This window comes from Thalassobellus sediminis, from assembly GCF_044386045.1.
GTDB lineage: Bacteria > Bacteroidota > Bacteroidia > Flavobacteriales > Flavobacteriaceae > Thalassobellus > Thalassobellus sediminis.
In genome coordinates this window covers 519,043-634,385 of sequence record NZ_JBISCD010000040.1, presented here as the reverse complement: position 1 = coordinate 634,385, position 115,343 = coordinate 519,043, and the positions used below count along the sequence as shown (strand labels likewise).

The 115,343-nt window shown below is 31.7% G+C and carries 99 protein-coding genes, 2 tRNA genes and 2 pseudogenes (1 of these 103 running past the window's edge); 54 read left to right on the top strand and 49 right to left on the bottom strand.

All coding sequences use genetic code 11. The features are described 5' to 3' along the window. Nucleotides 1-334: 334 nt before the first annotated feature. Nucleotides 335-1,540, bottom strand: a complete 1,206-nt coding sequence (locus ACH5TW_RS09445; RefSeq protein ID WP_439336250.1) for an ABC transporter permease — start codon at nt 1,538-1,540, stop codon at nt 335-337. Beyond that, on the bottom strand, nt 1,541-1,945 hold the full coding sequence (gene rbfA / locus ACH5TW_RS09440; protein WP_439336249.1) for a 30S ribosome-binding factor RbfA: 405 nt from the start codon (nt 1,943-1,945) through the stop codon (nt 1,541-1,543). Nucleotides 1,946-2,076: 131 nt separating this feature from the next. Between rbfA and mce the strand changes: the two genes are divergently transcribed. From mce to ACH5TW_RS09425, 3 genes are all read left to right on the top strand, one after another. Next, on the top strand, nt 2,077-2,487 hold the full coding sequence (gene mce / locus ACH5TW_RS09435; RefSeq protein WP_439336248.1) for a methylmalonyl-CoA epimerase: 411 nt from the start codon (nt 2,077-2,079) through the stop codon (nt 2,485-2,487). Between the two features lie 47 nt (nt 2,488-2,534). Beyond that, nucleotides 2,535-2,608: transfer RNA gene (locus ACH5TW_RS09430), tRNA-Ile, on the top strand. Nucleotides 2,609-2,952: 344 nt separating this feature from the next. Then, nucleotides 2,953-3,153: a PID-CTERM protein-sorting domain-containing protein gene (locus ACH5TW_RS09425; protein WP_439336247.1), complete on the top strand. Its 201-nt coding sequence runs from the start codon at nt 2,953-2,955 to the stop codon at nt 3,151-3,153. Between the two features lie 6 nt (nt 3,154-3,159). Here the strand turns inward: ACH5TW_RS09425 and ACH5TW_RS09420 are convergent, their stop codons facing one another. Next, nucleotides 3,160-3,750: a riboflavin synthase gene (locus ACH5TW_RS09420; protein WP_439336246.1), complete on the bottom strand. Its 591-nt coding sequence runs from the start codon at nt 3,748-3,750 to the stop codon at nt 3,160-3,162. 65 nt (nt 3,751-3,815) lie between these two features. Here ACH5TW_RS09420 and pdxA point away from each other — a divergent pair, with 65 nt between their 5' ends. The 8 genes from pdxA (at nt 3,816) to ACH5TW_RS09380 (ending at nt 10,725) form a co-directional block, all read left to right on the top strand. Continuing rightward, entirely contained in the window at nt 3,816-4,880 is a 1,065-nt protein-coding gene (gene pdxA, locus ACH5TW_RS09415) for a 4-hydroxythreonine-4-phosphate dehydrogenase PdxA (protein ID WP_439336245.1), read from the top strand. A 102-nt stretch (nt 4,881-4,982) separates the two neighbouring features. Next, a complete protein-coding gene (locus ACH5TW_RS09410) occupies nt 4,983-5,522 on the top strand; it encodes a YceD family protein (RefSeq protein WP_439336244.1) in 540 nt (179 codons plus the stop codon). Nucleotides 5,523-5,531: 9 nt separating this feature from the next. Continuing rightward, on the top strand, nt 5,532-5,735 hold the full coding sequence (rpmF, locus tag ACH5TW_RS09405) for a 50S ribosomal protein L32 (RefSeq protein ID WP_069829108.1): 204 nt from the start codon (nt 5,532-5,534) through the stop codon (nt 5,733-5,735). 181 nt (nt 5,736-5,916) lie between these two features. Beyond that, nucleotides 5,917-6,918 (top strand): beta-ketoacyl-ACP synthase III, encoded by a 1,002-nt coding sequence (locus ACH5TW_RS09400; protein WP_439336243.1) that lies wholly within the window; start codon nt 5,917-5,919, stop codon nt 6,916-6,918. A 32-nt stretch (nt 6,919-6,950) separates the two neighbouring features. Beyond that, on the top strand, nt 6,951-7,436 hold the full coding sequence (gene accB, locus ACH5TW_RS09395; protein ID WP_439336242.1) for an acetyl-CoA carboxylase biotin carboxyl carrier protein: 486 nt from the start codon (nt 6,951-6,953) through the stop codon (nt 7,434-7,436). 86 nt (nt 7,437-7,522) lie between these two features. Further along, a complete protein-coding gene (gene accC / locus ACH5TW_RS09390; protein ID WP_439336241.1) occupies nt 7,523-8,878 on the top strand; it encodes an acetyl-CoA carboxylase biotin carboxylase subunit in 1,356 nt (451 codons plus the stop codon). 251 nt (nt 8,879-9,129) lie between these two features. Further along, nucleotides 9,130-10,248: an NAD(P)/FAD-dependent oxidoreductase gene (locus ACH5TW_RS09385; protein WP_439336240.1), complete on the top strand. Its 1,119-nt coding sequence runs from the start codon at nt 9,130-9,132 to the stop codon at nt 10,246-10,248. A 27-nt stretch (nt 10,249-10,275) separates the two neighbouring features. Beyond that, complete coding sequence (locus ACH5TW_RS09380; protein WP_439336239.1) at nt 10,276-10,725, top strand: 3-oxoacyl-ACP synthase; 450 nt, start codon at nt 10,276-10,278, stop codon at nt 10,723-10,725. Between the two features lies 1 nt (nt 10,726). Here ACH5TW_RS09380 and ACH5TW_RS09375 read toward each other — a convergent pair whose 3' ends face one another. From ACH5TW_RS09375 to ACH5TW_RS09350, 6 genes are all read right to left on the bottom strand, one after another. Then, nucleotides 10,727-11,641 carry an ABC transporter ATP-binding protein gene (locus ACH5TW_RS09375; RefSeq protein WP_439336238.1) on the bottom strand — a complete coding sequence of 305 codons (915 nt, stop codon included), beginning with the start codon at nt 11,639-11,641 and terminating at the stop codon, nt 10,727-10,729. A 39-nt stretch (nt 11,642-11,680) separates the two neighbouring features. Continuing rightward, nucleotides 11,681-13,732 (bottom strand): prolyl oligopeptidase family serine peptidase, encoded by a 2,052-nt coding sequence (locus ACH5TW_RS09370; protein ID WP_439336237.1) that lies wholly within the window; start codon nt 13,730-13,732, stop codon nt 11,681-11,683. A gap of 88 nt (nt 13,733-13,820) precedes the next feature. Further along, on the bottom strand, nt 13,821-14,810 hold the full coding sequence (locus ACH5TW_RS09365) for an aspartate-semialdehyde dehydrogenase (protein ID WP_439336236.1): 990 nt from the start codon (nt 14,808-14,810) through the stop codon (nt 13,821-13,823). 132 nt (nt 14,811-14,942) lie between these two features. Then, nucleotides 14,943-15,344 (bottom strand): large conductance mechanosensitive channel protein MscL, encoded by a 402-nt coding sequence (gene mscL / locus ACH5TW_RS09360; protein ID WP_439336235.1) that lies wholly within the window; start codon nt 15,342-15,344, stop codon nt 14,943-14,945. Nucleotides 15,345-15,417: 73 nt separating this feature from the next. Continuing rightward, entirely contained in the window at nt 15,418-16,524 is a 1,107-nt protein-coding gene (gene alr, locus ACH5TW_RS09355; RefSeq protein ID WP_439336234.1) for an alanine racemase, read from the bottom strand. Further along, nucleotides 16,517-17,164: a thymidine kinase gene (locus ACH5TW_RS09350; RefSeq protein ID WP_439336233.1), complete on the bottom strand. Its 648-nt coding sequence runs from the start codon at nt 17,162-17,164 to the stop codon at nt 16,517-16,519. Before ACH5TW_RS09350 ends, alr begins: the two co-directional genes overlap by 8 nt. 108 nt (nt 17,165-17,272) lie before the next feature. Here ACH5TW_RS09350 and ACH5TW_RS09345 point away from each other — a divergent pair, with 108 nt between their 5' ends. From ACH5TW_RS09345 to ACH5TW_RS09335, 3 genes are read left to right on the top strand one after another with little or no spacing between them, the layout of a single operon-like run. After that, on the top strand, nt 17,273-18,016 hold the full coding sequence (locus ACH5TW_RS09345) for a DUF8457 domain-containing protein (protein WP_439336232.1): 744 nt from the start codon (nt 17,273-17,275) through the stop codon (nt 18,014-18,016). Then, nucleotides 18,016-18,714, top strand: a complete 699-nt coding sequence (gene rsmI, locus ACH5TW_RS09340) for a 16S rRNA (cytidine(1402)-2'-O)-methyltransferase (RefSeq protein WP_439336231.1) — start codon at nt 18,016-18,018, stop codon at nt 18,712-18,714. The genes ACH5TW_RS09345 and rsmI overlap by 1 nt, the downstream gene beginning before the upstream one ends. Beyond that, on the top strand, nt 18,711-19,055 hold the full coding sequence (locus ACH5TW_RS09335) for a HopJ type III effector protein (protein WP_439336230.1): 345 nt from the start codon (nt 18,711-18,713) through the stop codon (nt 19,053-19,055). The genes rsmI and ACH5TW_RS09335 overlap by 4 nt, the downstream gene beginning before the upstream one ends. Here ACH5TW_RS09335 and ACH5TW_RS09330 read toward each other — a convergent pair. Together ACH5TW_RS09330 and ACH5TW_RS09325 are read right to left on the bottom strand one after the other, a co-directional pair. Continuing rightward, on the bottom strand, nt 19,041-19,838 hold the full coding sequence (locus ACH5TW_RS09330; protein ID WP_439336229.1) for a toxin-antitoxin system YwqK family antitoxin: 798 nt from the start codon (nt 19,836-19,838) through the stop codon (nt 19,041-19,043). The genes ACH5TW_RS09335 and ACH5TW_RS09330 overlap by 15 nt on opposite strands. Nucleotides 19,839-19,894: 56 nt before the next feature. Beyond that, entirely contained in the window at nt 19,895-20,485 is a 591-nt protein-coding gene (locus ACH5TW_RS09325) for a carboxymuconolactone decarboxylase family protein (protein WP_439336228.1), read from the bottom strand. Nucleotides 20,486-20,540: 55 nt separating this feature from the next. Here ACH5TW_RS09325 and ACH5TW_RS09320 point away from each other — a divergent pair, with 55 nt between their 5' ends. Genes ACH5TW_RS09320 through ACH5TW_RS09310 form a run of 3 tightly spaced genes read left to right on the top strand, consistent with a single transcriptional unit; the run spans nt 20,541 to nt 23,935 of the window. Continuing rightward, nucleotides 20,541-20,963 carry an OsmC family protein gene (locus tag ACH5TW_RS09320; protein WP_439336227.1) on the top strand — a complete coding sequence of 141 codons (423 nt, stop codon included), beginning with the start codon at nt 20,541-20,543 and terminating at the stop codon, nt 20,961-20,963. Between the two features lie 2 nt (nt 20,964-20,965). Next, a complete protein-coding gene (gene recJ, locus ACH5TW_RS09315; protein ID WP_439336226.1) occupies nt 20,966-22,660 on the top strand; it encodes a single-stranded-DNA-specific exonuclease RecJ in 1,695 nt (564 codons plus the stop codon). 3 nt (nt 22,661-22,663) lie between these two features. Next, nucleotides 22,664-23,935 (top strand): MFS transporter, encoded by a 1,272-nt coding sequence (locus tag ACH5TW_RS09310; protein ID WP_439336225.1) that lies wholly within the window; start codon nt 22,664-22,666, stop codon nt 23,933-23,935. Here the strand turns inward: ACH5TW_RS09310 and ACH5TW_RS09305 are convergent. The 5 genes from ACH5TW_RS09305 to ACH5TW_RS09285 form a co-directional block, all read right to left on the bottom strand. Beyond that, the gene (locus tag ACH5TW_RS09305; protein ID WP_439336224.1) at nt 23,932-24,684 is read right to left on the bottom strand and encodes a UDP-2,3-diacylglucosamine diphosphatase; all 753 of its coding nucleotides are present in this window, start codon (nt 24,682-24,684) and stop codon (nt 23,932-23,934) included. The two genes, ACH5TW_RS09310 and ACH5TW_RS09305, sit on opposite strands and share 4 nt — an antisense overlap. Before the next feature lie 148 nt (nt 24,685-24,832). Then, complete coding sequence (locus tag ACH5TW_RS09300) at nt 24,833-25,285, bottom strand: 6-pyruvoyl trahydropterin synthase family protein (RefSeq protein WP_439336223.1); 453 nt, start codon at nt 25,283-25,285, stop codon at nt 24,833-24,835. 203 nt (nt 25,286-25,488) lie between these two features. After that, nucleotides 25,489-25,665: a hypothetical protein gene (locus ACH5TW_RS09295; RefSeq protein WP_439336222.1), complete on the bottom strand. Its 177-nt coding sequence runs from the start codon at nt 25,663-25,665 to the stop codon at nt 25,489-25,491. A 37-nt stretch (nt 25,666-25,702) separates the two neighbouring features. Further along, the gene (locus tag ACH5TW_RS09290) at nt 25,703-27,037 is read right to left on the bottom strand and encodes an MATE family efflux transporter (protein WP_439336221.1); all 1,335 of its coding nucleotides are present in this window, start codon (nt 27,035-27,037) and stop codon (nt 25,703-25,705) included. After that, nucleotides 27,034-27,534, bottom strand: coding sequence for a GNAT family N-acetyltransferase (locus ACH5TW_RS09285; RefSeq protein WP_439336220.1), 501 nt, complete (start codon nt 27,532-27,534; stop codon nt 27,034-27,036). Before ACH5TW_RS09285 ends, ACH5TW_RS09290 begins: the two co-directional genes overlap by 4 nt. A 59-nt stretch (nt 27,535-27,593) precedes the next feature. On the opposite strand from ACH5TW_RS09285, the gene ACH5TW_RS09280 reads away from it, so the two are divergent. The 4 genes from ACH5TW_RS09280 (at nt 27,594) to ACH5TW_RS09265 (ending at nt 31,446) form a co-directional block, all read left to right on the top strand. After that, nucleotides 27,594-28,388 carry a universal stress protein gene (locus ACH5TW_RS09280; protein ID WP_439336219.1) on the top strand — a complete coding sequence of 265 codons (795 nt, stop codon included), beginning with the start codon at nt 27,594-27,596 and terminating at the stop codon, nt 28,386-28,388. Between the two features lie 5 nt (nt 28,389-28,393). Then, nucleotides 28,394-28,467: transfer RNA gene (locus ACH5TW_RS09275), tRNA-Ala, on the top strand. 195 nt (nt 28,468-28,662) lie between these two features. Continuing rightward, on the top strand, nt 28,663-30,219 hold the full coding sequence (locus ACH5TW_RS09270) for an alpha-N-arabinofuranosidase (RefSeq protein ID WP_439336218.1): 1,557 nt from the start codon (nt 28,663-28,665) through the stop codon (nt 30,217-30,219). Nucleotides 30,220-30,261: 42 nt separating this feature from the next. After that, entirely contained in the window at nt 30,262-31,446 is a 1,185-nt protein-coding gene (locus ACH5TW_RS09265) for an aldose epimerase family protein (protein ID WP_439336217.1), read from the top strand. A gap of 69 nt (nt 31,447-31,515) precedes the next feature. On the opposite strand, the gene ACH5TW_RS09260 is transcribed toward ACH5TW_RS09265, so the two are convergent. The 5 genes from ACH5TW_RS09260 to ACH5TW_RS09240 all read right to left on the bottom strand — a co-directional run bounded on the left by ACH5TW_RS09260 (nt 31,516) and on the right by ACH5TW_RS09240 (nt 40,796). Next, nucleotides 31,516-32,232, bottom strand: coding sequence for an NUDIX hydrolase (locus ACH5TW_RS09260; RefSeq protein WP_439336216.1), 717 nt, complete (start codon nt 32,230-32,232; stop codon nt 31,516-31,518). 3 nt (nt 32,233-32,235) lie between these two features. Continuing rightward, nucleotides 32,236-33,078: an alpha/beta hydrolase family protein gene (locus ACH5TW_RS09255; protein WP_439336215.1), complete on the bottom strand. Its 843-nt coding sequence runs from the start codon at nt 33,076-33,078 to the stop codon at nt 32,236-32,238. Then, nucleotides 33,079-35,838, bottom strand: coding sequence for a PD-(D/E)XK nuclease family protein (locus tag ACH5TW_RS09250; protein WP_439336214.1), 2,760 nt, complete (start codon nt 35,836-35,838; stop codon nt 33,079-33,081). A 78-nt stretch (nt 35,839-35,916) separates the two neighbouring features. Then, the gene (locus tag ACH5TW_RS09245) at nt 35,917-37,293 is read right to left on the bottom strand and encodes an OmpA family protein (RefSeq protein ID WP_439336213.1); all 1,377 of its coding nucleotides are present in this window, start codon (nt 37,291-37,293) and stop codon (nt 35,917-35,919) included. 371 nt (nt 37,294-37,664) lie between these two features. After that, a complete protein-coding gene (locus ACH5TW_RS09240; protein ID WP_439336212.1) occupies nt 37,665-40,796 on the bottom strand; it encodes a UvrD-helicase domain-containing protein in 3,132 nt (1,043 codons plus the stop codon). 124 nt (nt 40,797-40,920) lie between these two features. On the opposite strand from ACH5TW_RS09240, the gene ACH5TW_RS09235 reads away from it, so the two are divergent. Then, nucleotides 40,921-41,529, top strand: a complete 609-nt coding sequence (locus ACH5TW_RS09235; protein WP_439336211.1) for a superoxide dismutase — start codon at nt 40,921-40,923, stop codon at nt 41,527-41,529. 57 nt (nt 41,530-41,586) lie between these two features. Continuing rightward, nucleotides 41,587-41,793, top strand: a complete 207-nt coding sequence (locus tag ACH5TW_RS09230; protein ID WP_439336210.1) for a hypothetical protein — start codon at nt 41,587-41,589, stop codon at nt 41,791-41,793. Nucleotides 41,794-42,096: 303 nt separating this feature from the next. On the opposite strand, the gene ACH5TW_RS09225 is transcribed toward ACH5TW_RS09230, so the two are convergent. From ACH5TW_RS09225 to purN, 4 genes are all read right to left on the bottom strand, one after another. Next, the gene (locus ACH5TW_RS09225; RefSeq protein ID WP_439336209.1) at nt 42,097-43,995 is read right to left on the bottom strand and encodes an amidophosphoribosyltransferase; all 1,899 of its coding nucleotides are present in this window, start codon (nt 43,993-43,995) and stop codon (nt 42,097-42,099) included. Between the two features lie 80 nt (nt 43,996-44,075). Continuing rightward, nucleotides 44,076-45,002 (bottom strand): PfkB family carbohydrate kinase, encoded by a 927-nt coding sequence (locus ACH5TW_RS09220; RefSeq protein WP_439336208.1) that lies wholly within the window; start codon nt 45,000-45,002, stop codon nt 44,076-44,078. A 56-nt stretch (nt 45,003-45,058) separates the two neighbouring features. Then, nucleotides 45,059-45,700, bottom strand: coding sequence for a ribonuclease H1 domain-containing protein (locus ACH5TW_RS09215; protein ID WP_439336207.1), 642 nt, complete (start codon nt 45,698-45,700; stop codon nt 45,059-45,061). A 44-nt stretch (nt 45,701-45,744) separates the two neighbouring features. Continuing rightward, the gene (gene purN / locus ACH5TW_RS09210; protein WP_439336206.1) at nt 45,745-46,314 is read right to left on the bottom strand and encodes a phosphoribosylglycinamide formyltransferase; all 570 of its coding nucleotides are present in this window, start codon (nt 46,312-46,314) and stop codon (nt 45,745-45,747) included. A gap of 186 nt (nt 46,315-46,500) precedes the next feature. Here purN and ACH5TW_RS09205 point away from each other — a divergent pair, with 186 nt between their 5' ends. The 5 genes from ACH5TW_RS09205 (at nt 46,501) to pyk (ending at nt 50,883) form a co-directional block, all read left to right on the top strand. Next, nucleotides 46,501-46,734: an acyl carrier protein gene (locus tag ACH5TW_RS09205; RefSeq protein WP_007647141.1), complete on the top strand. Its 234-nt coding sequence runs from the start codon at nt 46,501-46,503 to the stop codon at nt 46,732-46,734. A 12-nt stretch (nt 46,735-46,746) separates the two neighbouring features. Next, nucleotides 46,747-47,997, top strand: a complete 1,251-nt coding sequence (gene fabF / locus ACH5TW_RS09200) for a beta-ketoacyl-ACP synthase II (RefSeq protein ID WP_439336205.1) — start codon at nt 46,747-46,749, stop codon at nt 47,995-47,997. A 97-nt stretch (nt 47,998-48,094) separates the two neighbouring features. Next, a complete protein-coding gene (gene rnc, locus ACH5TW_RS09195; protein WP_439336204.1) occupies nt 48,095-48,835 on the top strand; it encodes a ribonuclease III in 741 nt (246 codons plus the stop codon). Nucleotides 48,836-48,955: 120 nt separating this feature from the next. After that, nucleotides 48,956-49,441: an IPExxxVDY family protein gene (locus tag ACH5TW_RS09190; protein WP_439336203.1), complete on the top strand. Its 486-nt coding sequence runs from the start codon at nt 48,956-48,958 to the stop codon at nt 49,439-49,441. Continuing rightward, nucleotides 49,441-50,883: a pyruvate kinase gene (gene pyk, locus ACH5TW_RS09185; protein WP_439336202.1), complete on the top strand. Its 1,443-nt coding sequence runs from the start codon at nt 49,441-49,443 to the stop codon at nt 50,881-50,883. The genes ACH5TW_RS09190 and pyk overlap by 1 nt, the downstream gene beginning before the upstream one ends. 93 nt (nt 50,884-50,976) lie before the next feature. Here pyk and ACH5TW_RS09180 read toward each other — a convergent pair whose 3' ends face one another. From ACH5TW_RS09180 to dinB, 3 genes are all read right to left on the bottom strand, one after another. Beyond that, nucleotides 50,977-52,335 carry a DUF4374 domain-containing protein gene (locus ACH5TW_RS09180; RefSeq protein ID WP_439336201.1) on the bottom strand — a complete coding sequence of 453 codons (1,359 nt, stop codon included), beginning with the start codon at nt 52,333-52,335 and terminating at the stop codon, nt 50,977-50,979. A 19-nt stretch (nt 52,336-52,354) separates the two neighbouring features. Beyond that, a complete protein-coding gene (locus ACH5TW_RS09175) occupies nt 52,355-54,685 on the bottom strand; it encodes a TonB-dependent receptor (RefSeq protein ID WP_439337508.1) in 2,331 nt (776 codons plus the stop codon). Nucleotides 54,686-55,055: 370 nt separating this feature from the next. Beyond that, complete coding sequence (gene dinB / locus ACH5TW_RS09170) at nt 55,056-56,153, bottom strand: DNA polymerase IV (RefSeq protein ID WP_439336200.1); 1,098 nt, start codon at nt 56,151-56,153, stop codon at nt 55,056-55,058. 81 nt (nt 56,154-56,234) lie between these two features. Here dinB and ACH5TW_RS09165 point away from each other — a divergent pair, with 81 nt between their 5' ends. The 3 genes from ACH5TW_RS09165 to ACH5TW_RS09155 all read left to right on the top strand — a co-directional run bounded on the left by ACH5TW_RS09165 (nt 56,235) and on the right by ACH5TW_RS09155 (nt 58,146). Next, the gene (locus ACH5TW_RS09165; protein ID WP_439336199.1) at nt 56,235-56,705 is read left to right on the top strand and encodes a CYTH domain-containing protein; all 471 of its coding nucleotides are present in this window, start codon (nt 56,235-56,237) and stop codon (nt 56,703-56,705) included. 20 nt (nt 56,706-56,725) lie between these two features. Then, on the top strand, nt 56,726-57,271 hold the full coding sequence (locus ACH5TW_RS09160; RefSeq protein ID WP_439336198.1) for a YciI family protein: 546 nt from the start codon (nt 56,726-56,728) through the stop codon (nt 57,269-57,271). 95 nt (nt 57,272-57,366) lie between these two features. Beyond that, a complete protein-coding gene (locus ACH5TW_RS09155) occupies nt 57,367-58,146 on the top strand; it encodes an endonuclease/exonuclease/phosphatase family protein (protein WP_439336197.1) in 780 nt (259 codons plus the stop codon). A 2-nt stretch (nt 58,147-58,148) separates the two neighbouring features. On the opposite strand, the gene pbpC is transcribed toward ACH5TW_RS09155, so the two are convergent. The 4 genes and pseudogenes from pbpC to ACH5TW_RS09135 all read right to left on the bottom strand — a co-directional run bounded on the left by pbpC (nt 58,149) and on the right by ACH5TW_RS09135 (nt 67,095). Further along, nucleotides 58,149-60,500, bottom strand: a complete 2,352-nt coding sequence (gene pbpC, locus ACH5TW_RS09150; protein WP_439336196.1) for a penicillin-binding protein 1C — start codon at nt 60,498-60,500, stop codon at nt 58,149-58,151. Then, nucleotides 60,497-60,805 carry an antibiotic biosynthesis monooxygenase family protein gene (locus tag ACH5TW_RS09145; protein WP_439337507.1) on the bottom strand — a complete coding sequence of 103 codons (309 nt, stop codon included), beginning with the start codon at nt 60,803-60,805 and terminating at the stop codon, nt 60,497-60,499. The genes pbpC and ACH5TW_RS09145 overlap by 4 nt, the downstream gene beginning before the upstream one ends. A 45-nt stretch (nt 60,806-60,850) precedes the next feature. Further along, nucleotides 60,851-61,528 (bottom strand): annotated as a pseudogene (locus tag ACH5TW_RS09140) (YqjF family protein); the annotation flags it as partial. After that, entirely contained in the window at nt 61,525-67,095 is a 5,571-nt protein-coding gene (locus tag ACH5TW_RS09135; protein WP_439336195.1) for an alpha-2-macroglobulin family protein, read from the bottom strand. The gene ACH5TW_RS09135 and the pseudogene ACH5TW_RS09140, both read right to left, overlap by 4 nt. Nucleotides 67,096-67,378: 283 nt before the next feature. Here ACH5TW_RS09135 and amaB point away from each other — a divergent pair, with 283 nt between their 5' ends. Next, nucleotides 67,379-68,932 (top strand): L-piperidine-6-carboxylate dehydrogenase, encoded by a 1,554-nt coding sequence (gene amaB / locus ACH5TW_RS09130; RefSeq protein WP_439336194.1) that lies wholly within the window; start codon nt 67,379-67,381, stop codon nt 68,930-68,932. Between the two features lie 155 nt (nt 68,933-69,087). On the opposite strand, the gene ACH5TW_RS09125 is transcribed toward amaB, so the two are convergent. The 3 genes from ACH5TW_RS09125 to ACH5TW_RS09115 form a co-directional block, all read right to left on the bottom strand. Further along, the gene (locus ACH5TW_RS09125; protein WP_439336193.1) at nt 69,088-70,221 is read right to left on the bottom strand and encodes an ATP-binding protein; all 1,134 of its coding nucleotides are present in this window, start codon (nt 70,219-70,221) and stop codon (nt 69,088-69,090) included. A 65-nt stretch (nt 70,222-70,286) separates the two neighbouring features. Continuing rightward, on the bottom strand, nt 70,287-70,916 hold the full coding sequence (locus tag ACH5TW_RS09120) for an HD domain-containing protein (protein WP_439336192.1): 630 nt from the start codon (nt 70,914-70,916) through the stop codon (nt 70,287-70,289). Continuing rightward, complete coding sequence (locus tag ACH5TW_RS09115) at nt 70,913-71,665, bottom strand: SDR family NAD(P)-dependent oxidoreductase (protein ID WP_439336191.1); 753 nt, start codon at nt 71,663-71,665, stop codon at nt 70,913-70,915. The genes ACH5TW_RS09120 and ACH5TW_RS09115 overlap by 4 nt, the downstream gene beginning before the upstream one ends. 249 nt (nt 71,666-71,914) lie before the next feature. Here ACH5TW_RS09115 and ACH5TW_RS09110 point away from each other — a divergent pair, with 249 nt between their 5' ends. From ACH5TW_RS09110 to ACH5TW_RS09045, 14 genes are all read left to right on the top strand, one after another. Continuing rightward, nucleotides 71,915-73,039 carry a DUF4382 domain-containing protein gene (locus ACH5TW_RS09110; protein ID WP_439336190.1) on the top strand — a complete coding sequence of 375 codons (1,125 nt, stop codon included), beginning with the start codon at nt 71,915-71,917 and terminating at the stop codon, nt 73,037-73,039. Nucleotides 73,040-73,217: 178 nt separating this feature from the next. Then, nucleotides 73,218-74,219, top strand: coding sequence for an AAA family ATPase (locus ACH5TW_RS09105; protein ID WP_439337506.1), 1,002 nt, complete (start codon nt 73,218-73,220; stop codon nt 74,217-74,219). A 114-nt stretch (nt 74,220-74,333) separates the two neighbouring features. Then, nucleotides 74,334-75,200: a DUF58 domain-containing protein gene (locus tag ACH5TW_RS09100; RefSeq protein ID WP_439336189.1), complete on the top strand. Its 867-nt coding sequence runs from the start codon at nt 74,334-74,336 to the stop codon at nt 75,198-75,200. Between the two features lie 15 nt (nt 75,201-75,215). Next, nucleotides 75,216-76,877, top strand: coding sequence for a hypothetical protein (locus tag ACH5TW_RS09095; protein WP_439336188.1), 1,662 nt, complete (start codon nt 75,216-75,218; stop codon nt 76,875-76,877). Continuing rightward, nucleotides 76,877-77,881: a vWA domain-containing protein gene (locus ACH5TW_RS09090; RefSeq protein ID WP_439336187.1), complete on the top strand. Its 1,005-nt coding sequence runs from the start codon at nt 76,877-76,879 to the stop codon at nt 77,879-77,881. Before ACH5TW_RS09095 ends, ACH5TW_RS09090 begins: the two co-directional genes overlap by 1 nt. Nucleotides 77,882-77,951: 70 nt before the next feature. Beyond that, nucleotides 77,952-78,992, top strand: coding sequence for a vWA domain-containing protein (locus ACH5TW_RS09085; protein ID WP_439336186.1), 1,041 nt, complete (start codon nt 77,952-77,954; stop codon nt 78,990-78,992). A gap of 68 nt (nt 78,993-79,060) precedes the next feature. Further along, the gene (locus ACH5TW_RS09080) at nt 79,061-79,894 is read left to right on the top strand and encodes a tetratricopeptide repeat protein (RefSeq protein ID WP_439336185.1); all 834 of its coding nucleotides are present in this window, start codon (nt 79,061-79,063) and stop codon (nt 79,892-79,894) included. Between the two features lie 67 nt (nt 79,895-79,961). Beyond that, the gene (locus ACH5TW_RS09075; RefSeq protein WP_439336184.1) at nt 79,962-81,737 is read left to right on the top strand and encodes a BatD family protein; all 1,776 of its coding nucleotides are present in this window, start codon (nt 79,962-79,964) and stop codon (nt 81,735-81,737) included. A gap of 1 nt (nt 81,738) precedes the next feature. After that, nucleotides 81,739-82,497 (top strand): tetratricopeptide repeat protein, encoded by a 759-nt coding sequence (locus tag ACH5TW_RS09070; protein ID WP_439336183.1) that lies wholly within the window; start codon nt 81,739-81,741, stop codon nt 82,495-82,497. 55 nt (nt 82,498-82,552) lie between these two features. Next, on the top strand, nt 82,553-82,855 hold the full coding sequence (locus tag ACH5TW_RS09065) for a hypothetical protein (RefSeq protein ID WP_439336182.1): 303 nt from the start codon (nt 82,553-82,555) through the stop codon (nt 82,853-82,855). 82 nt (nt 82,856-82,937) lie between these two features. Beyond that, nucleotides 82,938-84,536 carry a SulP family inorganic anion transporter gene (locus ACH5TW_RS09060; protein WP_439336181.1) on the top strand — a complete coding sequence of 533 codons (1,599 nt, stop codon included), beginning with the start codon at nt 82,938-82,940 and terminating at the stop codon, nt 84,534-84,536. Nucleotides 84,537-84,674: 138 nt separating this feature from the next. Beyond that, nucleotides 84,675-85,301, top strand: coding sequence for a DUF2490 domain-containing protein (locus ACH5TW_RS09055; protein WP_439337505.1), 627 nt, complete (start codon nt 84,675-84,677; stop codon nt 85,299-85,301). A gap of 49 nt (nt 85,302-85,350) precedes the next feature. Then, nucleotides 85,351-87,213, top strand: a complete 1,863-nt coding sequence (locus ACH5TW_RS09050) for a SulP family inorganic anion transporter (protein WP_439336180.1) — start codon at nt 85,351-85,353, stop codon at nt 87,211-87,213. A gap of 11 nt (nt 87,214-87,224) precedes the next feature. Then, nucleotides 87,225-87,854 (top strand): carbonic anhydrase family protein, encoded by a 630-nt coding sequence (locus ACH5TW_RS09045; protein WP_439336179.1) that lies wholly within the window; start codon nt 87,225-87,227, stop codon nt 87,852-87,854. 52 nt (nt 87,855-87,906) lie between these two features. Here ACH5TW_RS09045 and ACH5TW_RS09040 read toward each other — a convergent pair whose 3' ends face one another. Continuing rightward, complete coding sequence (locus ACH5TW_RS09040) at nt 87,907-88,164, bottom strand: CvpA family protein (RefSeq protein WP_439337504.1); 258 nt, start codon at nt 88,162-88,164, stop codon at nt 87,907-87,909. A 19-nt stretch (nt 88,165-88,183) separates the two neighbouring features. Between ACH5TW_RS09040 and ACH5TW_RS09035 the strand changes: the two are divergent. Further along, nucleotides 88,184-88,819: pseudogene (locus tag ACH5TW_RS09035) on the top strand (SulP family inorganic anion transporter); the annotation flags it as partial. A 160-nt stretch (nt 88,820-88,979) separates the two neighbouring features. On the opposite strand, the gene ACH5TW_RS09030 reads toward ACH5TW_RS09035, so the two are convergent. The 3 genes from ACH5TW_RS09030 to ACH5TW_RS09020 are packed head-to-tail and all read right to left on the bottom strand — an operon-like array spanning nt 88,980 to nt 92,136. Then, a complete protein-coding gene (locus ACH5TW_RS09030; RefSeq protein WP_439336178.1) occupies nt 88,980-89,429 on the bottom strand; it encodes a DoxX family membrane protein in 450 nt (149 codons plus the stop codon). 31 nt (nt 89,430-89,460) lie between these two features. Continuing rightward, nucleotides 89,461-90,084, bottom strand: a complete 624-nt coding sequence (locus tag ACH5TW_RS09025) for an HmuY family protein (RefSeq protein ID WP_439336177.1) — start codon at nt 90,082-90,084, stop codon at nt 89,461-89,463. Between the two features lie 18 nt (nt 90,085-90,102). Beyond that, on the bottom strand, nt 90,103-92,136 hold the full coding sequence (locus ACH5TW_RS09020) for a TonB-dependent receptor plug domain-containing protein (protein ID WP_439336176.1): 2,034 nt from the start codon (nt 92,134-92,136) through the stop codon (nt 90,103-90,105). A 151-nt stretch (nt 92,137-92,287) separates the two neighbouring features. Between ACH5TW_RS09020 and ACH5TW_RS09015 the strand changes: the two genes are divergently transcribed. Beyond that, a complete protein-coding gene (locus ACH5TW_RS09015; protein ID WP_439336175.1) occupies nt 92,288-93,178 on the top strand; it encodes a DUF6607 family protein in 891 nt (296 codons plus the stop codon). Nucleotides 93,179-93,212: 34 nt separating this feature from the next. Next, nucleotides 93,213-93,575: a hypothetical protein gene (locus ACH5TW_RS09010; RefSeq protein ID WP_439336174.1), complete on the top strand. Its 363-nt coding sequence runs from the start codon at nt 93,213-93,215 to the stop codon at nt 93,573-93,575. Nucleotides 93,576-93,577: 2 nt separating this feature from the next. On the opposite strand, the gene ACH5TW_RS09005 is transcribed toward ACH5TW_RS09010, so the two are convergent. Then, a complete protein-coding gene (locus ACH5TW_RS09005; protein WP_439336173.1) occupies nt 93,578-94,093 on the bottom strand; it encodes a CvpA family protein in 516 nt (171 codons plus the stop codon). A 167-nt stretch (nt 94,094-94,260) separates the two neighbouring features. Here ACH5TW_RS09005 and ACH5TW_RS09000 point away from each other — a divergent pair, with 167 nt between their 5' ends. From ACH5TW_RS09000 to ACH5TW_RS08990, 3 genes are all read left to right on the top strand, one after another. Beyond that, a complete protein-coding gene (locus ACH5TW_RS09000; protein ID WP_439336172.1) occupies nt 94,261-94,617 on the top strand; it encodes a hypothetical protein in 357 nt (118 codons plus the stop codon). Nucleotides 94,618-94,762: 145 nt separating this feature from the next. Next, complete coding sequence (pheS, locus tag ACH5TW_RS08995) at nt 94,763-95,782, top strand: phenylalanine--tRNA ligase subunit alpha (protein ID WP_439336171.1); 1,020 nt, start codon at nt 94,763-94,765, stop codon at nt 95,780-95,782. 306 nt (nt 95,783-96,088) lie between these two features. After that, the gene (locus ACH5TW_RS08990; RefSeq protein WP_439336170.1) at nt 96,089-96,484 is read left to right on the top strand and encodes a hypothetical protein; all 396 of its coding nucleotides are present in this window, start codon (nt 96,089-96,091) and stop codon (nt 96,482-96,484) included. A 209-nt stretch (nt 96,485-96,693) separates the two neighbouring features. On the opposite strand, the gene ACH5TW_RS08985 is transcribed toward ACH5TW_RS08990, so the two are convergent. After that, entirely contained in the window at nt 96,694-97,695 is a 1,002-nt protein-coding gene (locus ACH5TW_RS08985; RefSeq protein ID WP_439336169.1) for an NAD(P)H-dependent glycerol-3-phosphate dehydrogenase, read from the bottom strand. 132 nt (nt 97,696-97,827) lie between these two features. Between ACH5TW_RS08985 and ACH5TW_RS08980 the strand changes: the two genes are divergently transcribed. Next, nucleotides 97,828-98,766: a nicotinic acid mononucleotide adenyltransferase gene (locus ACH5TW_RS08980; RefSeq protein WP_439336168.1), complete on the top strand. Its 939-nt coding sequence runs from the start codon at nt 97,828-97,830 to the stop codon at nt 98,764-98,766. A gap of 195 nt (nt 98,767-98,961) precedes the next feature. Here the strand turns inward: ACH5TW_RS08980 and ACH5TW_RS08975 are convergent, their stop codons facing one another. From ACH5TW_RS08975 to ACH5TW_RS08960, 4 genes are all read right to left on the bottom strand, one after another. Continuing rightward, a complete protein-coding gene (locus ACH5TW_RS08975; protein ID WP_439336167.1) occupies nt 98,962-101,223 on the bottom strand; it encodes a DUF5916 domain-containing protein in 2,262 nt (753 codons plus the stop codon). A 95-nt stretch (nt 101,224-101,318) separates the two neighbouring features. Then, nucleotides 101,319-101,897: a nicotinate (nicotinamide) nucleotide adenylyltransferase gene (nadD, locus tag ACH5TW_RS08970; RefSeq protein WP_439336166.1), complete on the bottom strand. Its 579-nt coding sequence runs from the start codon at nt 101,895-101,897 to the stop codon at nt 101,319-101,321. Nucleotides 101,898-101,976: 79 nt separating this feature from the next. After that, nucleotides 101,977-102,567: a guanylate kinase gene (gmk, locus tag ACH5TW_RS08965; protein ID WP_439336165.1), complete on the bottom strand. Its 591-nt coding sequence runs from the start codon at nt 102,565-102,567 to the stop codon at nt 101,977-101,979. Between the two features lie 61 nt (nt 102,568-102,628). Further along, complete coding sequence (locus ACH5TW_RS08960; RefSeq protein ID WP_439336164.1) at nt 102,629-103,486, bottom strand: YicC/YloC family endoribonuclease; 858 nt, start codon at nt 103,484-103,486, stop codon at nt 102,629-102,631. Between the two features lie 352 nt (nt 103,487-103,838). Here ACH5TW_RS08960 and ACH5TW_RS08955 point away from each other — a divergent pair, with 352 nt between their 5' ends. After that, nucleotides 103,839-104,864: a formylglycine-generating enzyme family protein gene (locus ACH5TW_RS08955; protein WP_439336163.1), complete on the top strand. Its 1,026-nt coding sequence runs from the start codon at nt 103,839-103,841 to the stop codon at nt 104,862-104,864. Here the strand turns inward: ACH5TW_RS08955 and ACH5TW_RS08950 are convergent. The 4 genes from ACH5TW_RS08950 to ACH5TW_RS08935 form a co-directional block, all read right to left on the bottom strand. Beyond that, the gene (locus ACH5TW_RS08950) at nt 104,861-107,344 is read right to left on the bottom strand and encodes a glycoside hydrolase family 9 protein (protein ID WP_439336162.1); all 2,484 of its coding nucleotides are present in this window, start codon (nt 107,342-107,344) and stop codon (nt 104,861-104,863) included. The genes ACH5TW_RS08955 and ACH5TW_RS08950 overlap by 4 nt on opposite strands. A gap of 70 nt (nt 107,345-107,414) precedes the next feature. Next, nucleotides 107,415-110,726 (bottom strand): VCBS repeat-containing protein, encoded by a 3,312-nt coding sequence (locus ACH5TW_RS08945; RefSeq protein ID WP_439336161.1) that lies wholly within the window; start codon nt 110,724-110,726, stop codon nt 107,415-107,417. Between the two features lie 122 nt (nt 110,727-110,848). Then, nucleotides 110,849-112,342, bottom strand: a complete 1,494-nt coding sequence (locus ACH5TW_RS08940) for a RagB/SusD family nutrient uptake outer membrane protein (RefSeq protein ID WP_439336160.1) — start codon at nt 112,340-112,342, stop codon at nt 110,849-110,851. Between the two features lie 17 nt (nt 112,343-112,359). Continuing rightward, nucleotides 112,360-115,343, bottom strand: partial view of a SusC/RagA family TonB-linked outer membrane protein gene (locus ACH5TW_RS08935; RefSeq protein ID WP_439336159.1) — the 3' portion only. Its footprint extends 49 nt past the window's final position; the window shows 2,984 of its 3,033 coding nt (coding positions 50-3,033); its start codon lies off the right edge, out of view; it ends in the stop codon at nt 112,360-112,362.

The window sequence follows — 115,343 nt, the reverse complement described above, 5'->3', positions numbered from 1 at the left end:
TAAGTTTTTAAACATCCACTTGCGGGGATTATAAGGGTGTTTTTCAAATAATGAGAAATGTTTTTTGGGCAAATGGCAAGCCAGCGCGCTATTCGTTACTAGTTTTGGCTCGATGCACGCCTCGCCAAAAGCTAACCACTACTATCGCTTTTGCATCTATCTGCCAATTAAATTTTGTCCTAAATATTAGGTGTATTTGTTATAATCATAACTTTTTTAAGGAGAACTTGCTCTTTCGTGAGAAGGATTGCAGCTATATGCTTTTTGCTTTTTTGTAAAAGATAAAGCGTAATCATGAATAAAGCTTGTTAGCCATTTTTCATGGCAACTCACCCTAATAATTCTGAACCAACGATTTTGTAATACGTACCGATGCTATTTTTGAAGCAATAATGCCTAAAACGGTAATAGTTAAGAATACAATAATAAAGTTTTCAATTTTTATGGTAACAGGATAAGCAAGAGATGGGGTTATCATAACCAAATTAAACCCTTTTTGAAGTAAAGTAATAATTAAAGCAACTCCTAAACCTATAAAGCCGCCAATAATACTCATTAAACTTCCTTGGTAAAAGAAAATTTTACGAATATCGGCTACTGTGGCACCAATATTAAAAAGTGTATTAAGGCTTTTCTTTTTGTCTAACATCATCATTATTAAAGAGCCTATAACGTTAAAAAAAGCAATAATTAATACGAGCGTAAATATTAAATAAACAGCTAAATTTTCTGTGTTTAGCATTTTGTAAAGCGCATCATTTAACTGTGCTTTATTTTTTATAATAAAATTTCCGCCTAAAACAGTTTGAATCTTTTGTTTTACAACAGTTTCATCGGCACCTAGTTTAAGCTTAAATTCTATACCGCTTATTTGATTTGGTTTGTAGTTTAGTAAACGTTGTGTTAAATCTATAGGCGCAAAAAGATAAGAATCATCTAGTTTTTCGTTAACAGAAAAAATACCTACATTAAGTGTGTTAACAGAGCTAACTGCATCTTTTGTAGAAGTTATTTGTCCTTTTCCTGGTTTTGGAACATAAATGGTAACATGTTTAGCATAGTCTAAAACACCCATAGATAAGTTATGTGCAATACCATAACCCACCATTATTTGGTTTGACTTTTGATCAATCCAACTACCATATTCTATAACAGAATCAATATTTACTACTTTTTGAAAATGTTCGTCTACGCCTTTTACAATAGCGGGGTAGTTTTTGCCATCAAAAGTAACGATGGCACGTTCTTCAATAACTTTAGAATATAAAATAATGTCTTCTATATCATTTAGTTTAGCCGTTTTGTCTTCAGTTAAAATAAACGACTTTCCAACCGTTGTTTCTGCTTTTAAATCAGGATCTACAATACTTGAAAATTGTAGAGTAAAATCTTTTAAACCTGCAAAACCAGAGAGGACTATAAATAAGGATGCGGCACCTAAAATAATACCTATTACAGCAATAATGGTTATAAAATTAATAGCATTATTACTGCTTTTAGAGCGTAAATAACGTTTTGCTATATATAATGATAGATTCAATTACGATTTTTTTCTTTTATCAAGTAAATTGGAGTCTTTTATTGGGTTTTCTTTTCCCTTTAACGATTTGTCTATTTGATCGATATACTCTAAAGAATCGTCAATAAAAAATTCTAATCGAGGCATGCGTCTTAATTGATTTTTAGTACGCTGTGCTATTTCATGCTTAATTAGTGGCGCATTAGATTTTATGCCTTCAATAAGTTCTGCACCTTTATTGTTAGGAAAAATACTTAAATATACTTTAGCAACCGACAAATCGACGGTTACTTTTACTTTAGATACCGATATTAAAATACCATGCATACCACCTTGTGTTGCAGCGCCTTGTAGCACTTCTACTAAATCGCGTTGTAAAACCGATGCTATTTTTTTTTGTCTTTGACTTTCTTCTAAGTTGCTCATGGTGTCTACCTATTTATAGGTTTAGAATGCAAAAATAACGGATATTTAAAGATTATCTTGCTTTTGGAAGTGTTTTTCGTATTTTGATGTAGAATTTAGAGATTTCAGTCTTCAAGGAAAAATAAAATTTAATGAATAAAATTGAACATATAGGTATTGCTGTTAAAAACATTGACGATTCTAATGAATTGTTCTCTAAATTATTAGGGAAACCTCATTATAAAACAGAAACAGTTGAAAGCGAAGGTGTAAAAACATCTTTCTTTAAGGTAGGAAATAATAAAATTGAATTATTAGAAGCTATAAGTGAAGATAGTCCTATTGCTAAATTTATAAATAAGAAAGGAGAAGGTGTTCATCATATTGCTTTTGATGTTGATGATATTGAAGCAGAAGTAAAACGTTTAAAGCAGGAAGGTTTTATTGTTTTAAACGAGACTCCTAAAAAAGGTGCTGATAATAAGTTGGTTGTATTTTTGCATCCTAAGTCAACAAATGGGGTGCTTATAGAGCTTTGCCAAGAAATTATTTTAAACGAATAAATTCTTGTAGAGTTTTAAAATTAATATTAGATTTGCACTCCAATTTGGGTCCCATAGCTCAGTTGGTTAGAGCACCTGACTCATAATCAGGTGGTCCTTGGTTCGAGCCCAAGTGGGACCACTTTTACAGATTGTAAAGCCTTACAGAAATGTGAGGCTTTTTTTATATAGGGATTCATTATAATTTAATAATATAATAGTCATTTTTTATAATAACTTGAAATTCAATTATAAAGTTTAATTTATTTTTCACTTAAATTTATATATATTTGCTGTGCGAAGTAAAAATTGAGGGATTGATTGTTATTTCTATAATATTTTTATGATATTGGACACTTTTTATCATAAAAGTATATTACAAAAATTGCTTTTTATCGATAGTTTTAGACGTTTCATAGATGTTCTTTGACCATAAATCCATCAAATTATTTTTTGAAACGCTTTTTTTTATACATTTGCCTCCAAATGACAATACAAAATAAAAGAATATTTGCCTCAATCTTATTTGTATTAATAAGTTTTGTATGTGCCTCTCAAGAATTACCTCCACCTGGACCACCAACACCTCCACCGGGTTTTGTTCCTATTGATGGAGGCGTGCTAATTGGTGCCTGTTTTGCTTTATTTTATGGCGTTAGAAAAATATTCCAAAAAACAGATAGTTAGTTAATATTATTGATTTAATTCTAAAAGCTTAGCTACATATTTTCCTAATACATCAAATTCTAAATTAACTACAGTTCCCTTTTTAAAAGTATGAAAGTTTGTATGTTCATACGTATAAGGTATAATAGCGACACTAAAACTATCCTTTTTCGAATTAACAACCGTTAAGCTTGTACCGTTTATGGTTATTGATCCTTTTTCAATAGTTATATTGTTTAAACTAGAATCGTAACTAAATGTAAATACCCAGCTACCATTTGCTTCTTCAACATTTGTGCAAACAGCTGTTTGATCTACATGCCCTTGTACTATATGTCCATCAAGTCTGTCACCAAGCATCATAGCACGCTCTAAGTTTACTTTATCATTAATTTCTATGGTTCCTAGGCTAGTTTTGTTTAATGTTTCTTTAATTGCTGTAACGGTGTATGTATCATCAACTATTTTTACAACCGTTAAACAAACGCCATTATGTGCTACGCTCTGATCAACTTTTAATTCGCTTGTTATAGGGCTCTTAATGGTGATATGAAGATTATCTAGTTCTTTTTTTAAGTCTGAAATAACACCAATATTTTCAATAATTCCAGTAAACATATTATTATCTGTTTATTTAGTTAAATTTGTACCATCAAAATTACGAACAAAACTTATCATTTTTAATGAATAAAGCAGAAAATATAATAGTAGGAATATCAATTGGAGACTTAAATGGTATTGGAGGAGAAATTGTTTTAAAAACGTTTCAAGATGCAAGAATTTTAGATTTCTGTACACCAGTAATTTTTGCATCTATAAAATCAATGAGTTTTTTAAAAACTCATTTTAAGTCGGCAATTAATTTTCATAGCATACATGCTATTAATCAAATTGCTTTTGGAAAAGTGAATGTTTTTAACGCTTGGAAAGAACCTGTAAATATTGATTTTGGAAAAGAAGATTCTAAAATTGGTGAATTTGCTATAAAATCTTTGGCATCGGCAACACAAGCTTTGAAAAATGGCGATGTAGATGTTTTAGTTACAGCACCTATTAATAAACATAACATTCAATCGGAAGCTTTCAATTTTCCTGGACATACAGATTATTTAGCACAAGAGTTAGAAGGAGAAAGTTTAATGTTTATGGTTACCGACACTTTAAGAGTAGGTTTACTAACAGATCATGTACCTGTAAAAGATATATCTAATCATATTACTTCCGAATTAATTGAAAAGAAAATAAACACGGTTTATAATTCACTTTTAAAAGATTTCAAAATAGGAAGGCCTAAAATAGCTGTTTTAGGAATTAATCCACATACAGGAGACAATGGTGTTATTGGAACAGAAGATGATGATGTTTTAAGACCAACGCTTAAAAAGATAAAGGATTCAGGGAAACTGGTTTATGGACCTTATGCAGCCGATAGTTTTTTTGGCTCTAATAATTATAAGAATTTTGATGCCATTATTGCATCATATCACGACCAAGGACTCATTCCTTTTAAAACATTGTCATTCGGACAAGGTGTAAATTATACAGCGGGTTTAAATAAAGTTAGAACATCTCCAGACCATGGAACGGCTTACGAGATAGCAGGAAAGGGTGAAGCCGATGAAAATTCATTTAAGGAAGCGCTCTATACAGCTATTCAAATTTTTAAAAACAGATCTGATTATGAAGATATTACTTCAAATCCATTAAAAAAAGTACCAAGACCTGAGCGTAAACAAAGGCATAATTAACTGTTGAAATTAAAGTGTTAAAGATATAAACAAAAAAATGTTTATAAGTAATGTTGCGTAAATAAAAATTTATATATTTGCAGGCTCAAAATAGATGTGATAATGAAGCCATTAAAAGAGTTTACAATTCCATTTGTAGGGTTAAAGGTAGGAAAACATCAATTTGATTATGAAATTAAAGAAACGTTCTTTGAATATTTTGAGTATGAAGATTTTAATAATGTAGATGTTAAAGTAGATCTTGTCTTAGAAAAAAAGACAACTTTACTAGAATTACATTTTGAAATTTCAGGATTTGTTAATATTAATTGCGATTTAACTAACGAACCATATAATCAAACTATTGAAAATGAATTTGATTTAGTCGTTAATTTTGGTGATGAATATAATGATGAAAATATTGATATTCTTATTATCCCTCATGGGACTTATGAAATTAATATTCAGCAATACATTTACGAATTAATAGTACTAGCTGTACCAATTAAGCGTGTTCATCCTGGAATTGAAGATGGGACATTAAATTCAGAAATACTTGAAAAATTAGAACAATTAAGCCCTAGGCTTAAAGAAGATAAACAAAAAGAAGAGGATATAGATCCTCGCTGGAATACATTAAAGAAACTATTAACGGATAAATAACTATAAAAAATGGCACATCCTAAAAGAAAAATCTCGAAAACAAGAAGAGATAAAAGAAGAACACATTATAAAGCAACTGCGCCACAGATTGCTACTTGCCCAACAACAGGTGAGGCTCACTTATATCACAGAGCACACTGGCATGAAGGAAAATTATATTACAGAGGTCAAGTATTAATTGACAACTCTGAAGCAGTAGAAAACGTAGCATAAATAGTATGCACGCATATTATAAAAACGCTCATTTATGAGCGTTTTTTTTATGATATGACTTTTCTAAAGACAAAAACACATAATTTGTGTGCTATTAAAGTAAAATTTAGTAGTTTTCACAAAATTTTGAACGTTTTTGTCCAAGTATTAATAATTTTTTGGTCGAATTAACTATAAAGTTATGAGTAAAATCTCAGCGGCAATTACAGCTGTAGGCGCGTATGTGCCAGAATACGTATTAACCAACCAAATCCTTGAGACAATGGTTGATACAAATGATGAATGGATTACCTCTAGAACAGGAATTAAAGAACGTCGAATTCTTAAAGACGACGGAAAAGGAACTTCTTTCCTAGCTATTAAAGCTGCAGAAGATCTTATTAATAAAAAAGGTCTTGATCCTAAAGATATAGAACTTGTTATTGTTGCTACAGCAACTCCAGATATGAAAGCCGCTTCAACAGCAGCTTACACAGCTTCAGAAATTGGTGCTACTAATGCATTTTCTTTTGATATGGATGCGGCATGTTCAAGTTTTTTATTCGGAATGTCTGTAGCTGCAAGTTATATAGAGTCTGGTCGTTATAAAAATGTATTATTAATTGGTGCCGATAAAATGTCATCAATTATTAATTATAAAGATAGAGCAACTTGTATTATCTTTGGCGATGGTGCAGGTGCTGTTTTATTTGAAGCAAATGATGAAGGTTTAGGTTTGCAAGATGAATACCTAAGAAGTGATGGAACAGGTAGAGATTTTTTACAAGCTACTTATGGAGGGTCTTCACATAAATTAACTGCAGAAATTTTAGAACAAGGCGGTCAATATGCATTTCAAGAAGGCAGAACCGTATTTAAAAATGCCGTGTTTAATATGGCTGATGCTGCAGTTAAAATTTTAGAGCGTAATAATTTAACAAAAGATACAGTAGATTGGCTTGCAGCACATCAAGCAAATAAACGTATTATTGATGCGACTGCACAACGCATAGAATTAGAAGATGAAAAAGTCATGATGAATATAGAAAAGTATGGAAATACTACGTCTGCTACTTTGCCATTACTAATAAACGATTACGAATCGCAACTTAAAAAAGGGGATAATATCATATTCGCAGCCTTTGGAGGCGGATTTAATTGGGGGTCTATTTATTTAAAATGGGCATATAATTCTAAAAACTAACCACAAACCAAAGTAATTTAATTAGCAAAATTATGGATATTAAAGAAATTCAAAACTTAATTAAATTTGTTGCCAAGTCTGGTGCAAGTGAAGTTAAATTAGAGATGGATGATATCAAAATCACCATAAAAACAGGATCAGAGCCTGATACAACTATTATACATCAAGCTCCTGCGGCTCAAATGCCACAATTAGCACAAGTTCCTGTGCAACCTGTAGCAACAGAAGTTGCGCCTGTAGCTAACGCAACAGAGGCAGCAGCAACAGAAGATTCTAAATATATTACTATAAAATCACCAATCATTGGTACTTTCTACAGAAAGCCAGCTCCAGATAAACCTTTATTTGTCGAGGTAGGTCAAACTATTGCCGAAGGTGATGTGCTTTGTGTTATTGAAGCTATGAAGCTTTTCAATGAAATTGAATCTGAAGTTTCAGGAAAAATAGTGAAAATATTAGTTGATGATTCTTCTCCTGTAGAATTCGATCAACCATTATTTTTAGTAGATCCATCATAACCTATTAAAAATTCCAATATACAAATCTCAAAATCCAATATTTGGAATTTAGCGATTGGAATTTGTAATTTTTAATTCAAGAAGTTATGTTTAAAAAAATATTAATAGCCAATAGAGGAGAAATAGCACTGCGTGTTATTAGAACCTGTAAAGAAATGGGCATTAAATCAGTAGCTGTATATTCTACGGCAGACGCAGATAGCTTACACGTAAAATTTGCCGATGAAGCTGTTTGTATAGGACCTGCTGCTAGTAGCGAGTCTTATTTAAAAATGTCTAATATTATTGCAGCTGCCGAAATTACCAATGCAGATGCCATTCATCCTGGATACGGATTTTTATCAGAAAACGCTAAGTTTTCAAAAATTTGTGAAGAACACGGAATAAAATTCATTGGTGCTTCTCCAGAGATGATAGATCGTATGGGCGATAAAGCAAACGCCAAAGAAACTATGAAAGCTGCAGGTGTACCATGTGTACCGGGTAGTGATGGAGTTATAAAAGACTTTGCCGAATGCGAAAAATTAGCAGTAGAAACAGGATACCCTGTTATGCTTAAAGCTTCTGCCGGCGGTGGAGGAAAAGGTATGCGAGGTGTTTTTAAACCAGAAGATTTAAAAGACGCTTGGGATTCTGCAAGACAAGAAAGTAAAGCAGCCTTTGGAAATGATGATATGTATATGGAAAAGCTTATTGAAGAGCCTAGACATATCGAAATTCAAATTGTAGGAGATTCTACAGGAAAAGCATGTCATTTATCAGAAAGAGATTGTTCTGTTCAACGTCGTCATCAAAAGTTAACAGAAGAAGTACCTTCTCCTTTTATGACAGATGAGCTTAGAGAAAAAATGGGTAATGCTGCTGTAAAAGCATCAGAGTATATAAAGTACGAAGGCGCAGGAACCGTAGAGTTTTTGGTAGATAAGCATCGTAATTTCTACTTCATGGAAATGAATACTCGTATCCAAGTAGAGCATCCTATAACAGAACAAGTAATAGATTTCGATTTAATTCGTGAGCAGATTCTAGTCGCTGCAGGTGTGCCAATTTCAGGAAAAAATTATTTCCCAAAATTACATTCTATTGAGTGTCGTATAAATGCCGAAGATCCTTTTAATGATTTTAGACCATCACCAGGGCGCATTACAACATTACACGCTCCAGGAGGTCATGGTGTACGATTAGATACGCATGTGTATGCTGGCTATTCTATTCCGCCAAATTATGACTCTATGATTGCTAAGTTAATTACAACAGCGCAAACAAGAGAAGAGGCTATCAATAAAATGAAACGTGCCTTAGACGAGTTTGTAATAGAAGGAATAAAAACAACCATTCCGTTCCACAGACAACTTATGGAACATCCAGATTATTTAGCTGGTAATTATACCACTAAATTCATGGAAGACTTTGTGATAGAAAAAGAAATCATTGAAGAATAAATAATTAAAACTCCGAAAGCAATTTCGGAGTTTTTTTTGTTTTTAAGGGTGTTCCTTTTGCCGAAAAAGGCAAAAGTCAGGCTTTCCGCTATATCTTTCTGAGTAGCAGTCCCGAACCTGTTTCGGGATCTCATTATCAATCAACTTTTAGTTTGTAAAGGAAGTTCCAAGTATAAATTTTCGTATAAAGGATGCCGCTTCAATCCTTAACACGAGCTACTTCATCTAAAATAAAACTGTAAATTAGCTAGATGAATCTTTCTTATTGGGAAATAAAAAGTTGGCTAACAAATGTAGATTATACTATAGTTGGCAGTGGTATTGTAGGACTTAATTGTGCATTACAACTTAAAACGCGTTTTCCCAAAGCTAAAATCATCATATTAGAAAAAGGAACATTGCCGCAAGGAGCGAGTACAAAAAATGCAGGATTTGCATGTTTTGGAAGTCTAAGCGAAATACTAGATGATTTAAAATCACATTCTGAAGAAGAAGTCATTCAGCTCGTAGAAAAACGCGTAAATGGCTTAAAACTATTAAGAGAAATTTTAGGCGATGATGCCATTAATTATCAAAATAATGGTGGTTATGAATTGTTTAGTAATTTAGATACTACCCTTTTTGATAGCTGTTTATCTCAAATAGAAAGCATAAACAAGTTGCTAAATCCTATTTTTAAGGACGCCGTTTTTAGTTTAAAAACCAACAGTTTTAATTTTAAAAATATAAAAGATCAGTATATTTTTAATCAGTTTGAAGGGCAATTAGATACTGGAAAAATGATGGAAGTATTGCTTCAAAAAGCGCAATCAAAAGGTGTTAAAATTTTAAATAATATTGAAGTTGAACATTTTTCAGAAACTATTAATTCTGTAAAAATAAAAACCAATCAGTTTGAGTTTTCAACCTCAAAGCTATGTATTGCAACCAACGGATTTACATCGCAACTTTTACAAGAAAACGTAAAACCAGCACGCGCACAAGTTCTTATAACTAAACCTATTAAAAAGTTACATATAAAAGGCACATTTCACTTAGATAAAGGTTATTATTACTTTAGAAATATTGACGATAGAATCCTTTTAGGAGGCGGCAGAAACTTAGATTTTAAAGGAGAAGAAACAACCGAGTTAAATCAAACAGCATTAATTCAAAATAAGTTAGAAACACTATTAAAAACAACTATATTGCCAGAAACTCCTTTTGAAATAGATTATAGATGGAGTGGCATCATGGGTGTTGGAAATCAAAAAAAAGCCATTGTAAAACAGGTGTCTAATCATGTGTTTTGTGGTGTGCGACTTGGTGGTATGGGCGTTGCAATAGGGAGTTTAATAGGAAAAGAGTTAGCAGAATTAATTCCTGCGTAGGCAGGAATCTATTTTAGTAGATAAAGCATGAATATAAAAGAAGAACTATACAATCAGTGTTTAGAATTTATCGATAACCGATTTCAAATCATTCAAAACACGATAAACAATATTCAAAAATCACTCACATCAGAAACAAAAAGTAGCGCAGGCGATAAACATGAAACTGGGCGTGCCATGTTGCAATTAGAACGCGAAAAAGCAGGTAATCAACTTGCCGAAATTCAGAAAACAAAAGAAATACTTTCTAAAGTAGATCTTTCTAAAACCTCTAAAAGCATTGGTTTGGGAAGTGTGGTTTATACAACACAAGCAAATTATTTTATTGCTATAAGTACTGGCGAATTGAAAGTAAATAATGAGGTGTTCTACGCAATTTCATCTAACACACCTATTGGGAAATTGTTGATGGGAAAAGTGGTTGATGATGTTGTGAAATTTAGAGCACAGGAATTTAAGATTGAATCTGTTTTATAGCTTACAGTTTTTCAATAGAAAGAAGGACTTCTAATTCTCTTTCAAGACTTTCATGATGCTCAAAAAACACAATATTAGCATCTATTTCAACTTCAATTAAATAATAATTTCCTTTAAAATAAGAATGTTTAACGGTTGCTTTTAAGTTCGATTTTTCAACTATTCTTATTTGATGTGCGTAAACAATACGTCCATTAATCTCATTAAATTCTCCAAAAAAGGAAGCAATTAATTTGTCTTTTGGATTGTTGTATAAATTTTTAGGAGTGCCTTTTGCCATAATTTTAGCCTCGTGTAAAACAATCATGTTATCTGAAAACGATAAGACATCATCTTTATCGTGTGTAGCAACAATACATGTAATGTTTTCTTCTTTTAAAAATTTAAATAAGCTTCTGCGTAACGATTGTTTTTTAAAATTATCAATATGACTAAAAGGTTCGTCAAGTAAAAGAATCTCAGGCTGTTTAGCAATAGCTCTGGCAATGGCAACACGTTGTTTTTGTCCGCCACTTAAAAATTTAACTTTAGTATTTGCAACATCATTAAGTTCAACAACTTTTAGAAGTTCTTTAATACGTGCTTGCTTTTCTTCAGGATAGAAGTTAGAAAGGAACGCACCAATATTTTCCGCAACCGTAATAAATGGCATTAAATCGAATTCTTGCGCTACATATTTCATGTATTCTGGACCAATAATTAAATTATGTTTTGGTCCTAAAACTTCATAGTTTTTCCAGTAAATGTTGCCTTCATTTAAATCGTAAGTACCATAAAGTAGTTTTAAAAGCGTGCTTTTTCCGGAGCCGCTTTCTCCTATAATAGAAAAATGTTCTCCTGTTTTAACAGAAAAATTAATGTTACTTAAAACAGGTTGATTTTTATAACTAAAGGATAGATTTTTTACTTGTAGCATACGGATATTCTAAAAGCAAAAATAGCACAAAAGAAATTACTATTCATTTGGTAATTCTTGAAAGCCCATATTATAAAGTGTAAACCCAAAAATATCGGCATATTGGTCTATAATTTTACTAACCGGAGTTCCTGCTCCATGACCAGCATCGGTTTCAATACGTATTAAAGTAGGGTTTTTACCTATTTGTTTACTTTGTAATTCGGCAGCAAATTTAAAACTGTGGGCTGGCACAACTCTATCGTCATGATCGCCTGTAGTAATTAAAGTTGCTGGGTATTCAACATTTTCTTTTACGTTATGTACAGGCGAATATGCTATTAAATATTCAAACATGGCTTCACTTTGTTCTGCTGTTCCATAATCGTAAGCCCAACCTGCGCCAGCGGTAAAGGTGTGATAGCGTAGCATATCTAAAACACCAACTGCAGGCAATGCTACTTTTGCTAATTCAGGGCGTTGTGTCATAACAGCACCAACTAATAAACCTCCGTTAGATCCACCTCGTAATGCTAAATATTTAGAAGATGTATAGTTATTAGCTATTAAGTATTCCGCGGCAGCGATAAAATCATCAAAAACGTTTTGTTTTTTTAGTTGAATACCGGCATCATGCCATGCTTTTCCATACTCGCCACCACCTCGTAAGTTAGGAACAGCCAAAACACATCCTTGCTCCATCCAAATAGTATTGGTAATGCTAAAAGCGGGTGTTAAGCTAATGTTGAATCCGCCATAACCATATAGAATGGTTGGGTTTTCTCCGTTTAATTTTATCCCTTTTTTGTGAGTTATAATCATTGGGATTTTTGTGCCATCTTTAGATTTGTAAAAAATTTGATGACTTTCATAAAGATCGCTATTAAAATCGATTTCAGGCTTCCAATGTAAAGTGGTTTCTTCTGTTTTAGGATTTAAGGCATAAATGCTTGATGGTGTATTGTAATTTGTAAAGCTATAGTATAATGTTTTAGTGTCTTTTTTACCTGAAAAACCAGAAACTGTTCCTAATCCTGGTAATTTAATATCTCTTATTAAGTTACCGTTGTAATCATATTGTTTTATTTTAGAAATGGCATCAACCATGTAATTTGCAAAGAAGGACCCACTGCCTTTTGTTGCGTTTAAAACATGTTCTGTTTCTGGAATAAGATCTATCCAGTTTTCAGGTGTTGGGTTTGATGCATCAACCGAAATAATTTTCTTGTTAGGTGCATTAAGGTTCGTAACAATATATAAATTACTGCCTTTATTATCTATAATATAACTGTCGCTATTAGTGTGATTTAATACAGTAATGAGTTTACTGTTAGGAACCGATAAATCTTTAATATATAACTTGTTACCCGATGTTGATGTTCTTGGGGTTAAAACTAAATACTTGTTGTCTTCGGTAACAGTTGCATAGATATAGCGATGCTTTTCTTCAGGAATGCCTCCAAAAATTAGGGTGTCTTCTTTTTGAGTTGTTCCTAGTTTGTGGTAATATATTTTATGTTGATCTGTTTTTGCAGATAATTCACTTCCGTCAGGTTTATCATAGCTTGAATAATAAAAGCCTTCGTTTTTGTACCAAGATATAGCGCTAAATTTTACGTTGATTAAAGCGTCTTCAATCTTTTCTTTGGTATCTGTATTTATAATGATAATTTTTCTCCAATCGCTTCCACCTTCAGAAATGGAGTAAGCCAATATATTGCCCTCTTTAGAAAAGCTTAAAGCATCTAAAGAAATAGTGCCATCTTTTGAAAATGTATTGGGGTCTAAAAAGATGGTTTCTTTGCCATCTTCTTTTTTTCTATAAATGATATCTTGATTTTGTAAGCCATCATTTTTTGAAAAATAAGTATAATCTCCTTCTATAAAAGGGGCTCCAATTTTTTCGTAATCCCATAAATTCGCTAACCGTTCTTTTAATTTTGTTCTGTATGGAATATTGTCTAAATAGTTATACGTAGTTGTGTTTTGAGCTTTTACCCATGCTTCTGTTTCAATACTTCTATCATCTTCTAACCATCTAAAAGGATCTTTTACTTTATGATTAAAGTAGGTATCGATTGTGTTTACAGTTTTTGTTTTAGGGTAATTCAAAAGGGAAAATGTTTTTTCAAAAATAGACAAAAAAAGCTCCTGAAAAAATACAGAAGCTTTAGCGTTTAGTTGATAAAGTATTAATGTTTTACACTAAGTTGTTTTCAATTAAATATTCAGCAATTTGAATGGTGTTAGTTGCTGCGCCTTTACGTAAGTTATCGGCAACAATCCACATGTTTAATGTATTTGGTTGAGTTTCATCTCTACGCAAACGTCCTACAAAAACTTCATCTTTATCATGTGCAAAAATTGGCATTGGATACGTGTTTGTAGCTGTATTATCTTGTAAAATAACACCAGGAGTATCGCTAATAATTTGCTTAACTTCAGTTAAGTCAAAATCATTTTCAAATTGAACATTTACAGATTCTGAATGTCCACCAGCCGTAGGAATACGAACAGCCGTAGCAGTTACAGAGAATGTTTTGTCGTTAAATATTTTTTGTGGCTCTCTAGCCAACTTCATTTCTTCTTTAGTGTATCCGTTTTCTAAAAACACATCACAATGAGGTAATGCATTTCTACCAATTGGATAAGGATATGCCATTTCTCCTTCTATACCTGCAATTTCGTTTTCTAATTGTTTTACAGCTTTAACACCTGTACCAGAAACCGATTGGTAAGTAGAAACAACAATACGTTTCATTTGGTATTTTTTATGAAGCTTAGATAAAGCCAAAACCATTTGTATAGTTGAACAGTTTGGGTTTGCTATAATTTTATCGTCTTTAGTTAATTCGTGTGCATTAATTTCTGGAACAACTAATTTTTTAGTAGGATCCATCCTCCAAGCAGATGAATTATCAACCACTGTAGTACCAGCTTCGGCAAATTTAGGAGCCCATTCTAAAGAAGTATCTCCACCTGCCGAAAATATAGCAATTTGTGGTTTTGCAGCCACAGCATCAGCTAAACCAATTACGGTATATTCTTCGTTTTTATATGTTAATTTTTTTCCAACAGAGCGTTCAGATGCTACCAATAGCAATTCAGTTACAGGAAAATTACGTTCTGCAAGAACTTTTAGCATTACTTCACCCACCATTCCAGTGGCGCCAACTACAGCTACTTTCATATCAAGTATAATTTAAATTTTAGGCAAAATTAGGCATTAATTACATTTTTAAACGAACAAAAAGCCCTCTATTTTCTGAAACAGAGGGCTTTTTAACAACAAATAACACTATGTTATTTATTTAACAAGTTGTTACTTTTTAAGTAAATCTCTTATTTCTGCAAGTAAATCTTCTTGTGATGGTCCTGCAGGAGCTTCTGGTGCTGGTTCTTCTTTTTTCTTCATTTTATTAACACCTTTTACAATTAAGAACATAACAAAGGCAACAATAATAAAGTCGATAACATTAGTAAGGAAAGCACCCCAAAGTACAGAAACTTCTCCTTCTAATACACCTTCTGCATTAGCCACGCCTTCTTTAACTACGTATTTTAAATCTTTGAAATCTGCATTGAATATTAATCCAATTAATGGAGACACAATACCTCCTGTAAAAGCAGTTACAACTTCTTTAAAAGCCGCACCCATTACAAAACCTACTGCAATGTCTATAAGGTTACCCTTCATTGCAAATTCTTTAAATTCTTTAAGCATAATTATAAATTATTAGTTAGTGAGCCACTAAAATAGTTAAAAAAGTTAAAAGAATTAACATTTGTTAAGGTGGCTATTTTAAAAAAACGCGTTTTACACGTTGAGAAATGGAGGTAATGAGCTCGTAAGAAATGGTATTAGCTGTTTCTGCTAAAGTTTCAGCAGTTGAGTTCGCATCAAAAATAATGACTTCATCCCCTTCATTACAATCAATATTTGTAATGTTAACCATGATCATGTCCATACAAACATTCCCAATAATAGGAGCTTGCTGTCCATTTATGAAAACAAACCCTTTTTCATTTCCATAAATTCTACCAATACCATCGGCATGACCAATAGGGAGTGTTGCCGTTTTTTCAACAATGTCACTTTTATAAGCTCTATTATAACCAACAGATTCTCCTTTTTCAATGGTATGAATTTGAGAAATAACCGTTTTTAAAGACGCTATAGGTTTTAGGTTTTTGTTTTCTTTTTCAGAATTTCCAAACCCATATAATCCAATACCACTTCTTACCATATTTAAATGCGCTTCTGGAAAGTTTAGAATTCCAGATGTATTGCAAATATGAAGTAACGGTTTATAGCCAATTACTTTTGTTAATTTTTCAGTAATCGTTTTAAAACTTTCAATTTGATTTAAGGTGAATTCTTTTTCATTTAAATCTTCGCTAGCTGCTAGATGAGAAAATATTGATTTAACTTTTACTGTTTTGGTTTCGTCTAGCGTATTTTGAATGAAATTGATATCACTGTGACAAAACCCTAATCGGTTTAAACCCGTATTAAACTTGATGTGAATAGGATATTCTGTTTGTTTTTCATTATAAGCTATGCTAATAAATTCTTTTAATATTTTAGCATTAAAAATGCTAGGTTCTAAACAATTATCAATTAAAGTTTTAAAATTTATAGCTTGTGGATGTAAAACTAAAATAGGTTTGGTTATGCCAGCATTACGTAATGCAACCCCTTCGTTTGTATAAGCCACTGCAAAATAATCAGCACCTAAATCTTGTAAATGGTTTGCTATTTCGTTAGCATCACTACCATAAGCAAACGCTTTAACCACTGCTAAAAATTTGGTGTCTTTTTGTAATGCAGATTTAAGATATTCAAAATTATGCCGAAGTGCTTTTAAGTCAATTTCAAGCACAGTTTCTTGTGCTTTATTCATTTTTGTCTTTGTTTTTAGACGGTATTTCTTCGGCATCTTCTACATTCATGTTGCGCACTTTATCTCGCATAGTTGCTTTGTAATAAGCAGCTCTACTTAAAGGCTCATATTCATCAACTTCACCTAAAAGCACCAAATTGTCGCTTTTAGATTTCCGGTAACTGTATTGGGCTAAATTTCCAGTACGTGTACAAACAGCATGTACTTTAGTAACATAATCGGCCGTTGCCATAAGGTATGGCATAGGCCCAAACGGATTGCCTTTAAAGTCCATATCTAACCCAGCAACAATAACACGAATGCCTTTGTTGGCTAAATCATTACAAACTCGTACAATCTCGTCATCAAAAAACTGAGCTTCATCAATACCAACAACATCACAACCATCAGCTAAAATAGGAATATTGGCAGCCGCTGGAACGGGCGTCGAACGAATTTCGTTCTCATCATGAGAAACCACCATTTCTTCATTATAACGCACATCAATAGTGGGCTTAAAAATTTCTACTTTTTGCCTTGCAAATTGGGCGCGTTTAAGCCTTCGGATTAATTCTTCGGTTTTTCCAGAAAACATGGAGCCACAGATAACTTCAATCCATCCAAATTGTTCTTTATGATTTACGGTATTTTCAAGAAACATTTTGTAATTTTAGCACTAAAACAAAGCGATTATTCGTTTGTATAAAGGTGGCGCAAATTTATTAAAAATCAAAAGCCTAATTAGCATTAATTTTAAATTTTATAAATAATGAAGAAGAAGCTAGAGTCTGAATTAGTAAGTATAGCTCACAGAATTCTTAAATTAAAAGGAAAAGAAGATGTTATTAAAATGCATACTGAGGTTGCTGAGCTTTTTGAAAAGTTATCAGTTTTAAAGTTTGCGCATGAAAATTTTGAAGGTGATATACCAACTATTGGCAGCGATTCTTCATTTTTTGGTATGTTAGATCAAGCTTTTAATAATAAAGTAAGTGATAATATTGAAGTTGATGATAAAGTTTATATTAATTTAGATGAGACTGAAAATGATGATATTATGGAGTATGGGATAAAAACCATCAAAGATATGGTAGCACATATGCCAGAGGAAACAGAAAATATAGATACTGTTTTTGAAGATGCCATACCAAAACCAGATATTAAAAAAACCGATTTAGAAGATATTACGGCAGGATTTAAAGATATGCCTATTTTTGAACCTGTTTCAAAATCTTTAAATGGTTTTTCAAATGAGAAAAAATCATTAAACGATAAGTTGAATAGAGGTGGATTAAACATTGGACTTAACGATAAAATTGCATTTATTAAGCATTTGTTTAATGGTGAAAGTGAAGATTATGAGCGTGTTTTATCGCAGTTAAATACGTTTAATTCATTAAATGAAGCTACACATTTTATACAAAATATAGTTAAATTAGATTATAATAATTGGGCTACTAAAGAAGAGTTTGAAGCACGTTTTATGAGCATTATAGAAGCCAAGTTTGAATAATGAGTAAACTTTATATTGTACCCACACCCATAGGAAATTTAAAAGATATCACCTTTAGAGCTATTGAAGTTTTAAAAGACGTCGATTTAATTTTAGCTGAAGACACACGTACTTCGGGGAAGTTGTTAAAATATTACGAGATTTCTACACACATGCAATCGCACCATATGCATAACGAGCATAAAACGGTTGAAAATGTGATACAGAAAATAAAAGCAGGAACAACCGTTGCACTTATTAGTGATGCAGGAACACCAGCAATTTCAGACCCTGGGTTTTTGTTAACCAGAGCCTGTATAGAACACAATATAGAAGTTGATTGTCTTCCTGGAGCAACAGCCTTTGTACCTGCGTTAGTAAACTCAGGTTTACCTAACGATAAGTTTGTGTTCGAAGGTTTTTTACCTGTTAAAAAAGGCCGACAAACCCGATTATTATTACTTGCCGAAGAAACTAGAACCATTATTTTTTATGAAAGTCCGCATAAACTCATAAAAACACTCGGACACTTTTGCGAGTATTTTGGGGAAGATAGACAAGTATCAGTATCGAGAGAATTAACAAAATTATACGAAGAAACTATTAGAGGTACAGCCAAAGAGGTTTTAAAGCATTACAAAAACAAACCACCAAAAGGAGAAATAGTAATTGTAGTAGGTGGAAAAGCCAATAATGGGCATTTAAAAAAACAAAAATGAAGTTAGAAACATTTATTAATAAATTAAGAAGTACACCAAAAGCTATTGAGTTTTCAGAAACTATGGCTGTTATTGAAGCTAATTACAATTTTATGCCAACAGCGTTTAAAAATGGTGAGTTACAAAACGAAGCTGGGCAAAACTCAGGTTCTTGTAAGTTGTTTGCTTTTGCAAAATTGCAAAGTTTTACTAAAGAAGAAACGTTAGCGTGCTTTGGACAATATTATTTTGATGAGGTTTTGAATGACCTAAATGGTACAGGACATCAAAACATTAGAAACTTTATGAATACGGGGTTTGATGGGTTGGTTTTTGAAGGGGAGCCTTTAATTGAGAAGTGATTTAGGGTTATTTATGAGTTGTTGGTATTTTAGTATTTCTTCTGGATTGGTTTTAGCGTTAATGCGTTTTATTTCGTCTCCTGCTTCGTTGCGTTCAATAAAATAAAAATTATCGCCATCTTCTAACATTTGTATAAAAAGCTTTAAACTGCCGTCTTCATTATAAAATTTTGTCGCTTCAAAGTCATCATATGTTGATGATATATGTTCGGATAAAACTTTACCTCCTTGAATATACTGAGTTATTTTTTTACCATCATCTATAAACATTTGAGATTCGATATTACCTAATAAATCATAAGAAACTGATTCTATTACTTTTTCGTCTTTAATTTTAGATTCTGATTTTATTTTTCCATTTTCAAAATAACTTAAACTTTTTCCATATTTAATACCATTTTTGTAAGTGTTAATAGTTTTTAAATTTCCAGATAAAGCGAAAATTTTTTCATCACCGTTTAGTTTTCCATTTAAATAATTTGATTCTGAGAAAATCGATCCATTGCTATGAAAAATAATACTTGTACCATTTAAAATACCTTTATTAACTTTAAATTCTTCCCACTTTTTAAATTTATCACCCACAACATAATATCCATTTAATGGTTTTCTTGTTGTATTATCTTTATAAACAGCTATACCATTGTATGAATCTATAAAATATGAGTTTTTTTCTATTAATGTAAAGTTTAAGAAGTCTTCTTTCTGTTTGTCTTTACAGCTAAAAATCGTAATAAATATAATAGTGTAAATTGTTAAAAATTGTATATTAATAAGTTTCATGTTGTTTTGTTTTAAGTTTATTTAATAGCGAAACACTATAGTCTATACTCTAAAATCTAAATATGTTTTCCTTTCTCCCAACCATGTTTCCCTAAATATTGCTCACCACTTTCAACCGCGCCATCTTCAATAGTTGTTCCCATGCTATCATTCCATCTATTTAAATATCCAAATAATGAAATAACGCCTAACATTTCAACTATCTCACCTTCACCCCAATGTTCATATAAACGTTTTTTAATGTTTTCATCAACTCCATTTGGCACTTGACTAGCAGCTAAACTAAAATCTAAAGCAGCACGTTCGGCTTCGTTAAATGCAGGATGTGTTTTGTATTCCCAAATATTATCTAGCTGTTCTTGTTCTGCACCATAGCGTTCCGCAGCACGAATGGCATGTGCTTGACAATATCTACAACCTGTAGCATTACTACTTACCCAAGCAATCATGCGTTTTAAGGCCGATGTAACATTGCCTTCGTTAGCCATCACCGCTTTATTCAAATTAATAAAGGCTTTACTAATTGCCGGACGATGTTGCATAGTTAAAACCGAGTTTGGGCAAAACCCTAGGGTTTCATTAAAAAATTCGGCAAGGTTTTTGGTTTCCAAATCATGATTGGCAGATAAAGGTGTTACTAAAGGCATATTTTATATTTTTAGTAGTATTTTTGAATCTACAAGTAACAAAATATTTTTAAAAATGGCAGTTCAAATTAGTACTAAGTGGTTAGGAGCCATGAAGTTTGAAAGTACAAACCCGTCGGGGCATAATTTATTTATAGATGCTGGAGAAGAAAATGGAGGTAAAGGAGAAGGTTATCGTCCAAAAGCATTAATGCTTTCTGGATTGGCAGGTTGTTCAGGCTTAGATGTAGCCTCGTTAATAAAAAAAATGAAGCTAGAGGTTGAAGATTTTAAAATTGATATTGAAGCTAATTTAACTGATGAGCATCCAAAATTTTACGATAAAGTAGTGATGAGTTTTCATTTTTATGGAAATGATTTAAATGAAAAAAAGCTTCAAAAAGCAGTTGATTTATCTGTTGAAAAATATTGTGGCGTAATGGAAATGTTTCGCCAATTTTCAGAATTAACCGTAGAAACTCATTTTCATAATTCTTAGAAATGCGTTGGACGCTAAAACCAAAACCACAACCCGAAAAACTTAAAGTTTTAAAAGAAGCACTTCAGGTAGACGACGTTACTACAACTTTATTATTGCAGCGAGGTATTGAAAACTATGAAGATGCTAAACGTTTTTTTAGACCTAGTTTTGAAGATTTACACGATCCGTTCTTAATGAAGGATATGGATAAGGCAGTCGCACGCATTGAAAAAGCGATTGCCAATAAAGAAAATATTTTGGTTTATGGCGATTATGATGTTGATGGTACCACATCGGTAGCTTTAATGGCGTCGTACTTAAAAACAAAACACAATTTAGTTTATACCTATATTCCTAACAGATATGATGAGGGTTATGGTATCTCTTATAAAGGAATCAATTTTGCACAAGAAAATGATTTTTCGCTAATTATTGCTCTTGACTGTGGTATAAAAGCCGTAGAAAAAGTGGCGCATGCCAAAACCTTAGGTGTCGATTTTATTATTTGCGATCATCATAGGCCAGGAGCTGAAGTTCCAGATGCCGTTGCTGTTTTAGATCCTAAGCAAGACGATTGTAATTACCCGTATAAAGAGTTATGTGGTTGTGGTGTTGGTTTTAAGTTAATTCAAGCATTAGCTTCAAAAGAAGGTAAAACAGCCGAAGATTTAAGTGAATATTTAGATTTAGTAGCAACAGCAATTGGCGCCGATATTGTTCCTATTGATGGCGAAAATAGAGTTTTGGCTTATTTTGGATTAATGGTTATAAATACAAAACCTAGACCAGGTATTAAAGCTATTTTAGCTCAAGTAAAAAAGGCAGAACTTACTATTACCGATGTTGTATTTATTGTAGCACCTCGTATTAACGCGGCTGGGCGCATGAAGCATGGTAATTATGCGGTGACTTTATTAGTTGAAGAAGAAGAAGATTTAGCAACGAATTATGCTGCTGAGATTAATGAATATAATCTTGATAGACGTGAAATTGATAAAGAAATTACAAAAGAAGCTCTTAAGCAAATTGAAGAGCAAAAAGAACAGAACCGCCTTACTACTGTTGTTTACCATGAAGATTGGCATAAAGGTGTTATTGGTATTGTGGCTTCTAGATTAACAGAAACCTATTACAGACCTACTTTGGTTTTTACAAGAAGTGGCGATAAGTTAGCTGCCTCGGCACGATCTGTAAAAGGTTTTGATGTTTACAATGCTTTGGAAGCTTGTAGCGAACATATTGAGCAATTTGGAGGGCATAAATACGCAGCGGGTTTAACGCTGAAAGAAGAAAATTATGAAGCTTTTAAACAGGCTTTTGAAGATGAGGTTTCTAAAACTATTGATAGAAATTTATTAACTCCAGAAATTAAGATAGACACTCTAATTGAATTGGATGATATTACGCCTAAGTTTTATAGAATTTTAAAACAATTTGCTCCTTTTGGTCCTAGTAATATGACGCCTGTTTTTATGACTGAAAATTTAATTGATACGGGTTATGGAAAATGTGTTGGCGAAGATAAAACCCATTTAAGATTAACGGTTACCCAAGCAGAAGCTTCTACTAAGATAGTCTGTATTGGTTTTAGTATGGGAGATAAGCTTGAACTTATTTCTGATAAAAAACCATTTAGAGCTGTGTATTCTATTGATGAAAATGAATGGCAAGGAAATGTATCACTTCAATTGAAATTGCGAGATATTAAGGAATAAATTATGGCAAAAACAGATCCCTACGCAGCATTACGAATTAAAGAATTCAACATTTTTTTATTGTTGCGATTATTTTTAGTTTTTGGATGGTCTATGCAATTTATTGTTATTGAATGGGAGGTTTATAGTTTAACAAAAAACCCATGGAATTTGGCTTTAATAGGAGCCTGCGAATTTATTCCAGCATTTTTTATGGCACCTTTTGCAGGTCATATTGTAGATCAAAAAGAAAAACGAAATCTATTAGCAATTTGTATCGCCGCCTTTTCTTTTATTAGTTTAGGGTTGTTTTTATTAACCACTGATGGCGTTGTTGATAATTGGTCAACAAATGCTATTTTATATTCTGTTTATGCACTTGTTTTTTTTGGTGGTTTTTTACGTGCCTTTTTCGGCCCCACTATTTTTTCTTTAATAGCCTTAATTGTACCTAAAAAAATATATCCAAATGCCGCTACATGGAGTACAAGTATTTGGAAAACAGCAGCTGTTTTAGGTGCTCTTTTTGGAGGGTTTTTTATTCATTGGATAGGAGCAGATTATACTTTATGTCTGGTTTTTATTTTAGTATTGATATCGTTTGCTTTGGTTTTTCTAATTAAAAAGAAGCCTATTTTAAATAAAAAAATTGGCGAATCGGTAAAAGAGAGTTTAAAGGTTGGCATTCGATTTGTGTTTCAAAACAAGGCTATATTGGGTGCTTTAACGTTGGATATGATTGCGGTTTTATTTGGAGGAACGGTTGCTATTCTAGTTATTTTTGCACAAGATATTTTAGAAGTTGGAAGTCAAGGTTTAGGTATTTTAAATGCTTCAATATCTTTGGGAAGCATTATTACTATGTTTGTGACTACTTACATTCCTATAAGTAAAAATACAGGTAAAAAACTGCTTATTTCTATTTTTATATTTGGCTTAAGTATGATTGGTTTTGGCTTGTCTAAAGTGTTTTGGGTAAGTGTATTGATGTTGTTTATAAGTGGTGCTGTTGATGGTGTTTCTATGATAATTCGTCAAACTATTTTACAAATAAAAACACCAGATGACATGCGTGGACGCGTATCTTCTGTTAATTCTATGTTTGTTGGATCTTCTAACGAATTAGGTGCTTTTGAAAGTGGTTTAGCTGCTAAATTATTAGGACCTGTAGCTGCTGTAGTTTTTGGAGGCACTATGACTTTAATTACTGTTTTAACTATTGGTGCTAAGAACAAAACACTTAGAAACTTAGACTTAACTAAGGATATTGAGGCTCATGAGAATGAAGATGCTTAATATTTCTTCAACTCAAAATGTTCGCCATCAAAAGTACCATAGGTGTAATACTGAATCCAATCGCCTAGATTGATGTATTTTGAATTGTCGTTTAGATTCATTTCTAGCGGTAAATGCCGGTGACCAAACACAAAATAATCACGATGTTTTTCTTCAAGTTTTCGTTTACAGTAAATGGCTAACCATTCGTTTTCTTCTCCAAGAAATTTAGCATCATCGTCACCAGAAATCAATTTGTTTTTAACTGATAAATATTGTGCGATACGCATGCCAATATCTGGGTGTCCCCATTTAAAAAGCCATTTAAAAAACGGACTAATAAATACCTTTTTCATGCGTTTATAGCCTTTGTCGCCAGGACCTAAACCGTCGCCATGACCTATAAAAAATGTTTTATCGTTAAAAGTAAACTCTTTGGGTTTGTGGTAAACAGGAATGTTTAGTTCTTCTTCAAAATAGCCGTTCATCCATAAGTCGTGGTTGCCAACAAAATAGTGAATTGGAATTCCAGAATCTGATATTTCGGCAAGTTTACCTAAGGTTCTGGTGAATCCTTTTGGAACAACTGTTTTGTATTCGAACCAAAAATCGAATAAATCGCCTAGAAGGAAAATGGCAGCTGCATCATGCTTTATTTCGTCTAACCATGCTACGAATTTTTTTTCGCGCGGACGAGAAGCTTCTTGTGTAGGAGCTCCTAAATGGTTATCTGAAGCGAAATATATTTTTTTTCCTTTTGGAATTTGCATGTTGTAAATATAAATAAATTAGCCACGAATACACGAATATTTGTATTAGAACTATACTTCGCAGATGGGTTTGCGTTAGGGATTGAGCAATTGTTGGAGCGCCTCGCAGAGCGCGACTTGTGAAAGCCCGACCCTTTAGGGTAACGCCCTAAACGTTATCGAAAGCAAACCATTCGGCAAAAGAGCTATCGGTTTCCTGTAGTTTTAAAGAGTGTAAAGCAATATGTGATGGCAGGCGTTTCTTTATTTTTTTTGAAAAATCGATGACCATCATTTCGCTTGTTGGTTGATAATCTACCAGTAATACATTGTGTCCGCGGTCTTGAAGTTCTTTTGCAAGTTCTACATGCGGTGTGTTTTTATTGAAAACGGTGGCGTGGTCGAAAACATCTACAATTTCTTCTTTTACAATTTTTTTAAGGTCTCCAAAATCGATAACCATACCATACTTTACATGGTTTTTATCTGAAATAGGTTTGCCAAAAACAGTGACAGAAAGTTTGTAGCTATGGCCATGGACGTTTTTGCATTTACCGTCGTAGCCATAAAGGGCATGACCCGTTTCGAAAGAGAATTGTTTTGTTATGCGAATACCACTCATTATAAAGTATAGTTTAAAAATACAAAGATATTCATTTTGCTAAAGCAAATGGTTTTCTTTATGCTTAGAAGTATCTATTTATTTTGCTTATAAACTAGATAATTATCTGCGTTTTCGTCTGTTTACAACATAAACAATTATTAAAACTAGGGCTAGTACTAGAAACAATCCGTTTCCGCTTAAAAATGACATGATGTCCATAATTAGTCTTTATTAATTCTGTTTTTATTATATCTGTAAATTGCATAAGCTAATAATACTAGAACCACAAAAGGCAACATCGAGCCAATAAAAACACCTATTTCATATTCTTTACTAGGTGCGTTTTGAATTTTTTCTTCAATGTTAATGTCTTGTAGCAAAGCAATAAATAGCTGCATATTATTAGTTTAGTTATTGAACTTGTTTATTACAAAGTTAATTGTTTTGTGAAAGCTGTGTAAATGTTTTTCTGAATTTTATAATTAGCGGGATACCTCTTGCAATCATCCAGAAGGAAAGTGCTATAAAAATACCGTGTAGTTTGTAACCAATACTATCTAGCCAAAAAAGAATGGGTATAAAAACTATGAATGTAGAAAACAGCAGTACATTTCTTAAATGCATCATTTTGCCTAAGCCTTTAAAAATACCGTCAAAAATAAAAGCTAAAGCGCATATAGGTTGCATGATAAGAACTAACCAAAACGAATTGTAAAACAGACTTAAAACTTCAGGGTCTTTAGAAAAAAGGCGCCCTAAAGGGTAATAGAAAATAGCTCCAGTTATAGCCATAGCAATGCCAATAACAATACCGTATTTAATTAATTTAGTGCTTAGTTTTAGAAGGGAACTATAGTCTTTAGCTCCTAATAATTTTCCAGATAAAATATTACCTGCACTAGCATAACCGTCGATAAAAAAAGCGCCAAAAAACCATAGGTTTATGGCTATAGTATAGGCTGCAATATATGCTGCTCCGTAACCTGTGGCAAAGCGTGTAGCAAAATAAAGCGTTGTGTTTAGTGCTATGGTTCTAACAATTAAATTTAGAATCATGATGATGAATCGGTTAATTTCCTTGTTTAAAGGAAAGCTTAATTTTAAAGGAATACTTGTTTTTTTAAGTAAATAATATGCCGATAATAGTGCCATTATACATTGTGCAACAAGACTAGCGTAAGCAGCACCTTTTATATGCATTGCAGGGATGTAATTTTGAATGCCAAATACAAGAATATAGTCTAAAACAATATTTATGAAGGCGCCAATAATGGCAATAATCATGGGGTAATAGGTGTTTTGTAAGCCTCTAAAAGTTCCGAAAATAGCAATAGTAAATAAGGAAAAAGGAAAACCGAAAACACGAATTTTATAATAGTCTATACTGTATTCTAAAATGAGGTCTGATGCGTTATATAGTTTAAAAATGCTTTCAGCAAAAGGATAGGTTATTATAATAATTAAAACACTTAATGATGTAATTATAAAAATGGCTTGAGCTGGTAAGTTTTTAATTTTTTCTAGATTATTAGCACCTACATATTGAGATACTATAGACGAAATGGCACTTCGTGTTTGCCCTAATACCCAAACCAACATAGAAATGAAGGCACCAACAATGCCTACGGCTGCTAACGATTCGGTGGCGTTACCGTTAATATTTCCAACAATAGCGGTGTCTGTAATAGATAAGATGGGTTCTGATATTCCAGAAATTAAAGCAGGAATAGCTAATTTGTTAATATGTTTTAAACTGATGTTTGTACTCATAAAACAAGTTCGTAACAGTAAAACGGATGTTTACTTTGATTAGGAAAATAAATAGGAGCTAATTGTTTGTAACCACGACGTTCATAAAATTTCAAATTCCGTGTATTTTGCGAAAAGGTATCTAATCTTATAGAAGCGGCATTGTTTTTTACAGCATAATCTTCTGCGTATTGCATGAGTTGTTGTGCATAACCTTGTCCTTGGTGTTTTGGGTGAATAGCTAATCGATGTATGTAAATATTATTGTTGTTTTTAACAAGCCATAACACAGGCTTGTATACATCATCCATAAAAGTTGATATAGTTATGCATCCAATAACAGTGTTTTCTATGTCTAAAACATATAATTCATTTCGGTTAAGATCTTTAATAAAGGCTTCTTTATTAGGATATACGGCATTCCATTGATAAATATTTTTATCAATTAAATTACTAGCGCAAGCTTTTGTAATTAAGATTAGATTTTTAATATCTAAAGCGGTTGCTTTCCGAATCATTTAAAAGTTTTACTTTTACGCCAAATTTATTGTAAATTTAGCTATCAAACTTTATAGATATGAAGAATATTTTAGTTCCTGTAGGATCGTCAAAAAATGCATTAAGTCATTTACAGTATGCCGTAGACTTTGCAGAAGCTTTTGGGGCAAAACTTTTTATTGTGCAAGTATACAATGTGTATACGAAAGCAGGAACCATGATTAAGGTTGACCATATTATTGAACGTGAAAGCAAAGAGTTTTTAAATAATTTGGTTTCTAAAATTGATACTAAAAGTGTTGATGTTGCGGTTCGGGTTTTAAAAGGAAAATTAATTCCTACCTTAGAGTTAGCCTGTAAAACTGCGAATATTGATTTGATTTTGGTAGAACCGAGAACAAATTCTATTAAAGATGAAGTCTTTTTAGGAAAAACATCGGGGAAAATTATAAAACAAACACAAATACCGGCGCTTATAGTTCCAGAAGGTTATGTTTTTAGACCTATAAAAAGTATTTTATTGGCATTAAAATCGGCTATTATAAAAAAGGAAAATGCTTTAGGTCAATTAATCGATATAAAGAATAATTTTGAGGCTGTTGTTAATTTATTGTTAGTTAAAACAATGTATTATAATGATGGTGATTTTGAGGTTACTGAGACTTTAAACAATATTGTTTCAACTACAACACAAAGTGAAAATGCAACTACATTTCAAGGTGCTTTAGAACATTTTCAAACCCATAATCCAGACTTGTTATGCGTGGTAAGACGCAAGAGAGGTTTCTTTACTAAGAAGTGGGAAAAAAATACGATACTTAAAAAGGATTTCCATAGTAAAAGACCTGTTTTAGTTTTAAGAGGTTTGAAATAATAATTGGGGATGTAGCTCAGTTGGCTAGAGCGCTTGACTGGCAGTCAAGAGGTCGTGGGTTCGAATCCCATCTTCTCCACGTTTTAAAAGCTTCAGAAGTTCAGACTTTTGGAGCTTTTTTATTTTAGTGTTGAATTAATAAATTTTTGAGTTCGATTAACATATTTTTGGATATGTTATTTATTTTTAAGTAATTTATAAATGTTTTTATGACACTTATAAATAGTGTTAAATAAAATTTCAGATTCATAGAGTTAAAACCAATGGCATGATTATGTTTAAAACAGTTTTTTTTAAATTTTTAGTAATCTTTTTTGTTTCAATTTTAACAGTCTATTCTCAAGAAAAGATTACAAAATTAACAATAAATAATAGTGAGGATTCTCCAGTTATAAATAAACATATTTATGGTCATTTTGCAGAACACTTAGGGCGTTGTATTTATGATGGCTTTTTTGTTGGAGACACTTCTAAAATAGCAAATACTAATGGTGTACGAAATGATATTATTGAAGCTTTAAAAGCTTTAAAAATTCCTAATTTACGTTGGCCTGGAGGCTGTTTTGCAGATACCTATCATTGGAAAGATGGTATAGGCCCTCAAGAAGGTAGGCCAACTATCGTAAATCAATGGTGGGGTGGAGTAACCGAAGATAATAGTTTTGGAACACATGATTTTTTAAATATGTGTGAACTACTAGAGACAGAACCTTATTTATCAGGTAATGTGGGAAGTGGTACCGTTCAAGAATTAGCAGATTGGGTTCAATACACCAACTTTGGAGGTAAAAGCCCAATGAGCGATTTACGTAAAAAAAATGGAAGAAGCGAACCTTGGAAAGTAAAATATTGGGGCATTGGAAATGAAGCATGGGGTTGTGGAGGAAACATGACAGCAAGTTATTATGCAAACGAATATAGAAAATACGCCACTTTTATATCAGATTGGAATAATACTGGTGGATTAAAGCGGATTGCATCTGGTGCAAGTAGTGATGATTATGAATGGACAGAAACTTTGATGAAAAATATTCCTAATAATATGCTAGGAGGTTTAGCATTGCATCATTATTCGGTTATAGATTGGAAAAATAAAGGAGATGCGGTAAGTTTTACTGAAGATCAATATTTTGCAACAATGACTGAGGCTTTAAAAATGGAAGAGCTAGTTACAAAGCATGCTGCCATTATGGATAAATACGATCCAAAGAAAAAAATTGATTTGGTAGTGGATGAATGGGGTGGATGGTATAGTGTTGAAGAAGGAACAAATCCAGGGTTTTTATATCAACAAAACACCATGAGAGATGCTGTTTTAGCAGGTGTTACGCTTAATATTTTTAATAATCACGCCGATAGAGTGCGTATGGCAAATTTAGCACAAACTGTAAATGTTTTACAAGCTGTTATTCTAACAGACAAAGCTAAAATGATTTTAACACCAACATATTATGTCATGCAAATGTATGCGGTTCATCAAGATGCTAAGTTGCTGCCATTAATCTTTGAATCTCCAATGTATAATTATAGCGGAAAATCACTTCCTGCAATATCGGTTTCTGCTTCAAAAGATGCTAACGAGTTTATACATATTTCTTTAGTGAATATTGATGCTAATAAAGAAAATATAATAGAAATTGATTTAAAAGAATTTAGTATTAAAAACGTTTCAGCATCTATTATTAGTTCAAAAAAACTACAAGATTATAATTCTTTTGATAATCCTGAAAACATACAACCAACCAATTATAAAGGGTTTAAAATTAAAAATGGAAAGCTTCATGTTGTAGTACCTCCTTTTTCGGTTATTGTTTTAGAAGGAAAAAAATAATCAGTATTTTAAAATAAATCAGCTAAATAAAAAAAGTATATTATGAATAGATTAAAAAATAGTATCTATGCTTTTTCATTAATGGGAATAGCGCTTTTAAGTGTACAATGTAAAAGTGATAAGAAAAAAGATACAGAAGTAATTCCTCAAAATAAAACAGTAAACATGGTAACAATTTCAAAGGAAGCTTATGGTGTAACATCAGATAGTATTGTCGTAGATAAGTATATAATGAAAAATGAAAAAGGTATGGAAATTAGTGTCATTACTTATGGTGGCATTATTACCTCTTGGACAGCACCAGATAGAAATAATAATTATAAAGATATTGTTTTAGGGTATAATTCTTTAGAAGAATACGAAAAAGAAACACCATTTTTTGGAGCCTTAATAGGAAGATACGGTAACCGAATTGCAAAAGGTAAATTTTCATTGGATGGAACTGAATATACATTAGCAACTAATAATGATGCTAACCATTTACATGGAGGTGATAAAGGGTTTGATAAAGTAGTTTGGAATGCTGCTGAAACAAAAACCGATAGCACAGCATCATTAGTGCTTACGTATTTAAGTGAAGATATGGAAGAAGGTTATCCGGGTAATTTAGAAACCAAAGTAACTTATACACTTACAAATGATAATGAATTACAAGTAGTGTATGAAGCAACTACCGATAAGAAAACGATTGTAAATTTAACACAACATTCATATTTTAACTTAACGGGCGATTTTTCTAAAACAATATTAGATCAAGAAATTACTATAAATGCAGATAAATTGGTGCCAGTTGATGCAACATTAATTCCTACAGGAGAATTGACTGATGTAACAAATACGCCTTTTGATTTTAGAGTGCCAAAAGCTATTGGAAAAGACATTAATGTTAAAGACGAACAATTAGAAAGAGGCTTAGGTTATGATCATTGTTGGGTGTTAAATAATCAAAATGTAGGTGTAAGACTAGTAGCATCTGCGTATGAAAAAGAAAGCGGAAGACTTTTAGATGTTTATTCTGATGAGCCAGGTATTCAATTATATACAGGAAACTTTTTAGATGGAACATTACCTAACAAACAAGGAGGGACTTATGCACATAGAACAGGTTTTTGTTTAGAAACACAACATTATCCAGATTCTCCAAATCAAGAAAATTTCCCTACTACGGTATTAAACCCTGGAGAGAAATATATTTCTAAAACATCATTTAAATTTTCTGCAAAATAAATTGTAAATATTTAAATAAATATTATATAAAAAATCCCCGTAATGATAGCATTACGGGGATTTTAATTTTTATTTAAAAAGAGAAAAATTAAAACCATTTTCTTCTAACTTTTTATACTTTTTATAATCAAATTTATATAAAAAAGCCCCTTTTTTAGAGCCAGACATATCCTTTTCGTTTAAAGGAATAAGGAGCTTTAAAGAGAGTAATTTTTTTCTAAAATTTCTAGAATCTAGTTTCTTTTGATGAATGACCTCATAAAGATTTTGTAATTGTGGTATGGTAAACTTTTTTGGTAATAATTCAATACCAATAGGGTAAAATTTAGATTTTCTACGTAAACGGTTTAAAGCGTCTTCAACCATTTCATTATGGTCTAAAACAAGCTTAGGAAGCTTATCAACCTCATACCAAAGTGCTCCATGTTTATCTACAAGTTCTTTGTCGTATTCATCTATGCGAATTAAAGCATATTGCCCAATAGATATACAGCGTGCTCCAGAATCTCTATCAACCTCAGTATAGGTTTTTAGCTCTTCCATAAAAATATTATCAAGTCCTGTAATTTCTTTTAAAACTCTATGAGCTGCTTGAGGTGCTGTTTCATTAGGTTTTACAAAACTACCAATAAGAGATAATTCGCCTTTTAAAGGATTTACAAGTCTTTCAAAAACAAGAAGTTTTAAAATGCCTTCATCAAAACCGAAAATAATACAATCTGTAGCAATAAATATTTTTTCAGCATTTTCATACCAATTAATTTTAGTTATTTGTTTAGTTGTCATTATTTATTGCTTTAAAAAGTCTGTGGTTATTTTTATTACTTGGTTTAAATGATCTGGTAATGAATCTTTGCTCCAAGGATGTTGGCCTCCAAAAACATGATTTGCACCTTCTATAAGTTTTAATTGGCTATTAGAATTCCATTTATGAAGGTTTTTTGCTTCATCAATTAATACGCTTGTATCATTGGTGCCATGAATTATTAAATGGGGTATGCTTAAATTAGATACTGCTCGTTTTATAGTTAGGCGTTCTTCATTTTTTATAAAGTCTTCGTAAAACTGATAATAATGTGGCATTTGTTGCTTTGTTCGTCCGTTTAAGACGTATTTAACACCGTCTTTTTTCCATTGTTTTAAATCGCCTGTTGTTGATGTTCTTTTACCAAAACTACTAACGCCTGCTAAACTAATAACTTTTTTAATTAGATTATTTTCTTCTGCTTTTATAGAAACTATACCTCCGGCTCTACTGTGTCCTATTAAGTTAATATTTGTTATGTTTGAAATATTCTTTATGGTATCATTCTCAGAAACCCAGTTAATTACAGATTCTAAATCGTCTAATTCTTTTGTGTAATTATTATTCCCAAAAGCTTCAAGGTCTGGAAAATCTATGGGCTGTTCTATAGTACCGCCATTATGAGAAAAGTTGAATTTTATAAAACAGAAATTAGCTTTAGCATAAGCTTCTGCCATTACATTCCAAGCGCCCCAATCTTTAAAGCCTTTATAGCCGTGACAAAATATGATAATTGGTAGGTTTGCTTTATTTTGAAGCTGCGTAACATCTACCAAAATAGGTTTTTGATGCTTGCCTTCAATTATAAAATTTTGTTTTAAAATCATTTACACTTCTTTTTCTGTAAAAGGAATATTAATATTACAAATCTCTAAAATAAGATGTTTCAGTTCTTTATAAAAATTATCAAGGGTTTCATTCGTAATTAATGTGTCTTTTTTAGCATAATTACCAGGTTTATCCTTTTTAGCAAATTTTAAAAATCCAGCACTTAAGTTTTTAAAAGAAATAATACCAGCTTCAATAGGAAGGTTTACATCTTTAGAAAGTTGCATCATATAGGCATAAGTTAGTATTTGAAAGCTTTTGCTATATTTGGTATAATCTGTGTTTATGTCTTCCCAATTTACAACTTCTACCTTATTTTGTTCTACACGTCCAGTTTTATAATCTATTATTCGGGTTATGCCATTGTATGCGTCTACTCTATCTACTTTTCCTGTAAGTATTACCGGGAAATCTAATTCTGGTATATCAATTTGTACTCTGTTTTCTAATTCTATAGCAAGTATTTTTATCTCGTTACCAGCTTTCAGTTCTTTTATTTCCATGTCTAAGAAATTAGAAACATAGCGTTTAGCAATTTCATAAATAATTAGATTTTTTCCTTTAGTAATGTCACCTTCTTTATAAACATCAGAAAAGTGATGTGTTACGGTTTTATCAATATCTTTTTTAAGATTTTTGATAATTTCAACCGATAAAAACGAACCTATTAATGGTTTGTAAAAATCTTCAAGAGTATTATGTACAACGGTTCCTAAAGTGTTGGCTGCAACAGTTTCTTCAACATCATTATGTTCTCTAATTTTTAAAATTTTCTGATAATAAAAATCAATAGGATTCCTAATATAATTGGTGAGCGATGATGGAGAAAACCCTTTTTCAGCAAGTTCTTTAAGTTTTAATTGTAAATCTGGTGTCTTTTCAACAACATTTAGAGTAGGTGTAATTACAGGAACTTGTGGCGTTATTATTTGATGATTAATATGGTGAATACCTTCTAATTCTAATTGCGTAATAAATCTGCTTTTTTCACCACCTGTTAAAATATCGGCTTCCGTATTGTAAAGAATATAAACGTTTTTTGCGCGCTGTAAAAGGCGATAAAAATGGTAGGTGTAAACCGCATCTTTTTCTTTATAAGTAGGTAAGCTGTTTTCTATTTTAACATCAAAAGGAATAAAAGAATTATTACTTTTTCCTGACGGAAGTACGCCTTCGTTAACAGATGATATAATAACGGTTTCAAAATCTAGAACACGAGATTCTAACATGCCCATAATTTGTAAACCTTGTAATGGTTCGCCTTGAAAGTCTAAAGTTTCAGAGCTTAATAATTCTTTATAAATACTAAATAAGGTTGATACATCTTTAATATGATTATAATCTGTATTTAATCTTATAAGCTCATTGAATAATTCGTTAAAACGAAATAAATACTCTAGTGAAAGGATATTAGAATCTTTGTCGCTATCTAAATAGTTTTTTATGGTTAGTATTAATTGTGAGCAGTTTTTTAGAGCTAAACCAATTGATGTTTCCCAATTGGAAAATAACAAATCAATAATTTTATTTGACTTTTTTGCTATTTGTTTTAAACGTACTGTTGTTAAATAAACAATATTATTAGCATCTATGGTTTCTATTATTTGTGATGAGTAATCTACATCGTCAATTAAGAATAAAGGTCTTATAAATTGATGCGATAGAATATTAACAACATCTTTATAATAGAAAGTGTTTGATTGGTTTTTATGAATATGAAATAAGGCTTCAAAAAGCGAGGATAAAGGAATATTTTTTAACGGAAACCCCATGGTTATATTTAGGGCTTCAATGTTTTTAGGAATTGAATTTAATACAGGAATTAATAAGTTTTCATCACCTAAAATTACGGCTGTATTTTGTAGCGACTTATTTTCTTTTTCTATTGATTTTAATAAGGATCCAATATATTTAGCTTGTCCTATATTTTTTGGAATTCCAAAAATTGAGATATTTTTTTCTTTTGAATAATTAGTAGTTACCCAATTAAAAGGATTGTTTTCAAAGTGTTTCCAATTTGTTTTGTGTTCTCTTGTAAATAAAGCTGCATCATGTTTAGGATTGTTTATAAAAACAGCATCTATATCCCAATAGGTTTTTGCTAGTTTGTTTTCAAGTAGTTCTTGTATTATGGTTTCTTCTGCCGTATTTAGAGCGTTAAAGCCTAAAAAAACATGTTGCTTTTCAGAATTATTGTTAATATAAGTTTTTAAATTATTGACTGCCTGTCTATAGATTAAACCTTGATAACCTATCTTTTGATTTAAAAGCGCTTCTGTAAAGTGATTATAATAGTTGTAGAGTTTATTCCAAAAGGATAAATAGTTTTTTACAAACTCTGTTTTTTCTTCTTCTAAAGACCAGTGTTTTAAATCTTGTATAGCACTTAAATAATTAAATATTTTATCTTGAGGAATTAAGTATCTGTCTATTTCATTAAAATCTTGAAGTAATATTTGTGCCCATTTTGAAAAAGATTCAAAAGAATCCTGTTTTTCTTTTTTTGTTAATTTGGTATAACTATTATAAAACTCAAAAAGGAGTTCGGTATTTGAAACTGTTTTTAGTTTAGAGAGTTCTTCAACAAATTCTTCAATGCTAATAATCTCAGGAGAAAAAATGGTTTGGTTAGTAGTTTTTGAAAGTTGATGTTTTAAAAATACACCAGCTCTTTTACTAGGAAGTACAAAAGTTACTTGAGAAAGATTTACATGGTTATTTTGTAAATCTTTTAAAACATCAAAAATGAAAGTTGTCATTCTATAAAAATAAAAAACGCTTCGGATATCCGAAGCGTTTTTTGTAAAACTTATTTATTAAAACTATTTACTAGTTTTTTATTTTGCTAAGTTAATTTCAACACGTCTGTTGTTAGCTCTACCTTTACGAGTCTTGTTAGAATCGATTGGTTTAGCTTCACCATATCCAAGTGCAGAAAGTCTGAAAGCATCAATACCATTTTTAACTAAGTATTCTTTAACAGCATTAGCTCTAGAATCAGATAATCTTTGGTTTAGTTTTTCACTACCTACGCTATCAGTATGACCCTCAACAGTAAATTTAGCTGTAGGGTATTCTTTTAGAATTGCAATAATATCAGCTAATACAGCCTCAGATTGAGATTTGATAGAAGCTTTACCTGTATCAAATAAGATAGTTTTAGCATATTCATTAAGAGTTGCTTGAACCTCTTCGCTTACTTCAGGACAACCATTGTTTGCAACAGTACCTTTAACGTCTGGACATTTATCGTCTTTATCTAAAACACCATCTCCGTCAGTATCAGGCCAAGGACAACCATTGTTTGCTGCAGGACCAGCAACATTTGGACATTTATCATCTCCATCAGTTACACCGTCACCATCAGCATCAGGGCAACCAGCTAAAGCTTTCAATCCAGCTACTGTAGGACAGCTATCATCTTTATCAGCAACACCGTCACCGTCTGAATCAGGACAACCATTAAGTTCAGCTAAACCAGCTTCATTAGGGCAAGAATCTTTGCTATCTTCAATACCATCACCGTCAGTATCAGGACAACCGTTGAAAGCTTCTAAACCAGCAACATCTGGACAAGCATCGTCTTTGTCATATATACCATCACCGTCAGTATCAGTCCCACCAAATTTGATAGAGATACCAGCAGTATGTTGGAAATGAGTTGTTAAATAATCTTCAAAAGCATGTTTGTATGAAGTTTGAATTGTTAAACCAACATTATCATTGAACCAAACATTTAAACCAAGAGTTCCGTTTAAAGTACCAGCTCCAACTTCATCAATCCAAGTGTATCCACCGCCAACTCCTAAGTAAGGGTCAAGAGTCGTTCCTTCTAAGAAATTATATTTGATAGTACCGTCTAAACCATAGTAAGATAAATCATCTACTTTGTTAGTTACATCTGGGCCTCCACTAATATCTCCCCATTTATCTATTTTATTTAATGAACCAGCAACTCCAAAAGAGAAACCATCACCAACGTATTTAGAAACAGAGATAGTTGACAAAGAAGGTAGGATATTCCAATGATCAGTTACATTGAAGTATTCATCAAAAATAGTTTCACTAAAAAGACCGCCATCTCCATTAGGATAAGCGTCTACAGCGTTTGCCCCAATGTTAATTTGCCATGGGTTGTTTTGGTCTTGCGCATTAACGTTGCTATAACCAAGTACAAGCAACATAGCGAACAATAATCTGCTAAGATTTTTCATATTCAAAAGTTTAATTTTTAAGTGTTAATCGTGAACAAAAGTAAGTTGTTAAATTTTATTAACAAAGATAAATATATAAAAAAAATGGAGAAAACTACTATTCATCGATAGTTCAGAACGATTTTAGATAACATTTTTCATTTTTAAACCTCAATGAACCCTTTAAAATTCGCTAATAGATGCTTTTTTAATCATGAACAATTGACTGTGAGTGTATTCTTCCTTTTTGTCTTAATTTTTTTAAAAAATTAAGGTTGATAACACAATTTTCTTCGTTTAAAAGCATTTTTTCAATATTTTAAGCGTTTTTGACTTTAAATGAGCTAAGGTTTTAATTACAGAATCGGTATATACAAATTATTAAGGAACGATTATACTTCTAATACTTTAATATCATTATTTATGTATAAAAGTATTTTCTTTTTTACAGTGATTTGCATATCTTCTAAAGCATCTTGGTATGATTGCAATTGTTGTTCGTGTTTTTTATCTTCCATCCCTGTTTTATAATCAATAATTATAGCTTGGTTATTTGAATTTATAACAACTCTATCTGGTCTTAAAACCATTCCTTCTTTGGTTATTATATCACGCTCATTATAAATAGTATAATTTGAGCTGTAATATTTTTCTAATAATGGATGATTTACAATTTGATAGACAGTTTTTTTTATGATAATTGCTTGTTCGGTATTTATAGTACCTGTATTAGTGAAATCTGTTATTACAGAATCAATATCTGACTCTGTATTTATATACGCTATAATATCATGAATAAGATTTCCTTTTTCTAAAGCTTTTTCTTGATTGGTGTCCCATAAGAAACCAGATTTTGTAACTACTTTTATGTTATGATCTTCTTTTGAAGTAGATATAAATTCTTGCTGAATATTTGTTTCTTTTGATTCTAATACGTTTTGAGTATCTCTTTTAGGGTTTCCAAAAGTATAAACCAATTGCGAATCATTCCAAACATTAATATGTTGTAAATAATTTATAAATAGCCCTGAATATTTTTTTGATTTGGCATCGCCTTTTAATGCACTATCATTTTTGGTGATGATGAACAATTGTTCGGCAGCACGTGTTAAACTTACGTATAGTAAATTTATGTTGTCTAATTCTTGTTCCGATTTGTGGTTGGTATATATATGTAATCCTGCTTCACCATAATGTTCAAAATCTTTATTATAGTTTAATAAGGTATGCGAAAAGCCATTGTATTTTTCTTTGTCTAACGGAAACCATTCTTTGGGTTCTAATTCTCTATAAATATTTAAATCGGCAAAAGGAAATATAACAACAGGAAATTCTAGCCCTTTAGACTTGTGAATAGTCATAATTTGAACCGCATTTTGTCCTTTAGGAGATATAATACTTAAGCTTTCTTTTTTCTTTTCAAAGTAGGATAAAAACCCAGAGATATCCGATCCTTTTTTTTGTGAAAAATCTAAAACAAAATCTAAATAAAATTGAATGTAAGCATTAGATGTTTTAACCAAATTAAATTCACGTACAATGGTTTCGGCTAAATCATAAAGTGGTAGCTGAAGCAAGGTGTTATTATTAATAAAAACATGAAAAGCTTCAAAACTTTTAAACAAATCAGAAATTGATAAATTAATATGATTGATAAAGAATTCGTGCTTGTCTTCAATATTAAATAAAGTTGTTAGATAATTTAAAGCTGAAATCTTTATTTCGTTATTTTTTGGTTGAATTAAAAGTGTTAGCAAATCATTTATAAAATTTACTTCGGTAGAATTTGAAATAAGTAAGGTTTCTGATGATATAATGGGTATTTCATGCTGACTTAAATAATTTGCCACAGCGACACCTTCTTTTTTCTTCCTTACTAAAACACAAATATCTTGTAGTGTATAATTGTTTTCTAAGCAATTAGTAATGGTTGTTAAAACGCTTTCTGAAAAGGCAAGATTTCTATCATCGTCTTTATCAATATCTAAAAAAGATAATTCTACATAACCACTTTCATCTTTTGAGCTGTTTTGAGGGGCGTGTTCATAAAGTGTTTCGTAATCTTTTTTACTAAAAACGTGAGATGAAAGAAATTTGAAAAACCCATTATTAAATTGAACGACTTCTTTAAAACTTCTATAATTTGTTGGTAGATTTTTAACGCTTTTTTCAATGTAAAACGGATTATCATTATTAAACAAGCCAATAAATTGTTCTGCTTTTCCACCACGCCAACGGTAAATAGCTTGTTTAGCATCGCCTACTAACATGGTGCTTCCGGTGTCGGTTGCTAATGAATTTCCTAAAAGCGGAATTAAATTATTCCATTGCATTTCTGAGGTATCTTGAAACTCATCAATAAAATAATGATTAAATTTTTCGCCTATACGTTCGTAAATAAAAGGTGTTGGCTGGTTTTTAATTTCGTTACTAATTATAGTATTAAATTCTGAAATAAGCATTTTGTTTTGATCTTCTTTCAGCATTTTTAATTCGTTATTAATAGCGTTTAACACAGATAACGGTGTTATGTTTTTATAAAAACTTTTTAAAAATTTAAGATGAAAAACAGCGTTTTTAGTATCGTTAAAAGCGGTGGCTATTTTGGGTTGAATTTGTTCTATTATTGAAGCTATTTCACTAGTAACACGTTTTGGGTAAAGTGTTTTTGTTTCAAGGTCTTCTTGCCATTTAGCTTCAAAATTCACATTGAAAATTTTATCGGCTAACTTTTTAAAATGTTTTGGTAAATAACTTCCAGAAAAATCGTTGAATTCTAATCCAGCTTCATCAATTAATGCTAAAACACTTTTAGCATTATCTACAATAGCTATTTCTAAAACCGAAATCTCTTTTTTTAACTGGTTTTTTAGCACCTTAAAATCGTCTAAGGTTTTGTCTTTTAATGTTTCAATAAAAGGAATATCGTTTTCATTAACCAGTAGTTTTGCAATTTTATTAAAATCAAAAGATACATCCCAACTTTTATCGTCATCTGCTTTTTCAATGGCAAAATCTATTAAAATTTTTGTTAGTGCATCGTTGGTTCCTGCTTTTGCGATTAAGCTATCTATAGCCTCATTTAAAAGCGCATCTTGGTCTAACTCAACTTCAAAATTTAAAGGCAGTTTTAAATCGTGGGTAAAGGTTCGTATTAATTTATGTGTAAAACCATCAATGGTCGATATATCAAAAGCAGCATAATTGTGTATAATAGTATTTAGCAGTTTTTTTGATTTTTCGTGAAGCGTTTTTGGTTCCATCTCCAATTCTTCACAAATAGTTTCAAACATGCTATTTTTAGATTCTAAAATAGAAACGTCAGAAAATTGTTTTAAAGTATCAATAATGCGGTCTTTCATTTCTGCAACCGCCTTATTGGTAAATGTAATGGCTAAAATATTTTTAAAAAGATAGAGATTACTCGTGCTAAATAAAATTTTTAAATAAGCTTTTACTAGCGTAAAGGTCTTTCCGCTACCAGCAGAAGCGTTATAAATAGTAAAAGATTGGTTTGGTTGCATAAAATAAATTTGCATACAAGATAAAAACTATCAATGGTTCAATAACAATTTATTATTTTTAATTGATGCGTTTTATATGTAAATTTGAAATAAATTAAATATTAATATTTTAAAACAAAAAATTATGGCTTTTGAATTACCAGAATTGGGATATGCTTACGATGCTTTAGAACCACATATGGATGCACGTACTATGGAGATACATCACTCAAAACATCACCAAGGGTATACAAACAATTTAAATAATGCTATTGCAGGAACAGATTTAGAAGGAAAGTCTATTGAAGATATTCTTACAAATTTAGATATGGATAATGGAGCTGTTAGAAATAATGGTGGTGGTTTTTATAACCACTCATTATTTTGGACGGTTATGAATCCAGAAGACAGAGGATATTTATCAGGAGAATTAAAAGATGCTATTGAAGCAGCTTATGGTTCTAAAGAAGAATTTATTGATGCTTTTTCTAAAGCAGCAGCTACACGTTTTGGGTCTGGTTGGGCTTGGTTATGTGTGCAAAAAGGCGGGAAAGTAGAAATTTGTTCTACACCAAACCAAGATAACCCATTAATGCCAGGTGTTTCTTGTGGAGGAACTCCTATTTTAGGATTAGATGTTTGGGAGCACGCTTATTATTTAAACTACCAAAACCGTCGTCCAGATTACATTAAAGCATTTTTTAGTGTTATTAACTGGAATGAAGTTGAAAAACGTTACGCTGAGGCAAAGTAATAATTGCTAAATCGTTAAATATATTAAAGCAAATTCTTAATTGAATTTGCTTTTTTTATGGCCTTACCAAAGGGCATGACTACTACTATTGTAGGAGAGAGCAAACAAGCTGTTGAAACCCTAATGCAAAACAGAAATTTTATAAAAAAGGTTTTATTTTTATGGAAAGTATATAAAATGAAAAAGGTGAACGAGTGTTCACCTTTTTGCCCCAAATCTACCATGAACTTAACCTACTTATGTTATGGTTCTTCAAAGATATAACAGTACTAAAGACAGATAAAATATTTTAGTTAAACTACTCATAAATTAGCTTAAAAGGAATAGCGAAAAATAATATTGAATCAGAAGTGATTTTTGTAAAGAAATATCAGCGCATAAAAAAAGGCGAACAGATGTTCACCTTTTTTTGCCCCAAATCTACCATGAACTTAACCTACTTATGTTATGGTGAGACCAATTTATATGTATTTTAGATAATCTGTATATTTTTTAGACGAACTGCTATTTTTTCAGGTAAAATGTATTTTACTCAGTTTTTATGTTATAAATTTATATTAATCTTAATTAATAAGCACGTTCATTATTACCTTCATAAAAATTAATAAAGGCGCGGTTTACAACCCTATTGCCTCCTACTGTTGGGTAATTACCAGTAAAATACCAATCTCCTAAATGATTAGGACAAGCTTTGTGTAAATTTTCTACAGGTTGGAAAATAATTTTCACTTCTGCTTTTATGCTCTCATCGCTTAACAATTCTGAAATTTTATCAGATATCTGTTCATCCGTAAATGGATCATAAATCTCTTTTACAAAATTCTGAACATTCTTATCTGCTAATTCGGTTTGTTTAATACATTTATTATAGACCTCTTTTACTATATGATATTGGTTATTGTCTTTTAATAATTCTAAAGCGGCTCTAAAAGCTACTAGGCTTTCAAGGTTTGCCATGTCAATACCATAACAATCTGGATATCTAATTTGTGGTGCCGACGATACAACAATAATTTTTTTAGGATTTAAACGATCTAGCATTTTTAAGATACTCATCTTTAAAGTAGTTCCTCTTACAATACTGTCGTCAATAATTACTAAGTTGTCGGTTGGTTTAATAACACCATAAGTAACATCGTAAACGTGTGCTACCAAATCGTCTCTACTACTGTCTTCAGTAATAAAGGTTCTAAGCTTTACATCTTTTATAGCTATTTTTTCAACGCGCGCATGCTCAGATAAAATTTCGGTAACCTTTGCTGCCGATAAAGAACGTTGCCCATTTAAAATTGCATTTGTTTTTGTTTTATTAATAAAAGCTTCAGCAGTTTCTACCATTCCAAAAAATGATGTTTCAGCAGTGTTTGGAATAAAAGAGAATACCGTATTTTTTGTATCATTATTAATGGCCTCTAAAACTTTAGGCATTAATAATTTTCCAAGCATTTTTCGTTCTTGGTATATTTCGGCATCACTACCACGTGAAAAGTAAATACGTTCAAAAGAACAAGATTTCTTTTCTAAAGGTTCTAATATTTGTTTTAGTCTTACTTCACCCGATTTTTTAGTAATAATAGCTTGTCCTGGTTCTAATTCTTTTACGTCTTCAAATTTTACATTAAAAACCGTTTGAATTACCGGACGTTCTGATGCAACTACTACAACTTCGTCATCTTTATAATAATAGGCTGGTCTAATTCCAGCAGGGTCTCTTAAAACAAAGGCATCACCATGCCCTATAAGTCCTGCCATTGCGTAACCTCCATCCCAGTTTTTGGCAGCACGTCTTAAAATTTTTGCTACTTTAAGGCGTTCTGCAATAAGCGGAGAGGCTTGTTGTTTGTTGTAGCCTTCCTTTTTTAGGTCTTTATAAATTTTGCTTACAGCATCGTCTAAAAAGTGACCAATTTTTTCCATAACAGTGATGGTATCGGTATACTCTTTTGGGTGCTGTCCTAATTCTATAAGATTACTAAAAAGCTCTTTAACATTGGTCATGTTAAAGTTTCCTGCCATAATTAAGTTTCTATGCATCCAGTTATTTTGTCTTAAAAATGGATGTACACTTTCTACGCTATTTTTACCAAAAGTACCATAACGAACATGACCTAATAAAACTTCTCCAATATATGGGATATGTTTTTTTTGTGCAGCAACATCGTCCATGAATTCTGGATGTGCTTTTAATTCGTTATTAACACGTTCGTTAATTTGAGCAAAAATATCTTGAATAGGTTGCTGAGCAATAGAGCGTACTCTACTAATATAGCGTTCGCCAGGTTTTGTGTTTAATTTAATGCTTGCAAATCCAGCACCATCTTGACCACGATTGTGCTGCTTCTCCATCATGAGATACATTTTGTTTACACCATAAAAGGCACTTCCGTACTTTTCTTTATAAAATTCTAAAGGTTTTAAAAGTCTTATTACAGCTATTCCACATTCGTGTTTTAAGGCATCACTCATAATTATAAATGTTTTCGCTTACGCGGAAATAATAAATTTTTATTTTTAATTAAAAACGCACTCTTTTAGAGCGCGTTGTATTATGATAATTCTATTTCAAATTGCGTTAATTGTTTAAACTGCAATAATCGCTTATGGACTTCTTCATTTGATAAATTCTGCATGCGCTCGGTTCCAAATTTTTCAACACAAAAAGATGCTAATGTAGATCCGTAAATAACAGCGTTTTTCATGTTTTCAAAAGAAGTATCTCCTGTTTTTGCAATATATCCAGCAAAGCCTCCAGCAAAGGTGTCACCTGCTCCGGTAGGATCAAAAACTTCTTCTAAAGGTAACGCAGGAGCATAAAAAACATTATGATCATGAAACAATAAAGCACCATGTTCTCCTTTTTTTATCACAACATATTTAGGGCCCATTTCATGAATCTTTCTTGCCGCAACTACTAATGAGTATTCACCGGTTAGTTGTCTAGCTTCTTCATCGTTAATGGTAATAATGTCTACGCGTTTTATAACGTTTAGTAAATCGTCTAAAGCACAGTCCATCCAAAAATTCATGGTATCTAAAATAACCATTTTTGGTTTGGTTGTCATTTGGTCTAATACACTAGATTGTACTAGTGGGTGTAAATTACCAAGCATAACAACTTCTGCGTCTTTATAATCTTGCGGAACCACAGGGTTAAAATCGGCAAGCGTGTTTAGTTCTGTTGCTAAGGTATCGCGCGAGTTCATATCGTTATGATAACGACCACTCCAAAAGAATGTTTTACCTTCTTTAACGATTTCAATTCCTGAAACATCAATATTTTTATTTGATAATAAATCTAAATATTCTTGCGGAAAATCGCCTCCTACAACAGAAACTGCAGCGGCATCAACATTAAAATGTGAGGCAGATAAACCTATATAAGTTGCTGCTCCACCAAGTATTTTATCGGTTTTTCCGAAAGGTGTTTCAATAGCATCAAAAGCTACGGTACCTACTATTACTAATTTACTCATGAAAAGAGTTCTAATTTTTTTGCAAAGATAAGTTATTTAGCTAGTAAAAACCGAATTTATTTTCTCCCAAAATCGGCAGGAATTTCTCCCCAAGCTTTGGTTTCCCATTTTACAATTACTGTTTTGTAGGAATTGTTTTTTAACCAATCAATGGCTCTGTCTACTAAATCAAAAACAGGTTTGTTTTTTGCGTTACGTTCAAGTTTTGTATTGCAAGTTTTCTTTTTTACCCAACTCATAGCAGTTCTAGAATCGGTATATAAAATACGGTCGCTATTGTTATTTTTCAGAATTGCTAAACCATGCACTAAGGCTAGAAATTCTCCAATATTATTGGTGCCTTGTTCAAAAGGGCCTTGAATAAATAGTTGTTTTTTTGTTTTGGTGTCTACACCACGATATTCCATAATGCCTGGGTTTCCGCTAGAGGCAGCGTCTACCGAGATAGAATTATAATTAGGTTGACCAATTTTTTTTAATTGTTCATGAGATAATTCACTTTTAAAACCTTTATTTTTTCCAATGTAATCGAAATAATTACCTTCTAAGGCTTCTTTAGCAGCTTCTAGAGTTGAGAAAGATTTATATTGAGCACCGGGATAATCTGTTATTTGTTTTTTGCAAACATTCCATTTTTCAAAAACACCAGTTTTATGCCCTTTCCAAACCGTGTAATATTTTTTCTTTTTTGAAGCCATTTTTATCATTCCCTTGAAGAAGGGAATCTTTATGAAATTAAAATTTACAGTTTGTTCAATAATTTCTCAACAACCATAGGAAAGTGTACCATTTCTAATTCATGAATCTTAGCAGCAACATCTTCAGCGGTATCTGTTGAAGTTACTTTACATTTTGCTTGAAAAATTATAGCACCTTCATCATAATGTTCATTAACATAATGTATGGTAATACCTGTTTCGGGTTCTTTATTATCAACAATAGCTTTATGTACATGCATCCCATACATACCTTTACCACCGTAATTTGGTAATAAAGCTGGGTGTACGTTTATTACTTTGTTAGGGAATGCCTTTAAAATGTTTTCTGGAAATTTCCATAAAAAACCTGCTAAAACAATAAGGTCTGGTTGAGATGCTTTTAAAATATTTAGAACATCCTCTGTTTTTGTAAAGGCTACTTTGTTAAAAGAAAGCGCGCTAACACTTAGTCTTTTACATCTGTCTAAAACTTTGGCATGAGGATTGTTAGTTAATATCTGAATAACAGAAGCATTTTCTCTGTTGTGAAAAAACTTAATTAGATTTTCAGCATTAGTACCACTTCCGGACGCAAAAATTACAATACGTTTCATTTTACAGACAATATGTTATTATTATTCGAACAAAAAAAAGAATAATTATTAACAATTAGAAGGTAAAATAAAAATACTTCAAAGTAATTTTAGTAAATTACCACCACATTTTTAAATTAAAGGTGTGTTTTAAAAATAAAGTTTTTTATTTTTGCCAACTAATTAAAACATTTAAATTAAAAGATTATGTCAGACATTGCATCAAGAGTAAAAGCGATTATCGTTGATAAATTAGGAGTTGATGAAAACGAAGTTGTAACAGAAGCAAGCTTCACAAACGATTTAGGAGCCGACTCTTTAGATACTGTAGAGTTGATTATGGAATTCGAAAAAGAATTTGATATCCAAATACCAGACGATCAAGCTGAAAACATTGCAACAGTTGGTCAAGCTATATCATACATAGAAGCAGCAAAATAAGCAAAATATTTTATGGAATTAAAGCGAGTTGTAGTCACAGGATTAGGGGCTTTAACACCAATTGGCAATACCAAAGATGAATTTTGGGATGGTTTAATTAGTGGTAAAAGTGGTGCTGCGCCTATAACGTATTATGATACCGAGAAGTTTAAAACAAAATTCGCTTGCGAATTAAAAAACTTCACCGCAACAGACTTTTTTGATAGAAAAGAGGCTCGTAAAATGGATAAGTTTGCACAATACGCTATGGTAGCTGCAGATGAAGCTATTGAAGACTCTAAATTAAATCTTGACGAAGTTAATAAGTTACGAGTTGGTGTTATATGGGGGGCAGGCATTGGTGGATTAGAAACCTTTCAGCAAGAAGTATTAAACTTTGCAGCAGGGAATGGTTCTCCAAGATTTAACCCATTCTTTATTCCTAAAATGATTGCTGACATTGCGCCAGCAAACATCTCTATAAAACATGGTTTTATGGGGCCAAATTACACAACAGTTTCTGCTTGTGCATCTTCTGCTAACGCTATATTTGATGCTTTAAACTCAATTCGTTTAGGGTATTGTGATGTTATTGTTACAGGAGGAAGTGAAGCAGCAGTTACTATTGCCGGTATGGGTGGTTTTAATGCGATGCACGCCTTATCTACTAGAAATGAAAGTCCAGAAACAGCTTCTAGACCTTTTGATGGATCCAGAGATGGTTTTGTTTTGGGTGAAGGAGCAGGAGCTTTAGTTTTAGAAGAATATGAGCATGCAAAAGCAAGAGGAGCAAAAATATATGCAGAAGTTGCAGGAGGTGGATTATCTTCTGATGCTTATCATATGACAGCGCCTCATCCAGAAGGTATTGGAGTTGTTGAGGTAATGAAAAATTGTTTAGAAAATGCTGGACTTAAACCAGAAGATGTAGACCATATAAATACACATGGTACATCTACACCTTTAGGTGATGTTGCCGAACTTAAGGCAATTTCAAAGGTATTTGGTAGTCATGCAAAACAAATAAATATTAATTCTACAAAATCAATGACAGGACACCTTTTAGGTGCGGCAGGAGCTATTGAAGCTATTTCGGTTATATTGGCCATGGAACACAGTATTGTTCCTCCAACAATTAACCACACCACTGTTGATGAAAATATTGATTCAGAATTAAATTTAACTTTAAACAAGGCTCAAAAACGTGAAGTTAATGTAGCAATGAGTAATACATTTGGATTTGGCGGTCATAACGCTTGTGTATTATTCAAAAAAATAGATTAAATCCCGAATGAAATAAACCATAAGATAAATTAATTTTTACAGTAAAATGAAACATGGTTTATTACATCTGACATTAATTTAAGATATTTATTATCAGATGAAAAACATTCGTAACATATTAAATTCCCGTTTTAAACGCAACGGGAATTTTTTTATGCAAATAAATAAAATTCTTGGGTTCAAGCCTAAGCAAATAAAAATCTACGAAAAGGCATTTACACACCGTTCTATGAATAAAAAGGACAGTAAAGGTAATGCTATTAATTATGAGCGCTTAGAGTTTTTAGGCGATGCCATGTTAAGTTCGGTTATTGCTTCTCATTTATATCTTGAAGTTCCTAGTGGCGACGAAGGTTACTTAACTAAAATGCGTTCTAAAATAGTAAGTAGAGAGCATTTAAACGAGTTAGGTAGAGATCTTAAACTAATTGATTTAGTTGAAAGTAAAATTCCTGCTGGTCAATTTGGAGATAATATACATGGTAATTTATTCGAAGCTTTAGTTGGAGCTATTTTTTTAGATAAAGGTTATAAGTATTGTGAAAAATTTATTTTTAAGCAAGTTATTATTCCTCATGTCGATATTGAAACTCTTGAAGGCAAGGTAATAAGTTATAAGAGTTTGTTAATTGAGTGGTGTCAAAAGGAAAAGAAAACATTTAATTATAATGTTTATGAAGACACTGGGAACGATGACATTAGGCATTTTTCTGTGAAGCTTTCAATAGATGATAAAATTATTGCTAAAGCAAGAGCTACTTCTAAGAAAAAAGCAGAAGAAAAAGCTTCTAAACGTGCTTTTTTTGCATTCCAGAGTAGGATGTCTAAAATGATTTAAAGAAATTTCTTTAAAAACAATTTACTATAACGTTTTAGTTATCTTTATCATTAAGATTGAGTAAAATATATCATTCTTCAAACTTTTATATATTATATTTGTTCGTTTAATTAAAAATTTATGGCTATTCATAAGCTTGTTCTTGGGGATGTTTTTGATGAAGTTACATATACTTTAATCGCTATACATTGTTCTCTTGAAGATTACCGTTTAGCGTATCTTCTTAATAAACATTTAGGGATAACTTTAATAAGAAAACCATCAGATTTAGATTATGATAAAGGAACATCAACATATTCAATTTTTGAATGGGAAGACAATAAGCAATTAACAACTTGGAATTTGGTTTCTAATGTTTGTAAAATAGAAAGTTTCCAGCAAATAAATTATGAATCATTATTTGATGACCAAGAAAAAATAACAAAAACGACTCATTTAATACCAGAATATAAACGTGTTAATTATTTTTTAAAAATAAACAACGAGTTCAATTTAAGTAAAGAAAAATATATTTTAGATAATATATTAAAAATACCTCAAATTGCAACAGCTTATAGTATTGATAGTAGTCAATTAAAATCTAAAGACAATTTAATTTTTAGCTAATGCAGATACAAAAGAAAACAAAAATAGTAGCAACCTTAGGTCCAGCTACAAGCACAAAAGAAGTTTTAAAAGGAATGCTTGAAGAAGGTGCTAACGTGTTTAGAATTAATTTTTCTCATGCTGATTATGCAGATGTTGCAGAGCGTATAAAAATGATTAGAGAATTAAACGATGAGTTTGGTTTTAATGCAGCTATTTTAGCAGATTTACAAGGGCCAAAACTTCGTGTAGGAGTTATGAAAGAAGATGTTTTTGTAAACCCTGGAGATGAAATAGTTTTTGCAACAGGAGAGCGATTTGTAGGCACAAAAGAACGTGTTTACATGACTTATGAAAGGTTTCCACAAGACGCAAAACCAGGAGAACGAATTCTTTTAGATGACGGAAAATTAATGTTTGAAGTTGTTTCTACAAATAAGAAAGACGAAGTAGTTGCACGTGTTGTACAAGGTGGACCTTTAAAATCTAAGAAAGGAGTTAATTTACCAAACACAAATATATCGCAACCAGCTCTTACAGAAAAAGATATTGAAGATGCTATTTTTGCTATAAGTCAAGAAGTAGATTGGATTGCACTATCATTTGTGCGTCATGCAGAGGATTTAATGCAATTACGCGATTTAATTAATAAACATAGTGAACATAAAATTCCTATTATAGCTAAGATTGAAAAACCAGAAGCTGTAGAGAATATTGATAAAATTGTGACACATTGTGACGGTTTAATGGTAGCACGTGGTGATTTAGGTGTTGAAGTTCCAGCTGAAGAAGTACCACTAATTCAAAAGCAATTAGTATTACGAGCTAAAAAGGCTAGAATCCCAGTAATCATAGCTACCCAAATGATGGAGACTATGATTGATAGTTTAACACCAACAAGAGCAGAAGTAAATGACGTTGCAAACTCGGTTATGGATGGTGCTGATGCTGTGATGCTTTCAGGAGAAACATCTGTTGGTAAATATCCTGTTCAAGTAATTAGACAAATGTCAAATATCTTGAAAAGTGTTGAAGATTCTAAACTTATACAGGTCCCACAACTACCACCACATATTCGTACGAATCGTTATATAACAAAATCTATTTGTTATCATGCTGCTAATATGGCAAATGAAATTAATGCAAAAGCTATTTCAACATTAACAAATAGTGGATATACAGCATTTCAAATTTCAGCTTGGAGACCATCATGTCATATTTTAGTATTTACTTCAAATAAGCGCATTTTAACACGCTTAAGTTTACTTTGGGGCGTTCGTGCATTTTATTATGATAAGTTTGTAAGTACAGATGAAACTATTGAAGATGTAAATGCTATAGCTTGTAAAAAAGGCTATTTAGATGTAGGCGATATGTTAATTAGTTTGGCAGCAATGCCTATTCAAGAAAAAGGAATGGTAAATACATTAAGAGTTACAGAAATTACAAATTGTAGTTTTTAGTAAAAGGGACTTATATTCAATAAAAAAACTCCAATAGATGATTTCATCTATTGGAGTTTTTTTATTGAATGATATATTTTTAGTTTTTCGCTTTTAGAAAGCTCCTATGAAGTGACTTCCTGCTTTGTTAATTAATTGAGCACCTTTAGTAACCTCTCCTGTTTCTGTGTCGATAACGTAAATATTTCCATTTTGTCCAACCGGAGCTTGAGTTACATATATTTCAGTTTCATTAACGGCGAAGCCTTGATATTGAAATAAGTAGAAATCTGGATCATAAGGAATGGCATCAATTTTAGTAGCCGTTTTTGCATTTAAATCTACTAAAGCAAAGAAGCCTTGTGCTCCTGCTAGGCCTTCTTCAGAGCCTGCATGACGGTAGGCTAATACTGCTTTTCCGTTTGCAGCAGGTCTCCAAGCAAGAATATAAGCCTCTTCAACACCTAAAGCATCATCTAAATTAAAATCGTATGTATTATCATATTCATTATTTGCTCCAATTTTTAAAATGTGAGACCCTTCTAGATCGCCTTGATTGGCTTGATAAACACTTCCGTTGTATTCGAAAGAATTAATACTACGGTAACCATTAGTGTTTCCGTGACCTATAGTGGAAGAAATTACAGTTGGGTTTAATAAAGACGGATAATCTAAAACTATAGTTTTAGAACCTAAAATAGCTCCGTTTCTATCTGTTTCTGCTGTTGCAGGGTCAACCTTACTCAAGCGGGCTCCAATATATAATTTATTCCCAGCAGCGTTTAATGTAGGCATGTCTATTCTAGAGATATAATAACCGTTAGCTTCTTCCTCTGGTGTTAAAGGAATACTTGACTCTTGAAAATTTTTGATTAAAGAATTTTCTAAATCTAACGTTACAATACCCATAGTAGCTTCAGTACGTGTATAACTGTCGTCTGTATCATCATCTGGCGTACCATTATCGTCGAATTGATGTTCGGTTGAAACATAAACAGCAGCTCCTGTTTTATCTCCATCGAATAATTTTATCCATCTTGGAGCAGAACCTACGTAAGGCGCAATACTAACTTCAGACCCTGTAGGAGTAAAATTTTGACCACCATTTACAGTATATTTAGTATAGTTTCCTCCAGTATCTCCAGCATAGCTAATATTAAAAATAGTATTACCATCTTCAGAGGCCTGTAAACGAGCTGTTCTATTTGATGGCACTATAAAACCATTATCAAAAGGTTGAATTGACATTGTTGGGTCTTTAGCATCTTCGCTACTAATACTATAAATTAAAGTACCACCATTACCATCACCTGGGTTCTCTCCCATCTGAGCTGCGGCAATAGTTATCCATCTATCATCTTCAACAAGCGGTTCTGGGTCTGGTGTATTATCATCGCTACTACAAGAAGAAATTAGTCCTGTTAATAGTAATATGCTCGCAAATGCTTTGATATTTAGAAATGTTCGTTTCATATTGTTTTAATTTTAATAGTTATTTAATTTTATAATTTAATTTTAGATAGAATGCTTGTCCTGGTTTTTGTACTCTTAAATTGTCGTATAAGGGTTCATCGAATATATTTTTAATATCGAAGCTCATAATTAATTTATTGTTAGGAAAGTTATAGGTAAGTCCAAAATCTTGAGCGATTTGTTGTGGAACTTCAAAAAATTCGTTCCCTGATGTATTGTTCCCTTGAGGAGGTAAGTATGAAAATGTATCTGTAAAATAAAGCGTGTAAAATAAATTTAAGCGAGATTTTTTTTGAATGGCGTTTTTTATAGAATAGCGTAAACCTCCATTCATAGTAAAGAAAGGGGTATTAGGCACGTCTATTTCTATACCACGATTTATAACTTTTAAATTTAAACGCGTAATATTAAAATTGAATGCTAAGTTGTTATTATAACTATATTCTAATTGAGCTTCTATTCCTCTAGAAGTTCCATTTCCTTGATTTTCATAAAGAATAAGATCTTCGTCTGGAGTTCTTTCAATAGGCAAACCTATTCTGTCTTTTATATTTCTAGTAAAAAGATTTGTTGCTATAGTAATTTTATGCTTTTTAAAGTGAAATGCTCCAAATCGAAACCCTAAATTATAATTATTACTTTGTTCTGGTGTTATGCTTGGATTAGCTACAACATTGTCACCATCATTACCAAAAACTTCAGTTTCGTTTGGCAAACGAATGGCTTTTTCAGCCGAAGCTAATAGTGTAATTTCTGGAATAATAGCATACGAAGTTGCAAACCCGTAGCCATTATATTTTTTATTACTACTTACAATCTCATCTACTATTATATTATTTCCTTCGTTATCACTTTGGATTTCAGGATCTATACTAACTGTTTTTTGTTGGTAGTGTTTACCAAACAAACTTGCTTTTAGTTTATTTTCTAAAGCATTTAATTCATAGGTTAAAGAATAGATGTTTTTATCTAAGTTTCTAGACCCTGTAAATGTGTTTTCTGTTGCAGAAGCAAATTCATCACTATCTTCTCTATCAATACTACTAAATACATGATTGAATAAAACTTTATGAGACCTGTTTAAAGCATAAGATATTCCAGATCTTACAGATGCTACATTTCTATTTATATAATTATAAATAGGGCCATATTCTGTTTTTTCTTGTTGAGAGCCCCATGGGTATTGATATTCGTTACCTTGAAAATCTATTGCTCTTTCTCCATTCCAACCATAAGCCCAAGGCAAAGTATCACTAACTTCACGATTTCTTTTTCCATATAGGCCATGTATGTTTACATCTAAACCTTTGGTAAATAAATCTTTCTTTTGGTAAGTTAAATTTGCAAGTATCGCATCTGATTTCATGAATCGATCCTTATAAGGCATAATCGTAATAAAAGCTCCATGTTGAATCTCTTTATAATCATTAGAACCGGTAACACCAATTAAAAATTGGTCAGCCCATTTTACATCAGTAAATCCAATTTGCACCATTCCTCCAGTAGATTTGTAGGCATCATTAAACCTTCTTGCAGTTATTGGGGTTTGTACGCCTCCTAAACCTGTAACTTTAACTTGGCCTCCCCAAATTTTATAGTCATTGTTAGAATAATTATGAAAGGCAGAACCTTTAACAGTAAAACCAGTTTTTTCAAAACGATATAAGCCGTTAAAGTTGGTTTGTAATGTGTTAAACGACCCATAAGACACAGAAGCATTCAAATTTGTTTTTGTAGAATTATGAAGTACAATATTTATGGCACCACCTAATGCATCATCAGCTAAATGACCTGGTACAACCCCTTTATAGACTTCAATTCTTTTTATAATAGATGGAGGAATACTATTTAAACTAAAAGAAGACCCGTAGATAGATATTGGTATTCCATCAATAAAAATGCGAACAGCACTACCTGAAAGCCCATTTAGACTATATTGTACCTGTGAACCCAAACCACCGTTTTGTCTTAATTTAACGCCAACTGTCGCATTTAGCAATTCGTTTGTTTGAATATTTCTAACACTTGCTTCTTTCGTTTCAATTACATTTGCTGCAAAGCCTTTGTCTTCAATTTTGCGTTTTTCCGTTTTGCTTTTTACTAAAACTTCTTGTAAATCCTGATATTCGGTTAATTCTAAAACACTATTAATCGATTTGTTTTTAGTGTTTAATAGAATTTTTTTTGTTACACTTTTAGCATTAAGCGAATGAATTTTAAGGGTGTATTTACCGTATGGTATATTGTTAAAAATAAATTCTCCGTTTATACCTGCTGATGTTTCTTTTTTGAAATTAGAATTTTCTAAAACTATTGATGTCCCTATTGCTGACTTATTATTATCAAACATTATATAGCCTGTAATATTTCCACTTTGCGCTATAGCTGAAATATTAATAAAAAAAAGTGCGATTAAATAAAAAGGTTTTATCAAAATTTATAAGGTTATTTTTTTTGTCAAAATTAACCTTATTTATATTCAGTCCAAATAAAAATAAACGATTTAATGATAATTTATTTTATGTCAATATATTGTTGTTTTTTGTAAAAATATGATTGGTATAATTAATGATTTATTAAAAACCAGAAGTTATTTTGAATAATTCTAAATAACCTCATTGTTATATTATAACAGTATGGAAGCATAATTTTAATGAAAAGCAACTAATTTAAGCTTGAAATAGTTAACTTGGTTTCATTATTAAAAAAAATGGTTATAATTAAAATTGAAACTTTAATTGTACACTCACACTTTTTTGTTCTACTTTTTTCTTAGTTTCTGTATTCAAGTTAGACAAAGAAATACCTAATAAACGAACTGAATTATTCAATTTTTCTTGATACAATAAGTCTTTAGCAGTTTCTAGAATAATATCTTTATCACTTATATAATAGGGCAATGTTTTACTTCTGGTTTGCAAAGTGAAATCACTGTATTTTATTTTTAAAGTGACTGTTTTTCCAGCAACTTTACTTTTTGTTAAGCGCCTAGAAACTTCATTAGCAATGTGTTTTAGTTTCTCAAGCATAAATACTTCGCTTGATAAATTTTCACTAAATGTACGTTCTGCAGCTAAACTTTTTCTAATTCTATTTGGTTTTACCTCACTATTATGAATACCTCTAACAACGTAGTAATAATAACGTCCAGATTTACCAAAGTTTTCGTCTAGCCATTCTATAGATTTTTGTTTTAAATCTAAGCCCGTAAAAATGCCTTTTTGATACATTTTTTCTGCAGTTACTTTTCCAACACCATAAAATTTTCTGATGTCTAGCTGTTCTAAAAATGGAATCACTTCTTCAGGGTTTACTACTTTTTGCCCGTTGGGTTTATTGTAATCACTGGCTACTTTGGCTATAAATTTATTTATAGAAATACCAGCCGAAGCTGTTAATCCAACCTCATTAAAAATACGTTCTCTAATTTCCTCAGCAATTAAAGAAGCGCTTGGGTTTCCTTTTTTGTTTTCGGTAACATCTAAATAAGCTTCGTCTAGCGAAAGAGGTTCTACTAAATCGGTATAGTCATAAAATATGTTGCGTATTTTTTTAGAGATTTCGGTATATCTATCAAAATGAGTTTTTACAAAAATAAGCTCAGGACATAATTTAATCGCTAAATTTCCAGACATAGCGCTTTTTACTCCAAATTTTCTAGCCTCGTAGCTAGCAGCACTTATTACACCGCGTTTACCACCACCGCCCACAGCAATAGGTTTCCCTTTTAAAGTAGGATCATCCATTTGTTCTACAGATGCATAAAAGGCATCCATATCTACATGAATAATTTTTCTAATTGGTAAATCGTTTAACATAGTGTAAATTTAGGCATTCTTGTGAAGGCAAGAATCTCAATTAATAAAATTAATGAAAACCCAGTTTTTGGACTCATAATTATGATAGAAATAGAACGAAAGTTTTTAGTAAAATCAGATATTTATAAAGAACAAGCTTTTAAAAAAACGAGAATTGTTCAAGGGTATTTAAACTCTCATAAAGAAAGAACGGTTCGTGTTAGATTAAAAGGGGATAAAGGTTTTATAACTGTTAAAGGGCAATCGTCTAGTAATGGCTTATCTCGTTTTGAATGGGAAAAAGAAGTTGATAGTTTAGAGATAGAAGCTTTATTGAAACTTTGTGAATCTGGTGTTATTGATAAAATTCGTTATGAGATAAAAGTTGGAAAGCATATTTTTGAAGTAGATGATTTTTTTGGAGATAATGACGGTTTAGTAATGGCTGAAGTTGAATTAAATAATGAAAATGAAACGTATGAAAAACCTAGTTGGTTAGGTGAAGAGGTTACAGGCGATATAAAATATTATAATTCATATTTAAGTAAGCATCCTTATAATACATGGAGATAAAAAACAAATACTATAGGCACATGAAAAATTTTATTTTAACAATAGCACTTTTAGTTTTCTTTTGTTCTTGTAAAGAAGAGGTTAAAGAACCTATAATAGACGCTAAAGACGTAGCAATAGAAAAACTGGAAAAAGTAATAGATTCATTGACAGATATTACAACAGAATCTACTAAGTTATCTATAAAGGACAAGAAAAAAGCATTAACAGCAAAAGGGTTTAAAACATTTGATTATGTTGATGAGAAAACTCAAGATACTCTTTTAATGCAACAATATTTTATGGTGTTTTTGAAAAAGGGACTTATTCGCGGTCAAAATGAAGAGGAAGCTGAAGAATTACAAAAAGGGCATTTAGCACATTTAAAGAAAATGTATGATTTAGGTTATGCCGATATTTCTGGCCCTTTTGGTGATGATGGAAATATTAGAGGGGTTACCATTTATAACGTACCAACACTTAAAATGGCTGATAGTTTAGCAAATGCAGATCCTATGGTTAAAGCAGGGCGTTTAGAAATTGAAATACATCCGTGGTGGGCAGCAAAAGAAAAGTCTTTAAGATAATAATTAAACTTATTAGGTTTGTTTTACAGTTTATTAATGTTGTATCTATTGTAGCATTATTATCTGTACATTTTATTATAAAGGAGCGCACTTTTTTGTCTTCTGTAATTTTTTATGCACTTCCTTTACCTGTTATTATTGTTATAGTTTTATTTATTTCCATTGTTCTAACTAAAAAGTGGAGACGTTATAATTTAATACTGGCTTCAATATTATTATTGGTATGGTTAAGTAAAAGTTTTAAATTACATATTCCAGATGATATTAAAGAAACAGACTTAGAAATAGTTTTTTGGAACGCTTCTAGAGATAACGATTTTCAAATGGCATTTAATAAAAATGGACATTTGCCTGATGTAATGGTTTTAGTAGAATCTAAAAAAAGTGATAGTGAAGCATTTAAACAAAAATATCCTAATTATTATTTTTATAAATCAGACAGAGAGATATTCATTTTTTCAAAAACACCAATAGTTATTGAGAGTGAAAATAAATCTAAGTTTAGCACAACAGTTATAAATTTTAAAACATCGGGTGTTAATTTTTATGCCGTTGATGTTACAGGAAGCTTTGATGTTCCAAGAAAATGGGGGTTAGCATTTGTAAATAAGAGTATTAATAAAAATAAGAAAACCATTGTTTTAGGAGATTTTAATACGCCTTATGAATCTATTTATTTAAAAAAACTTAAAAAAGATTTTAATCAAGCATTTAACGAAAAAGGGAATGGTTTTAGAGAAACTTGGTTTAACAATATTCCTTTGCTTTCTTTAGATCATATATGGGTTTCAAAAGATTTAAAAGTTCTAAAAACCGAAAAATTTTATACTACTGAATCTGATCATAGTATGTTAAAAACCTATGTTAGAAAATAGTTTTATTCAGAAATTGTAACCCATCTTTTAGCCTCATTACCAAACTCATCAACAACTGTAATTAGGTGCTTACCTGTTTTAGGAATTATAGCTAACTCATGAATGTCTTTAGTGCTGCCAAGAAATGTTTCATCTACATACCAAAACACAGTACTTTCAGGTCTTGAGTGGGCTATTTTTAAGATGAGGTCGTTCGTTTTTCCATCAAAATCTTTGGGCAAAAAAATATTGTTATTTTCCTTTGGATAAATAAATTCAATAGATACTCCGTTTTCTCCTAAACAATCACTTCTAAATTTAGGTAACGGTTTATAAAACGGATTTTTAGTTTTGTAGTAATAAGCCATTAATGGAGGGAGTACAAACCATGATTTATGCTTTAAGTTATTAATGTCTTCACATGAAGAATTCACTTGAAATGTTTCTGTTTTATCTAAATGCACAAGAATATGATAAGGACAAGGTTTTGTTTTTAACCCACTAATTTGAATGGATTTAGTTTCCACATCATCACAATTTTGAGATGCTCTATAGCCACTTTTTTTACAGATAGATACTTCTTGCATGTCATCAAAAGGTTTTGAAAACCAATCGCTGTTTGGTAACAAATCGAACACATCAAATAAAATGGGAGCAGCTGTTTGTACGCCAACGAGTCCTGGACGACCTTCGCCGTCGGCATTACCAACCCAAACACCTACTACATAATCTTTGGTGCTTCCAATAGCCCATGCATCACGAAAACCAAAACTGGTGCCTGTTTTCCAAGCAATTTGTTTAGAGCCATCAAAAAACTCCCAACTTTCATCGCTTTCAGGTCTGTTTACTTCTTTTAAACTTTCGTAAGTTAAATAAATAGAAGCGGCATCAAATAAGGTTTTATCACTTGTCTTTTTTCCGAAGTCGATATGTTTTGAAGCTAAAAAAGTAGGTTCACAAAATTCATTTGAAAAATACTCACTAGAATTTTCAGAATAATGATTTAAAGTTGAAGAAAACGCGGTATAACTTTTACATATATCCCATAAATTACTTTCGGCACCACCAAGAATTAGTGATAACCCATAATGATTGGCGTTATATTTTAAATCTTTAAGATGCAATGCTTTTAGGTAATGGTGAAATCTGTCTAATCCAAATGTTTGTAACATGCGTACGGCAGGCACATTTAAAGACCGTGATAAAGCGCGACTAGCAGGTACAGCACCATCATAGGTTTTATTATAGTTTTCAGGGTTGTAACTCCCAAATTGGGTAGGTACATCGGTTACTAAGGTATTAGGAAGTAAATCGCCAGCATCTAACATAGCAGCATATAGAAAAGGTTTTAAAATACTGCCTGTGCTTCGGGGTTTGTTAATAATATCTACATCTTTTTGATGCGCTTTATCGGTAGGTGTATTGCCTACATATGCTAAAACCTGCCGTGTTTTTACATCTAAAACTAAAACCGCTGCATTATAAATTTCATTCTGACTTAATTGGTTATAATGATTTTTAACAATAAAATTAACCCGTTTTTGAAGTTTAGCATCAATAGTTGTTTGTATACGTTCCCCGTTATTTAATTGTGCTATTTTTTGCAATAAATGAGGTGTTGTTTGTGGTAACGGATAAGGTTTTTGTGGTAAACCTTCCATAACAGATAAGTTATAGGTAAGCGAATCTATAATTTGATTAGCAAGTAATTTTTTAAGAAGTCTGTTCCGTTTTTGTAATAATCGTTCTTGGTTTTTACCTGGGTAAATTAAACTAGGAGCATTGGGTAAAACAGCTAAGGTGGCACTTTCTGCCCAAGATAATTCGTTAGCATTTCTATTAAAATAACGCCATGAAGCAGCATCAAGCCCTATAACATTACCTCCAAAAGGCGCATTACTACTATAATATGCTAATATTTTTTCTTTTGATGCTCGAAACTCTAATCTTGTGGCTAGGATAAGTTCTTTTAGTTTTTCAAAATAAGATCTTTTTTGCCCTTTTCTAGATAAGCGAATCACCTGTTGTGTTAATGTACTGCCCCCTCGTTTTATACCACCAGATTTTAAATTATCTCTTAAAGCTTTAAATATTGAAATAGGATTAAATCCTGGGTGTTTATAAAAATATTCGTCTTCAAATTGAATAATGCAGGTTTTAAATTTCTCTGGAACACTATCATTATGTGGAAATCGCCATTGCCCATCGGCGGCTATTTGTGCTCCCAAAAGCTCGTTGTTTGAACTGGTTATTACAGTTGCTGTAGGATCTTTAAATAAGGGGTTAGGTAAACAAAAGTAATAGGCAATCACAAGGATGGTTATGATTACCGATTTTTTTTTATGGCGTTTTATGTAGCTTGCTATTTTGTTCACGAATTAAATCCATATTCGCGTTCTACTTTGCAAATTCTCACGTTATACCAACTGTACCAATCTTGTCGTCCTTTTTGTTGAGCTTGTAAATGATCGGTTTGTTGTTTCCAGTTTTTAATAGCATCAAGGCTTTCCCAATAACTAACTGTTATGCCAACTTCATTTCTTGCACTATCTATTCCTAAATAGCCAGATTGTTGCTTAGCAAGTGCTTCCATTTTATCTGACATTTCAGAATAACCTTCAATGTTTTCTTTTTGAGTTGAAGTGAAAATAACTGCGTAATAGGGTTTGAAATTTTTCATATTTTGAATTTTTTTTTTATCCCAAGTTAAAACTTGAACACCTTTTGAATAATGAATTTTATCAGGTGTGTTATTTATTAAATGACTAAATCTAGGATAATTTACCTCTAAATTTTTTATGTTTATTTTTTGAATAGGCCATTCAATATGATGCACATCGTATTCAATAATATGGTTTTTATAATCCTGAAAAACAGCATATCGTTCTGTAAGCCATAAATCGGTTTCGTCTTTTTCTGTAGGAAGGTTTTCTATGTTATATTCAATATTAAAAGAGTCATTAAACTCTTTGTTTTCGGATTGATAAATAGAATCATTTCTATTCATTTTTGAATATCTATACGGTAATTTTGAAACTGTTTTTATAAGTTTACATGATAACGATTTATTCGCTTCCATACTTAAAAAATAAACACTGGGTTTTCCGTTACAAACAACATAAATCCGAATATTTATTTCTTGAAAATCTGAAATATAAGGTGGTTTTAGTATGTTTTTAATACCAATATTATTCATATCGAAAGCTACTAAACTAACCCAGCTTTTTCTATTCAAAATATCTAATTCAATACCTTTTGGTAATAAAGGCTTAATCAAATCAGGATTTACTTCCCAATGTAAAAAAACAGCTTTATTCCATTCTTGGTAAACAGTCCATGGTTCTTTAGGGATATCAAAAGATCTATGTTTTGTTTGCTTTAGTATGTCTTTGGTTTTTATCATTTCTTAACAGTAACCCATTTCCCTTTAGTTCTAACCAAATAATCATTATCATACATCGCTTCGGCTTGAACACCGTATAAATAATAGGTTCCTAAATAGGATGCGTTTAGCATGATGTTAAACGTTTTGGTGCTACGGTTTCCTTTTCTCGGTAAATCGAAATAGAAATTCACGCGGTCGTCTCTAATATCTGTAAAACGAGCCTGACTTGTTGTAGAGCTTCCAAAAGCTGTAAATCGTGTGTTCACAATTTCCCACCCCGATGGGAAAACTTGAGTTAATGCCACATCGTTTACAGGTTCATCTTTTAAGTTGCTTACTTTTACGGTAGCAACAAAATCTTGTCCTTGTTGTAATTTTGAAACATCAATGTTATTGCCTTTTAAATCTTTATAAGCAATGGCCACACTTAATCCACGTTGTTCTGTTAGTTCTTCTCCTAGTGGTAATTTTCCTGAGTTTAAAACACGCACATAAACCAAATTGCCTTTATTGTTTGTAAACGATAAGGTATTACTGCCATCAACAACTTGTAAAGTACGTTCTGCAATGGCATTTTTAGAATTAATAGTTTCTGTTTTTCCGTTAATACTATAATTTAAACTCAATGCTTTGCCGCCATTGGCATTCACCATTTTTGCCATGGCAAGTAAACTATAAGCGGTGGTTTGTGTGCTCATCCAACGATTACTCGATAGGTCTTTTGCAATATATTCGGCAAGTTCTCGCATTTTAGAGTTTTTGGTAAGCACCATGGTTTCTAAAGCCATAGCACGATTTCTATTTATAGAACCATAGGTGTAATAATTATAACGAATAGGTTTAAAATTAATGTTTGCCGATTGTGAAATGTTATCACTCGCTTCTTTTTGTCCTACTAAAGCATAGGCTGCTGCCAATCGCCATTTGGCTTCATTAGAAATTTCTGAAAATTCTCGTAAGCGGTTCATGCTTGCTAAATCGGCACTTCCTGCCAATGCCAACGTGTATAATCTATAAGCTTGAGCAAGATCGGAATTATAACGTCTGTAGCTTGGTCTCCAATCTCTAGCTGCTTGTTTTTGGTATTTAATCCAGTTACTTTTAAAGGTAAGCGGTAAAACAAAACCTTTCTTTTCTGCTTCAATTAAAAAATGTCCTGCGTAACTAGTTCCCCAATCGTTTGCTGAATTTTCACCCATCCAATAACTCATGCCACCGTTTGGTCTTTGAAAATGACTTAAGCGTTTTATACCATTTTCAATATTGGTTTGAATTTGTTGTTTTTTGTCGAAGGTTAAATCGAAAATATCACCTAAAAATAACTGCGGAAATACACTCGAAGTGGTTTGCTCTACACAGCCATGAGGATACTGAATTAAGTATTGTAGCCTACGAGAAAAATCCATAGGTGGTAATGTTGAAAATTCTAAAGTAGCAGCATTTGTACCTATAACACCAAAGGTTGAAAAATCCAGTGTTTTAGTGGCATTTGCTTCTAAAGTTTCATCAATAGCTTTTGAAGTTATTGGGTTTGGGTTTATAACATCTAACTCAACTTTATAAGTTGATTTTTCGCTATTTCCAGATGCAATTACTTCAACCGTATTTATACCTTTTGCTTTGCTAACATCCAATTGAAAATAAGTCATTTGCTCATCAGGATTTGCAAAAGCAAGTGTTTTCGTTTTTTCGCCAACAACAGTAATACCATTACTTAGTTTTAAGCTAATTTTTACGTTCTTCACTTTTGGTTCCATAGCAAATACGGTAACCGGTAAAGTTACTTTTTCACCTGGGCTTAATTTCCGCGGAAGCGATGCTAAAACCATAAGCGGTTTTTTTACTTCGACAGATTTATCGGTACTACCATAAGCACCATCTTTATTGTCTCCAGCAACGACCATAGTACGAACGGCACCAATATAATTAGGTAGTTTTATTGTGTTTTTTTTTGTTTTTCCAGCCTCTAATTTAAACGGACCTAAATAAGTAACCACTGGTTTAAATCGATTGGCTTTTTTGTTTTTTCCGCCAGCAGCATTACCATCACCTCCAATGGCAAATACTTGGTCGATACTTCCTGAATAAGCACCAATAACATCATCAAAAATATCCCAAGTTTTTACACCAAGCGCTTCACGTTTGTAAAATTCGTTCCATGCATTAGGTGTTTTAAAACGGGTTAAATCGAGTAAGCCTTCTTCAACCATTGCAATGGTATAGGTCATGGCTTTTTTATTTTTTTCTGAAACTTGCACCTCAAAGGTTTGTTCTGGGCGCAATGTATTTGGCATTTTTAATTCGGGTTGTAATTTGGTATTTGGATCTTCTACCATCATAGGAATAATGCCGTATAAACGAATAGGTAAATCGTTTTCTGAAATAGCATGTGGTTGTAATAAAGAAATATTTACAAATACATTAGGTGCCATATCTGAAGTTATTGGAATATCGACAACTGTTTCGCCTTGTTTGGTTTTTACCCATTTATAATCTAACACTTCGGTACCATTTTCTATACTTACTAAGGCACGCCCTTCACTACCTGAAGCAAAGGTTATTTTAGCAGTTTCACCAACATTGTATTTTTCTTTATCGGCAGAAAACACTAACATTTTAGCCGCTTCTTTATCGCTAGAAGGAGCTTTTTGCCACCAATTTTTATAAAAATAAGCAGTTCTTCCTGTGGCATGACCACTCACAGGGTCTATAATTCTAATGAGGTAACGCCCACGATTATTATCTGGGATTTTAATATTGAAAGCGCCTTTTCCGTTAGCATCGGTATTTATTTTTGATGTTAAATAAGGCCTGTGATAACTGCTAGATACATAGCTTGATAAATCGTCGTAAGAGGAATTCCACCACCATCGCCACTCCACTTTATAAACTTTTACTTCAAGATTATTTCGCTTTATTGGTTTCCCTTTAGCATCAACCACAACGACATCAAACGTTTGATTTTCATCTGTAAAATAAGAACCATAGGCATTTCCTTTAGGAGAACGCAATCCTACAAAAGATTTATATGGTGCATATTTTTTGGTAAAGGCATCCATAGAGAAATCACCTCCGTTTTCGAAAGCACGCACTAAAAATTGCACATTTAACATGCCAGGTGCGTTTTTACCAACTTCTAGTTTTTTAGTTATATTGGCTAGTCCAGCGTCGTTTACGTTGCCTTCAAATACATTAATTTCTTCGGTATTAAATTTACGAGTTGGGTCGTTAAAGGTGTACTTTTTATAGTTTTTAAAACTGGTATACGAAGTACTGAATTTTGCTTTAACTTCCGCTTTTAAGTTTTTTCCTGGAGCACCATGAAGCCATTTTACATCTAAAGTTCCTTTTAAAGGTTCGTTACCAGTAAGAATGTCGTTTTCAAAATCTATCTTAATTTTTAAACGGTTAGGTTTTACGGTTTCAATTTTTAAACCTTTATAAAATATAGCACCACCAACCGATACTTTAGCATTATAATTTCCTGTTTTATCTTCGGTAGATGTTGGAACAGTGAATTTGTAGAAGTTATTCAGATTGTCTGATGTTACATCTTTAAATACCAATTTTCCGTTAGGATCAGTAATTTCCATTTTAACAGGATGCCCTTTTGGTAAGGGATTTGAAATATCGTTAAGCATGAAAGTTAAATGCAAGGTATCTCCAGGTCTCCAAACTCCACGTTCACCATAAATATATCCTTTAAGTCCACGTTGTAATTTGTTTCCTGAAACATCAAATTTACTTAAGGATAATGAGTTGCCGTCGGTTAGTTTAACATAGGTAGTGTTTTTTCCTTTTGAAATAATGGCAAAGGCTGCGTGTTTTTCGGCATCAATGGTTGCCAAACCTTCGGTGTCGGTAACCGTATTTTCAAGTGCTTGTTGCTGATAATTATAAAGCGTAACACTAGCGTTAGCTTCAGGATTAGTATTTAAAATATTGGAGACTGCAAAATAGTAGGAATTGTTTGTGCCGAGTTTTGCGATCACTCCCAAGTTGGATGCCAATAGGTTTTGAGAGACTATTTTGTTTTCGCTATAATACGCGTCATGGCATGGGTTGTTTTCTTCACGCCAATTATAGCTGTAGTCTTTATATCTGTATATTAAATTATCCCAATATTGTTCTTCGCGTAAATCTTCATCTTCTGATGATGTTTCGGTGTATTCATCTTCATAATAGTCTTCTTCGTAATAATCGTCATAGTCATCATTTTCAGAATTTGAACTATTTGCATTAGCTTCACAATTGTATAACGAATAGCTTTTGTTATAACTTAGCTCAACGCGATAAATAGCTCCTGGATCTGCTTTAAAAAACTTAGATAAATCGATGCTATAAGCTTTCCATTTTCCTGTGTTTTCTGCTTCGGTTTGTAGTTGTATGGTTTGTTTAGCAATGCGTCTGCCAACTTTTTTTATATCGTAAGAATTACGACTATTTAAATTATTGTCTTGAAGAAATTGAAGCACATTATCTTCAAAAATTTTAATAATTCTAACATCAACAGCGCTTAAGTTTACAGCTTCAAAATTGAATTTTAATGCTTCAGAATTTGGTAAAATTGTACCGTTACTTATTAGTTTTACTTGGGGTTTTAATTCTTCAAAAGCAATGGTTTCAGAAAATGGTTTTTTAAGTTTATAATTATCTGTGTTTTTAATGCCTCGAAATACATCAACTTGAATATTTCCAACTAATTTACTGTCTGGATATACTTTTAATACGTTACCATCTACTATGTATTTTGGGTTTTTTACTTTCTGAATGGTAACTAAACCATCAAAATTTTGTTGTTTTTTTAAAGGGTCGGAAAAGTTGATTGAAAGATGTTGTTCTGGCGATTGAATTACATCTACGTCTACAATAGAAAAGTTATTGATTCCAGGAATAAGTACCGTGTTTTCTCCTTTATTAGAAGCGTTTATTGATTTTCCGTTCCATGAAACAAGAATTTTACTGTCTTCAATGACTCTATTAATACTGTCAATTTTAAATTCAAAAGTTTGCCCTTGTTCATTGGCTTCATTAAAAACAAGAGATAGATTTTTGTTGTTTTGAGACGCTTTCACCAATTGTTTTGCTTGGTTAATAGAAATAATATCTGCCGATTTTATAACACCTTCTAAATATTGCCAATTTTTACTGTAAGATTGTAAATTGTTTGTAATAACATTAAAGCTTGGGGTCTTAGTTTTAAACTGAAAGGTGTAGTTTTTAAAACTATCGGGTATGTTTTTGTAAATGCTGTTTAGTTTTACAGAGACTGTATATTCGGTAGCAGGTTCTAAAAACTCATCTGGTGTAAAAAGTAATGCGTGTTTGTTTATCGCTGTTAATTTTCCTTGTATGTGAGGTGAAATAGAAACAATATTATCTGTTATTTCTTCATTCATTTCCCAACCTTCAACATCATTTGATAAGCTAATTTCAATAGGACTAGCAACAGATGTTAATCCAGAAGTTGTGTAACTTATATAATCTTTAAACTTGAAAAGATTATCGGTTTCGTTTATTTTCTTTTTACATGAATAAGTAATCGCTATTAAAATTGCAACAGTCAGGAATTTTTTTAATGACATAATTTAGAAGGATTTATATGAAAATGAACAGGTTGAAAGAAAACGCATGGTATTTCTTGTAAATAGTTACGTTCAAGAATTAAAGCTTAGATTATAAGTTTATGTTAATTTGTTCTTAAAGTTACAAGTTTTTAGTGATTATTAATATTAAATTATGAATAATAAATAGGTTGCTTTTTAGGGAAGAAATGCTATTTATAATCTGAATATAAATTTCAGTAAAAGCGACTTTTTATTGCTATATTCGTAAACAATTTCATTAGGAATAATAAATCAATAAAATATGCAAACTCTAGCAACTGATTTTCAAATAAACGAAGCGCTTAAAACTTTAGGTGTTAAAGCTGTAAATGAAGGCACTTCAACAGGTTTAAATAACTTTTCTAATGGTGATATTATTGAAAGTTATTCGCCTGTTGATGGACAATTAATTGCAAAAGTAAAAAGCACTACAAAAGCTGATTATGAAAAGGTGATGGATGCGGCAACGACAGCTTTTAAATCATGGAGAACGATGCCAGCTCCGCAACGTGGAGAGATTGTACGTCAGTTTGGAGACAAGCTTAGGGAGAAAAAAGAAGCTTTAGGTAAATTAGTGTCTTACGAAATGGGTAAAAGCTACCAAGAAGGTTTGGGTGAAGTTCAAGAAATGATAGATATCTGCGATTTTGCTGTGGGTTTATCGCGTCAGCTTCATGGTTTAACCATGCATAGCGAACGCCCGGGACACCGTATGTACGAGCAATATCATCCGTTAGGAGTTGTTGGTATTATTTCGGCGTTTAATTTTCCTGTGGCTGTTTGGGCGTGGAATACTGCTTTATCTTGGGTTTGTGGCGATGTTTGTGTTTGGAAACCTAGTGAAAAAGCTCCACTTTGTGGCATTGCTTGTCAAAATATAGCCGCTGAGGTTTTTGCTAAAAATAATTTACCAGAAGGCATTTCGTGTTTAATAAATGGCGATTACGTTGTTGGTGAGTTTATGACAAAAGATACTCGGATACCTCTTATTTCTGCAACGGGTTCTACCAGAATGGGTAAAATTGTTGCTAAAGAAGTAGCGGGTCGTTTGGGTAAAAGTTTATTAGAATTAGGCGGTAATAATGCTATTATTGTAACACCGGATGCCGATATAAAAATGACAGTTATTGGTGCTGTTTTTGGAGCAGTTGGTACTGCCGGACAGCGTTGTACAAGTACACGCCGATTAATTATTCACGATTCTATTTACGATAAAGTTAAAAATGCTGTTGTTGATGCTTATAAGCAATTACGAATAGGAAATCCGTTAGATGAAACCAATCATGTAGGACCATTAATTGATACAGATGCTGTAAAAATGTATCAAAATGCTTTAACAAAAGTAGTTGAAGAAGGCGGGAATATAGTAGTTGAAGGTGGCGTGCTTTTAGGTGAAGGTTACGAAAGTGGTTGCTATGTAAAACCTGCTATTGCTGAAGCTAAACCAGAATTTAAAATTGTACAACATGAAACCTTTGCGCCTGTTTTATATTTGTTAAAATATAGTGGTGATGTTGAAAATGCTATAGACATTCAGAATGAAGTTGCTCAAGGATTAAGTTCTGCAATTATGACTAATAATTTACGTGAAGCAGAACGTTTTTTATCGGTTCAAGGATCAGACTGTGGTATTGCTAATGTTAATATTGGAACTTCTGGTGCTGAAATTGGTGGCGCTTTTGGTGGAGAAAAAGATACTGGTGGAGGTCGTGAATCTGGTAGTGATGCATGGAAAGTGTATATGCGCAGACAAACAAATACTATTAATTATACAACCGAGTTGCCTTTGGCGCAGGGGATAAAGTTTGATTTGTAAGTTTTAACCATAAAAAAAACCTTGCCTCAATGCCGATTTTTTCGGGAGAGACAAGGTTTATATCTAAAAAAGATTAATAGCACTGCGAAGCTAATGCTTTTTCTTACGTTTGCAAAATTATAAGGTTATCTAAATGTTAAATTCGTGAATAAATTTTAACTGTATTTTACTTTCCGTAATATTCGTATAGATTCTTTATACGAGTTATATAGCGTTTTGCTATGTTTTTTTAAATACGGTTTTGCTTCATTAAGTTTATCAATAGCTTCATGAAATAAATTGAAATAACAAATGAGGTAGGTAACGGGTAAGTTTTTTAAATCTAATTCTTCTGTTTTAGTAATTGATAATCCTTTTTTTAGTTTTTCTAAAATAGCATTATTAGTGTTGTAGACGTGATGCAGCACTTTTTTATCGTATTGAGGCGGTTCAAATAAAAGTTTGGTTTCAATATTATAATTAGCATTGTTTTCAAAATGAATAATGGTTTCTTCAAGTTGGTAATATTTATTTTGGTTTTGAAATCCGAGATTGACGTATTCAATAATTTTAAAGCTATCGGCATTAAAAGAAATGGCGACTTCATCTAAGGCTGAAAAAAACAAACGCACTTGTTCGTTTATTAGTTCAATATCTACTCTAGAAAAAAACACCTCGTCTTTAACTATCTTTTTTTGTCCTGCCCAACATACTACAAAATATTCTTTAAATACTTTGTATTGTGCATTGTAGTCTTTTCGGGTGTTCATAAAATCAAAAACACCGTTTAAAGTGTGCTCTATGTTGTTTTGAGCATTGTTTTCAATAGCTTGAACTATTTTAGAGTTGATGTCTTTTATATCAATATCAAAAACTTTTGGCATGCTCATACTGCCGTCTCTAAAAAACACAGAACCACCATAATATTTCCAAATGTTTTTTCTAAGTGACGTAATTTTTCCGGTTGCTCTAATGGTAACTAAACCTACAACTTTGTTATCTGGTAAATGTGGAAAGGGAATGTTTTCGTACTGTACAATGGGTGGATTGGTTAAATATGCGTTAATGAGATTTTGAATTTTACTATCATCAAAAAAATCGACACCAATAATATTATTATCTTCATCTTCAACCCCAATAACTATATAAGAATTGTTTTTCGGGTTACTATTAGAAAGCGCACAAACATGTTTTAAAAACTTAGCTTTTCCCTCTTTATGACCAATATCTATTTTTCGCTTTTTGTCATAAAAACTGTTCTCATCATTGTGAGCTAAAAGGTGTTTTATAAGTAGGCGTTTATTAATCATAGCTTCATTCCCGCGAAGGCGGGAATCTTATGGTTTGTTATTTATAACTTGATACAAAATTCATGTTATAGTGATTCAATTTCTTTCAATAGATTTTCTCTTGCTTGCTCTTCAAATTTATTTTTAAAAAATTCAGTAAAATACAAGTTTTTTCTTTCTAAAAAATGCTGTAATACTTTCTTTCTTCCTTTTTTGTATATAAAATCAGGGAATATGGCGTATTCTTTTCTTATGTTTTTAATATAAGTTTTATATGTATTCCATTCACTTCCTAAAATTGATAAATCAATATCTAATAAATATGAATTATCATTATTTTCTGTTAGAATTAGTTCATGTTTTTTTGTTGAAATAATTAAATTTTGAATTATTTTTATCGTTTTTTCGTCAAAATTTAGTGATTTCAGTCTTTTTTTAGCCAAAAGAGCGCTTTTCTCTTCGTTGTTGTTTTTGGTAGGTTTGTAAATAATATCATGATACCATATAGCTAATAAGAAAGTGTCATAATCTGTAATATTTGATTTAATAGTTTCAGCATGATTAAACATTGTCATTATATGTGAAAGATTATGATAATGGCGAATTTTCAGGGTGTATTGGTTTTCAATTTCATTCCAAAATGAATTAATTAAAGATTGATTTGAACTAAACTTTGTTATTAATTGAAACCATTCTTTTTTTAATTGATTACTCATAACTCTTTTTTAATCAATGTTGAGTTTGCTTGCGCTGTTGGAAATACTAATAAATCGGCAATATTTACATGAGGCGGGCGTGATATGGCAAAATAAATAATCTCAGCAATATCTTTAGCTTGTAGTGCTTTAAAACCTTTGTAAACATTATCTGCAATTTTATCGCCTTTAAAACGTACTTGCGAAAATTCGGTTTCAACTAGTCCAGGGCTAATGGCTCCAACTTTAATTCCAAACGGATTTAAATCGATGCGCATGCCTTCGGTAATGGCTAAAACAGCATGTTTACTAGCACAATACACATTGCCTTTAGCGTATACTTCTTTACCTGCCGAAGAGCCAATGTTTATAATATGTCCAGATTGTCGCTCGGTCATTTGAGGTATAATAGCTTTACTTACATACAAAAGACCTTTTACATTAATATCCATCATCGCGTCCCAATCATCTATATTACCTTCGTTTATAGGGTCTAAGCCATGAGCGTTTCCAGCATTATTAATTAAAATATCAATGTGTTTAAAATTTTCAGGTAATGAAGCAATAGCATCAAGCGTTTCTTGTTTGTTACTTACATCAAAATTTAAAATATGAACATTGGTTAATTTTTCTAAAGCTTTCTGTATAGTATCAAGGCGTTGTAGTCGTCTGCCACAGAGTATTAAGTTAATGCCGTTTTTTGCAAACTCGTAGGCTGTTGCATGTCCAATACCACTGGTGGCTCCTGTAATTAAGGCCGTTTTGATCATTTTATATTGATTTTTTTGCAATTCGTACATAAAAATACTCAAAAGAGATATAAAATTGTATAATTGTTTTATAAATAAAAAAAGAAAATTGCTTTTATTTTAATTCTGCTCGAAAATCTATTTATACTTTGTAACTTAAAATATTTTGGCCTTAAATAAAAAGCATTTTTTGTAATTTGATAGTCTATTTAATATCATGAGTACGTATATAATTAATAAACCTCATATAGATAATAATAACATAAAACTATGAAAACTTTAAAAATAATAAGATTATTTTTTCTGTCATTTTTAATGATAAGTATCTTTGGGTGTAGCGATTCAGAATCTAACGAAATAAATGCTAAAGCACCAAAAATATCAGTAAAACTCGTTGATTCTCCAGGTGATTATGATGAAGTAAATGTTAATGTCCTTGGTGTTATGATCAAAATGGATGATAGCAATGATGATAGTGGTTGGATTGATTTAGAAATGATAAAGACTGGTACTATTGATTTATTGGATTTAACTGGTGGGGTTAATGAAGTATTAGTAGAAAGGTTTCCAATTCCGGTAGGAACAATTAAACAAATACGTTTGGTATTAGGAGACGGTAACACAATTGTGATTAGAAATAATGCTGATGAACCAGAAACCTTTGATTTAAAAACGCCAAGTGCACAACAATCGGGTTTAAAAGTTAAAGTAGATGCCGTTATTGAAGAAGGATTTACTTATAATTATGTCTTAGATTTTGATGTACAAAAATCAATTGTTATAGCTGGCAATTCAGGTAATATTGTTTTAAAACCGGTACTTTATGCTAGTGCAGAAGTAAGCTCAGGAATTATTGAAGGAACTATAGCACCAACAGATGTCCCATCAATTGTTTCTGTATTGGTTGATGATATGGGAAACGATGACCCTGAAGATGATTTCATTATTTCTGCTAATTCAGATGAAACAGGAGTTTTTGCATTATGGGGTGTTCCTGAAGGAACATATGATGTTGTAGTAACTCCAATTGATGAATCTTCTGATTATACTGAAGGTTCTGCTTTAGCGGTTTCGGTTGTTAATGGTCAAACTACAATAATAGAAGAACCAATTCAATTAGATTTTAAGCCAGGTTCAATTAGTGGAGATGTAACAAATGATTTAATTGTAACGGTTACGCTTAAAGATAGTGTTACTGAAGAAGTTATTGTAACAATAGATTCAAATGCTAATGGTGAATTTCTTTTAGAAGAGATTCCTGTGGGGGTATATACAGTAACTCTAAGTGCTACTGGTTATCTTTCGTTAGTATACTCAAAAGACAATTCTACAGATGTTTTGGTTACAGCAAATAATGAAACAGTTTTGGATTTAAAAACATTAGACGCTATTTAAAATTTCTAAATATTAAAAAAAAGAGCATCATTAATAGTGATGCTCTTTTTTTAACCAATAATTAATGACGCTAGAAAAATATTTTAACCAATTGTTAACAGGCTTTACCGAAAAATTTTAACAATTTGCAATGCTCAAATAAGGGCAGTATATTCGAGCTTTTAAAAAATTAAAAATGATGGAAGAAACCAGTACAATTGATATTAAGACAATTAACGAGAAAATTGAAAAGGAAAGTGCTTTTGTTGATTTATTAATGCTAGAGATGAACAAAGTCATCGTAGGGCAAAAGCATATGGTTGAACGTTTATTAATTGGGTTGTTAGGACAAGGACATATTCTATTAGAAGGTGTTCCTGGGTTAGCAAAAACCCTTGCCATTAATACCTTGGCACAAGCCGTAGATGGAAGCTTTAGCAGGATACAGTTTACACCAGATTTATTACCAGCAGATGTTACAGGTACGTTAATCTATAACATGAAGCTTAATGATTTTTCTATAAAAAAAGGACCTATTTTTGCAAACTTTGTTTTGGCAGACGAGATTAACAGAGCGCCAGCAAAAGTACAATCGGCTTTATTAGAAGCCATGCAAGAAAAACAAGTAACTATTGGCGATGAAACCTTTAAGTTAGATAAGCCATTTTTAGTTATGGCAACTATGAATCCTGTAGAGCAAGAAGGAACTTATGTATTGCCAGAAGCACAGGTTGACCGTTTCATGTTAAAAACAGTAATTGATTATCCTAAAATTGCAGAAGAGCAATTAATAATGAGAGCAAATTTAAAAGGTGCTTGGGATAAAGTAAATCCTGTGGTTTCAGTAGAACAAATATTGAAAGCGCAAGTGGCGGTTCGCGAAGTGTATATGGATGAGAAAATTGAAAAATATATTCTTGATATTATTTTCGCAACACGTTATCCTGAAAAATATAAACTTGCCGATTTAAAACCATTAATTTCGTTTGGAGCATCGCCTCGTGGAAGTATTAATTTAGCAACAGCTGCAAAATGTTATGCTTTTATTAAACGTCGTGGTTATGTTATTCCAGAAGATGTTCGTGCCGTTGTTTATGATGTGTTAAGACACAGAATAGGTATTACATATGAAGCCGAAGCAGAAAATGTAACCTCGGTAGATATCATCAATAAAATAGTAAACGAAATAGAAGTACCATAAATGAGTTTCTAGTATTCAGTCTCAGTGAGCAGAGGTTTACTCAACTGAATACTAAAAGAACTCAACGGTTTATTGATAACTGAAAACTGCGACTGAAAACTGTTTACTGAATAAATGGATACTAAAGAATTACTAAAAAAAGTACGTAAAATTGAGATCAAGACACGTAGGTTGTCTGATCATGTTTTTGGAGGCGAATATCATTCAACCTTCAAAGGTCGTGGTATGACTTTTAGTGAAGTTCGTCAATACCAGTTTGGTGATGATGTTCGAAATATAGACTGGAATGTTACTGCACGATACAGCGAGCCTTATGTAAAAGTTTTTGAAGAAGAACGCGAGCTTACCATGATGCTTATGGTAGATGTTTCAGGTTCAGAATTATTTGGTACAAACGAACAATTTAAAAATGAGGTTGTTACAGAGATAGCAGCAACTTTAGCGTTTTCTGCAACACAGAATAACGATAAAATAGGACTTATTTTATTCTCAGATAAAGTAGAACTTTATATTCCACCTAAAAAAGGACGTTCGCATGTGCTTCGTATTATTCGCGAGCTTATTGAGTTTGAACCAGAAAGTAAACATACTAATTTGGCTGAAGCTTTAAAATTCATGCAAAATGTAATGAAGAAAAAAGCCATTGTTTTTGTACTGTCTGATTTTATAGCCGATGATTACCATCAAACCATGAAAATAGTATCAGGAAAACATGATGTTACTGGTATTAGAGTGTATGATAAGCGAGAAGAAGAAATACCAAACTTAGGAATGGTACAAATGCAAGATGAAGAAACGGGTGAATTGATGTTGGTAAATACAGCTTCAAAAAAAGTGCGACTTAATTACGGTAAGTTTTATAACGAAAAGGTTAATTATTATAAAGATAGTTTTAAAAAGGCAGGTGCTGGTACTATAGATTGTCGTGTAGATGAAAGCTATGTAAAAAAACTGTTAGGGTATTTTAAAAGAAGAGGTTAAAAAGATTAACGATTTATGATTTACGATATACAATATTTGAATAAAAAAAGTTCCGTTTTCGGTCTCCCGTCTTCGGTCATTTTTACGGTATTCTTTATTCTATTTTCTTTTTTCTCGTTTGCTCAAGTTACTTCTGCAATAGATTCAACATCCATAAAAATTGGCGAACAAATAACATATCATATTCAAGTAGAAGCCGATTCTACAAGTTTGGTAGTATTTCCAGAAGGGCAATCATTTTCGCCTTTAGAAATGATAGAATCTTATAAAGTTGATACTTTAAAAAAAGGAAGTAAATTCAATCTTATAAAAAAGTATGGATTAACCCAATTTGATTCTGGTGCGTACACCATACCAAGGCAAAAAATTATTATTGGAGATAAAACATTTTTTACCGATTCGTTAAAAGTTGAAGTTAATAATGTGGTTATAGATACTACAAAACAAGGGCTTTATGATATTAAACCTATTATGGAAGTTAAAAAACCATCGAGTAATTGGTGGAAATACCTTTTACTTACTCTTTTAATTATTGGTATTGTTGGGTTTTTAATTTACTGGTTTATTTGGAGAAAAAAGCCATTAACTGAAGAAGAACAAATTGCTTTACTTCCGCCTTACGATCGCGCTAAATTAGCTTTAAAAAAATTAGATGAAAGTCATTATTTGCAAAGTGATGAGATAAAAGAATATTATTCTGAGCTGACGTTTATTATTAGAAAATATCTTGATGAAAAAGTTTATGATCGTGCTTTAGAAAGTACCACAGACGAACTTATAAGCAGACTTTATTTACTAAAAGCAGGTAATCAAGTAGATTTAAGTAAAGAAGATATTAAAAACCTTGAAAGTATTTTAAAACGTGCCGATTTAGTTAAGTTCGCTAAGTCTGCTGTCGATGTTGAATTAGCTAAATTAGATAGAAATACTATTGATATTGAAATAGATCATGTAAAAGAAGCATTGCCAGAACCTACAGAGGAAGAAAAGCTTTTAGATGAAAAATATAGAGAAGAATTAGAACGTAAAAAGAAACGCAAGAAAATTATAATTACTGTTGCAATAGGCGTATTCCTTTTAATAGCAACATTTGTTGGGTTTGGTTTAAAATATGGTTTCCAATATGTAAAAGACACTATTATTGGTCATGATAGCATAGAACTTTTAGAAGGCGATTGGGTAAATAGTCAATATGGTGTGCCCCCTGTAACAATAAGTACGCCTAAAGTTTTAAAAAGAACAGAATTACCTGTGCCAGATGAGGTAAAAGCTCAAGTGAATATGACATCATTTATGTATGGTTCTTTAATAGAATCATTTAGTATTATGGTTAATACGACAACGTATAAAAATTTAGGTGAAAATAAGATAAACATTGAGCAAGTTTCAGAAGGTACCATAAAAGGTATGGAACAACAAGGTGCTCATGATATTGTTGTTTTAAGAGATAAATTTACAACTCCTAATGGAGCTGAAGGTTTAAAAACTTACGGAACTCTAAAAGCTAAAAATCCTTTAACCCAAAAAGTTCAAGATGGTAGTTACATATTATTGCAATTTGTTTCAGAAAACGTATTACAACAAATAGTTCTTACATATCCTAGAGGAGATGTTTATGCAGATAAAATAGTAGAACGTATTTTAAATTCAGTTGAACTTAAAAAAGCAGAGGAATAATGTTTGAGGGGATAGAATTTTTAAATAAACAATGGTTCTGGTTGTTACTTTTGTTACCACTAGTTATACTTTGGTATATTATAAAAAACAAAAAGCAGACAGCAGAACTTAAAATATCAAGTTTAAAAGGCTTTAAAGTCACCAATTCATGGTTGCCAAGAGTTAAGCATGTGTTATTTGTATTGCGTTTATTAGCCCTGACATTATTAATTACCGCATTGGCAAGACCTCAAACCGTTGATGTATCAACAAAAACAAAAACAACAAGAGGTATTGATATTGTAATGGCAATAGATGTATCGGCTAGTATGTTGGCTAAAGATTTATCGCCTAATAGATTAGAAGCCCTTAAAAATGTGGCTGCAGAGTTTATAAAAGGCAGACCAAATGATAGAATTGGTTTGGTAGAATATGCGGGCGAAAGTTACACAAAAACACCAATTACTAGCGATAAAGCTATTGTACTACGTTCTTTAAAAAGTATTAAATATAATACGATTATTGAAGGTGGCACAGCAATTGGCATGGGGTTAGCGACTTCTGTAAACCGATTAAAAGATAGTAAAGCAAAAAGTAAAGTCATTATTTTATTGACAGATGGGGTTAACAATTCCGGATTTATAGATCCTAAAATAGCTAGTGAATTAGCTGTTGAATATGGTATAAAAACATATACCATTGGTTTAGGAACCAACGGAATGGCGTTATCGCCTATTGGTATTTTACCTAACGGACAATTTCAATATGGTCGTGCTCAAGTTGAAATTGATGAAACATTACTTAAAGAAATAGCTAATGTTACGGGCGGTAAATATTTTAGAGCCACTAATAATAAAAAGTTAGAAGAAATTTATAACGAAATTAATAAGTTAGAAAAAACAGAGGTAGAAGAGTTTAAGTTTTATAATTACGAAGAAAAATATCGCTCATTAGTACTGTTAGCAGGGATTTTATTGCTTTTAGAATTACTAGGGCGATTTACAATTTTTAGAAGTTTCGTGTAGTATGTTTTTTGTTATTTCCGCGAAAGCGAGAATTATTTGAAATTAAAAATTAGAATTTGTAGAGTAATATATGTTTGATTTATTAGAAGAAAAAATATGGTTTTGGACGTTGCTTATCATTCCGGTGATAGTTGTCTTGTTTCTATTACTTCAAATTTGGAAACGAAGTGTGCAGAAAAAATTTGCTGATAAAAAAATGATGAATAGGTTAAGTCCTAATAAATCATTTTTCAAGACTACATTAAAAATAGTTTTGCTTTGTCTGGCTTTTGCATGTCTATCTATAGCGCTGGTAAATCCGAAAAATGGAACGAAATTAGAAACGGTTAAACGAGAAGGGGTTGATATTGTTTTTGCAATAGATGTTTCTAAAAGTATGTTGGCAGAAGATATTGCTCCAAACCGATTGGAAAAATCAAAACAATTGGTAACGCAAATTATTAATAATTTGGCTAGTGATCGTGTAGGTATTATTGCTTACGCAGGAAAAGCATTTCCCCAACTACCAATAACAACAGACTATGCATCGGCAAAAATGTTTTTACAAAGCATGAATACCGATATGTTATCGTCTCAAGGAACAGCCATTAATGAAGCTATTGAATTGTCAAAAACATATTTTGATGATGAAGAACAAACCAATAGAGTCTTAATTATAATTTCTGATGGAGAAGATCACAGTGAAGAAGCAGCAAATGTTGCAGAAGAAGCTAGCGAAGAAGGTATCAGGATTTTTACCATTGGTGTAGGCGATATAAAAGGAGGGCCTATTCCAGAAAAAAGAAATGGTATTGTTTTAAATTATAAAAAAGATAGCCAAGGAGAAACCGTTATTACACGTTTAAATGAAGAAACGCTAAAAAATATAGCTGATGCAGCTAATGGTGCATATATTAATGGAAAGAATACAAATAATGTTGTTGAAAATATACGTGAGATTTTAAATGGTATGGACAAAACAGAATTTGAAGCTAAACAATTTGCCGATTTTAAAGATCAGTTTCAATGGTTTTTAGGTTTTGGTGTTTTCTTCTTATTATTAGATGTTTTCTTGTTAGAGCGTAAAACAGCTTGGTTAAAGAAGCTGAATTTATTTAATGAAAACCTATAGCATCAACGAAAATATTTTATATTTTTTTTAACGAAGAAAAGCAAGAAGGTTTTATATATTAGAATAGAATGAAACAAATAGCAACATATATATTACTACTAATTACAACAATATCTTTTGCTCAAGAAAAAGATAAAGAGCAATTATTGGCATTAAAGAAAGCTAATAATTATGTTTATGAAGCTAATAATTTAATAGGTGAAGATGATTTTGTTTCTGCCGAAATGGCCTATAGAAAAGCTATTTCAGAAAATCCATCAACAGTAGCAGGTATATATAATTTAGGAAGTTCATACATAAAAAAAGGAAGCTTTGATGAAGCATTGTTTAGACTTCAAGAAGCGGCAGAATCTGCAACATCTAAAGCAGAAAAGCATAAAGCATTTCACAATATAGGAAATGTTTTAATGCAGAATAAAAAATGTAAAGAGGCTGTTGAAGCTTATAAAAATGCATTAAGAAACAATCCTGCTGATAATGAAACACGGTACAATTTAGGTTTAGCAAAAGTATGTGCCGAACAGCAAAAGCAAGACCAAAAAGACGATAATAAAGACGACGAGAATAAGGATAATAAAGATAAAGACAAGCAAGACGACAAAAAAGATAAGGACGGAGAAAACAAAGATCAAGACAAGAAAGACGAAGGCGATCAAGATAAAAAAGAAGGGGACGACAAAAAGGATGATGAAGGAAAACCTAAAGATGAAAAAGAAGATAAAGGAAAGGGTGATGAAGAAAAGAAAGATGAGCAAAAACCAAAGCCTCAACCAGGACAAATGTCGCCTCAGCAAATGAAAAATTTATTAGAAGCCATGAATAATCAAGAACAAAAAGTTCAAGAGAAAATGAATGCAGAAAAGAGAAAAGGCGTTAAAATAAAAACTGATAAAGATTGGTAATCTGTCATTCCTGTATAAACAGGAATCCATTGAAATATTATATTTTGAGAATATAGATTGAAGGAATATGAAGTTTATAAAATACATATCGATATTACTATTTATACTTACAACAAGTATAGCTTCAGCACAAGTTAAATTTGAAGCAAAGGCGAGTAAGAAAACATTAGGAATGAATGAGCGTTTACGTCTTGATTTTGAAATGAATCAAGATGGCGATAACTTTCACCCACCAAGCTTTGATAATTTTACTGTAGTTGGAGGACCTAACCAATCTGTAAGTAATTCTTGGATTAATGGTAAGCGGACTTATAAAAAAACATATAGCTATTTTTTAGCACCTAAAAAGCGAGGTAATTTTACCATTTCACAAGCCCGTATTACAATAGATGGAGAAACATACAAAACATTACCAATTAAAATACAGGTTACCGCAGCTGTAGATAAACCAAAAGATCCTAACGATCCTAATTTTATAGCATCAGAGAATATTCATTTAGTAGCAGAAGTATCTAATACTAATCCTTATTTAAACGAAGCTATAACAGTAGTTTATAAAATTTATGTATCTCCAACAATAGCTGTCGATAATTTTAATGAAGCAGATAGTCCAAGATATAATGATTTTTGGAGTCAGAATATAGATACTCAAGGATCTAAAGTACAGAACGGCACTTATAAAGGGGAAGATTACAGGTATTTAGTTTATAAAAAAGTAGTTTTATATCCTCAAAAAACGGGTAAGTTAAAAATAGAACCGCTTACTTTAAATCTTGCAATGCGCGTTCCTACAAATAGACGAGATATTTTTGGAAGCCGATTAATGACGCGTGTTAATAGAAATATTTCTGCTGGAAGCAAGATTATTAATGTGAAACCATTACCAGAGGCCGGAAAACCAGCCGATTTTACAGGTGCTGTTGGTGATTTTGATTTTAATGTATTTGCATCAAAAAAAGAATTAGACGCTTCTGAATCGTTACAATTAAAAGTTGAGGTTCGAGGAAATGGTAATTTAAAATTATTTAAACTTCCTAAAGTTTCGTTGCCAAGTTCTTTAGAAGTTTACGAGCCAGAACATAAAGAAAAGGTAACAACTAATTTATCGGGCATGAAAGGAAGTATTTCTGATAGTTATACCGTCGTACCACAATATAAAGGTAAGTATCCTATACCAAATATTTCATTTTCTTATTTCGATTTAAAAACAAAAAGCTATAAGCGTTTAACATCACAAGAAATTATAATTGATGTTTCAAACGGACCAACAAATGCTGCCAATACTAATGAAAGTGTTGCGGTTTCTAATACAGGAAAGCAACCAGTTGTTTTAAATAATGACCAATTTGCATTTATTAAAACTGCGTCAAATTTTACAAGTATAAAGCCAACTTACTTCTTTAAAACAAATTTATTTTGGAGCTTGTTATTGTTTCCTTTTTTAGCCATTCCGTTAGCTATTGTTGTAAGAAATAAAAAAGCAACAAGAGATGCTGATGTTTATGGAAACCGTATTAGAAAAGCAGATAGGTTAGCTAAGAAATATTTAAAAGGAGCCAAAAAATCTCTTGGACAAAAAGAGGCATTTTACATTGCTTTAGAGAAAGCATTACACAATTATTTAAAAGCAAAATTACATATTGAAACCAATGATTTAAGTAAAGAGAAAATCAATAATTTACTTAAAGAAAAACAAGTTGATGAACAGCCAATAAAAGATTTTGTTAGTATTTTAGAAAGTTGTGAATTAGCACGTTATACGCCTATTGATGTTGTGACAATGCAAGAAGATTATGATAAGGCGGCTAAAGCTATTTCTTTAATTGATAAACAAGTACGTTAACATGAAAAAGCTAATTTACATACTATCGTTTTTGTTAAGTTTATCTGGTTTTTCTCAAAACCAAGCTTTATTTAAAAAAGCGAATGAATTGTATAATCAAGGCAAATATGCAGAAGCTATTGATAATTATACAACCATATTAGAAAGTGGAAAGCATTCTGCCGATTTGTATTTTAATATAGCAAATGCTAATTATAAGCTTAATAATATAGCACCAAGTATTTTTTATTATGAAAAAGCACTTCAGTTATCACCAGATGATACCGATATAAAAAACAACATGGCATTTGCAAAAAACATGACCATTGATGCTATTGATGTTATTCCTGTAACTGGATTTTCAAAACTTGTAAAAAATGTAACAAATTTGATGCCTTTTGATAATTGGGCAAAAGCATCTGTTGGGTTAGTATTTTGTTTCGTTATTTTATTTTTAATCTATTATTTTGCTTATTCTACTTTAAACAAACGTATAACTTTTATAGGAAGTTTAACGGCGCTTATATTTGTTTTTATAACACTTGTTTTTGCTTTTCATAGATATAATTTAGATAAGAAGGATAATCCTGCAATTGTTTTTGCACAAGAATGCAAAGTAAAGAGCGATCCTAATTCAAGAAGTGAAGAATCTTTTAGGTTGCATGAAGGCACTAAAGTTCAGGTGTTAGAAACATATAACGAATGGAAAAAAATTAAACTTTCTGATGGAAAAATTGGCTGGGTTCCATTCAAGGACATTAAAATGTTGAAAGTGTTTTAATTACTTTTTTATCAAAAAATACTATATATTAGCTTTTTTAAGAAAATCATTATAAATGAGAAGAAGTATAATTTCTATATTATTATCAACCATTTTCGTGGTGCTTTTAGTGGCTCCAACGGTTATTCTTTTGGTTGATGATTCTATTGACATTACTACTTTTTATGCCTCTTCTGAAGAAGAAGAAAAAGGCATTGAAAAAAGTAAAGACAAAGAGGTTTTCTTTTCAGAATATAATAGTATTGAATCAGATTTTGCTTTAAATGTAGCAGAAAATAACGTTCAGTATTACTTTAAGAAATATGCAAAGCCAAACTTAAATCTTATTTCTCCTCCTCCAGACCATAACATATTATAATTATAGATTTATAGGCTATTAAGGTCTAAATTAATTATTAACAGTTTTTAGTGTTTTGCTATTAACTAAAATTTTATATAGTATGTTTAAAAATATAAAAGCAGACTTACCAGCGAGTATAGTTGTATTTTTTGTAGCATTACCATTATGTTTAGGTATTGCATTAGCGAGTGGAGCACCACTTTTTTCTGGATTAATATCTGGTATTATTGGAGGAGTAGTTGTAGGTGCTATAAGTGGGTCTAAAATAGGGGTAAGTGGACCTGCTGCAGGTTTAGCAGCTATAGTTTTAACTGCCATAACATCTTTAGGGTACGAGAATTTTTTAGTAGCCGTTGTACTTGGTGGTTTAATACAACTATTATTTGGGGTATTACGTTTAGGTATTATTGGTTATTTTTTCCCTTCATCAGTAATAAAAGGTATGCTAACTGGTATAGGAATAATTATTATCTTAAAACAGATTCCTTACTTTTTTGGAATGGGAAAAAACCCAGTAGGTAATTATGAGTTTCTTCAGTTTGAAGGTGAAAATTTAATGGCAGGACTTTCAAGAGCCTTTAATGCATTGATAAGTGGTAATATTAGTATTGGGGCTACAGTAATTGGATTGATAGCCTTAGCAATTTTACTTTTATGGTCTAATATACTTTCTAAAAAAGGAAAAATATTTCAACTAGTTCAAGGGCCTTTGGTAGCAGTAGTTGTAGGTATAATTTTTTATGTTTTAACAAAAGATGGTTCTTTAGAGCTTATAAAAAGCCAATTAGTATCTGTACCAGATAGTATAGACACTATTAAGAGTCAATTTCGTTTTCCAAATTTTACAGCTATTGGAAAAATGGAGGTTTGGATTACAGCTTTTACTATAGCATTAGTTGCGTCTTTAGAAACTTTACTTTGTGTTGAAGCTACAGATAAATTAGATCCAGATAAAAATGTAACCCCTACCAATAGAGAATTATTTGCTCAAGGAACTGGAAATATTGTTTCTGGTTTAATAGGAGGCTTACCAATAACACAAGTAATTGTAAGAAGTTCTGCAAACATTCAATCAGGAGGTAAAAGTAAACTATCTGCTATAATTCATGGTTTCTTTTTATTAATATCAGTTATTCTTATTCCAACATTATTAAATAAGATTCCACTTTCTGTATTGGCAGCAGTACTATTTATTGTTGGTTTTAAATTAGCAAAACCATCAACGTTTAAGAAAATGTATAAATTAGGGTGGAAACAATATGTGCCATTTATGGCAACAGTATTACCTATGGTAATTACAGGAGATTTATTATTAGGAATTGGTTTAGGTTTAGCAGTAGGAATATTTGTGATATTACAAAAAAGCTTTCAAAACTCACACTTTTTACATAAAGAAGGTGAAGATGTTGATGATGGCAAACTTAAAATGACTTTAGCCGAAGAAGTAACGTTCTTTAATAAAGCAGCTATTTTAAAAGAACTAGATTCTGTTCCAGAAAATTCTTATTTAGAGATCGATTTAATGAAAACGAGATACTTAGATAACGATATTATTGAAATTTTAGAGGATTTTGCGTTTAAAGCAAAAGAAAGAAATATTAATATTAAGTTAATTTCAAAAAGAGGCGTTGTAGAAAACCCTGAAAGTTTTATTGAGTTTTTTGAATTAAGACCTAAATCGAATTTAAGTTTAAGTTAAACTAAATTTTAGGAAAAAAATAGTAAACGTTAAGTCGTTGCTGTATAAATTCAAAATATGAAAAACTTTTTTATCAATACCAAGCATATCATTTTTGCTTGTGGTAATTATAAAGCTATAATAATAGTAATTGTTTTAATGCTTCCTATGTTAAGTTTTAGTCAAGACAGTAATTTCGGTAATTGGCTTATTTATATTGGAAACAAAAAACTTAATAGTAAATGGAATATTCATAACGAAGTTCAGTATAGAAATTATAATGCTATTGGAGATTTAGAACAGCTTTTATTAAGAACGGGTTTGGGTTATACCTTTAACGAAAACAAAAACAATGTATTGTTAGGTTATGGTTATATTTTATCTGAGAATTATATTGGTCAATCAGATAATAAAGTATCTGTAAATGAGCATCGTATTTTTCAGCAATTTACTTCTAAACAAAATATAGGAAGTATTAAGTTAAGTCATAGGTATAGATTTGAACAACGTTTTGTAGAAAGTGATTTTAAATTAAGATTTCGCTATTTTTTAGCATTAAAAGTACCTTTAGGTAAGAAAGAAATTGAAAATAAAAAGTATTATTTGTCAGCATACAATGAAATATTCTTAAACACTAAAACCTCTATTTTTGATAGGAATAGGGTTTATTTAGGTTTAGGTTACAACTTAAATAAGGATATAAGAATTGAGGCTGGTTATATGAATCAATTTTTTGAAACAATGAGTAGAGATCAATTTAATATTATCACATTTGTTAACTTTTAAAAGTTTGTTTTATAAATGTTTACTAGTAACTTGTTAGAAATTAGGTAAAATGAAGAATTTATTTTCAAATCTAAAAGGAGACCTTTTTGGAGGTATAACTGCAGGTATTGTAGCTTTACCACTTGCATTAGCTTTTGGTGTGTCATCTGGATTAGGACCTAGTGCTGGGTTATATGGTGCTATTTTTATAGCTTTTTTTGCATCTCTTTTTGGAGGTACAGATACTCAAATTTCAGGGCCAACAGCTCCAATGACCGCAGTGAGTATGGTTGTAATAGCTTCAATAATTGCAGCCAACGATGGTGATGTAAATCAAGCTTTACCAATTATATTAACAGTTTTTCTTTTAGCAGGTATTTTGCAAGTAGGTTTAGGATTATTAGGCTTTGGTAAGTATATTCGTTACATACCATATCCAGTAGTTTCTGGTTTTATGACAGCCATAGGTGTTATCATATTAGTAACTCAAATTTTACCATCAATTGGTTATTATTCAAAAGAAGATTTTAGTTATGTAGATAAATTTAAACCTCAAGCAGAAGAAATAATTTTAGAAAACATTTTAAAAGATGAAGCTGGAGAGGGTATTTTAGTTCTTGAAAATTTTAAAGAAACTATAAAAAGGGCAAATAAAATAACTCAAGAAGATATATTAAAAGAGGCTAAAACATTGGCGGGAAAAGAATCTTCAGGAGTTTTAGGAACATTTATAGTATTACCAAGAGCTATAAAAAACATTAGTTTTTTAGAACTAGCCTTAGCAATAGGGACTATATTAATTATTTATGGGTTTAAAAGAATAACTACTGCAATACCCAGCACGTTAATAGCACTTGTTGTTATGACAGGAATTGCTTTAATTTTTAACCTAAATTATCGTCCAATTGAAGAAATTCCAACTGGAATTCCGATGCCAAATTTCGAAATTTTTTCCAGTTTTAATTTGAAAACAATAAAACCATATATATTTACTGCATTTACTTTATCTCTGCTTGGAGCTATCGATTCGTTGTTAACATCTGTAGTAGCAGATAATATGACGAAAACTAAGCATAAACCAGATAAAGAATTAGTAGGTCAAGGTTTAGGAAATACTATAGCGGCCATTTTTGGAGGAATTCCAGGGGCAGGTGCTACTATTAGAACAGTTATAAACATTAAATCTGGAGGTAAAACGAAGCTATCAGGAATGATAGCAGGTATAATGCTTTTATTCATATTACTAGTATTAGGTCCGATTGCTTCAAAAATACCTGCAGCTGTTTTGGCAGGAGTTTTAATTACTGTTGGTATTGGTGTTATGGATTATAAGGGGTTAAAAGCAATTCCTAGTCTTCCAAAAGATGTTAAATTAGGACCTGTTAAAATAAGTTCAGAAGTCGTAATTATGTTAGTAGTATTATTACTTTCAACATTTTGGGATTTAGTTTACGCCGTTGGAATTGGATTAGTGATAGCATCATTAATTTTTATGAAAAAAATTGGAGAAGTTACCGCAAAAAGATCTGATGTTGTTACATTAAAAGAAGAGGCTTGGGATGATGAAATAGATTTTCCTGAAAGTTTAAAAGAAGAAGTATTTATTAAGCATATTAATGGGCCTTTGTTTTTTGGATCAACAAACGATTTTCAACAATTAGCAAAACAAATACCTAATACAGCAGAAACTGTAATTATACGAATGGGTAAAATGCCTTATATAGATCAATCAGGTTTATTTACTTTAGAAGATATATTAATTGATTTGGATAAAAACGGAGTTAAGGTGCTTTTTGTAGATGTATTAGAGCAACCAACGTATATGTTAGAGCGCATAGGTATTATACCAGATTTAATACCAAAAGAAAACATATTTAAAACTTTCTCTAGTTGTTTAGAGTGGGTAAAAGAAAACGTAAAAAATGTAATTTAAAATATAATAAAATGAAAAATATTGCAATAACAAAAGATATGCAGGCTGAAATGACTCCTGCTAGTGTTTTAAAAGATTTAATAGATGGTAATGCACGTTTTACAAGTGCAGATTTACAAGCCGTAGACAACAAAGCTTTAATTGATCAAACAACAGGAGGTCAAAACCCTAAAGCGGTTGTATTATCGTGTATAGATTCTCGTGTACCAGTAGAAACAGTTTTAGATCAAGCTATTGGAGATATTTTTGTAGCACGTGTAGCAGGAAATTTCGAAAATGTAGATATTTTAGGAAGTATGGAGTATTCTTGTAAAGTAGCAGGAAGTAAATTAGTACTTGTTTTAGGTCATGAAGCTTGTGGCGCTGTAAAAGCAGCTTGCGATGGTGTAGAGCTTGGAAATATTACAGCTCTTTTAGATAATATTATGCCAGCAGTTCGTAAATCATCTGAAGAAGTTGAAGGTGAAGCTAATTCATCAAATAAAGCATTTGTTGCTGCTACAGTAGCAAACAATGTAATGCTAACAATAGATCGTATTCGCGAAAAGTCTCCAATTTTAAAAGAAATGGAAGATAATGGTGATATAAAAATTGTAGGTGGTGTTTATAATTTACATACAGGCAAAGTAGAAATGTTGTAGAAAAGCAACAAAAATAATAGAAAGAAAAATAAGCCGTGTAAAAGCGGCTTTTTTATGCTTCACTATCAGCTGAAGATTCTTCGTTTTTAGGATTTAGAATATTTGGAAAAATCATTGGCATTAAAGGTTTTACTGGTTTGTAAAGTATAGACTCTTCTAAACTTTTATCATCAACAAATGGAATTGTATTATTCATTCTACTAAAAACAATTAGAACTACACTTAAAATCAATCCAATTTTTAAAGCTCCAAAAACACCACCAAGTAGTTTATTAATAATTCCAAGTGCAGCAAAATTTGCAAGCTTAATAAGTGCTTTTCCAGCAAGAGCAATAGATTCTTTGTTAACAAGTGTAGTAGCGATAATATGACTAAAACTAAGCACAAACCAAATAAAGAGCTTGTTGGTCAAGGTGTTGGAAACAGTATTCCAGCCATTTTTGGAGGTGTTCCAGGTGCAGGTGTTACTATAAGAACCGTTGTTAATATTGCATCTGGTGGTAAAACAATACTATCTGGAATGATTGCTGGAATTTTAATTACTCTAGGTAATTGCTTCTTTAATGTTTATAAAAAAAATAGGTGATTTAATTGCGAAAAGAAGTGATGTAAAACCTTTAAAAGAAGAAGTCTTTATAAAACACCTTAAAGGGCCTTTGTTTTTTGGTTCTACAAGCGATTTTCAGCAATTAACGGCTCAAATACCAGACACAGCAAAAACTGTTATAATCAGGTTAGGACGTATGCAATATATGGATCAATCAGGGTTATATGACATGGAAGATATGCTTCAAGATTTGAGTAAGAAAAACATTTAAGTGCTTTTTGTAGGCTTATTGAATCAGCCAAAATATATGATGGAACGTATCGATATTATTCCAGATTTAATTTTAAGAGAACATATATTTGAAAATTTTAATATGTGTTTAGAATGGATAAAGGCAAATGTAAGAGACCTATATTAAAACATAATGTTGGAAAGGTTTTAAGAAAAACCGCGATAGATTAGTTGGTTTTTTGATTTGAATACAAGTAACCAAATTGTTTTTTAAAACTTATTTGAAGTAGTATAAGATTAATTTACTCTTAAATAAAAATAAAAGCCACTCAATGAGTGGCTTTTATCTAAATAGGTTTTATCCAAAGTAAGTGTTTCCACCTTTCTTTTTCTTTTAAAACAAGTATTATATTTATTGTAAATAAAACACCTGTTTGTATAAGTTCTCCAATCTCATCAGGTTCTAAAAACAAGTGAAAAAGGAAAATGTGTAATGTAATAGGGAGCAAAAAAAGGGCGCCAATAAATCCTGAACCTTGAATAATTAAAAGTATTCCAAAGAGTAACTCACAAATTCCAAGTACTTGCCAAAAATACCCAGTTTGTTTAGATCCACTTATATATAATACTTTTTGAAGTGTTGATTCTTTTTCGGGTGATGAAAACTTATTAGCTGTTTCTAAAACTTCAATAGGACTCGGAATAGGTTTTTCAAATTTATGAATACCACCATAGACCATAAATCCACCAAGAATTATACGAACTACAATATAAAATACGCTGATTGATAATTTCATATGTTTAATTTTTATAAGGCAAATTTCAAAATTAAAAAGTATTTACACCTTCATTAGGTTGGTATACATATTTAAAAGTGTAGTAAGGCGTTGCATCTACAAAAGCATCAGGATTATCAGGAGCATTTTCATAATAACTCAAAATCTCTACTTTTGCATAAAGTCCGTTATTGGTTTTAAAAACAAGAATTTTTCCAGGAGTTGGACTAATTAAATGAGTAGGAGGGCCAGCATATGTATACCATCCGTTTCCGCTTCCTGTTGTAATGGCATATCCTGTATCCGAATCTTGTGTAAAAAGAGATGTATCTACTTCGTTAATTGAAGCTATGGTGCCATTAGCAATATACACAGCAGCATCTCCTGTTCTATCAGGTTCATCAGTTGTTTCTAAAGAAATGCCTCCGTTTACAATAATAGAAGTTCCTCTAAAGGCAATATCCCAATCGGTTTCACTTGTTGTTGTTTCGCCTGTTTCAAAATTAAACTTAGTAAATGCACCAGATACTGGTTGCCCTTGACCACCAGATTGAGGCGCATGCAAGTTTGAAATGGTTTTAGATTCTATGTCTAAAATAGTTGGAGTATCATCATCATTACAAGATGAAAAACCAATAAAAAGAGCGACTAATGTTAAAAATTTAAATGTGTTCATAGTGTTTATATATAATTATTAAAATTGAATGTGTAATTTTCCATAAATAATACGTCCTGAAATATTAGTGATATTTTGAGGGTCAGTAAACCCTAAAATATTATCAATACCAAAGCCTATTTTATGGTTTTTAAATAGTGTTTTATTTAGGGCAAAATCCCAAATGGTGTAGCCTTTTACAAAATCATCATAGCGGTCTAAATATGTATTTCCGTTGCTATCTATAATGCCATATTTACTTCGATAGGTTCCGCGAATGTTGGCATCTAAATTCCATTTTGTGAATTCGTAAAATACCTTAATGTTTCCCATATGGCGCGATCTATTAAATAAACCGAAATAGTCTTCTTTTTTAAGTTGAAAGGACGGTGAACTAGAAGATGATCTTGCGTAAACAGTACCATTTTTAAAAGCTGTTTCTGCTGTTTTATCTTTAGCAATAAGTAATTGATAGCCTCCAGAAATTTTTAAGTTATTATTGGGTTTCCAATTGGTATTAAATTCAATACCTTGAGTGTATACCGTATTTATATTGAAGTAACTAAATACATTTTGTCCATTCGTTTTGTTAGCAATAACACGAGTATCAATTAAATCGTTAATACTATTTCTAAAAATATTTAGATGTAATTTTAAGGAAGAAAAAGGTTGGTAATCTGCACCTAAATTCAAGCTTATAGAATTTTCAGAATTTAAATCGCTTTCAAATTCAGTAATAGGTATAATAAGGTTAGCAATTTGTCCTTCTGCTTGTAGTTCTGGAATTTTTGTGGCAACCGCATTATAACCTAAAACGGTGTATCCAACGGTGGCATTGGTGAAATCGAAATATAATTGTCTAAAATCGGGAGTCTTAAATCCGTAACCAACAGATGCTTTAATAGCTAATTCGCTATTAAATTCATATCTAATAGCCGCTTTGGGGCTGAACTGCGATTTGTATTTATTATGATTATCAAAACGAGCTCCTAGAATAATATTTATATTCTCATTTGGGTTTGTATCATATTGTAAGTAAGCATAAGGTGAATTAAATTCTGGATTGGTTGAAAAGTCAGTTCTCTTCAACGTTTCATGATTCCAACCTAAACCACCAATAAAAGCACTTTTTTTAGAAGGATTAAAAGTTGCTCTAATTTCTGGACGCATTAAAAATTGATTAAAATAACTATCACTAAACCTAGATTCATCAGGGTTATTTAAATATTCGTTGGCTTTATAACGCGTAGCATAAAATTCAAAATAACTATGCCATTTTTTATTGTAGGTATGACCTAGCTTTAAATGCGTGTTCCACTCGTTTATTTTGCTTTCTCCTTCTAAGGTAGCTGATGCCACATAATCTTGGTTTTGTGTGTAATATTTACCAGAAATTAAAAGATTGGTAGTCTTTGAAAAGTTATAAGTAACTTTTGTGTTTAAAGTATAATTGCTAAAAGGTTCTATAGTTTTTAAATCATCACTTTTATCTAAATCATAGCCATCACTACTATATCTATTTAAAAAAGTAGTTATTCCAAATTTCTGTTTTTTGTAATTAATGGAGCTACTTAAATCATAGGTGTTAAAGCTAGCATGCCTGTAATTTACATGACCATTTAACCCTTCTTTAGGAGTTTCGGTAATTATATTAATAACACCTCCAAGAGCCTCACTTCCGTATAAACAGGAAGAAGCGCCTTTAACTATTTCTATTTGTTTTGTGTTACCAACAGTAATTCTATTAAGGTCTAGCGTACCTGCCGAACGTCCCACAAGCGGTACACCATCAACAAGAATTAAGGTGTATTGCGCATCTAAACCTTGTAATTGAATACCATCGCCTCCACCAAAATCTGAAACGGTAATTAAACCTGTCTGTTCATTTAAAATATCATTTAGTCTAACCGAGTTAGAGCTTTCAATATCTTTTTTACTAATTATTTGAGCGGGTAGTGGTAAAGACGATAATTGCCTCGTTGTCCGTGTTGCTGTTATTATTATTTCATCTAAATCTTTAGTTTTTGTAGAATCTTTTGAGGCATTACTTTCTTGAGAAAAAGAATAGCTCACAAAAAAAAGTGAAAAATAAATACAGAAATATTTTTTATTTAGAATCATTCTTAATTAATTTGCTGCAAATATATAAGTTATTTTAATTCAGTCTAAATAAGAATAGATAAATTTTAAACTTTTTTTAATCATTAATATCAAAACATTAAAAATGAAACAATTAGCACTTTTACCATTATTATTTTTAGCATTTTCATTACAAGTGAATGCACAAACCAAAAAAGAAAAAGATCAAAATGCCATAAAGGATATGTGTGGTTGTTATGAAATTAAGTTTAAATATGCCGAAACTTTTTCTCCAGATATTGCTTATGAAAAAGCTTATGATTACAGAGCACACGCCTTAGAATGGGCAGAATTAGTAACCGATAAAGACAATAAAATTGCCATCCAACATTTACTAGTTGTTAATGATACTATGGTTATTAAGCATTGGCGACAAGATTGGGAATTTGAAAACAGAAGTTTATTTACATATAAAGCAAAAAACACTTGGGATGTAAAAAGTGTATCTGAAGATGAAGTAAAAGGACAGTGGTCTCAAAAAGTATATCAAGTAGATGATAGTCCGCGTTATTCCGGTTCAGCAACATGGGTTCATGTCGATGGAAAACGTTTTTGGGAAAACAAGACTGATGCACCACTTCCAAGACGTGAATACTCTAAAAGAGATGATTATAACATTTTAGTAAGAGGAAACCGAGTACAACTTACAGATTATGGTTGGTTACACGAACAGGATAATGATAAAGTTATAAGAACAAAAGAAGCTGAAGACGAATTATTGGTTCAAGAAAAGGGCTATAATATTTACAGAAAAGTAGCCGATGAAAAATGTCAGGTTGCCAAAGCATGGTGGAAGAAAAACAATAAGGTTTGGCTGAAAATTAGAAAAGAATGGGATACCGTTTTTACTGAAAATAACGAGGTAAAATTAAAAGAAAAAGTAGATGGTAAAAAGCTGTATGAGTACTTATTTGCTTTAGATAATACTGCGACAAGGAAAGACATAAGAAACATCATAAATAAGTTTTTAAACTAGTAAATAATTTTTTAACAGCACATTTTTTTTAGCTATGGATGATATAAACACAATTTATTATAATAATTTCGGAATCTCATTCCAATGGAAAAGATGTGCTGCTAAAGATTTTAAGAAGATTCAGTTAGTTTTTAGAAATACGGGCTTGTTTTTAACAGAAAACGAACTTTTTCAGTTCTCTAAAAATGTAGAAAAATCTATAAAAAAATCTTGTTATTGCGATGATTGTAAAAAGAATAATTATTACAAATCATTACTATTAGAAGCTCCAAATCCGCAAACAAGCTTTGCAATGAGTTATGCCGAATTAAAAGATATGCAAGATCTATTAAACGGAACCTTGTTTCAATTAGGCTTAGATAAAATGCTTAAAAATTTTACTATTAATAACAACTGATTTTAAGCATTATCCTCAGAAGTAGCATCCGTTTCTTTAGGTGCTAAAAGATTCGGGAAAATCATTGGAAATATTTCCTTTACAGGTTTGTAAAGTATGGTTTCCTCTATGTTTTCTTCATCAACAAACGTAATCGTGCTATTTAGTTTATCAAAAATATTTAGAACAATACTTAAAATAAGGGCGATTTTTAAAGCCCCAAAAACACCTCCAAGCAATTTGTTTAAAATACCAAGCGCAGCAAAATCAGCTAATTTAGTAAGCGCTTTTCCTGCTAAGGCTATGGCTAAAACAATAATAATAAATGTAACAGCAAAAGCAACAATATTTATGGTTTTTTCATCCCATTCGGTTTTAGTCAGTAAAAATTCAGCAGCAAAGTTGCTAAAATGTATAGCCCCATAAACACCTGCAACTAGAGCAATTAAAGAGGAAACTTCAACAAAAAGGCCTTTCATAAAACCTCTTATAAGTCCAAATAAAATTAAAGCTCCTAAAACAATATCAATAACACTCATAAGTATACAATTTAAGCAAATATAAAATAATAGTCACACTTATGTTTATTAACTTTGCCGCTTTAATTAGTGAAACTAATATTTTAAACTATAGTTGTTTATAAATTCTTTAGTTGAACTAATCTCGATTTAATATCGGGAACTCATCATAATTACAAAAAAACTTAATGGCAAGAGACGAACAATTAAAGGAACGCTGGGATTTGGTGGTAGAAAAACTGTCAAATCAATTTGCCGATGGAGACCCACTAGATCTTGATGCCATTATATACTTGATTGGAGTGCAAGAACTAGGGCAGCTAGATAGAGCCTTTAAAAAGGATCAAAAGTTAGATTTAATGCACATTGCCATTTGTAAAGTGCTAACGCCTTATGGGTATTACGAACTCGATTTTGTAGACGAAGAGGGTTGGCCGCATTACAAAACCTTAGAAGCTTTACCACATTTAAAAGCAGGTGAGCAAAGCGTTTTAATGAAAGAAGCCATTGTAAACTATTTTTTAGAAACCGAATTTATAGATTAGTTTTTGGGCGTTACTTTTTGAGAAAAACAAAAAGTCAGGCTTTCCGCTATATCTTTTTACAAAAAAGTAAAAAGGATGCCGCTACAATCCTTAACGCAAATCCCAATAAAATGATTAAATTTGCATTCATTTTTGAAATGACGTCATGATAGATAAGATAAAAGAACTTATAGCAGAAGCCGAAGCTTTTAAAGCACAATCAAAAGAAGAGGTTGAAACATTCCGAATAAAATATTTAGGTAAAAAAGGATTATTAAACGACTTTTTTGCCGAGTTTAAAAACGTAGCAAACGACCAAAAGAAAGAATTTGGTCAAACCATCAACAAGCTTAAAAAAACAGCTGAAGACAAGGTAAATGCTTTAAAGGAAGAACTAGAAAGCAACGAAGAAGTAAAAGGTGTTTACGGCGATTTATCTCGCCCAGGAGAACCGGTTCAAATAGGAGCACGTCACCCCATATCAATAGTTAAAAATCAAATTATAGATATATTTTCTCGTATTGGTTTTAACGTAAGTGAAGGTCCAGAAATAGAAGATGACTGGCACAACTTTACTGCTTTAAACTTACCAGAATATCATCCAGCACGTGATATGCAGGATACGTTTTTTATTCAAACAAATCCAGATATTTTATTGCGTACGCATACCAGTTCGGTACAAGTGCGTTATATGGAAAATAATAAACCGCCTATTCGTACTATTTCACCAGGACGTGTTTATAGAAACGAAGCTATATCGGCGCGTTCGCACTGTTTTTTCCATCAAGTAGAAGGTTTGTATATAGATAAGGATGTTAGTTTTGCCGATTTAAAACAAACGCTTCAACACTTTACTAAAGAAATGTTTGGGAAAAGTAAAATCCGTTTACGCCCATCATACTTTCCGTTTACAGAACCAAGTGCAGAAATAGATGTGTATTGGGGATTAGAAACCGAAACTGATTATAAAATAACCAAAGGCACAGGATGGTTAGAAATTGGTGGTTGCGGTATGGTAGATCCTAATGTTTTAGAAAACTGTAAAATAGATGCCAAAGAATATTCAGGATTCGCTTTTGGTGTAGGTGTAGATCGTATTGCCATGCTATTGCATCAAATAGGAGATATTCGTTTATTAAGTGAAAACGATGTTAGGTTTTTAGAGCAGTTTAAGAGTGCTTTGTAAATATGGATGCTTTTAAGCTATTTTTAGGATATTATGATTTAGTAGTCTTTTTTATCTTAATAATTTTAAATTGCTTTTTTTTGCAAAAACTCTCTGTTTTTAATAATTGTCTTTCAACATTTATTTTCTTTTTTTTATTTGGTTTTTTACTACCAATAATTTCAATTTTTATTGAAATACAATTAAATTCTAGCCCAGGTGATGATGCATTTAATCTATTATATACATATTTCAGGTTTCCTCTTTATTGGGGAATTGGTATAATTCAAATGATAGCTATTTATTTAAGACGTAATAAATCGTGATATGAAAAAAGACATCCAAATTCCAATAGTAGAAGGCGTTTACGTTGCGGTTGTAAATGAATATAACGACATTTATAAAACCCAAGATTGGAATGCATACATAATCAACGATAAAGACGTTGATTTAGATATGGTACTTATTGTAACCAGTGGCTACAACGAAGATAAAATTACATCTACTTTTAGAAAGAAATTAGATAAGCTTCCTAAAAAGAGTTATGCTAAAATAGAGTTGATGCAAGAAGGTTTATTTGCATTAAATAATACTTTTAAAGTTACTTTTTTTGAAGGTAATACCATGTTTGATAAAACATACTTGTTTAGAAAGAATACCATTAATTTAAAGGCTTTACAGCCTATTCCTTTAATGCCTGTTAGAGGTATTTTGGTAAAGTAACATATTTCTGCGCAGGCAGGAATCTCCAAATAAACAAGCGATATCCATGCTTTAAGCGATGACTCTAGCTGATAACTTGCGTTAGGGATTGAGCAATTGTTTGAGCTCCTCGCAGGGAGCGAGTAGTGAAAGCCCGACCTGTTCCTGAACTTAATTCAGGATAAAGGTAACGCCCAAATATCTGTTTTAGCATTAATGAGATTCTTATTTTAATCTAACTTATCAGTCAGTTTTTTAAATACTTTTTTAGGGTTTTTGTTTTCGTATAAAATCTCGTAAACAGCATTTATAATAGGTAATTGTGTTTTTTTAGTATTTTTCTGATTCAATAAAAAAGCACTTTTTGAGGCGTAGTAACCTTCGGCAACCATACTCATTTCCATTTGAGCCGATTTTACGGTGTAACCTTTACCAATCATGTTTCCAAACATACGATTTCGAGAAAACACAGAATAGCCAGTAACTAATAAATCGCCTAAATAAGCCGAGTTATTAATGTTACGTTTCATTTTATGCATCTTTTTTATAAAGCGTTTCATTTCTCTAATGGAGTTACTCATAAGCACACTCTGAAAATTATCGCCATAACCCAAACCATGAGCAATACCTGCTGCAATAGCGTATATGTTTTTAAGCATAACGGCATATTCTACACCTATAATATCGTCGCTAATTTTTGTTTTTATATAATCGCTAGATAAATTATTAGCTATGGCTTGTGCTTTATCTGTATCAGAACAAGAAATGGTTAGGTATGATAAACGCTCTAGAGCAACCTCTTCGGCATGACAAGGACCTGCAATAACAGCAATATTATCGTAAGGCACGTTGTAAATAGCGTGAAAATGCTCGCCAACTAAAAGCCCCGTTTCTGGCATAATACCTTTTACTGCCGATACTATTATTTTATTTGAAATATCGATATTTAATTTTTCTAATTCGCTATGAATAAAAGCAGAAGGGATTACAAAAATTAAAACATCGGCATAATTGGCAATTTCATTTATATCGTTGCTAATTTTTAGCTGTTCTAAATGAAATTCTACCGAGCTTAAGTAATTAGGGTTGTGTTGTTCTTTTAAAAGATGCTCTTTAGTATAAATACTACGCATATACCAACCAATTTCATCTAAGTTTTCAGAAAGCATTTTTACAATAGCTGTTGCCCAACTACCTGCTCCAAAAACCGCGTATTTTAAAGGTTTATTCATAAAATGATAAATCGTTAAGAGTTCAAAAATACATAAAATATTAATCATTGTTATAGCATCTAAATATTAAGAAATTCTTTTTTGGCACGCGTTTTGAAACTCCTATAAGTAGAAACCCTAAAATATTTGATTATGAAGACTATAAAATTACTTTCAAGCTTTGCTTTAATAGCAACACTTTTTACATCATGTTATACCGAAGTAAATAATATAGATGATGAACCAACAATATCAATAAATCAATTATTAGGAGCCTATGAATTATGGTATGTAGATATTAATGCTACTAAAGGTTATGGAGAAACACCATTTTTGCAAAAAGCATTTACTATTTCGTTTAAAAATGGTGTAGTGTATGCTAATAATAATATTGTAGGATTAGGAGCTAATGGTAATGGGTTTGGAATTGATGTAGGGGTGTATGATGCTTACGATATGATTTTAGATGTTAATCATGATCTTGATGGATTTGAAACTTTTGATATCTATCAAATAGATAATAATACTATTGAGCTTTATAACCCAAATAATGATACATCGTACTTTTTAGATGGTTACCAACGTAGTAATTTCGATTACGATTTTGTATTCTATGATAACATTCATTATTTCTTACAGGAGTATGAAGCTTGGGAAAAAACATATACTAGCGAAGTAGGTGCTATTAATGAATTTGATAACGAAACCTATTTACAATTTTTAGCAGGAGGCAACGACTCTGAATTTAGGAGTTCACAAGATGGTAATGGAATGCCAGCAAATAATTTAATATGGGATTATACAGGAGTTTATGGTGTTGGAGATGTTAGTGGTGATATGTACTTAAAAACTTTAACATTAGATTATGATTATTTTGACAATGAATATTTTGAATTGAGCGTTATAAATGACGGGAAGATAGAATTGTATCATCCAGCTTCTGAAACGGTTTATGAGTTTGAAGGAAGAGGATATATTCAGTATTTAAAAACAGCAAACACGAAAGGTAAAAAAGCTGTAACAAAAGAAGATAAGAAACGTAAGTTTAGAAAAGATAAAGTAGCAAACCCAAGAGAAAGTAAAAGGGTTTAAATAAATAATATAAAGTGAGATCCCGCTTTGTAGCGGGATTAGTTCAGCAAATTAATTTGACTATGTTTTTCAAACAATTCAAATTAAAGTTTTACTAAAATTTTGGTTGGTTAGTTAGTTTAGAAACCGCTTAAAGCATCATGCTTTAAACGGTTTCTTTTTAGTTTAAAAAATCTATATTTATAAGAATGCTTTTTATTTGTTTAACCAAAAAGTAACTTTAGCTATTAAAGCTCTATTTCTACTATTAAAATTGCTGTAAGGTTCGGTGTTGTAATTATCTGTATAAACAATAAAAAAATCTGATACTGGAGCAAACCTCCATTGTAATCTAGAATTAATATTAAGGTTGTTTAACCTATTGTTGTATTGTACATAGGTTGTCCAAAATAGTTTTTTAGAAAATGTAAAATCGATACGTGGTCCCACTAACCACAAATTTGCCTTTTTAAAATTATTACCAATATCAAGATGTGTATAATTAAAATCTAAAGATAAAGATCCATAGGGTTGATATCTATACGTTAATTGACCATTAAGACCATTTCTGTCTCCTCCATAATACTTTCCTATACTAGGTTCTAAACTATATGAAAAAGCCTTTCTCACATCAGATTCATAAGATAAACTTAACAGAGAATTATTATGTTGTGTGCCAGCCGCAAAAAAAATGTTGTTTTCTTGAATTCGTGTGGGGTCAAAATCTTTTAGTAGTGTAAAATCCTCTATGTCATAAGAAAGGTTTATTTTATGATTGTTTTGAAAACTAATTTCCCAATTTAATGCTAAACGGGTTTCTTCATGTCCAAAATTTTGAATAATTAGATTATCATCTTTTCCCAGTTTATAAAATATTCTTGCATCTGCACTAAAAGTCATTTGAGCGATTTTATCTGTTTTAGGGAAAAATCTAATATCAAATTCTGGACTCATCATTACAAAATCTCTTCTCGGTATAAATCCCATTTCGGCATCAAATCCGTCGCCAACTACCAAGGTTACCCATTCAAGTCTAAACCTTCTTTTATTGTATTCTAATTGTGTGAAAAGATTGTACTTCATCTCTTTATTATTTGGAGTAAAGGCTTTCATATATGAAGCTTTACCTGTCCAGAAATTATCTTTAGAATGAAGTCTATATTCTAAACCAGCTACTCTATCATAATTATCTACAGAGCCGCTAAATTTTTGACTATTAAAGGCTTGTTTGTTAATGAATATAACACCAATATTAGACCTGTCAAAGACCTTATGTTCTGCTGCCAAAACAGTGTAATTAAAACTAGGGAGATCATTAGGTTTTTGAGCAGCAGCCTGCATAGTAAGCATTCCAATTCTAACATTTTCATTGAGCTTTCCACTTAATCTTGCTCCTCCATATATGGTGTTTTGTATGTTGTTTTCAGTTAGTGTATCTATAGAAATTCCTATTCTTCTTGAAAAAAAGGGTCTGGCACTACCAGTACCGAAACCACTAAATAAATCGGCGTTCTCTAAAAAGAACTGTCTCTTTTCTGGTAATGAAATTTCAAACCTATCTAAATTATTTACTTGTTGGTCTACTTCAACTTGGGAAAAATCTGGGTTAACCGTTAAATCTAAATTTAAACTTGAAGAAACAGCTATTTTTGCATCACCTCCAATATTCAGTTTAGATTGATATCCGTTTTCTTCCAGGTTTTCAAAATCTCTTGTTGTTGCCGCTATCATGTATGGAATTAATGAAATATTCTGCCCTGGATCGGATAATGGTTTGTCCCAAACAATATCTGCCATATAATTGAGATTCATTAAGTTGTTTTCTCTCGGGATATTAATAAAACAACTTATTTCATTAGCTTGAGCATCACTTCTATAACTATTGAATCGCCATGTAGATGTACCTTCTTTGTATCTAATGGTGCTAAAGGGTATAGCTAATTCGCATATCCAGTAGCCATTGTACATTTTAGAATTTCCTGCCCATTTATTATCCCATGACGTATCTAAGTTTGAACCCGTTTTACCTCCACCAGATATTAGCCCCTCTTTTTGGACACCAATGGCATTCATACTAAATTGGTAAGCATTTGTGTTGTCGTTGTAGGTGTCAAAAATAAAGTTAATATTATCGTTTCTAGCAAAACTAAAATCTCGTTTTAAAGATTCTACTTTAAAATTATTTCCTGTAGAATAGCATTTAGCAGCAATATAAAAATGACTTTCATCATAACTCATATATATTTCAGTGTCTCCTATAGCAGGAATACTATCTGTAGGGAAGTATTGGCTAAATTGTGAATTTTTCTGTGCTTGCAGCCATGTCCTTTCGTTTAATACGCCATCAAGGATTATTTTGTCTGTTTTCTTTTGAATATAAATTTGTGGCGTATTAATGTTTTCAAAAATAGAATTAATTTTTTGTGCTGATACTTTACTGAAAACAAGAATAAATATTGTCAATATTAAAAACCTCATACTAAGACAAATTTAATATAAAGTACTGTTCTTCAAAAGGATTAGAAATAAAATAAGAAAATTTTAACTTAATTATAAGTTGTTCTAAATACAAACTATTTATAAAAATTCATCTCATCTAAATACTCCCAAACATATTCTGGAAGCATAGGTTTTACGTTTTTACCAGCTTTAATAGCATTACGTATAAAGGTTGAAGAGAGTTGCATAATTGGCGCATCAACAGAATGTATTTTTTTATGCCCGTTAAATTGTGTGTCTACTTTATTTTCAGAAATTCTAGGGTAAACATAAATATGATGATTTTCAAGAATAAGCTCGTAGTTTTTCCATTTATGGAAACCTTTTAAATTGTCCTCGCCCATAATTAAAGCAAACTCGTAATCGGGGTGTTTTTCTTTCAGATAAGTAAGCGTGTTAATAGTATAACTAGGTTGCGGTAGGTTAAACTCTATATCGCTAGGTTTTAGTTTCGGGTACTCTTTAGTAGCGCGATATACCATTTCTAGACGCTGATAGTTATCTAGTAAGCTGCTTTTCTTCTTAAAGGGATTGTGTGGCGTAACAACAAACCAAACTTGATCTAAGTCGCTATATTCTGCAATATGGTTTGCAATAACCAAATGCCCAATATGAATGGGATTAAAAGAGCCAAAATACAATCCAATTTTCATCTGCTTATTTTTGTTTTATTAATTAGGTCAGATGTAACATTCATTTAATTTTGATTATGAATGTTTCATTAAAAACTATTTAAGATTTTAAAAAATTACTGACTAAACTTTCAGCTTCAGTTAAAGCATTTTCTAAATTATCATTAACCACAATAACATCAAATAAAGGCGCGGTAGCAAGTTCTGCCGAAGCTTTAGAAACACGCATGTTTATTTTGTCTTCACTTTCAGTTTTGCGTTTTTTTAATCTAATTTTAAGTTCGTCAATACTAGGTGGTTTTACAAAAATAGCTAAGGTTTCTTCAGGGAATTTTCGTTTTATACGCAAGCCACCAGATACATCAATGTCAAAAATAACATGTTTACCCATAGCCCAAATGCGCTCTACTTCGGTTTTTAAAGTACCGTAAAAATTATCGCGATATACTTCTTCCCATTCTAAAAATTCATCATTTTTTATTTTGTTTTTAAACTCTTTTAACGATAAGAAATAGTAATCTTTTGCATGAACTTCTGTACCGCGTTTTTCTCGCGATGTTGCCGATATCGAGAATTCTAAATTTAAATCTTCAATACCTAATAAGTGTCTTACTATAGTTGTTTTTCCAGAGCCAGATGGTGCCGAAAACACGATGAGTTTACCTTGTTTATTTGTTTCTTTGTTTACCACGAATACACGAATATTTTGTGTTTACTAATACTGCCAACTGCTACTGAGTAATGCAGACTTTTTAAAGGACATTCAATAATTGTTCCTTAATTTTTTCTAGTTCATCTTTCATCTGCACGACTAATTGTTGCATAGGTGCATAATTACTTTTAGAACCAATGGTGTTAATTTCTCGTCCCATTTCTTGGCTTATAAAACCTAGCTTTTTTCCGTTAGATTCAGCAGAATTTATAGTTTCTAAAAAATAATTAAGGTGATTTTTTAATCGTACTTTTTCTTCAGTAATATCAAATTTTTCAATGTAATAAACCAATTCTTGCTCAAAACGATTTTCATCATGCTTCTCTTTTAAATCGGCAACGCCTTTAAGTAAACGCTCACGTACACCTTCAACACGTTCCGGATCCATGGCAATAACTTGGTCTAGTATATTACTTATTTCAGTAACCCGATTATTAAAATCTTGTTCAAGAACCTTTCCTTCGTTTAGTCTATGGTTATTTAAATCGACTATGGCAGTGTTAATTTCTTTTTCAATGGTTTTCCATTCGTTTTCATCAATTTCTTCACGAACCGTATTTAACGCATCAGGAAAACGAACCGCCATTTTAAGTAGTTCTATATCGTTACCATCTACTACATTTTTTAACTGTTGGATATATTGCTTAACAACAGGCGTGTTTATTTGTGTCGATGTATCTTCGGCAGTTGTTTCAACATAAATTGAAAAATCTATTTTACCACGTACTAATTTACTAGCAATAAGCTTTCTAATAGCAAGTTCTTTTTCTCTATAAATAGAAGGCATTCTTGCATTTAAATCGAGACTTTTACTATTAAGAGATTTTAACTCTATAGTTATTTTTTTTGAAGGTAATTGCAATACAGATTTTCCGTAACCTGTCATTGAATATATCATAAATTGGAGTATTAAGTTGTGCAAAGATAATTAAAAGCTAAACGATAGAAAATTAATTGTAGATAAGCCTAAATATTTGGGCGTTACCACAAGGGTCGGGCTTTATTCATGCTTTTGCTATTTTTAAATTAATGAACTCATGAATATAAATATTTCGGCAGTCGCTTTTTTGTGTTGCATAGGTACAACAACACAAAGAGAGCTTCTACAATGCCTTAAATGAATATTCACGATTTCCTATTTAGTAAAAATAGAATTAATGAGTAATCCCTAACGCAAAAAAGAAGGTTTCAATTATGTTTAGAACTAATTATCGATATTTTTGTAATAGATTAACCTTTATAAAACGCTTATGAATACTAAAATAGTTTTGTTTCTTATCAGTTTTGTTTCAGTAATAATAAGTTGTAAAAACGATATTAAAACGCCGCCAGAAGGCATGGTATGGATACCCGGAGGCACTTTTCAACAAGGAGCTGTTTCACAAGATAAAATGGCGATGAAGCATGAAAAACCACAACACACCGTAACTGTAGATGGCTTTTTTATGGATATTACAGAAGTAACCAATGCTCAGTTTTCAAAATTTGTAAAGCAAACAGGCTATATAACGATTGCAGAACGTTATGTTGATTGGGATGTTATGAAAAAACAACTTCCTGAAGGAACGCCTAAACCACATGATTCTATTTTACAGCCAGGTTCCTTATTATTTAAAAAAACAAAATCTACAGTTCCTAATTTATATGATTTTTCACAGTGGTGGAGCTGGTCTATAGGTGTAAACTGGAAGCATCCAAACGGAGCAGATAGTAGTTTAGAAGGAAAAGAAAACCACCCAGTTGTGCATATAAGTTATGAAGATGCCGAAGCGTATTGCAAATGGGCTGGTAGACGTTTACCAACAGAAGCCGAATGGGAATACGCTGCTCGTGGAAACAATAACAACACTACCTTTTTTTGGGGAGATGATAGGTCTATCTTATCTAAAATGGCAAATAGTTGGGAAGGCGAATTTCCTGTAAATAATACCTTAGAAGATGGTTTTGAAAGAACAGCACCTGTAAAATCGTATCCGCCAAATGGTTTCGGACTTTACGATATGGCTGGTAATGTTTGGGAATTTACATCAGATTGGTATAATGTGAATTATTATAATGACTTAGCTAATTTTAAATCTCTAATTGAAAACCCAAAAGGTGCCGATAAAGCATATAACCCGAACAATCCCTATCTTCAAGAAAAGGTGATTAAAGGTGGTTCTTTTTTATGTAGCGATTCTTATTGCGCTAGCTATAGAGTGTCTTCTCGAATGGGTACAAGTACCGATTCTTCAGCAGAACATATTGGTTTTAGAACGGTTTTATCCTCAGATTAATTCTCATTTAATAGTGCATCTGCTGCTAGAATAAGAAACATATAATCTGTAGTGCCACCACCTAAAACGTATTCAGTTTGCTGCCATAAAAATGGCCATTCTAAAAGCTCAGGGAAATCAGGACGTATTAATGCTGTTCCAGAACCAATTCCTCCTGGAATGAATGAATGCTCGCCTCTATTAACTCCATAAGCTTGTGTTAATGACCTTGAACCAACACCTGATGCAAACGAAGAGGTATTAACGCCTGGGTGAACACCTAGAATAAAATTCATGGCATTTAGCATATATGTTTTAGGAAATATATCAGGATAACTGGAGTGTAAAAAGTACTGTTGCACACCAAAATTTTGAATACCCCATCCGGCTCCCCAAATATTAGGCTTGTAAGGAACGCCATAGGGAGTTTCTTTTCCTTGTTCTTGGATATTATTATAATAGTCTTTCACTTTATCTTTAATGGCATTGATGAATTTTTTATCATTAATTAATGGTAATGCAGAGCCTATAATCCAACCCGTTCTATTAATATTATCTGTAATGGCTTTTTGATGAGCCGTTAAAAACTTGGCATATTTTTGATCTTTAGTCGTTTTTAATAACTCTACTGCAAGACCAAATTTCAGCATGTCATTTTTAGATTGATTTTGATTCCAGACAGTTTCGGCAATTAAAAGACATTCATTAGCTAAAGATGTATTGTGGGCTTTTAAAGCACGTGCTGTAGTAGCTAAAGCTGCGGCCGTATTTAGTGTTCTTCTTGGGTTTTCTTCAGTAAACACCCATCTGTCGTCTGGTGCACCTATTAATCCCATAGCAATGGAGTTATCTTCTTTTTTATTAGAAAAAATTAAGTTGTTGCTATGGTTTACAGGGTCGCCAAGTAATACATATTGTCTTTTGGTAGGTACAATAATGCCTCTATAAAATCGATTCATTGATTTATAACCACCAATAATTGATAGCGCACCATGTTCTATTTGTTGTAAAATATCTGCTTTTCCATCGGGTTTATGTATTTCTACAATTCTAGTATTTTGGTCTATGCTGGTATTGTCATAATTTACATTGAATAATTCATAGATATAAGATAGACCTTGAATTGTAGAGGCTTGAGATTCTACTCTTAAATCATAATCTCCTGCATCATGCCAGCCTCCAATATTAATTCCCGGAACATGCTCGCCAGATTTATAAGATGTAAGTGTTGAAGCACCTTGTAGGTAGCCATCAAAATGGTTTGTGTTTACGGGAGCCATTCTTGCATCATCCATATGGCATAACCCGTGCCAAACCTTATAGCGATCGTTTACACGCATGTGACACATTTGTACAGGGAGGAAATACTCTAATGTAGGTTGCCAAATATTTCTTTTAAAAACCTGGTTGTTAATTTGAAATGGATTAGATGTAAATGTTTTATATTTAATAATATACATCCCTGGTTTTTGAACTTTAGAAAAGTTAAAATGATAGTATTTATATCTTAAAAAATCACCCCAATTTTCAGGTTTTTCATTTAACACATTTCTTAAATCTCCATTAGGTTCTACTTTTAAAAGTTGAATATTTTCAACATCTAAATCGTTTTTATCGGTTTCAATAACGGCTATCTTTTCTTGTGTTGTATGGTATCCAACCTGCGAAACTTGCACTACAGGATCATAAATAAAATTATCTTTAACATGCGGTGTTATTAACCATTCAATGGCATTTTTTGTAGCACCTTCAGTAATTAACGATCTTACAATAAACCATCCGTTATTATGTTTTGCTCTACCATCTATAAGTTTTAGGGTGTTGTTTTGAAGGTTTTTAATGATTAAAGTTTGTTCTTTATTTTCAGGAATTATTGCTAATTCTTTTCCTTCAGCCATTGGTTTTATTTGATACTCGTTTGAGTTATCATAAAAACCGGGTCCATTGGCTTGCCTATTAAAAATTCCAAATTGATTATCTAAATAATACGATTTTCCAAAAAGCTCGCCTGGAAACAATTCTATATTCATACCTACTTTTCCAATCCATTCTTTTGGTAGTGGTTTATCTAAATCAACAACAATTTTAAAAGAAGCTCCTTGGGCAATAATTTTAAGCGTATATGAAAATTCTAAATCAGGATAAACAATAGGATTAAAACCTGTTTTTTTACCATCGTCTGGATATGACATTTTCACACTAATGGTTTGATTTTCTACATCAACAATTCGTGTTCCAACTTTAGGTACTGGTTGCCATTGTCCTGGGGTAGGTTCTAAACGTAAATCGCCGTTGGTAGCTATTCTAATACCATTTTGAATAATTCCCACACCTCCTTGGTGACTTTCTGGGTAAAAATCGTGAGCTAACATAACATTAGCGCCTCTACGTTCAAGATATTCTTGACTATTTATTGAAAAGTCATTCGAGTTATTAGTTGTATTTTGTGCATTAAAATGGAAAATGCTAAATAGAAAAATTAGGGTGTACAATGATTTCATACTAATGTTGTTTTAGTAAAAATTAACAAAAATATTTTAAGATTTATTCTATTTATTAATTGAAATAGAATTATTTATTAGCTCTAATAAATTGTAAATAATCATCATTTTTAGCAGCAATGAAATATGATGTGCTTCCTACTTTTATTGTAGCCATATCTTTTACATCACCAGGAATATATAAACCACTTTTTGATACAGAAATAGGTTTGAAACTTCCATTTCCATTTCCTTTAAGAAATAAACCATAGCCGGCATCATTTCTTGGCGTTTCAACTTCAGACACATATAAGTTTCCAACTATAAGGGCATCTAATTTTCCATCTTGGTCATAGTCATCTATCAAGATTTGATTTATACTTGAGAGTTGTGCTAAATTTGGTAATTTATGAATAATGAATTTTCCATTTTTATTTTCCAAATAAACACTTGCAAATGATTTTACTTGATAGTGTAGCGATTCATCTAAATTTTTCTCTGTGTAAACATCAGCTAATGTTGCTTCAGAAAAGCTTTCATAATCTTTAAACTTCTTTTTTATACCCGGTATTTGTTGAGAAGAACAACCTCTTCCTCTAACAGGGTATTGTTTCCCTTCGTTATAATAGCTTAAAACAATATCTTTATTACTATCCTCATCAAAATCATTAACATAAATGTCAAACGTTTCTTTTTCAGTAGCCTTGTATTTATAATTTAGTCCGTTGTTACCAACTATATAGTCCATGTCACCATCATTATCAAAATCACCTTCGTTAATACTCCACCACCATCCCGTTGTGTCTTTTGTTAATCCTAAATTATCCGACACTTCTTCAAAGCCAGTTTTTGTGTTTTTAAAGACTCTAATAGGCATCCATTCACCAACAATTATAATATCTAACCATGTATCATTATTAAAATCTGTAATAATAGCACTTGTTGCCATACCTAGGTTTTCAAATTCTGATGGCTGCATACTCGTATTATTAAACCTAACATGATCTTTAGTACTTTCGTTTATTAAGAGGTAGCTATTTGCAGGAAGAGGATAATTATTAGGGTTTTGCCTTCCTAATACAAGAATATCTTGTTTACCATCTTTATTAAAATCTGCATTATATGCTCTTGAGCCACTAACATTAAAACTAGGTAGAGCTTCCTTATCTGCTTTTGTGAAATCTCCATTTCCGTTATTAATGTATAGTCTGTCTTGTAACTCGTTTGAATTTGAAGAAAACTCATAACCTCCACTTACTACATACAAATCGTTGTCACCATCTGAATCGGCATCAAATATTAAGGCTCCAACATCTTCACTCTCTTTATCAGCCACTAAAAAACTAGATGATTGTTTTTCAAACCCATTTGTTGTTTGAATAAAAACACTTCCTTTTGTACCAGCTGATCCTCCAATAAAATAATCTTCTAATGTGTCATTATTGATATCGCCAACAGCTAATGCAGGACCAAACGAAGACATTTTATGAGGGAGTAAAATTTGTTTCATAAAATCATCATTTTCATTTTCTTGATGTTTATGTTTTGGAAAAAATCCTGTGGTATCTGTAATGAATAGTTTTGAATTTTCAGAAACGTCACTTTTAATGGTTTTAGCTTCAGAATATTTTAAAACTAATTTTTGATTAGCAGAAACATTATTTAACTCTTGTGTTTTACCATCTGTCCATACTACTTTTAGTGTTTCAATATTATTTGATCGACCTAAACCAAAATGTAATTCTGGAGCTACAGATGATTGAAAACCTCTTGTTAAAGTTAATTCCTGCATTTGAGTTTGGTTGTTTACTGATACATAAACTCTATTTCCAAGTCCAAAAGAATTTCCTTGTTTACCTTCAAATTTTACTTGAAGGAAATTGTTTGTATCCGAGCTTCTATTTTCAAAAACTGAAGCGTAATCATCAATGTTATTCGTTATAATTTCAAGATCGCCATCATTGTCAAGATCGGCATATACACCTCCATTTGAAAATCCTTTATAGGAAATACCCCAAGCATCATTTGTATTTTCGAATTTAAGATTCCCTTTATTTTTAAACATAAAGTTATCTATCTTTTCTGATGGGATTTCTCTGCTTAATTGTAATAAACTGTCCTGATTTGGTTTTGCTTCTTTTAGTTTATTAAAATAATCGTTGTTATTTATCTCTTTCCTTGTTCCGTTAGAAACAAACAAGTCTTTTTGTCCATCGTTATCAAAATCAGCAAATAAAGGTCCCCAACTCCAATCTGTAGAAGAAGTTCCTGTTATTCTTGAAACATTAGAGAAATGTGGTACGCCTTCATCACTATATAAACCTGAATTTAATTGCATACAGTTGTGCATATATTGATATCCGAATCCGGAATCTACAATATCCCAAAATAAAGGAATATTCATACTAGCCATATTCGCTTTTTTTCGCCTATTGCTTTTGGCATCCATATCTACTTGAAAAATATCAAGGTTGCCATCGTTATTAAAATCTGAAATATCTGCACCCATACCATAAAGTGCTGTATGAGACGTCGCTTGTTTTATAACTTCTTTAAATGTACCATCTTGATTATTTATATACATAAAATCTGGCGACATAAAATCATTGGAAACATATATATCTGGCCAATTATCATTATTTATATCTCCTACTGTTACACTTAAGGATAAGCCAAAAGATCTAAGCCCTGCTTCATTAGTGACATCTACAAATTTGTCTCCATCATTTCTGTATAGATAATCGGTATCTTTATCTTTTACATTTTTCATGTTATATTGATAAACATATGAAGACGAATTAAAAGGTGTAGGGGGATAATTTGCTACATAAAGGTCTAAGTCACCATCATTGTCATAATCAAAAAAAGTGGATTGCACACTATTACCAATATTGTCTACTCCATATTTAGCAGCTTCATCTTTAAATACGCCATCTCCTTTGTTTATAAATAGTTGATTTTTTTTGTTGCCAAATTTGCCACCTACAGAACAATAGATATCAAGTAAGCCATCATCATTTACATCTCCCATTGTAACTCCAGTATACCATCTGTTATCACCAGAAACTCCTGCTTTTGCTGTTATGTCCTCAAATTTTAAATCCCCTTTATTTAAATATAATTTGTTAGAAACCTGATTTCCTGTAAAATAAATATCAATTAGACCATCATTATTAATGTCTCCAGTAGCAATACCTCCTCCCATATACAAGTATGTATAAGTAAAATAATTAAGGGAGTCATTTTCGGTAAGGTTATTACTGAATTCAATACCTGTTGTAGTACTATTTAAAGACGTGAAAATTTTATTCTCTATGACTTCTTTTTTCTCGTTTTTGGAGCAACTAACAATAAATACTGATCCTATTAAAAGTAAGGCAATTATGTTGAGCAATTTTTTCATGTATTTCCGTTTAATATTTTCAATAAATATTACTAAATAAGAGTAAAAATACGAATAAAAAAACAGCGTATAAATGTTCTATACGCTGTTTTAAAAACTAAAAAATCAAACTAATTATTTTTTTAATATCCAGAGTTTTGATCAGCAGACGTTATAGCTTCATTTGATGATATTTCTCTATCTGGAATGGGCCATAATTCGTGCTTACCAGCTTGAAAATTAGTCCCTGCTAATTCTGTAGAAGCATTACCCCATCTAAGAATATCATTAAAGCGAGTTTGCTCTCCTGCTAATTCAACTTTTCTTTCGTGAACAATAGCATCGAAAACAGCCGTTTTTGTCATTCCATCTGGCAAATCTGCTAAACCAGCTCTATCTCTAACTTCGTTTATATAATCTACAGCATTATCCTGAGTGCCAACTTCATTTTCACATTCGGCCATCATTAATAATACATCGGCATATCTTAAGTATTTAAAGTTAATACCTGACTCTTGATCTTCATTTGAGTCTTTATAATAGTTTTGGTATTTTTTCCACCCAGCTCTTCTTTGTGCTCCAGCTGTTAAATCGCCAGCGGCAACGGTATTAGCTCCACCTGCAAATGTGTCTCCCACAGAATAAAAGCTATCGGCATATCTAGTATCACCAGCTTCAAACTCATCTAACAAATCATCAGAAGGGAATACATTAAACCAATCGTTAAAACCATATTCCTGTCCTCTAAAAGTAGCTTCATTAGGGCCTGCGCCAGATGTACTTGAATTCCATTTAGCACTAGCTCCTAAAGCATCATCATATTCAATTTCAAAAATAGACTCAACACCATGCTCAGTTTCTTCCATGAAATTGTCAAAATAATTAGGCTCTAAAGAATATCCAGATAATTTATTGAATTCAGCTAGTGCTAAACCATGTTGACCTCTAAATAAATATACTTTACCTAATAAAGCAATAGCAGCGCCTTTAGTTGCTCGTCCATTATCTTCATTACCTTTATCAAAAAGACTACTTGAAGCAGCTTGAAGGTCTGATATAATTAAATCATATACAGCATCTTTAGAAGTAATTCCTATACCTGCCGTAGATTCTGGTATCTCAGTAATTAAAGGAATGTCGCCAAATCTAGTTACTAAAAGAAAATAATATAATCCTCTTAAAAATTTAGCTTCACCTAAGAATTTTTGTTTTCTTGTTTGACTTAATAAAGTTTCATCAATTTCATTTATTCTTTCTTCATTACCAATTACAAAGTTTGCTTTATTTATACCTCTAAAGCAGCTTTCCCAATAATCAGCAATAGGGCCATGACTAGAATCAAAAGAGAAATCTAAATATTGTCTTTTATCTGCTTCTAATTGTGGGTTACCTCCGTTTTCATGTGCCATATTATCTTGAGAGAAAAACATATGACGAGAATAAAGTCCTCTTGTTTGTAAATTAGCATATATTGCATTTACAGATGACTGTAGCTGAGATTCATTTTTAAAAAAAGTATCAGGGGATAATCCGTTTGGATTTATCAATTCTAAATCTTTGTCATGATTACAGGAATTAATAAATATAAAAACTGTAAACAGAGAGAAAATTGAAAATATTAATTTGTATTTTTTCATAATTATTTTTTTTATGGTTAAAATGAAACTTGTAGACCAACCAAATATGTTTTTGGTTGAGGGTAAGAACCTCTATCTATACCAAACTCAAAATTACTTCCATTACCAACTTCAGGGTCTAAGCCAGAATAGTCTGTAAATGTTATTAAGTTTTGACCACTAACATAAACTCTAAATTTAGAGAATAATTCTTCCCCAAAGATATTTTTAGGTAAAGTATAGCCTATAGTTAAGTTTTTGAGTCTACTAAAAGAACCATCTTCAACAAAACGACTTGATATTGCAGTGTTTTGTGGAGCTCCTCCTGCTCTAGGCACTGTGTTTGATGGGTTTGTTGGTGTCCATCTGTCTAATACTCCTGTGCCAGCATTGAATAATCTAGGCATACCTTCTAGGTCATATATATTGGTGTTATATAAATCTCTGCCTACTAAACCTGTAAAGAATATATTAAAATCCCAATTTTTATAATTACCATTTAAATTCAAACCATAAGTAAGGTCAGCAAAAGGATCCCCAATTTTAGTTCTATCATCAGAGGTTATATCTCCATCACCATTTAAATCTTTAAAACGAATATCTCCAGGTTGAACGGTTGTTTGACCAGGATTAGCTGTAAATACAGCATCAACCTCAGCTTGGTTTTGATAAACTCCATCTGCAACTAGACCGTACATGTAAAATAATGATTCAGATTCGGTTACTCTAGTTATTGGATTAGCCTCAAATACACCTCCTGTTAAGTCTTCCAATGTGCTTCCTAATGAAAGAGCTTTACTTGAACTAGTCGATAGGTTTAAATTAGCAGACCATTTAAAATCTCCATCATAATCATTATAACCTAAACTTAATTCGAAACCTTTTGTTTCTATTGATCCAGCATTTTGATATACCCCAATTCGACCATTGGCTATATTAAGGCCTAAAGAATTTGGCGCAGGTACTTCAAGTAATAAATCATCACTTGTGTTTTTGTAATATTCAATTGCAGCTGTGATTTTTTCGTTAAATAAACCAATATCTAAACCAATATTAAGTTGTTCGGTTTCCTCCCATTTTAAATTTGGATTAGCTAAACCTAAGGATGTTGTCCCGACTGCATTAGATCCATTTATTGGGTATAAAAAATCACTTGTTAGCGATGCACTTGCTTCATAGTCGGCAGATCTATCATTACCAGAATACCCTAAACTACCTCTTAATTTTAAAGTGCTAAATTTAGAATCATTCATAAAATCTTCTTTAGCAATATTCCAACCTAATGCATAAGATGAAAACCATCCCCATTTGTTGTTTGTTCCAAATCGTGCAGAACCGTCATATCTTAAAGAAACTGCTGCAATATACTTGTCTTCAAAATTATAATTTAACCTTCCTAGATACCCATATCTGTTATATTCATTTAAAGTACTAGACAAACTAGAGTCTTCATTTGAAACCTGGTTTACTTCATCAGATACTGCATTTCTACTCGAAGCGTTGATACTTTCTCTTTTGTAACCAAATTTTTCAGCTAAAAGCAATAATTCAAAATTATGAGAATCAGCAATTGTCTTGTTATAATTTAAGCTGTTTGTAAAGATTAAGGTTGTTCCAGTTCCAGAATTTTTAGTAATAGCAGCAAAAGTTTGTTGATGTGTACCTCCTAAACTATCATCATTATATGAAGGAATAAACCTGTTGTTATTAAAATTATAATAATCTAAACCAAATTCAGTTTTAAAGTTTAATCCTTCTATAATTTCATATTCAGCAAATACACTTCCTATTAAACTTAACGATTTATTTATAGCGCTACCGTGTTTTAAAATTCTAACTGGGTTTTCTGCATCTTGACCATCACCAGCACTATTTGGGCCTTGAAAACCTCCTAAATTATTAAGGTTGTATACTGATAAATAAGGAGCGGCTTTGATAGCATGTTCTAATAAAGAACGTCCGCCAACGCCTGTTGGATCTGGATTTTGCTTATTAAAACTTAATGAAACATTTTGGCCAATTTTTAACTTACCTAATTTGAAATTGCTTTTTGCTCTGAATGAGTATCTTTCAAATCCAGTATTTAAAAGAATTCCTTCTTTTTCTGCATAACCTCCTGAGATTCTAAAATCACTGTTTTCATTACCTCCAGACGCTGCAAAATTATAATCTCTTGTTAATCCTGTTCTATAGATTTCGTCTTGCCAGTTTGTATTTAAACCAGAAGATGCAGCAGGTGTATTTGGTATAATACCAAAAGCGTCATTTGCATATTGTAAATATTGAGAAGTGTTTAAAACATCATATCTTTCATTGTTTTGTTGAAATCCGGTAAGAGCGTTAAACGATAATTGTGTTTTTCCACTTCTACCTTTTTTAGTGGTAACCATAACAACACCGTTTGACCCTTGCGATCCATATACAGCTGTTGTTGATGCATCTTTTAAAATATTCATTGATTCAATATCGTTTTGGTTAATACCTGAGAGGTTACTAACAATAACACCATCAACAACAAACAAAGGGCTATTGTTTCCAAAACTACCAAGTCCTCTAACAGTAATTGCTGGAGCTGTTCCTGGAGAACCAGTGTTTACAACTGTAACGCCTGCAGCACGACCTTGTAATGCTTCTGCTGCATTTGACACTGGAAGTGCATTAATTTCACTTGATTTAACACTCGAGATAGCTCCTGTTACTTCTGCTCTACTTTGAGCACCATAACCAACTACCACAACTTCAGCAAGTGATTGTAAGTCTTCAGCTAAAACAACGTTAATAGAAGTCTTTCCGTTTACAGCAACATTTTGGCTAACATATCCAACATAACTGAACACTAATGTTCCATTAGAAGGTACGTTGTTTAGTGTGTAGTTTCCATCAAAATCAGTGGCAACACCATTTGTTGTGCCTTCAACAATAACGCTTACACCTGGTAACGGACCATTTTGGTCTGACACAGATCCAGAAACTGTTGATTGAGCATTTGCCCCTGCGCAAAAAACAAGCATTAGGAATACGT

Coding starts and splice junctions, on each gene's coding strand:
- ACH5TW_RS09095 (WP_439336188.1), top strand. CDS start 75,216: ATGATTTACGATATACAATATTTGAATAAAAAAAGTTCCGTTTTCGGT.
- ACH5TW_RS09385 (WP_439336240.1), top strand. CDS start 9,130: ATGAATCTTTCTTATTGGGAAATAAAAAGTTGGCTAACAAATGTAGAT.
- pyk (WP_439336202.1), top strand. CDS start 49,441: ATGCAGATACAAAAGAAAACAAAAATAGTAGCAACCTTAGGTCCAGCT.
- ACH5TW_RS09080 (WP_439336185.1), top strand. CDS start 79,061: ATGAAACAAATAGCAACATATATATTACTACTAATTACAACAATATCT.
- ACH5TW_RS08960 (WP_439336164.1), bottom strand. CDS start 103,486: ATGATATATTCAATGACAGGTTACGGAAAATCTGTATTGCAATTACCT.
- ACH5TW_RS09235 (WP_439336211.1), top strand. CDS start 40,921: ATGGCTTTTGAATTACCAGAATTGGGATATGCTTACGATGCTTTAGAA.
- ACH5TW_RS09110 (WP_439336190.1), top strand. CDS start 71,915: ATGAAAACTTTAAAAATAATAAGATTATTTTTTCTGTCATTTTTAATG.
- ACH5TW_RS09045 (WP_439336179.1), top strand. CDS start 87,225: ATGAAAAATATTGCAATAACAAAAGATATGCAGGCTGAAATGACTCCT.
- ACH5TW_RS09410 (WP_439336244.1), top strand. CDS start 4,983: ATGAAGCCATTAAAAGAGTTTACAATTCCATTTGTAGGGTTAAAGGTA.
- ACH5TW_RS09245 (WP_439336213.1), bottom strand. CDS start 37,293: ATGAAAAATCTTAGCAGATTATTGTTCGCTATGTTGCTTGTACTTGGT.
- ACH5TW_RS09230 (WP_439336210.1), top strand. CDS start 41,587: ATGGCCTTACCAAAGGGCATGACTACTACTATTGTAGGAGAGAGCAAA.
- ACH5TW_RS09425 (WP_439336247.1), top strand. CDS start 2,953: ATGACAATACAAAATAAAAGAATATTTGCCTCAATCTTATTTGTATTA.
- ACH5TW_RS09375 (WP_439336238.1), bottom strand. CDS start 11,641: ATGCTACAAGTAAAAAATCTATCCTTTAGTTATAAAAATCAACCTGTT.
- ACH5TW_RS09135 (WP_439336195.1), bottom strand. CDS start 67,095: ATGTCATTAAAAAAATTCCTGACTGTTGCAATTTTAATAGCGATTACT.
- ACH5TW_RS09400 (WP_439336243.1), top strand. CDS start 5,917: ATGAGTAAAATCTCAGCGGCAATTACAGCTGTAGGCGCGTATGTGCCA.
- ACH5TW_RS09320 (WP_439336227.1), top strand. CDS start 20,541: ATGGCAGTTCAAATTAGTACTAAGTGGTTAGGAGCCATGAAGTTTGAA.
- mscL (WP_439336235.1), bottom strand. CDS start 15,344: ATGCTTAAAGAATTTAAAGAATTTGCAATGAAGGGTAACCTTATAGAC.
- ACH5TW_RS09075 (WP_439336184.1), top strand. CDS start 79,962: ATGAAGTTTATAAAATACATATCGATATTACTATTTATACTTACAACA.
- rnc (WP_439336204.1), top strand. CDS start 48,095: ATGAAAAACATTCGTAACATATTAAATTCCCGTTTTAAACGCAACGGG.
- ACH5TW_RS09250 (WP_439336214.1), bottom strand. CDS start 35,838: ATGACAACTTTCATTTTTGATGTTTTAAAAGATTTACAAAATAACCAT.
- amaB (WP_439336194.1), top strand. CDS start 67,379: ATGCAAACTCTAGCAACTGATTTTCAAATAAACGAAGCGCTTAAAACT.
- ACH5TW_RS09205 (WP_007647141.1), top strand. CDS start 46,501: ATGTCAGACATTGCATCAAGAGTAAAAGCGATTATCGTTGATAAATTA.
- ACH5TW_RS09085 (WP_439336186.1), top strand. CDS start 77,952: ATGTTTGATTTATTAGAAGAAAAAATATGGTTTTGGACGTTGCTTATC.
- nadD (WP_439336166.1), bottom strand. CDS start 101,897: ATGAAAATTGGATTGTATTTTGGCTCTTTTAATCCCATTCATATTGGG.
- ACH5TW_RS09220 (WP_439336208.1), bottom strand. CDS start 45,002: ATGAGTAAATTAGTAATAGTAGGTACCGTAGCTTTTGATGCTATTGAA.
- ACH5TW_RS08985 (WP_439336169.1), bottom strand. CDS start 97,695: ATGAATAAACCTTTAAAATACGCGGTTTTTGGAGCAGGTAGTTGGGCA.
- ACH5TW_RS09180 (WP_439336201.1), bottom strand. CDS start 52,335: ATGAAACGAACATTTCTAAATATCAAAGCATTTGCGAGCATATTACTA.
- rsmI (WP_439336231.1), top strand. CDS start 18,016: ATGAGTAAACTTTATATTGTACCCACACCCATAGGAAATTTAAAAGAT.
- rbfA (WP_439336249.1), bottom strand. CDS start 1,945: ATGAGCAACTTAGAAGAAAGTCAAAGACAAAAAAAAATAGCATCGGTT.
- ACH5TW_RS09115 (WP_439336191.1), bottom strand. CDS start 71,665: ATGATCAAAACGGCCTTAATTACAGGAGCCACCAGTGGTATTGGACAT.
- mce (WP_439336248.1), top strand. CDS start 2,077: ATGAATAAAATTGAACATATAGGTATTGCTGTTAAAAACATTGACGAT.
- ACH5TW_RS09010 (WP_439336174.1), top strand. CDS start 93,213: ATGGATGATATAAACACAATTTATTATAATAATTTCGGAATCTCATTC.
- ACH5TW_RS09335 (WP_439336230.1), top strand. CDS start 18,711: ATGAAGTTAGAAACATTTATTAATAAATTAAGAAGTACACCAAAAGCT.
- ACH5TW_RS08980 (WP_439336168.1), top strand. CDS start 97,828: ATGAAGACTATAAAATTACTTTCAAGCTTTGCTTTAATAGCAACACTT.
- ACH5TW_RS09300 (WP_439336223.1), bottom strand. CDS start 25,285: ATGAGTGGTATTCGCATAACAAAACAATTCTCTTTCGAAACGGGTCAT.
- pheS (WP_439336171.1), top strand. CDS start 94,763: ATGATAGATAAGATAAAAGAACTTATAGCAGAAGCCGAAGCTTTTAAA.
- ACH5TW_RS09065 (WP_439336182.1), top strand. CDS start 82,553: ATGAGAAGAAGTATAATTTCTATATTATTATCAACCATTTTCGTGGTG.
- ACH5TW_RS09350 (WP_439336233.1), bottom strand. CDS start 17,164: ATGTTTCTTGAAAATACCGTAAATCATAAAGAACAATTTGGATGGATT.
- ACH5TW_RS09145 (WP_439337507.1), bottom strand. CDS start 60,805: ATGAAAAATTTCAAACCCTATTACGCAGTTATTTTCACTTCAACTCAA.
- ACH5TW_RS09090 (WP_439336187.1), top strand. CDS start 76,877: ATGTTTGAGGGGATAGAATTTTTAAATAAACAATGGTTCTGGTTGTTA.
- ACH5TW_RS09270 (WP_439336218.1), top strand. CDS start 28,663: ATGTTTAAAACAGTTTTTTTTAAATTTTTAGTAATCTTTTTTGTTTCA.
- ACH5TW_RS09125 (WP_439336193.1), bottom strand. CDS start 70,221: ATGATTAATAAACGCCTACTTATAAAACACCTTTTAGCTCACAATGAT.
- ACH5TW_RS09025 (WP_439336177.1), bottom strand. CDS start 90,084: ATGAACACATTTAAATTTTTAACATTAGTCGCTCTTTTTATTGGTTTT.
- ACH5TW_RS09015 (WP_439336175.1), top strand. CDS start 92,288: ATGAAACAATTAGCACTTTTACCATTATTATTTTTAGCATTTTCATTA.
- ACH5TW_RS09070 (WP_439336183.1), top strand. CDS start 81,739: ATGAAAAAGCTAATTTACATACTATCGTTTTTGTTAAGTTTATCTGGT.
- ACH5TW_RS09380 (WP_439336239.1), top strand. CDS start 10,276: ATGAATATAAAAGAAGAACTATACAATCAGTGTTTAGAATTTATCGAT.
- ACH5TW_RS09060 (WP_439336181.1), top strand. CDS start 82,938: ATGTTTAAAAATATAAAAGCAGACTTACCAGCGAGTATAGTTGTATTT.
- ACH5TW_RS09305 (WP_439336224.1), bottom strand. CDS start 24,684: ATGCAAATTCCAAAAGGAAAAAAAATATATTTCGCTTCAGATAACCAT.
- ACH5TW_RS09420 (WP_439336246.1), bottom strand. CDS start 3,750: ATGTTTACTGGAATTATTGAAAATATTGGTGTTATTTCAGACTTAAAA.
- ACH5TW_RS09160 (WP_439336198.1), top strand. CDS start 56,726: ATGAAAAATTTTATTTTAACAATAGCACTTTTAGTTTTCTTTTGTTCT.
- ACH5TW_RS09285 (WP_439336220.1), bottom strand. CDS start 27,534: ATGATTCGGAAAGCAACCGCTTTAGATATTAAAAATCTAATCTTAATT.
- ACH5TW_RS09100 (WP_439336189.1), top strand. CDS start 74,334: ATGGATACTAAAGAATTACTAAAAAAAGTACGTAAAATTGAGATCAAG.
- ACH5TW_RS09105 (WP_439337506.1), top strand. CDS start 73,218: ATGGAAGAAACCAGTACAATTGATATTAAGACAATTAACGAGAAAATT.
- ACH5TW_RS09120 (WP_439336192.1), bottom strand. CDS start 70,916: ATGAGTAATCAATTAAAAAAAGAATGGTTTCAATTAATAACAAAGTTT.
- ACH5TW_RS09325 (WP_439336228.1), bottom strand. CDS start 20,485: ATGCCTTTAGTAACACCTTTATCTGCCAATCATGATTTGGAAACCAAA.
- ACH5TW_RS08990 (WP_439336170.1), top strand. CDS start 96,089: ATGAAAAAAGACATCCAAATTCCAATAGTAGAAGGCGTTTACGTTGCG.
- accC (WP_439336241.1), top strand. CDS start 7,523: ATGTTTAAAAAAATATTAATAGCCAATAGAGGAGAAATAGCACTGCGT.
- ACH5TW_RS09260 (WP_439336216.1), bottom strand. CDS start 32,232: ATGACAACTAAACAAATAACTAAAATTAATTGGTATGAAAATGCTGAA.
- fabF (WP_439336205.1), top strand. CDS start 46,747: ATGGAATTAAAGCGAGTTGTAGTCACAGGATTAGGGGCTTTAACACCA.
- ACH5TW_RS09190 (WP_439336203.1), top strand. CDS start 48,956: ATGGCTATTCATAAGCTTGTTCTTGGGGATGTTTTTGATGAAGTTACA.
- ACH5TW_RS09240 (WP_439336212.1), bottom strand. CDS start 40,796: ATGCAACCAAACCAATCTTTTACTATTTATAACGCTTCTGCTGGTAGC.
- alr (WP_439336234.1), bottom strand. CDS start 16,524: ATGAATAAAGCACAAGAAACTGTGCTTGAAATTGACTTAAAAGCACTT.
- rpmF (WP_069829108.1), top strand. CDS start 5,532: ATGGCACATCCTAAAAGAAAAATCTCGAAAACAAGAAGAGATAAAAGA.
- ACH5TW_RS09280 (WP_439336219.1), top strand. CDS start 27,594: ATGAAGAATATTTTAGTTCCTGTAGGATCGTCAAAAAATGCATTAAGT.
- ACH5TW_RS09175 (WP_439337508.1), bottom strand. CDS start 54,685: ATGTTTGATAATAATAAGTCAGCAATAGGGACATCAATAGTTTTAGAA.
- ACH5TW_RS08975 (WP_439336167.1), bottom strand. CDS start 101,223: ATGAGGTTTTTAATATTGACAATATTTATTCTTGTTTTCAGTAAAGTA.
- ACH5TW_RS09165 (WP_439336199.1), top strand. CDS start 56,235: ATGATAGAAATAGAACGAAAGTTTTTAGTAAAATCAGATATTTATAAA.
- ACH5TW_RS08955 (WP_439336163.1), top strand. CDS start 103,839: ATGAATACTAAAATAGTTTTGTTTCTTATCAGTTTTGTTTCAGTAATA.
- ACH5TW_RS09050 (WP_439336180.1), top strand. CDS start 85,351: ATGAAGAATTTATTTTCAAATCTAAAAGGAGACCTTTTTGGAGGTATA.
- ACH5TW_RS08945 (WP_439336161.1), bottom strand. CDS start 110,726: ATGAAAAAATTGCTCAACATAATTGCCTTACTTTTAATAGGATCAGTA.
- ACH5TW_RS09310 (WP_439336225.1), top strand. CDS start 22,664: ATGGCAAAAACAGATCCCTACGCAGCATTACGAATTAAAGAATTCAAC.
- ACH5TW_RS09330 (WP_439336229.1), bottom strand. CDS start 19,838: ATGAAACTTATTAATATACAATTTTTAACAATTTACACTATTATATTT.
- ACH5TW_RS09215 (WP_439336207.1), bottom strand. CDS start 45,700: ATGGCTTCAAAAAAGAAAAAATATTACACGGTTTGGAAAGGGCATAAA.
- recJ (WP_439336226.1), top strand. CDS start 20,966: ATGCGTTGGACGCTAAAACCAAAACCACAACCCGAAAAACTTAAAGTT.
- pdxA (WP_439336245.1), top strand. CDS start 3,816: ATGAATAAAGCAGAAAATATAATAGTAGGAATATCAATTGGAGACTTA.
- accB (WP_439336242.1), top strand. CDS start 6,951: ATGGATATTAAAGAAATTCAAAACTTAATTAAATTTGTTGCCAAGTCT.
- ACH5TW_RS09295 (WP_439336222.1), bottom strand. CDS start 25,665: ATGCAGCTATTTATTGCTTTGCTACAAGACATTAACATTGAAGAAAAA.
- ACH5TW_RS09345 (WP_439336232.1), top strand. CDS start 17,273: ATGAAGAAGAAGCTAGAGTCTGAATTAGTAAGTATAGCTCACAGAATT.
- ACH5TW_RS09005 (WP_439336173.1), bottom strand. CDS start 94,093: ATGAGTGTTATTGATATTGTTTTAGGAGCTTTAATTTTATTTGGACTT.
- ACH5TW_RS09225 (WP_439336209.1), bottom strand. CDS start 43,995: ATGAGTGATGCCTTAAAACACGAATGTGGAATAGCTGTAATAAGACTT.
- ACH5TW_RS09055 (WP_439337505.1), top strand. CDS start 84,675: ATGCTTCCTATGTTAAGTTTTAGTCAAGACAGTAATTTCGGTAATTGG.
- ACH5TW_RS09255 (WP_439336215.1), bottom strand. CDS start 33,078: ATGATTTTAAAACAAAATTTTATAATTGAAGGCAAGCATCAAAAACCT.
- ACH5TW_RS09365 (WP_439336236.1), bottom strand. CDS start 14,810: ATGAAAGTAGCTGTAGTTGGCGCCACTGGAATGGTGGGTGAAGTAATG.
- ACH5TW_RS08940 (WP_439336160.1), bottom strand. CDS start 112,342: ATGAAAAAATACAAATTAATATTTTCAATTTTCTCTCTGTTTACAGTT.
- ACH5TW_RS08950 (WP_439336162.1), bottom strand. CDS start 107,344: ATGAAATCATTGTACACCCTAATTTTTCTATTTAGCATTTTCCATTTT.
- dinB (WP_439336200.1), bottom strand. CDS start 56,153: ATGTTAAACGATTTACCAATTAGAAAAATTATTCATGTAGATATGGAT.
- ACH5TW_RS09290 (WP_439336221.1), bottom strand. CDS start 27,037: ATGAGTACAAACATCAGTTTAAAACATATTAACAAATTAGCTATTCCT.
- purN (WP_439336206.1), bottom strand. CDS start 46,314: ATGAAACGTATTGTAATTTTTGCGTCCGGAAGTGGTACTAATGCTGAA.
- ACH5TW_RS09030 (WP_439336178.1), bottom strand. CDS start 89,429: ATGAAATTATCAATCAGCGTATTTTATATTGTAGTTCGTATAATTCTT.
- ACH5TW_RS09000 (WP_439336172.1), top strand. CDS start 94,261: ATGGCAAGAGACGAACAATTAAAGGAACGCTGGGATTTGGTGGTAGAA.
- ACH5TW_RS09265 (WP_439336217.1), top strand. CDS start 30,262: ATGAATAGATTAAAAAATAGTATCTATGCTTTTTCATTAATGGGAATA.